This window comes from Salipiger sp. H15 (genome assembly GCF_040409955.1).
GTDB lineage: Bacteria > Pseudomonadota > Alphaproteobacteria > Rhodobacterales > Rhodobacteraceae > Salipiger.
Genome location: NZ_CP123385.1, coordinates 602501 through 715185 on the forward strand (window position 1 = coordinate 602501; position 112685 = coordinate 715185).

Consider the following 112685-nt stretch of genomic DNA (forward strand, 5'->3'; position numbering starts at 1 on the left):
CGCCCTACGTGACCGGTACCGAGGGCTATCCCGGGCTGATCGTGCACGGGCCACTGCAGGCGACGCTGCTGGCCCAGATGGCGGCCGACCTGCGCGGCGCGGCCCCGGCGCGGTTCGAGTTCCGCAGCCTCTCGCCGATCTTCGACACGCTGGGCTTCTCTCTCAATGCCCGCGACGAGGGAGAGGTCCTGCACCTCTGGACCGCCGCCGAGGGCGGGCCCGTCGCCATGCAGGCCGAGGCGCGGTGGTAGGGCAAGGGCGCGCCCGCGCGAGATGATTTGCCGCCGATGCCTTGCCTTGGCGACTTGCCGCCGCATGTTCTGTGAAGCGTCCTCTTCCCGGGGGACGCATTTCACGCCCCCGCATGCAACGACACCGCCGAGATGACCCCGCAGGACAGCCTTCCCAGACAGCTCGGCGACTACATCGAAAGATCCGGCATCGCGCTCGCGGTGTCACGGACCGAGGGCGACGCCCCGCTCATCTTGGTGAACGGTGCCTTCTGCACGCTGACCGGCTATTCCCCGGACGAGGCGCTGGGGCGGAACTGCCGCTTTCTGCAGGGAGAGGCCACCACCGAGCAGACGCGCCGCCCGCTGCACGACTTCGTGCATGGCACCGCGCCCGAAAGCGGTCGCTTCCCGATCATCAACTACCGCAGGGACGGCAGCAGATTTCTCAACTTCGTCTTCATGACCCGGCTTCGCGACCGGAGCGGGCGGGCGCGCTTCATCCTCGCCTCGCAGTTCGACATGACCTCGGCGCTGCGCCGCTCCGGCCTACCGGCCAACGACGAGACGCTGACCCGCGCGCTCAGCGACGTCGAGCAGATCGGCCGGGAATTCGGGCTCGCCATGGTGGGCTCGGCGCAGCTGATCGCGGATTCGGTCGCGATCCTCGCGCGGCTGTCGCTCGACGAAGACACCTCCTGACAACGCGCCATCGGGCAAGGACCACGGAACACGCATGACGAACAAGGACAGGCAGCAGGCCGGGGCCACGGAAGGTGACATGGAACGGTTGTGCATCGTCGGCGTCGGCGCTTCGGCCGGCGGGCTCGAGGCGATCCGCGAGATGCTGGCGGAGGCACGGCCCTCGAGCAATCTTGCCTACGTGGTGATCCAGCACCTCGACCCGAACCACGAGAGCCTGCTGGCCGAGCTGCTGGCGCGCCATACCGAGCTGCGCGTGCGCCAGGCCTCGGGCGGCGAGAAGATCGCGGCGGGCAATGTCTACATCATCCCGCCGGGCCACGGGCTTTCGGTCACCCGGGGCGTGCTGAACCTTACCGAGTTCGCGCAGCCGCGCGGGCTGCGGCGGCCGATCGACGATTTCTTCGAGAGCCTCGCGCTCGACCAGGGCCGCTTTGCCGCCTGCGTGATCCTGTCGGGCACCGGGGCGGACGGCAGCGCCGGGCTGCGGGCGATCAAGGAGCATGGCGGGCTCTGCCTCGTGCAGGAGCCCGGCACGGCGAAATACGACGGCATGCCGACCTCGGCGCAGAACACCGGGCTGGTGGATTTCGTCCGCCGCCCGGGCGAGATCGTCGAGGCGATCGAGCAGTTCTATGCCCCGACCTTCGAGGGGACCGCCGACCGGCAGCTGGCGAATACCGTCGAGGCGCATCTCGAGGACATCTGCGGCGTGGTGCGCAACTTCGTCGGGCACGACTTCTCGGGCTACAAGAAGTCGACGCTGATCCGCCGGGTGCAGCGCCGCATCCAGGTGCTCGACCTTGCCGACGCCGGGGCCTACCTCAAGCGCGTGCGCTCGGACCCGCGCGAATGCGAGATCCTCTTCCGCGAGCTGCTGATCAACGTCACCCGCTTCTTCCGCGACCCCGAGCATTTCGAGCGGCTGCGCGAGCTCGCGGTGGTGCCACTGATCCGCAACGCCGGCAACGAGGACGAGATCCGCGTCTGGATCCCCGGCTGCTCGAGCGGCGAGGAAGCCTATACCATCGCCATGATCTTCGCCGACGAGGCGCAGAAGCAGAAGCGGTCGGCGAAGATCCAGATCTTTGCCACCGACATCGACGAGCAGATGCTGCGCATCGCGCGCGAGGCGACCTATCCGCAGTCGGCGCTGGCCGACGTGCCCGAGGAGATGCGCGACCTCTATACCATCGCGCTCGACGGGCGGTTCCGCGTCTCGGCGCGGATCCGCGACATGATCCGCTTCTCGGTGCATTCGATCGTGCGCGACCCGCCGTTCTCGAACATCGACCTGATCTCCTGCCGGAACCTGCTGATCTACTTCGGCGACCAGCTGCAGGCGACGGCGCTGCCGATCTTCCACTACGCGCTGAAGCCCGGGGCGACGCTGTTCCTCGGCCCGTCCGAGACGGTGGGCCGGCACGATCACGTGTTCAAGCCGCTCGACCAGGGCGCGCGCATCTTCCGGCGCAACAACGGCCGGCCCGAGTATCCGCTGCACCTGCGCGCGGCGCAGCGCGGCGTGCCGCAGGGCCGCCGCCACGCCGCCGAGGATGCCGAGCCCCCGGCCCGGCTCGACTGGCAGGAGAGCGACGCGGCCGAGCGCATCCTCGCGGTCTACGCGCCGCCCACCCTGCGGGTGACGCCGCGCGGCGAGATCCTGCGCGCGACCGGGCGGCTGGGGAAATACCTCGAGGTGACGCCCGGCCCCGAGAACGACAATTTCGCGCCCTCGCTGGCCCGCTCCGGCGTGCGCGAGGCGCTGTCGGCGATCCTGCGGCAGGTGGCGCGCAGCAAGAGCCGGACGATCTCGCGCGATCTGTCGGCGCAGTCCGAGTTCGGCACGCAGGCCTTCGACCTCATCGCCGACCCGCTCGAGGATGGCAGCATCCTGCTGGTCTTCCGCGAGCGCGACCGTTTCGCGCCGCGCGAGGATGACGGGTTCGAGGAACTCGACCCCACCGACAGCCACGTGCAGAGCCTCGAGCACGAGCTGCGCGACACCCGCGCCCGACTGCACACCACGGTGGAGGAGCTGGAGACCGCGAACGAGGAGCTGAAGAGCTCGAACGAGGAAATGATGTCGATGAACGAGGAGCTGCAGTCGACCAACGAGGAACTCTCGACGGTCAACGACGAGCTCAAGAGCAAGGTCGATGAGCTATCGGTGGCCAATGCCGATCTGACCAACTTCTTCGCCTCGACCGCGCTGCCGCTGGTGGTGGTCGACTCCAAGATGGCGATCCGCAACTTCACCGACGCGATCCAGTCGATCTACCCGTTCCGCGGCACCGACCGCGGCCGCCCGCTGGCCGAGGTGACCAGCTCGCTGCGCCGCAACGAGGAGGTGCTGCAGGCGATCGGCGAGGTGATGCGCAACGGCGAGCTGCGCCACATGCGGGTCAGCGACCGCGCCGAGGACCGCACCTGGTCGCTGGTCATCACCCCCTATCGCAGCCGCGACGGCGACCTGAACGGCGCGACGCTGGTGTTCACCGAGGTGACCGACGCGCTGCGGCTCGAGGCGGCGCTCAAGCACGAGGGCGAGCGGCTGCGGCTGGCGCTCGACGTCTCGGGGCTGGCGGTCTGGGAGTGCGATCCGCGCGGCGGCACGGTGACGCTCGACGACAGCGGCTGCGCACTGCTCGGCTTCGACGACCACCGGCTGCCGCTGGAGCGGCTGCTGCAGTCCGTCGAGGAGGAGAGCCGCGCCGCGGTGCGCCACGCGCTCGACGAGGCGCTCGAGGAGGGCGCGCCGATCGACGTGGTGGCGCGTCTCGGCGGCACCACCGCGCACGCGCGCTCGATCCAGTTCGTCGGCCGGCGCATCGCCACGCCGCGGGCCGAGCGGGTGCTGGGCGTGCTCTTCGACGTGACCGAGGAGCAGGACGCCAAGGACGTGCGCGAGATGATGCTGCGCGAGATGAACCACCGGGTGAAGAACATGTTCTCGATCATCTCGAGCATGGTGCGGATGGCCGGGCGCAAGGCCGACTCCGTCCCCGACCTCGTGAACGGGGTGCAGTCGCGGATCAACGCGCTGGCGCGCTCGCACGACCTGACGCAGAAGACCCCGCGCGGGCGCAAGTTCGGGCTCGAGGACGCGATCCGCGCCTCGCTGGAGCCCTACCGGGGCGATGCGCCGCTGCTGCCCGGCGGCCCCGAGGTGCCGGTGGCGACGCACGAGCTGACCTCGCTGTCGCTGCTGCTGCACGAATGGTCCACCAATGCCGCCAAGTACGGCGTGCTGGGGCACAGTCCCGGCCGGCTCGAGGTGGGCTGGAAACGCGATGGCGAGTTTGTCGAACTCGTGTGGAACGAAATCCACGATGCCCGGGTTGACCCCGACGACGGTGAGGCAGGATTCGGATCGACTCTGGTCCAGCTCTCTGCCGTCCAGCTTGGCGGCACGGTTTCCGTCGGCTTCGGCGACTACGAAAGAAGGATGGTGCTGCGCTATGTCCCTGACGAGCAGTGAGAAGACCCCGGCCCGGGGGCGTGTGATGATCTGCGAGGACGAGGTGATCGTCGCGATGGACCTGCAGATGCTCGTCGAGGAGTTCGGTTACGAGGTGATCGGCCCCTTCCCCGGGCTGCGCGAGGCCTTTGCCGCGCTCGGCTCGGAGCGGCCGGACATCGCGCTGCTCGACGTGCGGCTGAAGGATGGCGAGGTCTTCCCGCTCGCCGACCGGCTGCGCGAGATGGGGGTCGGGCTGGTGTTCCAGTCGGGCCATGTCTACGACGACGAGATCCACGCCAAGTACCCGCAGGCGGGCTGCTGCCTCAAACCGATCAACCCGGCGGGCCTGCGCACCGCGCTGCAGAGCGCCGCGACGCTCGGCAGCGCCTGACCCCGTACCCGACGCTCAGCCCGGCAGCACCACGGCCATCGCCCCGACGGCGATGAGCCACGAGGCCGCGACCGCCCCGGCGACGCGGCCGAGCCGCGCCTGCACGAGATCGACCAGCCCCCATGCCAGCAGCACGAAGGCGGCGATGCCGAGCCCCGCGCCGAGTGCCCCGGGCAGGCCCTCGCGCGTCAGCACCGCGGCGTCGCCCGCCAGCGCCGCCAGCGCCCCGCCCGCCATGGCGAGCCCCGCCAGCAGGGCGCGCGGCAGCGCCCTCCCCCAGAGCGCCAGCGCCCCGAGCCCGAGCGCGGCCAGCGCCGTGACGCGCAGCGGCGGCGCGAGCTCGGGCCGGAGTCCGTGCAGGAGGATCGCCGCCGCCCCCGCCAGCACCAGCGCCGGGTAGGCGAGGCGCACCGCGCCGAGCGGCTGGCGCGCCAGCAGCACCGCCACCGCCGTCAGCAGCAGCGTCTGCGCCGGGGCCATGACCGGGTGCAGCAGCCCCGCGTAGAAGGGCCCGAGGTCGCCGAAGGCGTCATGCGCCAGCGCCGCCCGCGGCATCAGCGCAAGCGGTGCGGCAAGGGCGAGGCGCCGCATGGTCAGATCGCGCCGGTCAGGAAGCCCGCGCCCAGCGCCGCGATCACCCCGCCCGCGCCGCGCACGGCGATGGCCCCGGCGCGCGACCGGGTCAGCATGCCGAAGGCGATGCCGCAGAGGTGCAGGAGCCCGGTGCCGATCACGAAGCCTCCGGCATAGGCCAGCGGGCTGACCGCGCCCGGCATCTCGGTGCCATGGGCGTGGCCGTGGAACACCGCGAAGACCGCGACGATGACCGCCGCCACCGGCAGCGGCGGGCGCGCGGCGAAGAGCACCGCGAGGCCGATCACCAGCCCCGAGGCGGCGATGCCGGTCTCGATCCCCGGCAGCGGCACGCCCGCCGCGCCGAGCGCCCCTCCGAGCGCCATGACCAGCGGGAAGGTGACCGGCAGCAGCCAGACCGCCGGCTGCCCGAGGAAGGCGCCCCAGAGCCCGACCGCCACCATGGCGATCACGTGGTCCCAGCCGAGGATCGGGTGCAGGAAGCCGGTGACGAAGCCGCCCGCGGCGGCTTCGCCGGCATGGGCGAAGGCGGGCGAGGCAAGGCTCACGGCGGCGAGGCAGAGCGCCGCGGCGGCGGCCAGCTGTCTGGAATACATGGTAAAATCCCTATGCGAAATCGGATGTCTGGCGCGCGGAGACTGCCACCTCCCGCAGCGGAAGGCCAGCCCGTTCGGGCGCGCGGCTCAGGGCTCGCGGCGCGAGAGGATGTCGGCCAGCACGATGTAGGAGGCCGCCACGTGGCCGCGCATCAGCCCGCGCACCGCCTCGGCATCCTGCGCCATGATCGCCTGCGCGATGGCGTCATGCTCGGCGCGCGAGGTCGACAGGCGCGAGGTGTCGACGTGGAAATTCGCCGCCCGCCACGCCTGCGTGCGCAGGTTCAGCTCGTCCAGCACCGCCGCCAGCGCGGCATTGCGCGCGCCGGTCTTGAGCGTGGCGTGGAAGCGGGCGTTGATCGTGCCGTAGCGCTCGGCATCGTCGCCGCAGGACCGGCCCTCCTCGAGGATCGCCAGCATGTGCCGCCGCTCGATCTCGGTCATCCGGTGCGCCGCGAGCGCCGCCAGCACGCTTTCCACCTCGCCTACCGCCTCGAAGAGCTCGGCAAGGTCGCTGACCTTCATCCGCCGCACGACGAAGGCGCGGCGCGCGCCGCGCTCGGCGAGGCTCGCCTGCTCGAGCCGGTGCAGCGCCTCGCGCACCGGGGTGCGCGACACGCCGAACTGCTCGGCCAGCGCCTGTTCGGCCAGCGGCTCGCCGGGCTTCATCCGGCCCGCGACGATGCGGTCCACGAGGGTGTCGAAGATGCTTTCTGCCGTCCGAATAATCACGCGCGAACTGTCCCAGCTGAAATGAACACTTTTACCTTGTTTATGTATACATGTCTCCGCAACCTGAAGCCACGTGACGATGGGCCGGCACAGGAGGAAACCGGAAAAATGCCGACCGATTGGGCTCATGACCCCCGAATCCGGATCAACCGGACAGGCTGGGCCCGATGCACTCGTCCGGACATGGGAGGAGACCATGCCAACAGGAGAGACAAGACATGACGCAAGTCGACCACAAGAAAGTGCTGGCCGAGCGCCTCTCGGCCAAGCTCGGCCGCCGCGCCGTGCTCAAGGGGCTGGGGGCGGGCATCGTCGCCGCGACCAGCGCCGGGTCCTTCCCCGCGATCGCGCGGGCGCAGCAGAGCGGTCACCTCAAGATCGCCTCGGTCAAGGTGATCGACACGCTTGATCCGCATTTCACCGGCTTCCTGTCGGCGATCCAGATCATCAACAACATCCACAACGGGCTGCTCAAGATCGCCTATGACGGCGAGAAGGTGACCTTCGAGCCCGATCTGGCCGAGACCTGGGATCTCGAGGACGACAAGACCCACGTCTTCAAGCTGCGCGCGGGCGTCAAGTTCCACGACGGCACGCCCTGCGACGCCGAGGCGGTGAAGTTCTCGCTGCTGCGGGTGAAGGAAGGCGAGCCCAAGTCGCCGCACGCCTGGAAGCTGGAGCTGCTGCAGGAGATCGAGGTGGTCGATGCGCTGACGGTCAAGCTGCACTTCTCCGAGCCCTATGCCTTCCTGCCCGTCGCCCTGACCGGCTCCACCGGCCGCGCCGGGACCATCGTCAGCCCCGCCGCCGTGGAGAAATACGGCGCGGATTACGGCCGCAACCCGGTCGGCACCGGCCCGTTCAAGTTCGTCTCGTGGCGCGAGAACGACGCCATCGAGCTCGAGGCCAACACCGAGTATTTCGAGCCGGACATGCCCAAGCTCGAGCGCGTCACCTTCGTGCTGATGAACGAGGCCTCGACGGCGCTTGCCGCGCTCATGTCGGGGCAGATCCACGGCATGACCGACTGCCCGATGCAGCTGGTCGACCAGGTCGACGCCTTCCCCAAGGCGACGCTCTACGGCGAGATCGAGGGCAACTACACCTTCGTCGGCATGAACTGCAAGAAAGGCCCCTTCACCGACATCAACCTGCGCCGCGCCGTCGCCTGGGCGCTCGACCGCGACAAGCTGGTGAAGCAGGCCTATTTCGGCCGGGCGCAAAAGGCCTTCACCCCGATCTCGCCGCCCATGACCGGCTTCTTCGACCCCGAGATCGCGACCTCGGGCCGTGGCCAGTGGTTCGACCTCGAGAAGGCCAAGGAGTTCCGCGCCAAGGCCGAGACCCAGGGCGAGATCGAGGTGACCTACATGATGGCCGAGCGCGGCCCGGTCGGCACCCGCATCGCGCAGACCGTCGCACCGATGCTGGCCGAGATCGGCATCAAGGTGAAGCTCGAGCTGATCGAGCCCGCCGCCTGGCTCAAGCGCCGCAACGAGGGCGACTTCGACCTCTATGACTTCGAATGGGTGGCCGACCTCGACCCCGACGAGACCATCTACCCCGAGTTCAAGTCGGACGGCGCGTGGAACTTCTGCGGCTGGGTCAACACCGAGTTCGACAGCCTGTGCAAGCAGGCGCAGGTGGTGCTGGGCACCGAAGAGCGGGCCAAGCTCTACTACGCGGCGGAGGACCTGCTGATGGACGAGGCGCCGATCGCGATCATGGCGCACATGCCGATCTACAAGGTGTTCTCGGACAAGGTGCAGGGCTTCAACTACATCCCCGCCGACCTCGTGAACCTGCATACGGTCAGCCTCGCCTGATGCTGCTGGTCCAGACCCTCGGAAAAATCGGGCAGACGCTCGTCGTGCTGTTCATCGTCTCGGTTGCCACCTTCGGACTTCTGAAGCTGGCGCCGGGAGACCCGGTGCAGATCATGCTCGGGTCCGAATACTCGCAGGAGTCCTATGACTCGCTCACCGCCGAAATGGGTCTGGACCGGCCCTTCCTGGCACAATACGCCGACTGGGCGCTGAACTTCGTGTCGGGCGACTGGGGCACCTCCTTCGTCGCCCGCACCGACATCTTCACCTATGCCTTCAAGGAGGCGCTGCCGGTGACGCTGACGCTGGCGAGCTTCTCGCTGGTCTTCGCGGTGCTGATCGGCGTGCCGCTGGGGGTGCTCTCGGCGGTGAAGAAGGACACCGCCTTCGACGCGGGCTCGGCGGTCTTTGCCCTGACCGGCACCGCCTTTCCGTCGTTCCTGCTGGGCATCCTGCTGATCTGGTTCTTCGGGGTCCGGCTCGGCTGGTTCCCGGTGATGGGCTACGTCTCGCCCTGGGAGGATTTCTGGACCGGGGTCTACCACATGATCCTGCCGGGCCTGACGCTTTCCACCTACTTCATCGCGATGATCACGCGGCTGACCCGCGCGACGCTGATCGAGGTGCTCGACCAGCCCTACATCGCCGCCGCCCGCGCGCGGGGCGAGCCGGGCTGGCGGGTGATCTGGGTGCATGGGGTGCGCAACATCGCCATGCCGCTGGTGACCATCCTCGGGCTGCAGCTCGGCACGCTGCTGCAGGGCACGGTGCTGACCGAGACGGTATTCAACCTGCCCGGCATCGGCCAGATGCTGACCTCGGCGGTGCTGGGGCGCGAATACATGGTGGTGCAGGCGGGGGTGATGATGACCGCCTTCCTCTTCATCGGGGTCAACCTGCTGGTCGACCTCTCCTACCCGATCCTCGACCCCAGACTGAGAGATCGCAAATGAGCGCAGAGGCCACCAATTCCCCGGCCCCGGGCCTGAGCGCGCCGCGCCGAGCCCGCCGCTCGATCTTCCTGCGCCGCCCGTTCTTCACCGTCGCGCTGGTCATTGCGAGCGCCTACCTGCTGGCCGCGGTCTTTGCGCCCTACGTGGCGCCCTATGACCCTGTGATGCAGTCGATGGAGGCGATGATGCAGCCGCCCTCCGCCGCGCATCCGCTCGGCACCGACAGCTACGGGCAGGACATCCTGTCGCGCGTCATCTACGGCGCGCGCTATGCCATGGCGATCGGCGTCTTCTCGGTGCTGATCGGTGCCGCCGGAGGGCTGGTGATCGGCCTTGCCGCCGGGCTCTCGGGCGGCTGGGTGGAATGGGCGCTGATGCGGCTCATCGACTCGATCCTCGCCCTGCCCTCGCTGATCCTCGCCGTGGCCTTCATCGCCATCCTCGGTCAGGGCGTCGACAAGGTGATCATCGCCGTCGGCCTGTCGATGATCGGGCCCTTCTCGCGCACCGTGCGCGCCGACGTGCTGCAGGTGAAGGTGCAGGGCTTCGTCGAGGCGGCGCAGCTGATGTCGATCCCCTCGCTGCAGGTGATCCGCCGCCACATCCTGCCGAACGTGATCTTCCCGCTGGCCGTGCAGGTGACCATCCGCATCTCGGAAGCCATCCTCGTCTCGTCCTCGCTGTCCTTCCTCGGCATCGGGGTGACGCCGCCGACGCCCGACTGGGGGCTGATGATCGCCGAGGGGCGCGATTTCGTCAGCTTCGCGCCGTGGATGTCCGCCATGCCCGGCTTCGCGCTGGCGCTGCTGCTGATCGCGCTGTCGATCGTCGGCGACGGCATCCGCGAGGAATACGACCCCAAGAGCCGGAGGGGCGCATGATGCTGCGGCAGATAGAGGCCGAGGCGCTGCTGAGCGTCTCGGAGCTGACCGTGTACCGCGGTCCGGCGAAGATCCTCGACCGGGTGAGCCTGTCGCTGGCGAAGGGCGAGACGCTGGCGCTGGTGGGCGAGAGCGGCGCGGGCAAGTCGACCATCGCCACGGCGCTGATGCAGCTCCTCGACGGGGCCGAGGTCGAGGGGCGTGCCGAGCTTCAGGGCGCGGGCGACCTGCTGTCCATGCGCCGGCGCGAGATGGTGAAGCTGCGCGGCCAGCGCCTGTCGATGATCTTCCAGGACGCCGGAGCGGCGCTGAACCCGGCCTATACCGTCGGGCGGCAGCTCATCACCACGCTGCGCCGGAACCTCGGGCTCTCGCGCAATGACGCGCGGGAACGGGCCATCGAGCTGTTCACGCAAGTGGGGATCAACGACGCCGAGGCGCGGCTCACCGCCTTCCCGCACCAGCTCTCGGGCGGCATGCAGCAGCGCGTGATGGTCGCCATCGCGCTCGCCTGCAACCCCGACCTGCTGCTGGCCGACGAGCCGACCTCGGCGCTCGACGTGACCATCCAGGCGCAGATCATCCGGCTGATCCTGCAACTGACCCGCGAGCGCGGCGCGAGCTGCATCTTCGTGCTGCACGACCTCGCGCTGGCGAGCCAGTCCTGCGACCGGATCGTCGTGCTCTACGCCGGGCAGGTGGTCGAATCCGGCCCCGCCGAGGAGGTGCTGAAGCGCCACCGCCACCCCTACACGCGCCAGCTCGAAAGCTGCGTGCTGGAGATCGGGCGCAAGGACCTCGTGGCGCCCGAGGGCACCGTGCCCTCGCATTCGGAAATGCCCGCGGGCTGCCGCTTTGCCACGCGCTGCCCGCGCGCCCTGCCGCACTGCGCCGGCGAGGCGCCGCCCCTGACCCCCGCCGACCCCGCCCGCGGCGGCGCGCGCGACCACCTCTTTGCCTGCTGGAACCCGGAATGACCCTTTCGACCGTCCTTGAGGCCCCGGAGGCCCCCGCCCGCACCGCCCCGGTCTTCGAGCTGATCGAGGTCGAGAAGGTCTTCGAGGTGCGCCCGCCGGGCCGCCGTTTCACCCGCGAGAAGGTCGGGCTGCGCGCCCTCGACGGCGTCCGGCTCAGCGTCGAGAAGGGCGCCTCGCTGGCCCTCGTGGGCGAGAGCGGCTCGGGCAAGTCCACCCTGCTGCGCGTGCTGCTCGGCCTCGATGCCCCCAGCGGCGGGCGGGCGCTCTACCATGGCCGCCCGATCCGCGAGGTGCGCGCCGAGGGGCCGGGCTTTGCCCGCGACGTCGCCATGGTCTACCAGGACGCGCGCGGCTCGCTCGACCCGCGGATGACCGTGGGCGCGCTGATCGCCGAGCCGCTGCGGCACTTCGGCATCGTGCCGAAGGCGCAGGAAGAGGCCCGCGTCGCCGAGCTTTTGCAGCGTGTCGGCCTGCCCGCCGATGCCGCCAGACGCTACCCCTCGGGCCTGTCGGGCGGACAGGTGCGCCGGGTCGCCATCGCCCGGGCGCTGGCCTCCGAGCCCTCGGTGCTGGTCGCGGACGAGGCGGTCTCGGGCCTAGACGTCTCGACGCAGGCGCAGCTCCTGACGCTCCTGCGCAGGCTGCAGCAGGAGATGGGGCTCACGCTGGTCTTCATCACCCATGACCTCGGCGTGGCGAGCTACCTCTGCGAGGAGATCGCCATCATGTACCTCGGCCGCATCGTCGAGACCGGGCCGACCGATGCCGTGCTGAACGCCCCCGCGCACCCCTATGCCGCCGCCCTGCGCAATGCCGCGCCGCGCTTCTTCGAGCCGATGCCCGAGCCCCTGCCCGGCGAGATCCCGAGCCCGCTCGACCTGCCGAAGGGCTGCCGCTTCTCGACCCGCTGCCCGGTGGCCGAGGAAGATTGCCGCGACCGCGACCCGCAGCTCGGGCGGTTCGGCAGTGGCCGCGCCGTGGCCTGCCTGCACCCCGCGACGCAACCCGACACTTGACGAGACTCTGCCGAGACCGCCATCACTCACGGAAGAAATAAACTCGGCACTTTTTATTCCCGACAGGAAGACCCACGCATGTTCGACTTCTTCTCCGCCCGACGCCCCAGCACGCTGGCCTCGCAGGCGATGATCGCCACCTCGCACCCGCTCTCGACGGCGGCCGGCCTCGAGATCCTCTCGGCCGGCGGCAGCGCCGTGGACGCGGCCATCGCCGCCGTCGCGGTGCAATGCGTGGTCGATCCCCTGATGACCGGCATCGGCGGCGACTGCTTCGCGCTCTACAAGCCGAAGGGCGGCGCGGTGAAGGCGCTGAACGGCTCGGGCCGCGCGCCCGCCGCCGCGACCGTCGCGGCGCTGAAGGAGGCCGGGCTCACCGACGAGATCCCGCAGACCAGCCCGCATTCGGTGACCATCCCCGGCGCGATCTCGGCCTGGTGCCTGCTGCACGCGGACCACGGCACGTTGCCGCTCGAGCGGCTCTTCGCCCGCGCCATCGGCTATGCCGAGAACGGCTATGCGGTGACCCCGCGCGTGGCGCAGGACTGGGCCGGGGAAGCCGCGCTCATCGGCAAGGACGAACACGCCGCAAAGGTCTTCCTGCCGAACGGCCGCGCGCCGGTGGCGGGCGAGCGCCATGCCCAGCCGCTGCTGGCCGACCGCCTGCGCGAGATCGCCGCGAAGGGCGCGGCGGGCTTCTACCAGGGCGAGACCGCCGCGAAGATGGCCGCGCACCTGAAATCGCTGGGCGGTCTGCACACGGTCGAGGATTTCCACGCCGCGACCGATGCGGCCTTCTGGACCGATCCGATCTCGGCCAGCTACGCCGGGCATGACGTGGTCGAGTGCCCGCCCAACGGCCAGGGCCTCGCCGCGCTGCTGATCCTGCGCATCCTGTCGAAGTTCGACATGGGCGCGAAGATGTCCGAGGCGGACCGCATCCACCTGCACGCCGAGGCCACCAAGCTCGCCTACCACCACCGCGACGCGCTGATCGGCGATCCGGCCGCCTGCCCGGGCGTGGTCGAGACGCTGCTCTCGGACGAGGTGGTGGACAAGCTTGCCGCGCGCATCGACATGGGCCGCGCGCAGCCGCCCGCGCTCTGGGACGAGCCCGAGCACAAGGACACGATCTACCTCTGCGTCGTCGATGCCGAGGGCAACGCGCTGTCGTTCATCAACTCGATCTTCCACGGCTTCGGCTCGACCCGGCTCGACCCCGAGACCGGCGTGCTCTTCCACTCGCGCGGCGCCTCGTTCCGGCTGATCGAGGGGCACCCCAACGCCATCGCGCCGAACAAGCGCCCGATGCACACGATCATCCCCGGCATGCTGCTGAAGGATGGCGAGGTGATCATGCCCTTCGGCGTGATGGGCGGCCAGTACCAGGCGGCGGGCCACGCGGCCTTCCTGTCGGGCGTGCTGGACCTCGGCCTCGACCTGCAGGCGGCGATGGATGCGCCGCGCAGCTTCGCCTATGGCGACGAGCTGCAGGTCGAGCCCGGCGTCTCGGCCGAGACCCGCGCCGAGCTCGAGGCGCGCGGCCACAAGCTCAAGGTGATGACCAGCCCGATCGGCGGCAGCCAGGCGATCCGCATCGACGCGGCGAACGGCCTCCTCTCGGGCGGCAGCGACAGCCGCAAGGACGGCATGGCGCTCGGCTTCTGAGCCGGAGCACGCCGCTTTCGCAACCGAAGCGCCTGCCGGGTCCCCCTGGCAGGCGTTTTCATGTCCGGGGACGATCCGGGGCCGGGATGCCTTTGCCGTTGACGCGAGAGCCCGGCGCATCAAAGGTCTTTCCGAGACAATCACGGACTGCCCGCCCAGAATGCCCCGTTTCGACAAGATCACCCAGCGCATCCTGCAGATCCTGCAAAAGGATGCCCGCATCACCAACACCGATCTGGCCGGCAAGGTCGGCATCCCCGCGACCTCGATGAGCGACCGCCTGCGGCGGCTGCAGCGCGACGGGGTGATCCTCTCGTTCGGGGCGCGGCTCGACCCGCAGAAGCTCGGGCTCGAGATGCTGGTCTTCGTGCAGATCCGGCTCGACAAGACGACGCCGCAGGTCTTCGAGAAGTTCAAGACGGCGGTGCAGGCGACGCCCGAGGTGATCGAGTGCCATATGGTCGCCGGCGGGCTCGACTACCTCGTGAAGGCGCGGTTCCACGCGATGGACGAGTACCGGCGCTTCCTTGGCGACGTCATCATGGGCTGGCCCGGGGTGATCGAGACCCGGACCTACGTGGTGATGGAAGAGATCAAGAACGACGGGCCGCTCACGGTGACCGGGTAGCCCGCCGCCGTCGCCTCAGCCCTCGGGATCGCCGCCGAGGTAGAGCCGCTCCATCGCCGGATCGCCCAGCAAGTCCTGCGCCTTCGCGGTCAGCGCCACCTTGCCGAGGTTCAGGACATAGGCTCGGTCCGAGACCATCAGCCCCTCGAAAGCGTTCTGCTCGACCATCAGGATGCACATGTCCTGCGCGTCGCGGATGCGGGCGATCGCCTCGAAGACGTCGTGCATCATCGCGGGCGACAGGCCCGCCGAGGGCTCGTCGAGCAGCAGGATGCGCGGCCCGGCCATGAGCGCGCGGGCCAGCGACAGGATCTGCCGCTCGCCGCCCGAGAGCGCCGAGGCCTTGCGCCGCCGCTTGTTCGCCAGCGTCGGGTACTGCGTCAGCAGCGCGTCGAGCCGTTCGTCCCGCGTCTGCCGGTCGAGGCCGCGCGCGCCCATCAACAGGTTCTCGGTCACGGTCATGGTGCGGAAGACGTTGTCGGTCTGCGGCACGTAGCCGACGCCGTGATGGCGCACCTTCTCGTGGATCGGCACCGCCTCGGCGTGCTGCCCGTCGATCCGCACCGTGCCCGCGCGCGGCGTGACGAACCCCGCGACGGTCTTCAGCAGCGTGGACTTGCCGCAGCCGTTGGGGCCGAGGATGGTGACGATCTCGCGCGCATGGGCCTGCATCGAGATGCCGCCCAGAATGTCGGGCCCGTCGCCGTAGCCGGCGCGGATGTCCTGAACCTCGATCATCTTGCGGTCTTTCCTTTCTCGACCGACTTGCCGAGGTAGGCCTCGACCACGGCGGCGTTTTTCTCCAGTTCGTCAGGGGCGCAATCGGCGATGAGCTGCCCCCGGTCGAGCACGATGCAGCGGGTGCAGAGCTGGCGAATGAAGAGCATGTCATGCTCGATCACCAGGAGCGTCGTGCCCTCGCGCGCGGCGCGGCGCAGGATGGTGATCATCTCGCTGCGCAGCTCGGGGTGGACGCCGGCGGTGGGCTCGTCGAGGCAGAGCAGCTTCGGCGCGCCGCGCAGGGCAAGCGCGACCGAGAGCAGCTTCTTCTGCCCGCCCGAGAGCGCGCTCGCCGGCAGGTCCGCGACATGGGCAAGGCGGAACAGCGCGAGCAGCTCGTCGATGCGCGCATCCTTCGCCGCGCCCTTCAGCATGTTGCGCGCGGCGCCCGCCGTCACGTCACCCGCCGCCAGCACCTCCCGCGTCGTCATGCGGGCCGGCATCGAGGGCAGTTGGAAGGTCCGCGCGAGCCCCGCCCGCGTCACCTCGTGCGCGGGCAGGCCGGTGATGTCGCGCCCGGCAATGCTCACCGTGCCGCCATCGGGGGCCAGAAACCCCGAGATGGCGTTGAGCAGCGTCGACTTGCCCGAGCCGTTCGGGCCCAGCAGGCCGACGATCTCGCCGGGCGCGATGCTGGCGGCGACGCCCTCCAGCACCCGGTGCGCGCCGAAGGCCTTGGAGAGGCCGTCGAGTTTCAGCAGGGGATCAGCCATGGGAGCCTCCGATCCGTTCGGGGAAGAGCCCCTTGGGGCGCCAGATGAGGAAGGCGAGGATGCCGCCGCCGACGATCACCAGCCGCGTCGCGGCGACGAAATCGGTGGGCAGGTCGAGCCAGTCCTTGACGAAAGGCACGTAGGCCAGCGCGAATTGCATCAGGAAAGCCCCGGCGACCACGCCCCAATTGTTGGCGATGCCGCCGATGATCACCATCGACCAGATCAGGAAGGTCTCGTGGCTCATCAGTTGCTCGGGGCCGACGAAGGACAGGTAATGGGCGTAGAGGAACCCCGCCACCGCCGCCATCAGCGACGAGATCACCATGACGATCGCCCGCATCCGGCCAAGGTCGTAGCCGAGCGCGCGCGCCAGCTGCGGCTCCTCGCGCATCATCTTCAGCGCCATGCCGAAGCCCGAGCGGGTGATGCGCTGGCAGAGGATGAAGGCGGCGACGAGCAGCGCGGCGTAGAGTGCCAGGCGCGACAGCCCGGCGCCCTGCCCGGCCAGCGTCGAGAAGGTCACCGGCAGGCCCGAGACCCCCTGCGCCCCGCCCGCGAGCGCCTGCTCGTTGGTGAAGACGAGCCGCATGATCTCGGCCAGCGAAAGCGTAGCGATGCCCCAGTAATCCTCGGACATGCGCGCGCCGAGCCGGGCGAAGAAGAGCCCCAGCAGCGCGGCAAGGACCAGCCCCAGCGCCAGCCCGGCCAGCGGCGGCCAGCCCCAGAGATGGGCGAAGGCAGCGCCGTAGCTGCCGCAGCCGAAAAGCGCGATGAGGCCGAAGTTGACGAGGCCGGAAAAGCCCATCTGCAGGTTCAGCGCCAGCGCGAGGATGCCGTAGAGGCAGGAGACGGCGGCGACATGGATCAGGAAGTCAGACACGGGACACCTCGCTGGTGAACAGCCCCGACGGGCGCAGCAGCAGGAAGCCGACGAGCAGCGCGAAGCTGGCGGTCTGGGCGTAGCTCGCGGGCAGGAAGAGGAAACCCTCGCCGTTCAGCACGCCGAAGTTGGTGTTGGTCACGAAGGTCTCGGCGGCCGAGATCACCAGCGCGCCGGCGATGGCGCCAAGCGCGTTGCCGAGCCCGCCGAGGATGGCGGCGGCGAAGACCGGCAGCAGCATCTGCGTGCCGAGATCGATCGAGACCGAGCCGCGCATCGCCAGCGTCATGCCGCCAAGCGCGGCCAGCACGCCCGACAGGAAGACCGTGGCATTGATCACCCGGCGCGTGTCGATGCCGCTGGCCGAGGCCAGCACCCGGTTGGTCGCGGTGGCGCGCATCTCGCGGCCGAGCCTTGTCAGGAAGAGGATCGCCGCGAAGCCGCCGAGCGCGGCCACGGTGATCGCCAGCGTGGAGATCTGGTGCAGGGTCACCCGCGCGCCGAGGAGGCGCATGGCGGGGGAGACAGGCAGCTCGAAGCGGTAGGCGGAGGGGCCGAAGGCCAGCAGGAACACCGCCGAGAGGATCATCGACAGCGCCAGCGAGCCGATCAGCGCGATGGCCGAGCCCTCGGTCAGCAGCCGCTCGAAGAGCAGCACGTTGAAGACCACGGCGAGCCCGCCGACGAGCAGCGCGGAGACGGGCAGTGCCAGCACCAGCGGCAGTCCCGCCTGCTGCAGCAACATGCCGAGGAAGGCGCCGACCACCGCGTACTGGACCAGCGCGACATTGGGAAACTTGATGAGCGAGTAGACTCCGCTCAGGGCGACGGCGATCAGGGCGAGGTCGAGCGCCCGGATGACCGTGTCGATCAGGAATTGGATCATGGTGTCTCTCTTGGGCCCCGGGAGGAGGGGCGGCATCGTGACCCGCGCCGTCACAGGGGGGACGGCGCGGGCCCTTGGCGGCGCGGGAGCACCCACGCCGCGCGGCTCGTGGCGGGATCAGTCCACCTGGACCAGATCGTTCCCCTCGACCTTGAACTTGAGGTAGGGCTGCGACATGCGCTGGCCGTTCGCGTCGAGCCGGATCTCGCCGGTGGCGCCGCTGAAGCCCTCGTCGCCGAGCGTGCGGATCGCCGCGAGCAGCGCCGCCTTGTCGGTGGAGCCCGCCATCTCGATCGCCTTGGCGGCGAAGAGCACCGCGTCATGCGCGTAGCCGCCGTAGGCCGACAGGAACGTCTCGCCGTAGCTTGCCTCGTAGGTGGCGGCATAGCCCTCGCCACCCGCGCCGAGATAGCCCACGTCCATGCCGGTGAGCCCCTGCTTGAACTCGGGCGCGGTGTCCTTGTTCATCATGGTGATCAGGATCGAGTACCAGGGCGCGTCCTGCTGCAGGCCGAGCTCGAAGCTTTCCTGCATGATGAGCGCGGCGTCGGTGCCGTAGGCGGTGAAGACGTAGGCGTCGGGGTCGGTGGCCTCGAGCTGCTGCAGCTCGCGGCGGTAGGAGGGCTGGCCGCCGGTGAACAGCACCGAGGTCTTCACCGTCCCGCCCATCGCCTCGAGGTGCTTCCGGAATTCCTGCGCCACGCCCTGGCCGAAGGCGTTGTTCACCGCCAGCACCGCGACGTTCTTCCAGCCGTTGGCGATGACCTGTTTCGCGGCGAACTCGGTCGAGACGTTGTCGAGCCCGACCATCGAGAAGGAGCTGTCGCCGATGTTGCGCACGAGGCCCGAGGTCGAGGCGGGGTTGAGGTGCGGGATGCCCTCCTGCACGAGGTACTCGCCCATCGGCAGGGTGATGCCCGAGGAATAGGAGCCGATGACCAGCGGCACCTGGTCGACGGTGACGAGCTTGCGCGCCGCGTCGATGGCGGTCTGCGGCTTGCCCGCGCTGTCCTCGACGATGACCTTGAGCGGCTCGCCGAGCACGCCGCCCGCGTCGTTGATCTCCTTCACCGCGATCTCGATGCCGCGGCGCTGGTCCTCGCCGGGGGTCGCGTTCGACCCCGACAGCGGGATGACCGCGCCGAGCGTGATGTCGGCGAAGGCGGCGGGCGCGACCAGCAGCGTGGTCGCCGAGAGCAGGGCCGCGGGGAGCAGGGTTTTTCTTGTCATGGAGTGCCTCACAAGTTGGACGGCAAAAATATATGTTAAAATATCCGTATAGATATCCATGATCTGCGCCACATCTCCGCCGTTTCCACGGGTTTTCGCAATATTGCCGTGAATCCTGCGGGATACGGCCCGCCGTGCTGTCGATCCCTCCCGGTGCTTCAAGGCCGGTCCAAAGCACGAATCCCGGTCGTTTCCGGCGTGACCTGCGCCGCACAGGCAACTATGGTTCGCACGAGGCAGGGTAAGCATGACCAAGAAAACGACGCAGTTCAGCCAGTCCGTCCACCAGCTCCGCTCGATGATCCTGGCGGGCGATTTCCGCCCCGGGGCGCGGCTGCTCGAGGAAGAGCTGATGGAGTCGCTGCAGATGGGGCGCACGCCGCTGCGCGAGGCGCTGCTGCTGCTTCAGGGCGAGGGGCTCATCGAACGCCGGCACGGCTGGTACGTGGCCGAGACCGCGCCGGACGACCTGCCGAAGATCTACGAGGCGCGGGGCATGGCCGAGGGCGCGCTCGCCGCGCTCGCCGCGCGCAACGCCACCCCGGCGCTGGTCCAACACCTGGAAGAGCTCTGCGCCGGGATGGAGCGCTGGCCGGAGATCGGCAGGGCCGAGCTCAACCGGCTGAACGGCGGCTTCCATGCTGCCGTCGCCGAGGCGGCGGACAATCCCTACATCCTCGAGTTCTGGCAGAAGGCGCAGTTCTACCACTGGCAGCTGCGCATGCCGGTGATGTTCAGCGAGGACCAGATCCGCACCGCCAATGCCGAGCACCGGGCGATCTTCGAGGCGGTCCGCGACGGCGATGCGGGGCGCGCCGGTTTCGCCGCCCGCGCGCATGTGGAGACGACCCGCGGCATCGTCCTGGACGCGCTGGGTCTGCTCTGACCGGCCTCTCGCCGAGGGCCGCAAGAATTTGGATTAACTTCTGGATATAGGGCGCGGCGGCGCCGGGACTATCCCCGTATTGGAAACAGTCTGTCTACACGCAACATTCAGCTTCTGCGCGCATAGGTAGTATGCAACATGGGCATACCTACCAACGGATTAGTGGACCGCAGACACATGCCGAAGGCAAAGCCCGTTCCAGACACCACCCGGGGACCCGGCTTTACCCGCAGACGTCTTCTCCTCTCTGCGGCTACGCTCACCGGCGCGGCCTGGCTGGGCAGCGGCGCGGTCTCCCGCGCGCTGGCCGAGGGTTCCGCGACCGACATTCCCGCCAGATCGCCGCTCGGCCTGCCCACCGATCTGAAGAACCCGCGCGAGGTGCTCTCGTCCGGCGGCCGCTTCAGGCTCGACCTAACGATGAGGCAGTCCGAGATCGAGCTGCCCTATGCGCGGGCGAAGCTGCGGCTCTACGAGGGCGAGATCCCGGGGCCGACCTTCCGCGTCGCGCCCGGCGACGACATGGAAATCACCCTGCACAACGACATGCCGCCGAACACCGATCCGTCGGCGGTGGTGCTCAACACGCCCAACGAGTTCAGCACCACCAACCTGCATTTCCACGGCTTCCACGTCAGCCCCAAGGGCAATTCGGACAACGTCTACCTGCAGATCCACCCCGGCGAGAGCTTCAACTACATCGTGCGCCTGCCCGAGGATCACCCGGCGGGGAACTACTGGTATCACCCGCACCGGCACGGCTCGGTGGCGCTGCAGGTGGCCTCGGGCTGCGGCGGCATGATGATCGTCGGCGGCGCGCTCGACGAGGTGCCCGAGGTCGCTGCCGCGATCGAGCGGGTCATGGTCTTCCAGTGCCCGGTCGTCGATCCCAAGGCCGAGGACCTCGACAGCTACGACACGATCTGGTCGCTCGACGCCGAGCGCTTCTGGCTGGTGAACGGCGAGTACCGCCCGCGCATCTACATGCGCGCCGGCGAGGTGCAGCACTGGCGGATGCTCAACGCGGGTGACCAGCAGTTCCTGCCGATGCGGCTCGACGGGCTCGAGCTCTACGAGATCGGCTTCGACGGCAACCCCTACCCCGAGGCGCGGCAGACCGACGAGATCTTCCTCGCCCCCGGCAACCGCATGAACCTGATGGTCAAGGCGCTGGAGCCCGGCAGCTACACGCTGCGCCGCCCCGCCTTCAGCCAGGGCAAGCAGCCGCTGGACGAGGTGCTGATGGCCGAGGTCATCGTGCTGCCCGCGAACACCGCCCGCATCGCGCCCGACGTGAAGATGGGCACCGAGCTGCCGAAGGGCCCGCTGCCCAGGAACGCCATCCTCAGCGACATCACCGACGCCGAGATCGTCCGCACCCGGCAGATCGTGCTCGGCGTCAGCGACGTGCAGGGCATGTTCAAGGACACGGTCTTCACGCTCAACGGCGCGCCCTTCGATCCGCAGCGCGACGACATCGTCGCCAGGCTCGGCGAGGCCGAGGAGTGGGAGCTGGTCAACACCACGCCCTACCCGCACCCGATCCACGTGCACGTGAACCCGATGCAGGTGACCAAGATCAACGGCGTGCCGCTGGCCGACCCGCAATGGCAGGACACCATCGCCGTGCCCGCCGCGGGCACCGTCACCCTGCGCATGCGCTTCACCGATTTCGACGGGCGGTTCGTCATGCACTGCCACATCCTGCCACACGAAGACCTGGGAATGATGTTCAATGTCGCCATTCAGGCTTGAGCTTGCCCTGCTCGCGCTGCTTGCACCCTGCGCGGCCTGGGCCGACGAGACACCCGCCGTTCCCGCCAGCGTCGCGTCCTGCGTGTCGTGCCACTCGGCCGACGGCAACCCGCTGGTTGCGGGCGTCCCCATCCTTGCCGGCCAGCGGCAGGACTACCTGGAAGGCGCGCTGAAATCCTACCGCTCGGGCTACCGCAAGGGCGGCACGGCCGACGTGATGGGTTTCTATGCCAAGCAGCTTTCCGACAGCGACATCGAGGAGATCGCCAAATGGTTCAGCGCAAACTGATCGCCGCCCTGCTGGGCCTCACCCTTGCCGGACCCGTGATGGCCGACGAGCTGGTCTACCTGACCAGCGAGGAAGGCGAGGCGAGGCTGCTCGGCACCGAGATCAACCGCGACTACTTCCCGCTCGCCTCCTATCTCGAGTTCGAGCAGATCCTCACGTTCTGCGGCCCGGCCTCCGTCGCCGCCGTGGCGAACTCGCTCGACATCTCGCGCCCCTCGCCCGACCGGCTCTACCCCTGGACGCTGTTCACCCAGGACACGCTGTTCAACGAGGCCAACCAGAAGCTGAAGCCCTATGCCATGGTCGAGCACGAGGGGCTGACCCTCGCCGAGCTCGACACCTTCATCGAGAACCTCGGGATGAAGGCCGAGCACCACTTCGCCGACGAGACCTCGGTGGACGATCTGCGCGCCGCGCTGAAGGCGACGCTCTCGGACCGCAATGCCCGCTTCATCGCCAACTACTCGCGCAAGGCGCTGCCGCAGGACGGCGACGGGCACATCTCGCCGGTTGCCGCCTATGACGAGGCCACCGACAGCGTGCTGATCCTCGACGTGGCCAAGTACAAGTACCCGCCGGTCTGGGTGAGCGTCGAGACGCTGCACGCGGCGATGATGATGGTCGACACCGGCTCGAACCGCTCGCGCGGCTTCGTCGTGGTCTCGGCCCCATGAGGCGCGTCCCGCAGACCCGCCGCGCCGTGCTGGGCGGCGGCGCCAGCCTGCTGGCGCTGGCGGCCCTGCCCGGCGGGGCGCTGGCCGCCTCGCTGAACGGCGCGCGCGACCGGACGATGTTCCGCTCGATCCTCTACGCGCTGGCGGGTCCCGTCGAGGTCGCGCCGCAGCTGCTGGAGAGCGTCACCGCGCTTTTCGAGGCGAAGTTCGGCGCCACGGCTGTCGACGTGCTTTCGGCCCATGCCGCGCAGGCCGGGGTCGCGCCGCTGCTCGAGCCGCAGGAGGACGCGGGCCGCGAGGCGCAGCTGCAATGGCTGACCGAGGCGCTCTTCACCGGCACCGCCGACCCCGAGGATGACAGCGCGCGGATGATCAACTACCCCCACGCGCTTGGCTGGAAGTCGCTCAGCTTCGGCAAGGCGCCGGGGCTCTGCGCCGGGCCCGAGTTCGGCTACTGGCAACACGAATGGAGCGCCGCGTGACCGGACCTGCCGACCTTACTGCAGACATCGTCATCGTCGGCTCGGGCATGGGCGGCGCGCACCTGTCGCGCAGCCTCGCCGAGGCAGGGCGCGACGTGCTGGTGCTCGAGGCCGGCGGGCGCAAGACCCGCAGCGAGTACCTTGCCGATTTCTACGAGAACCCGGTGAAGGGGCCGCAGGCGCCCTATCCCAGCCAGGATTTCGCGCCGCACCCCACGGACACCGATTACGACAGCTTCTACGACCAGGCCGGGCCGGCGCGGTTCGTCGGGGCCTACCTGCGCATCTACGGCGGCACCAGCTGGCACTGGACCGGCTTCGCCGACCGGCTGCGCCCCGAGGATTTCAAGGCCGCAACGCTCTACGGGCGCGGCGCCGACTGGCCGATCAGCTACGACGAGCTGCTGCCCTACTACCGGCAGGCCGAGGCGCGCTGGGGCGTCGCCGGGGATTCCGCGCACACCTGGGGCGCGCCGCGCGCGGCGGATGATCCCTACCCGATGCCGCCGATCCCCGCCTCGTGGATGGACAAGCAGATCCAGACCCAGGCGCTCGACGCCATGGGCCTCAACGCCGCGATCTTCAGCCATGCGCGCAACTCGGTGGTGCACGACGACCGCCCGCCCTGCTGCGGCAACAACACCTGCGTGCCGATCTGCCCGATCGGCGCGAAATACGATGCCTCGGTCGACATGGACAAGGCCGTCGCCGCCGGTGCCCGCATCGAGCTGCAGGCGCTGGTGACCCACATCGCGGTGGGCGAAGACGGCAAGGTCACCGGCCTCACCATCCGCCGCCCCGACGGCACCACCCAGAGCGTCACCGCGAACACCTACGTGCTCGCCTGCCACGCCATCGAGACGCCGCGCCTGCTGCTCAACTCGAAGCAGGAGACCGCGCCCAACGGCGTCGCCAACGGCAATGACCAGGTCGGCCGCTACCTGCTCTCGCAGTGGAACGTCGACGTCTGGGGCGAGGTCCGCGACCCGGTCTTCCCCTATCGCGGGCCGCAGCAGACCTCGGGCATCACCGAGTACCGCGACGGCGAATTCCGCAAGGATTACGCGCCCTTCGGCACCTCCTTCATGAACAACGGCTGGAGCGGCAACGATGACGCCACCAAGCTTTCGAAGGAGCTGATCGCCAAGGGGATGCGCGGCGCGGCACTGGTGCAGGCGCTCGACAGCCGCATCGCGCGGCACGTGCGGCTCAACTCCTCGGCCGAGACGCTGGGCAGCCCCGACAACCGCATCACCCTCTCGGAGCAGCTCGACAGCGCCGGCATCCCGAAGCCGCGCATCAGCTTCACCGTCGACGAGTACACGCAGGCCGGGATCGACGTCGCCACCGGCGTCTCGCGCGAGGTGCTGACCCGCATGGGCGCGCCCGAGGTGCATACCGACAAGCCCTACCTGTCGAACGCGATCATCGGCGGCACGACCCGCATGGGCACCGATCCGAACCACTCCGTGGTGCGCCCCGACCTGCGGAGCCACCAGCATGACAACCTCTACATCCTCGGAGCGAGCACGCACGTGAGCTGCCCGGTCAACGCCCCCTCCCTCACCATCGCCGCCATGGCGATCCGCCTCGCCGGACACCTCGGCGCATGAACCCGGCCGGTCTCTTCCTGCTGATCCCGCTGGTGCTGCTCGGCAACGGGCTGCGCTCGGTCATCGCCTCGACCGTCTTCGTCTCGGAAGGCAGTTTCGCCAGCTTCCTGTCGATCACCGTCGAGGCGACGGCGGCGATCATGGAGCTGCTCATGGGCGCGGTGCTGGTCTCGCTGCTGCTCGCCCCGTGGCTGATGCGCCGCGTCCCGGCCAAGCGCCTCGCGGTCTGGATGTGCCTGCTTGCGGGCGTCGCCGCGCTGGGGCTCGCCGGGCTCTTCCGCTTCGCGCCGCCGGTCGACCTGCGGGTCGCGCTGGTCATCCTGCTCTTTCCCATGGCGGGCTTCGCGCTGGCCACGCTGGCGCCGATCTCGCAGGCCTGGATCGGCATGGGCGGGCCGCGCTGGGGCAAGCTGCTGACCGGCGTCTGGTCGGTGGCCATGCCGCTCGCCTTCCTCGTCACGCCGCAACTGGTGCGCGTCGTCGCCCCGCGCCACGGGCTCGACAGCTTCTTCGCCGGCTTCGCGGTGGTCGTGCTGCTGCTGATCGGCGCGATCCTCCTGCTCGGCCGGCGCGCCACCGAGGACCCCGCCGGGCAGGGCCCCGCGCTCATTCCGGGTCCGCTGATGCTGGCGGCGCTGCTGGCGCTGCTGCTCTTCGAGGGGCTGACCTTCGTCACCTCGATCTCCACCGTCAGCTCGCCCATCGTGCTGCCGCTCGCCGCGCTCTTCGCCGCGAGCCTGTGGTACCTGCGCCGGACATGGAAATCCGTGCCGCGCGGCGCCTCGGCGGAGGATGCCAGCACGCGCAGGCGCGTGCTCGGGCTCTTCGCCGGGCTCTTCCTGCTCAACGTGGCGACCACCGGCTTCTTCGACACGACCTACCTCGTGCGCCACGCCTGCTCGACGACGCTGATCGACGACCGGGCGACGCTGGCGGCGCTGGCGCAGGTGCTCGCCGCCGTGGGCACCGCCACCGCGCTCGGGCGCTGGAACCTGCACGGGCGCTTCATCCTCTGCGGCATGGCCATCGCCGCGCTCGGGCTGCTGGGCTATCTCGCCTATCCCGGGCTGCTGGTGCTGAGCTTCTACGGCATCCCCGACAACGTGGTCTTCGTCGGCTCGCGGCTGCTGACCGGCTTTGGCTCGGGCATGGCGACCACCGCGACGATCTACGCGGTGAGCCGGCTTGCCGGTCCGCGCGGCGGGGCGCAGCTCTTCCTCGCCTTCGTCATCATCATCGGCACGGAGATGGGGCTCGAGAGCTTCGAGCTGCTCGGCCAGGTCGCCACGCTGACGAATGGCAGCACGCTGCCGCCCTACGCGCTGATCTTCCTGCTGCAGGCCCTGATCGCCGCCGCCGCCATGCTGCCGGTCGCGTTCCTTTCCTGCGGCGCGTCGGGCAGCGCGGAAGGGCCTGCGCCCGCCGCCAAGGCCGCCTGACCGCCTGACCCGGCACGCCGCCGGAACGACCGGGTCCGACAAAAGGATTTACATAACCGGAATTCCGGTTATGTTTTTCCCATGACCACGACAAGCCCCCACGCCCGCGCCCTTGCCGCGCTTGGCCATGACGCCCGCCTCTCGATCTTCCGCCTGCTGGTGAAGGCCGGGCCCGAGGGGCTGCGCGTCGGCGACATCGGCGCGCATCTCGGCCTTGCGCCCTCGACCCTCGCCCATCACCTCTCGGCGCTGACCGCCGCCGGGCTGGTGCTGCAGGAACGGCAGGGGCGCGAGGTGATCAACCGCGTCGATTACCCGGCGGTGGAGCGGGTGGTGGGCTTTCTCACCTCGGAATGCTGCGCCGGGGTGGCCCCGGCAAGGACGGAGGACGCGGCATGACAGCGCCGCCTTTTCCTTACCCTGAAACACCCATATTTCCGGATATGTCGTCATGAGCGAAACCGCCGTTCAGCCGCCCCGCCCCCGCCTTCCGCTCCGCCAGAGCGCAAGGAAACAGGGCGTCTGGCTCGCCAGCGCCGCGATCCTTCTGGGTCTCGCGCTCATCGATCCCGCCCTCGCGCGGGGCAGCGCCGCATTCGCCGCCGACGCGCTGCTGCACACCGCGCCCTTCCTGCTGCTTTCCATCGCCATCGCCGCCTGGGCCGAGGCGACGGGGGCCGACAACCTCATCGCCCGCGCCTTCACCGGCGCGCCGCTGCTGATGGTCGCGCTCGGCGCGCTGGCGGGCGGGCTTTCGCCCTTCTGCTCCTGCGGGGTGATCCCGCTGATCGCGGCGCTGCTGGCCATGGGCGTGCCGCTCTCGGCGGTCATGGCCTTCTGGCTGGCCTCGCCGATCATGGACCCGTCGATGTTCCTGCTCACCGCCGGGGTGCTCGGCCTGCCCTTCGCGCTGGCCAAGACCGCGGCCGCGGTCGGGCTCGGCCTCGCCGGGGGGCTGGTGGTGCACCTGCTGGCGCGCGGCGGCGCCTTTGCCGCGCCGCTGCGCGAGGGGGTCGGCAACGGCGGCTGCGGCGGCTCCAAGATGCGTACCCCGAGGCCGGTGGTCTGGCGCTTCTGGACCGATCCCGAGCGCCGCGCCAAATTCGCCCGCAGCGCCCGCAACACCACGCTTTTCCTGCTGAAATGGCTGCTGCTGGCCTTCCTGATCGAGAGCCTGATGCTGGCCTTCATCCCGGCCGAGACCGTGACCTCGGTGCTGGGCGGCACCGGGATCGCGCCGATCGCCGTGGCTACGCTGGTGGGCGTGCCCGCCTACCTCAACGGCTACGCGGCGCTGCCGCTGGTGGCGGGGCTGATCGGACAGGGCATGGCGCCGGGCGCGGGGCTGGCCTTCCTCGTGGCGGGCGGCGTCACCTCGATCCCCGCGGCCATGGCGGTCTGGGCGCTGGCGCGGCCGCCGGTCTTCGGGCTCTACATCGCGCTCTCGCTCGCCGGGGCCTTCCTGTCGGGGCTGCTGTTCCAGCTCTGGACGCTGCTCTGAACCCGCGGCGCATGGCTGCCCTGCACCGGGGCGCCTTGTGCCGCTGCGCACCGCTTCCCACCTGAACCTCATGAAGCAGGGCGCCTCGCAGCCGGGGCGCCCTTGCCGTTCCCGGCGTCCCCTGCCCCGCGCGAAATTTCTGCGACGGGAAATGCCGCGCCGCCCGTGTAAGTCACCGGGAAAGTTTCAGGAGCCGCCCATGAACCTGCGCATCACAGTTCTGATCATCGCCCTGCTGAGCCTCGTCGGCGCCGGCGCGGGATGGGCCTATCTCGACCGCACCGAGACCCCCGAAACCACCGGCCCGCAGACCGTCGCCGTCACCCGCGCCACCGTGTCGAGCACCGTGCTCGCGACCGGGCTGATCGAGGCCACCGACCTCGTCTCGGTCGGCGCGCGCACCTCGGGCCTGATCGAGGAACTGGCGGTCGCGGTCGGCGACGAGGTGGCGCAGGGCGCGCTCATCGCCCGCATCGACTCGCTCGAGCAGCAGAACGCCGTGGCGCAGGCCAAGGCCGACCTCGCCCAGATCGAGGCCGAGATCGACGCCAAGAAGGCCGAGATCCGGCAGGCCGAGCTCGACCTCGAGCGGCAGCAGGGGCTCAATTCGAAAAAGCTCTCGGCCACCTCCGCGCTCGAGGCCGCCGAGGCGACGCTGGCGATGACCCGCGCGGGCCTGCAGTCGCTCGAGGCGCAGCAGGCCCGGGCCGGGATTGCCGTCGCCTCCGCCGAGCTCGACCTCGAGCGCACCAAGATCACCGCGCCCATCGACGGCACCGTCGTCGCGGTGGTCAACGGCGAGGGCACCACGGTCAACGCCTCGCAGGAGGCGCCGACCATCGTCAAGCTCGCGCGGCTCGACCGGATGGAGGTGAAAGCCGAGATCTCCGAGGCCGACGTGATCAACGTGAAGCCCGGGCAGGAGGTGGAATTCACCCTGCTCGGCGCGCCCGACCTGACCTATACCGCCACGCTGGCCTCGGTCGAGCCCGCGCCCTCGTCGATCAAGGACAGCGACGAGATCGATACCGACAGCGCGATCTACTACAACGCCCGTTTCACCGTCGACAACGCCGACCGGCTGCTGCGCATCGGCATGTCGGCGGACGTGACGATCTTCCTCGGCCGCGCCGAGGACGTGCCGACGCTGCCGCTCTCGCTGCTGCCCGCCAAGGGACGGGGCGGGCGCACCACGCTCGACGTGCTCGGCACCGGCGGCCAGCCCGAGCGGCGCGAGATCGAGATCGGCCTCAAGGACGCCACCCGCTTCGAGGTGCGCGCCGGGCTCGACGAGGGCGAGCGCGTCATCACCTCGGCCCCGCCGCCCGCAGCCATGGGCGACAGTTCGCGCCGCGGTGGCCGCGGCGGCCCGCCGATGATGGGCCTCTGAGGCGCCATGGCACTCATTGATCTCAAGGGCGTCGAGCGCGCCTTCCCGGCGGGCGAGCAGACCGTCCGCGTGCTGCGCGGCATCGACCTCTCCATCGAGGCGGGCGAGATGGTCGCGATCATCGGCCAGTCCGGCTCGGGCAAGTCGACGCTGATGAACATCCTCGGCTGCCTCGACCGCCCCAGCGAGGGCAGCTACCGCTTCGACGGGCGCGACGTGCAGGCGATGAGCGATCTCGAGCTTGCCGAGCTGCGCCGCGACCATTTCGGCTTCATCTTCCAGCGCTACCAGCTGATGGCCGAGCTCGACGCGGTGGGCAACGTCGAGATCCCGGCGATCTACCGTGGCGCCGCCCGCAAGGCGCGGCGCGAACGCGCCAAGGCGCTGCTCACCCGGCTCGGCCTCGGCGAACGGCTCGGCAACAGGCCCGGCGCGCTTTCCGGCGGGCAGCAGCAGCGGGTCTCGGTGGCGCGCGCGCTGATCAACGGCGGCGAGGTGATCCTTGCCGACGAGCCCACCGGCGCGCTCGACAGCGCCTCGGGGGCCGAGCTGATGGCGCTCCTGCGCGAGCTGCACGCCGAGGGGCACACGGTGATCCTCGTCACGCACGATCCGCAGATCGCCGAGGCCGCCGACCGGGTGATCGAGATCTCCGACGGCGAGATCGTCGCCGACACCCGCAGGCGCCCCTTCACGGCCCCCGCCCGCGTCGAGACCGTCCACCCCGCCGCCTCCGGCCTCGGCGCGCTGGCCGACCGGCTGCGCGAGGCGACGCGCATGGCGCTGAAGTCCATGGCGGCGCACAAGCTGCGCTCGTTCCTGACCATGCTCGGGATCATCATCGGCATCACCTCGGTGGTCTCGGTGGTGGCGCTCGGCAACGGCAGCCAGCAGAAGGTGCTCGAGAACATCGCCTCGATCGGCACGTCGACCATCGACATCCGCCCCGGCACCGGCTTCGGCGACCGTCGGGCGAACCGGGTGGACACGCTGGTCGGCGGCGATGCCGACGCGCTCGCCCTGCTGGAGTTCGCCGCCTCGGTCTCGCCCGAGGTCTCGACCACCGCGACGGTGATCCACGGCGGCACCAGCGCCTCGGCGCAGGTCAAGGGCGTCTCGGCGGGCTACTTCCAGCTGGGCGCCTACACGGTCACCAGCGGCACCTCCTTCGCCGAGGCCGAGCTGCAGACCCGCGCGCAGGTCGCGGTGCTCGACAGCGACGCCGCGCAGACCTTCTTCGGCGGCGAGGACCCGGTCGGCCAGCGGGTGATGATCGGCCGCGTGCCGCTGCAGGTGATCGGCGTGGTGAAATCCTCGGGTGCCAGCTTCGGGCCGCAGTCGATCAAGATCTTCACCCCCTACACCACCGCCATGGCGCGGATCACCGGCAGCCGGACGGTGGATTCGATCTCGGTACAGGTGGCCGACGGGCACGACATGGCGCTGGCGGAAAGCGAGATCACCCAGGTGCTCACCCGGCGCCACGGCAAGGTGGATTTCTTCCTGACCAACACCGACACGATCCGCGAGACCATCCAGAGCACCTCGAAGACGCTGACATGGCTGATCTCGGCCATCGCGCTGATCTCGCTCTTCGTCGGCGGCATCGGGGTGATGAACATCATGCTCGTTTCGGTCACCGAGCGCACGCGCGAGATCGGCATCCGCAAGGCCGTGGGCGCGCGCCAGTCCGACATCACCGCGCAGTTCCTGATCGAGGCCGTGCTGGTCTGCCTGATCGGCGGCGCGCTCGGCGTGGCACTGGCCTACGGGCTCGGCGCGGTGCTGGGCGTGGTCGCGCCCTCGATGCGGCTGGTCTACTCGGGCGCGACGGTGGCCGCGGCCTTCGGTTCGGCGACGCTGATCGGCGTGATCTTCGGCTACCTGCCCGCCCGCTCGGCGGCGAAGCTCGACCCGGTGGTGGCGCTGGCGCGGGAGTGACGCCCCGCGCGCCCCGCCGATCCTACCGGTAGGCCCCCGCCTCGTGCAGCCGCTGCTCGAAGCGGGTGATGTTGCCAAGCGCCTTGTCCGACTGCAGCACCATGTTCGCCACCAGCGCCTCGGCGAGGGCGAAGGCGCCGATCATGCTCGGCAGCGCCTGCGGCCCGTGCATCTCGGGCAGCATCACCACCTCAGCGCCGCGCGCCACCGGGCTGCGCGGATCGTCGGTGATCGCGATGCAGCGCGCGCCCTGCCGCAGCGCCAGCTCATGCGCGGCGATGGTCTCGACCGAGTAGTGCCGGAAGGTGATCGAGACCACCACGTCCTCGGGCCCCGCCAGCGCGATGCGGTCGCGGATGTCGCCCGGCGTGCCGGCGCGCGGCGCGAAATTGTCGAAGGCCATGCGCGCGGTGTAGCCGAGGTAATCGGCGATGGCGTAGCAGCTGCGCACCCCCACCACGTAGACCTGCCGCGCGCCCAGCATCAGCCGCGCCGCCGCGTCGATCGCCGCCCGGCTCTCGGGGGTGAAGGCAGAGTCGAGGTTGCGGTGCCCCGCCTCGCGGATCGCGTCGAGCACCGAGGCGCTGTCCTTGCCCGAAAGCTCCCCCGCCCGCTTGCCGTAGATCTCGCCGCCCTGCCGCACCGCGTCCTGAAAGGCGTTTCGGCAGGCCTCGTAGCCCGCAAAGCCCAGCGCCTGCGACAGGCGCACCACGGTGTTGGCATTGGCCCCGGACCGCTCGGCAAGGCTGCGCACCGAGTTCAGCGCGATCTCCTCGGGCTGGTCCGACGCCCAGCGCGCCAGCGCGGCGACACGGGGCGTTCCGTTGCGCCCGAGCTGGCGCAGGGCGCGGGCGAGGTCATCTAGCGAAGAAGGTGTCGGCAGCTCGGCCTCCCGGGTCTTTACCCGCCGGATTTTCGACTTAGCTCGTGGTGTTTGCAAGCGTGATACATTTGTATTGTTTACCTTGACCCTATGCAATGAAATGTTTCACTGACAGGCGAGACCCGAATCTCGGACCACTTCAGGGAGACCCTCGACATGACCAAACCTCTGATCGGCGCGCTCGTCGCCGCCGCCACCGCGCTTGGCGCGGGCGCTGCCGTTGCGCAGGACCAGACCTTCATCTCGATCGGCACCGGCGCAGTGACCGGCGTCTACTACCCGACCGGCGGCGCGATCTGCCGCCTGGTGAACCGGGGCCGCTCCGAGCATGGCATCCGCTGCAGCGTCGAGGCCACCGGCGGTTCGGTGTTCAACATCAACGCCATTCGCGGCGGCGAGCTGGAATTCGGCGTCGCCCAGTCCGACTGGCAGTACCATGCCTACAACGGCACCTCGACCTTCGCCGAGCAGGGCCCCTACGAGGGTCTGCGCGCGGTCTTCTCGGTGCACCCCGAGCCCTTCACCGTGGTCGCCCGCGCCGATGCCGGGATCGAGACCTTCGACGACCTCAAGGGCAAGCGCGTCAACGTCGGCAACCCGGGCTCGGGCCAGCGCGGCACCATGGAAGTGCTGATGAACAAGATGGGCTGGACCATGTCCGATTTCGCCGTGGCCTCCGAGCTGCAGGCGGCCGAGCAGTCCCAGGCGCTCTGCGACAACAACATCGACGCGATGGTCTACACCGTCGGCCACCCCTCGGGCTCGATCCAGGAGGCCACCACCGCCTGCGACAGCGTGCTGGTGGACGTGAACAACGAGGCCGTGGCCGAGCTGGTCGCCGAGAACCCCTTCTACCGCACCGCCACCATCCCGGGCGGCATGTACCGCGGCAATGACGAGGACACGCAGACCTTCGGCGTCGGCGCGACCTTCGTGACCTCGGAAGACGTGCCCGAAGAGGTGGTCTACCAGGTGGTCAAGGCGGTCTTCGACAACATCGACCAGTTCCGCGGCCTGCACCCGGCCTTCGCCAACCTCGATCCGAAGGAAATGGCCACCGCCGGCCTGTCGGCACCGCTGCACCCGGGCGCCGAGCGCTACTTCCGCGAAGCCGGGCTGATCGAGTGATCCTGTCCCGTCACGGATGACACCCGGCCCGGGCGCCACGCCGCGCCCGGGCCCCTGCGGCAAAGCGGCATCAGAGGGGCGCGCAGCATGACCGAGACTCCCGAACACGGCGGACGCCAGTTCAGCGACGAGGAACTCCAGGACCTCGTCGCGAGCACCGACAGTGGCGCCCGCGCGCCGACCAACCGCCTCGTCGCGATGCTCATCGCGGGGCTCGCGCTCGCCTGGTCGCTGTTCCAGCTCTGGATCGCCCAGCCGCAGCTCTGGTTCGCCAGCGTCCTGCCGGCGCTGAACTCGTCGCAGACCCGGCCGATCCACCTGACCTTCGCGATCCTGCTGGCCTTCCTCGCCTATCCGGCGCTGAAGTCCTCGCCGCGCGACCGGGTGCCGCTGACCGACTGGATCCTCATGGCCGTCGGCGGCTTCTGCACCTTCTACGTCTTCCTCTTCTCCGACCACCTAGCGATGACCGCGCGCTCGGGCCTGCCGACGCAGTTCCAGGTGATCCTCGGCGCGGTCGGCATCGTCGTGCTGCTCGAGGCCAGCCGCCGCGCGCTCGGCCCGGCTCTGACCATCGTCGGCGCGCTCTTCCTGCTCTACGCCTACATGGGCACCGGCTGGCTCATCCCCGAGCTGATCGAGCACGAGGGCCTGTCCTTCACCGGCCTGATCAACGCGCAATGGCTCGACACGGCGGGGGTCTTCGGCATCCCGCTCGGGGTCTCGACCGCCTTCGTCTTCCTCTTCGTGCTCTTCGGCTCGCTGCTCGACAAGGCCGGCGCGGGCAACTACTTCATCCAGCTCGCCTTCGCCGGGCTCGGCCACCTGCGCGGCGGCCCGGCCAAGGCGGCGGTGGTCGGCTCGGCGATGACCGGGCTGATCTCGGGCTCGTCGATCGCCAACGTGGTCACCACCGGCACCTTCACCATCCCGCTGATGAAGCGCGTCGGCTTCACCAGCGAGCAGGCGGGCTCGGTCGAGGTCGCCTCGTCGGTCAACGGCCAGATCATGCCGCCGGTGATGGGCGCCGCCGCCTTCCTGATGGTCGAGTTCATCGGCATCTCCTACGTCGAGGTGATCAAGCACGCCTTCATCCCGGCGGTGATCTCCTACATCGCGCTGGTCTACATCGTGCACCTCGAGGCGCTGAAGAAGGGCATGCCCGCGCTTGGCGAGGCCAAGTCCTTCCCCGGCATGATCCTCAAGTTCTTCATCGGCTTCGCCGTCTCCGGTGCCGCCTTCACCGCGCTCATCTACGGCGTCGGCGCGCTGCGCGCCGTCCTGCCCGCGCTCGCGGGGCCGATCATGATGCTGCTGCTGGCGGCGGTCTACCTGTGGCTGGTCGCCATCGCCGCGCGCCGCCCCGATCTCGAGGTGGACGATCCCAACAGCCCGGTGATCAAGCTGCCCACCGTGGGCGCGGTCTATGCCACCGGCCTGCATTACATCCTGCCGATCGTCGTGCTGGTCTGGTTCCTGATGGTCGAGCGGCAGAGCCCGGCGAAATCCGCCTTCTACGCCACCGCGCTCATGGTGGCGATCATCCTCACCCAGCGCCCGCTCAAGGCGATGTTCCGCGGCGAGGGCGACCGCCTCGGCGCCGAGTTCCGCGCCGGCTGGCACGACCTCATCGACGGGCTGATCGCCGGGGCGCGCAACATGATCGGCATCGGCGTCGCCACGGCGGCGGCGGGGATCATCGTCGCCACGGTCACCAAGACCCCGATCGGCACCGAGCTTGCCGGCCTCGTCGAGCAGCTCTCGGGCGGCAGCCTCATCATCATGCTGATCCTCGTCGGGATGTTCTCGCTGGTGCTCGGCATGGGGCTTCCGACCACCGCCAACTACATCGTCGTCTCGTCGCTGATGGCCAACGTGGTGGTCGCGCTCGGCGCGCAGGAAGGGCTGATCGTGCCGCTGATCGCCGCCCACCTCTTCGTCTTCTACTTCGGCATCATGGCCGACGTGACACCGCCCGTGGGGCTGGCCTCCTTCGCCGCCGCGGCCGTCTCTGGCGGCGATCCGATCAAGACCGGCTTCATCGCCTTCTTCTACAGCCTGCGCACCGTCGCCCTGCCCTTCCTCTTCATCTTCAACCCGACTCTGATCCTCTACGGCGTCGATCTCGGCACCGCCTCGGGCGTGCTGCACGCGGCCTTCGTCTTCGTGATCGCGACCTTCGCCATGCTGCTCTTTGCCGCCGCGACGCAGGGCTACTTCCTTGCCCGCTCGCGCATCTGGGAAAGCGCGGCGCTGCTGCTCGTGGCCTTCACCTTCTTCGTGCCGAACGTCTGGCTGAACATGGTGCAGAGCCCGTTCCACAACATCCCGCCCGCCGAGTTCGAGCAGGTGCTGTCGGACCTGCCCGAGGGCAGCCGCATCCGGCTCGAGATCAAGGGGCCCGACTTCAACAGCGGGCAGACCGCCTCGACCACGCTGGTCATGGACGCCCATGGCGCCACGCCGCAGGAGCGGATCGACAACTCGGGGCTGATGCTCTTCCCCGAGGGCGACGTGGTGAAGCTCGACGAGCCGATGTTCGGCACGCCCACCGCCGAGAAGCTGGCCAACTTCGACTTCTACGCCGACGAGCCAGTGCAGATCGCCTCGGTGCTGGTCCCGCGGGAACGGCTGCCCGCGCAGCTCTTCTACATCCCCGCCCTGCTCCTGCTGGGGCTGGTCATCCTGATGCAACGCCGCCGCCAGACCGTGCCGGCCTTCTGAGGAGCCTCGAGATGTACAGGACGATCCTTCTGCCCGTCGACCTCTCGGCCCCCGCGAGCTGGGCCAAGGCGCTGCCGACGGCGCTCCACCTCGGCGGCGAGGACGTCGTGCTGCACGTGGTGACCGTGCTTCCCGACTTCGGCATGTCGATGGTCTCGGGCTACTTCCGCGAGGGCTACGAGAAGGGCGCGCTCAAGGAGGTCGGCGCAAGGCTCAGGGACTGGGTCAACGCCAACGTGCCCGAACAGGTCGAGGTGCATCCCCACGTGCTGCACGGGCGCATCTACGACCAGATCCTCGGCGCGGCGGACAAGCTCGGGGCGGATGCCATCGTGCTGTCCTCGCACACCCCGGAACTTGCCGACTATCTTCTCGGGCCGAACGCCGCGAGGGTGGTCAGGCACGCAAAGCAGTCTGTCTTCGTCGTCCGCGGCGAATAATCGGAGAACTTGAATGGGACATGTCTTCGGACGCTCCAGCGCGGAGCTTCCCCGAGCGGTGCGCGGCGAGGGATGCTACATCCACGACGCCGAGGGCCGCGCCTACCTCGACGGCTCGGGCGGCGCCGCCGTGTCGTGCCTCGGGCACTCGGACCCGGACGTGCGTGCCGCGATCCACGCGCAGCTTGACCGGATCGCCTTTGCGCATACCGGCTTCTTCACCTCCGAGCCCGCCGAGAGCCTTGCCGACCTGCTGATCGAGCACGCCCCCGAGGGCATCGACCGGGTCTACCTGCTCTCGGGCGGCTCCGAGGCGGTTGAGGCGGCGATCAAGCTCGCGCGCCAGTACGTCCTCGAGACCGGCCAGCCGCAGCGCCACCGGGTGATCGCCCGCCGCCAGAGCTATCACGGCAACACGCTCGGCGCGCTGGCCGCGGGCGGCAACGCCTGGCGGCGCGAGAAATACGCGCCGCTGCTGGTCGAGACCTCGCATATCGCGCCCTGCTACGAGTACCGCCTGCGCGAGGAAGGCGAGAGCGCCGAGGCCTACGGGCTGCGCGCCGCCGACGAGCTCGAGGCCGAGATCCAGCGGCTCGGGCCCGAGACGGTCATGGCCTTCATCGCCGAGCCGGTGGTGGGCGCCACCTCGGGCGCGGTGCCCGCCGTCGCGGGCTACTTCAGGCGCATCCGCGAGATCTGCGACCGCCACGGCGTGCTGCTGATCCTCGACGAGGTGATGTGCGGCATGGGCCGCACCGGCACGCTCTTCGCCTGCGAGCAGGACGGCATCTCGCCCGACATCGTCACCGTCGCGAAGGGGCTCGGCGCGGGCTACATGCCGATCGGCGCCATGCTCTGCAGCGCGAAGATCTACGACGCGATCGCGCAGGGTTCGGGCGCGTTCCAGCACGGCCACACCTACCACGGCCACCCGCTGGCCGCCGCCGCCGGGCGCGCGGTGCTGACCGCGATCCTCGGGCGGAACCTGTTGCCGCAGGTGCGCGCGCGGGGGGAGCATCTCGACGCAACACTGCGCGACGCGCTCGGCCAGCACCCGCATGTGGGCGACATCCGCGGCCGCGGGCTCTTCCGCGGCGTCGAGCTGGTGGCGGACCGCGATACCAAGGCCCCGTTCGATCCGGCGCTGAAGATCAACGCCAAGGTCAAGCGCTTCGCCATGGACGAGGGGCTGATCTGCTACCCGGCGGGCGGCACGCTCGACGGCCAGCGGGGCGACCACGTGCTGCTCGCCCCGCCCTTCATCATCTCGGAAGAGCAGATCGGCGAGCTGGTATCCAAGCTCTCGCGCGCCATCGACCGGGCCATCGCCGCATGAGCCGCCTCGCGACGCTGCCGCGCATCATGCTTGCCCCGAACGGCGCGCGCCGCACGCGCGCCGATCACCCCGCCCTGCCCGAGACCATCCCGCAGATCGTCGCGGCGTCCCGGGAGGCATTCGAGGCCGGGGCCGGCGCGCTGCACGCCCATGTGCGCGACGCCGAGGCCCGCCACGTGCTCGACGCCGGGCTCTACCGCGAGCTGCTGGCCGAGATGGCGCGCGCGGTGCCCGACATGCCCGTGCAGATCACCACCGAGGCGGTCGGAATCTACAGCCCCGACGCCCAGCGCGCGCTGGTGCGCGAGCTCCAGCCCGAGGGCGTCTCGGTCGCGCTGCGCGAGATGTGGCCCGAGCACGGTCCCGACCCCGAGGCGCAGCGTTTCTACGCCGAGACCGATGAGGCGGGCATCGCGCTCCAGCACATCCTCTACGCGCCGGATCAGGTGACGCGCCTCGCCACGCTCTGGTCCGAGGGGCTGATCCCCGCGCCGCGACAGGTGCTCTTCGTGCTCGGCCGCTACGCCCCGCCGACACTGTCGCGCCCCGAGGATCTGGGCGGCTTCCTCGAGGCCGCCCGCGCCCTGCCCGGGGACGTGCAATGGGCCGCCTGCGCCTTCGGACGCACCGAGCAGGCCTGCCTGCTTCGCGCCGCGGAACTCGGCGGAGCCATGCGCATCGGTTTCGAGAACAGCATCGAGCGCCCCGACGGCACCCCGGCAATGGACAATGCCGCGCAGGTGGCGGCGCTGGTGCAGGCCCTCGACACAGCCCTGTCCCCGCGGGGACAGCAGGCCTGAGAGAGGGCCGCGGCGGGTCTGTCCCCGCGGGGACGGACCCGCCGCGGCGCGTTTTTGCAGTGCCCGCGCGTGATCGGCCCTTGACCTCGGCCGCCGCCGCGTCACTCTGAGCGCCATGTTCCCGATCCGCGACCATAACCCCTCGGGGCGCACGCCCTATGTCACCTACGCGCTGATCATCGCCAACACGGTGATCTTCCTCGGGTACTGGACGTTGTTCAACGACCCGATGGCGCTCGACGCCTTCTTCGAGCGGTGGGCGCTCTTCCCGGCGCATATCTCGCAGGGCTACGGCTACTCGGGCATCCTCACCTCGATGTTCCTGCACGGCGGGTTCATGCATCTCTTCGGCAACATGCTGTTCCTGTTCATCTTCGGGGACAATATCGAGGACATGCTGGGGCACGTGCGCTACCTGCTCTTCTACCTCGCCTCGGGCATCGCGGCGGCGCTTCTGCAATACGTCGCCGACCCGAGCTCGGCGGTGCCCACGGTCGGCGCCTCGGGCGCGATCGCCGGGGTCATGGGGGCCTACCTGCTGCTCTTCCCCAAGGCGCGGGTCGACATCCTCATCATCCTGATCATCATCTTCAAGGTGCTGCCGATCCCCGCCTGGCTGCTGCTGGCGGTCTGGTTCGGCCTGCAGATCTTCAGCGGCATCGGCAGCGCCGGGGCCGAGGGCGGCGTCGCCTACTGGGCGCATGTCGGCGGCTTCATCGCCGGGCTGGTGATGATCGCCCCGGTCTGGCTGGCGCGCGGCGGGCCGGCCTTCTGGAACCGCACCCACGGCAAGCCGCCGCATCCCGAGGCGCTCTACTCGGTCGGCCGCACCCATGTCCCCCGCGCGGGGACGCGACAGAACGGAAGAAAGGGCCCATGGTCACGCCCCTGACGGACGCGGAGCCGGGAACCTCCCCGGTCAAGGTCACCTGCCATTGCGGCGCCTGCGAGCTCTCGGTCACGCTCTCGGCCGGGCTCTCCACCGCGCGCCGCTGCGACTGCTCCTTCTGCCGCCGCCGCGGCGCCGCGGCGGTCACCGCGCCGATGGGCGGGGTCGAGGTGGTGCGGGGCGCGGAGACGCTCACGCTCTACCAGTTCGGCACCAACACCGCGGAGCATTACTTCTGCGCGGTCTGCGGCATCTACATGTACCACCGCCGCCGCTCGAACCCGAACGAGTTCGGGGTGAACATGGGCGGCATCGAGGGGGTGAACCCCGCCGAGCACGAGCCGATCCCCTGGTCGGACGGGGTGAACCATCCCTCCGACCGCTGAGCCGGCGGCACGCGCAGGACCGCCTCCGGCGGGCGTATTTTCAAAGAGAAGAAGGGGCGGGCGCGGCGCGGGCGGGCAGCCGGGTGCGGGGCGGCGGCCTTGGCCTTCGGAGTGCGGCGCTGCGCACACGCCCGGGCGGCGAGGCCGGGCCGGGGCGGGGCGGAAATTCCTTTGACTTGCCAATGCGCTTGCACGGAAATCCTGACATCTGGTCAATGCAGGGAGCGGACCGTGGCGACACCGCAAAGCTTCGAGGTCAGGACATCCCTCTTGCGGGCCATCGGGATCGCCTGCGGCATCGCCTGTCTGGTGTCCATCGCTCTCATCCTTCTCGAAGGCGGACGGGCGGGTGACAAGGGCGGGGTGGCAGCGCTCTTCACCTTCTTCGCGTGCCTCTTCTGCCTTGTCAGCCGGGCCGTGGCGAAACGCATCGAGGTCTCGGACGAGGCGATCGTGATCCAGCCCGCGGGGCTGCGCATCGCGCGGTCGGAGATCGAGTCCGTCCGGGTGATGTCGAGAAACGGGTTGATGCCGGACGAGACGCTGCGGGTCATGAAGATCGAGACCCGCGAGCACCGGTGGCGCTGGGTGCCGCTCCGGCTCTACTGGTTCATGGGGAAGATCAGCATCGATCTTTACTGGATGGAGGACCCGCACGGCTTTGCCCGGGCGCTCGGCGTCGACCTGAGCGATTTCGTCGCCGGGGAGCCGCGCCGCGACGCCTGACGCCGCGTCTTGTGCCAAGAGAAAAGCCCGGCTGCCGTGCGCGGCAACCGGGCTTTTCCTGTCCTGCGTCCTGCGCCGCGATCAGATCTCGCGGATCACCTTGGCGAAGGGGTCGAAGATGTTGCTGCTGGCGCAGAGGATCGAGCCGGTCTCGTGCGGGTCGTGGCCCTCGCGGATGCCGTCCACCAGCGCGCCCGCCTCGGAGGCGATGAGCCCGCCCGCGGCGATGTCCCAGATGGAGAGCTCGCGCTCCCAGTAGCCGTCGTAGCGGCCCGCCGCCACGTAGGCGAGGTCGAGCGCCGCCGAGCCCCAGCGCCGCACGCCGGCGCATTCGGGCATCAGGCGGGCGAGGTCCTTGAGCGTCGCCGGCAGGGTCTTCTTGGCGGCGAAGGGCACGCCGGTGGCGAAGATCGCCTCGATCATCCGGTTGCGGCCCGAGACGCGCAGGCGGCGCGAGTCGTTGAGCCAGGCGCCGGCGCCCTTCTCGGCGTAGAACATCTCGTCCTTGGCCGGGTCGAACACCACGCCCGCGACGATCTTGCCCTTGTGCTCGAGCGCGATCGAGATCGCCCAGTGCGGCAGGCCGTGCAGGAAGTTGGTGGTGCCATCGAGCGGATCGACGATCCAGCGGCGGGTCGGATCCTCGCCGTCCTGGCCGCCGCCCTCTTCACCGAGCCAGCCGTAGGTCGGGCGCGCGCCCAGAAGCTCGTCCTTGAGAATCTTCTCGGCGGCGATGTCGGCGCGGCTGACGAAGTCGCCGGCCCCCTTCATCGAGACCTGAAGGTTCTCGACCTCGCGGAAGTCCTTGACCAGCGACCGGCCCGCCTTGCGCGCGGCCTTGATCATGATGTTGAGGTTGGCACTGCCCTGCATGGCGACGTTTCCCGGAATTGGTTCAAGCCGCGCGTATACGCGGCTCGCCGGAAAAAGCCAAGTCCGTATGGCCCGATGAGGCGCGACCCTTTGGCCGCCCGTTATCCGCCCGCCGGGGCATAGGCGCGGGGCAGCGGCGCGCCCTGCGTCGCGGTGATGCCGCGGGCGCCGTGGGCCGCCGGATCGGCGTAGCTGCCGCCGGTCGGAACGCCGCACCAGATCTGGCCGCCGAGGATCACCGGCTGCGTGCCCTTGGCGCAGACGCCGGGCGCCGGGTAGGACTGGATCAGCGGCGGGGCGTCGCTGGCGCCGGAGACGAAGCCGGCCGAGCCCGGCATGTACATGTCGCCCGGGTAGCCCTCGCTACCGGCCCCGGCCGCGCTTCCGGAGATAACAAGAGCCGCCGCCGCGGCAATAACGCTGAAACCCTGCATCCTGACCCTCACATACCGGCGCACCGGGGAAAACCTACGCGCAGGAGGCTAGCAGGCCGCGGGAACATGTCAAATTCTTGCCGCATTTCCGACGGGGCGCCGTGGAACCGGAAACAATCCCAAGCCTCGATGCCGCTTGTTCGCGCAGCCGGGACACCCGCGCGGGCGAGGGCAGGCACGGAAACGGCCGGCGCAGGGTTGCACCGGCCGCCTCCCCTTGCCGCTTCGGCCTCACTCGGCGGGCGGCATCTCGACCGTCACCGAGGGCACGCCCTGCTGCGCGCGCAGCCCGTCGCGGTAGATCGCCTTGAAGAGGCTGAGGCACATCAGCAGCATCACCACCGAGAAGGGCAGCGCGCCGATCACCATCGCGGTCTGGATCGCGGTGAGCCCGCCGACCAGCAGCAGCGCCGCCACCACGATGCCGAGCGTCACGCCCCAGAAGATGATGTGCGGCCGCGCCTTCGGCCCCTCGTCCCCCGCCGCGTTGATCGTGTTGACGATCAGCACCGCCGAGTCGGCCGAGGTCACGAGATAGGTCATCAGCAGGATCACGATGATCACCGCCATGCCCCAGCCCAGCACGTCGCCGAGCATGATGCCGGTCATGGTGAAGATCTTGGCCCCGTCGGTGGAGGCGAAGATCTGGCCGCCCGCGACGCCCGAGAGCTCCATGTCGATCGCCGTGCCGCCGGCGAAGGAGAACCAGACGAAGCACATGATCGACGGGACGATCATCGCGCCCAGCACGAACTCGCGGATCGTCCGGCCACGCGAGATGCGGGCGAGGAAGAGGCCGACGAAGGGCGCGAAGGCCACCCACCAGGCCCAGTAGAACACCGTCCAGGCGCCCTGCCAGCCCGAGAGCGCGTCGCCCGTCTCGGTGCCGTCGGGGCGGTAGACGGTGAACAGCATCTTCGGCAGCGCGAGAATGTAGTCGACCATGCCCATGAAGAGCGCCTGCATCCCGAACCAGGTCGAGCCGAAGATCATCAGGAAGGCGAGCAGGAAGATCGACAGCCCCATGTTGAGGTTCGACAGCCACTTGATCCCCTTGCCCACGCCCGAGAGCGCCGAGAGGGTCGAGGCCCCCATGATGACGATCAGCGCGACGATGATCCCGGCGGGCGAGGCGTTGCCCTCGGGGGTCACAAGCCAGTCGCCGATGCCGATCTTGCTCATCCCGGCGACGAACTGCTCGACGCCGAAACCCAGCGTCTGCGCCACGCCGAGGATCGTGGCGATCACCGCGACGATGTCGACGAGATGCCCGAGCGGGCCCGAGAGCGCCGAGCCGAAGAGCGGCGTCAGCGACGAGCGGATGGTCAGCGGCAGGCCGCGGCGGTAGGTGAAATAGCCGAGCGACAGCCCGGCGATGGCATAGGAGGACCAGGCCGAGAAGCCCCAGTGCAGGTAACTGTACTTGTAGGCGTTCATGAAGTTGTCGAGGCTCCCGCCCTCGGCGAGGCCAAGCATCACCTCGGGGTTGTTGCGGAAGTGGTAGATCGGCTCGGCCACCGCCCAGGTCAGCATGCCGACCCCGATGCCCGCGCCGAACATCATGGAGAACCACGAGAAATTGTCGAACTCGGGTTTCTCGTCGTCACGGCCAAGCTTGAGCCTGCCCGCCGCGGGCCAGATCGCCAGCGCGAGGCAGACCAGCACGAAGAAGGCCATCACGTAGATGTACCAGCTGGCGAAGTTGGCGAGGATGAAGCTGTTGAGCCCGCCGAGCACATTGCCCGCCTGCTCGGGGAAGGCGACCGCCCAGAGCACCAGCCCGCCCACGGCGAGCTTGGAGGTCACCGTCACGTCGAGCGAGAAGCCGTTGTAGAAACCCTTGTCGGCGGTCTTGATCGGAAGGTCCGAGAGGGGAGGTTCGAGTTTTGCCATTCCTGTCTGTCCCTGTTGTGCGGGCTTTGCCTTGGTCCCCGCCGCAGCGCCCGAAAGGCGGCCGGGGTGTGTGCGGCGCGGCGTGGCCGCGCGGGGTCATTCGCCGCGGGGGAAGCGCGCGTTCTCCTCGACGACGTTGAGGTCCATGTGGTTGCGCATGTAGCGCTCGGAGGCCTTCTGGAGAGGCTGGAAATCCCAGGGGAAATAGGCGCCGTTGCGCAGCGCCTCGTAGACGATCCAGCGCCGCGCCTGGCTCTGGCGCACCTCGGCGTCGAACCGGGCGAGATCCCAGCGGGCGTCGGCGGCGCTGCGGAAGGTCGCGAGCGTGGCGGCGTGGCGGGGGTCCTCGGCGAGGTTTCTGAGCTCGTGCGGATCGGCCTGCAGATCGAAAAGCAGCTCGGGATCGAGCGCGCAGCGGATGTATTTCCAGCGCCCCTGCCGCAGGCAGACCAGCGGCGCATACGAGGCCTCGGCGGCGTATTCCATGGCCACCGGCGTGCCGCGCACCCCGCCCTGCCCCAGCGGCACGAGGCTCTCGCCATCGGTCCAGGGGGCGATCTCGTCCATCGGCACCCCGGCCAGCTCGCAGAGCGTCGGGCAGACGTCGATGTTGCTGACCGGCACGTCGACGCGCCCGGGCGCCATCTGCGGCGCGGCGATCATCAGCGGCACGCGGGCCGCGCCCTCGAAGAAGGACATCTTGAACCAGAGCCCGCGCGCCCCCAGCATGTCGCCGTGGTCCGAGACCAGCAGGACGATGGTATCCTCCTCCTGCCGGGTGCCGCGCAGCGCCTCCATCACCTGCCCGATCTTGTCGTCGAGATAGGAGATGTTGGCGAAATAGGCGCGGCGCGAGCGGCGCACGTCGTCCTCGGTCAGGTCGAAGCTGCGCCAGTCGTTGGCGTCGAAGATGCGCTTCGAATGGGCGTCCTGATCCTCGTAGGGGATCGGCCCGACCTCGGGCAGCAGGTGCTCGCAGTCCGCGTAGAGGTCCCAGTACCTGCGCCGCGCCACGTAGGGATCGTGCGGGTGGGTGAAGCTGACCGTCAGGCACCACGGGCGGGCGTCATGGCCCCGGCCAAGATCGTAGACCTTGCGCGTGGCGTGGTAGGCGACCTCGTCATCGTATTCCATCTGGTTCGAGATCTCGGCGACGCCCGAGCCGGTCACCGAGCCCATGTTGTGATACCACCAGTCGATGCGCTCACCGGGCTTGCGGTAGTCCGGGGTCCAGCCGAAATCGGGCGGATAGATGTCGGTGGTCAGCCTTTCCTCGAACCCGTGCAGCTGGTCGGGTCCGACAAAGTGCATCTTGCCCGACAGGCAGGTCTGGTAGCCGGCGCGGCGCAGGTGGTGCGCGTAGGTGGGGATCGACGAGGCGAACTCGGCGGCGTTGTCGTAGACCCCGGTGCGCGAGGGCAGCTGGCCCGACATGTAGCTCGCCCGGCCCGGCGCGCAGAGCGGCGAGGCGGTGTAGGTGTTGCGGAAGCGGGTGGAGCGCGCCGCCAGCGCCTTGAGGTTCGGGGCGTGCAGCCACTCGGCGGGGCCGTCGGGGAACAGCGTGCCGTTCAGCTGGTCGACCATGAAGATCAGGATGTTCGGGCGGCTCTGCGGGCTCATGCGGGGCGCTGTCCTTTCCACGCGTCATCGCGCCCGCCGGAGGGCGGACGGCCTTGCGCAGCATCGCCTGCCCCTCCCCCGAGGGGCGCGCGATGCGTGCGGATCGTGTCGTGATATAAGTTTCGTGAAGCCTAGTTGACTTTCGGTCAAATGAACCGCGAAATCAGCTTATGCCTGACATTGACAATCCTTATGGCACATTCGCCCGCTACAGCGCCGACCTCAGCCTCTTCCTGCTGGTGGCGGACTGCGGGCAGCTGTCGCGCGCCGCGGAACTGGCGGGCCTGTCGCAGCCGCGGCTGAGCCAGCGGATGAAATCGCTCGAGGAGGCTCTCAGCCGGGTGCTGCTGCGGCGCGAGCGGAGGGGCGTCACCCTCACCGCCGCCGGGCAGGAACTGCGCGCGGCGCTGAGCCCGCACCTCGCCGAGGCGGCGGCGGGCTTCGCCCGGTTCCAGCGCCCCGCCGGCCGCCGGACGGTGGTGATCGAGACCGACCTCGCCTTTGCCGGGCTGCGCTTCCTGCCGGTCTTTCCCTCGCTCTGCGCCGCCTTTCCGGGGCTCGGCATCTCGCTGCTGACCCGGCAGATGCCCGAGGCCGATCCCGGCCCCGACGTCGACCTGATGATCCGCATGGAACCGCGGCGCGACGAGAGCCCGGGCGAGTGCTGCCTCTTTCCCGAACGGGTGCTGGCGGTGTGCAGCCCCGGCTTTCTCGCGGCCCACCCCGGCCTGGCCAGCCCGGGACAGCTGAAGGACCTGCCGCTGATCGAACTGACCGCCACGGGCTCGCCGCCGTGGTTCACCTGGTCGAGCTGGCTGGCCGGGCTTGGCCCCGGGACGCGCGGCAGCGGCGACCGGCTCAGCTTCAACAGCTACGATCACGTGATTCAGGCGGCGGAAAAGGGGCTGGGGGTGGCACTCGGCTGGCGCGGGCTGATCGACAGCCGGCTCGAGACCGGGGCGCTGGTCCCTGCCCTGCCGGCCGAGCTGGAAAGCCCGCGCGGCTACATGCTGCGGATGCTCGCCCGGCAGCCGGGCGACGAGTTGCGCGCGGTCTACGACTGGATCAGGCGGGCGTTCGGCGGCGCGGGGCTCAGCCCTCGCGGCTGAGCGTCTCGGCCCGGCGCCGCACCAGCACCGAGCGCAGGTCGTGCATGGCGAGCAGCAGCGCGTCGGTCACCGCGTCGATCTCGTCGTCGCTGGCCTTCGACTGCGCCCATTGCGCGGCGGCGTTGAGCTGGTCGACGGTGCGCTGGATGTCGTCGACCGCGCGCCGCGCCAGCAGCGCCCGGCGCTCCTCCATCCAGCCGGTGATCGCCGCGAGCTCGGCCTCGGTCAGCGCGTGATCGCCATGCGGACGGACCTCGCCCTTGCCGAGGTTGACCACGGCGATCTGGTCCATCTCGATGCGGCGCTGCCGGTTCTCGCCATCCACGCGGAAGACGAGCGCCCCGTTGTCGCGGATGCGGAAGAAGAACTCCGGCAGCGCCCCCGGCATCAGCGGAGGCCTTCGCAGAAGGCGGCGATGCGCTTGCAGGCCTCGGTCAGCGCCGCGTCCGAGGTGGCGTAGGAGATGCGGAACGCGGGCGAGAGGCCAAAGGCCGCGCCGAAGACCACGGCGACGCCGGTCTCTTCGAGCAGCGCGGTGGCGAAATCCTCGTCCGTGTCGATCTTCCGGCCGCCCGCCGAGGTCTTGCCGAGCAGGCCGTTGATGGTCGGGTAGACGTAGAAGGCGCCCTCGGGGGTCGGGCAGGTGATGCCCTCGACCGCGTTCAGCGCCTCGACCACGAGGTTGCGGCGGCGCTTGAACACCTCGACCCATTCGCCGAGGAACTCCTGCGGCCCGTTCAGCGCCTCGACCGCCGCCCACTGGCTGATCGAGCAGGGGTTGGTGGTGCTCTGCGACTGGATCTTGCGCATCGCGGCGATCAGCGGCTCGGGCCCGCCCGCGTAGCCGATGCGCCAGCCGGTCATCGCGTAGGCCTTGGAGACGCCGTTGCAGGTCAGCGTGCGCTCGTAGAGCGCCGGCTCGACCTCGGCCGGGGTGCAGAACTCGAACCCGTCATAGGCGAGGTGCTCGTACATGTCGTCGGACATGATCCAGACATGCGGGTGCTTCATCAGCACGTCGGTCAGCGCCTTCAGCTCGGCGCGCGAGTAGCCCGCGCCGGTGGGGTTCGACGGCGAGTTGAAGAGGAACCACTTGGTCTTCGGGGTGATCGCCGCCTCGAGCTGCTCGGGCGTGATCTTGTAGCCGCGCTCGGGCGCGCCCTCGATGATCACCGGCTCGCCCTGCCCGAGCTTCACCATGTCCGGGTAGCTCACCCAGTAGGGCGCGGGGATGATCACCTCGTCGCCCGGGTTCAGCGTCGCCATGAAAGCGTTGTAGAGCACCTGCTTGCCGCCGGTCGAGACCGAGATCTGCGAGGGCTTGTAGCTCAGCCCGTTCTCGCGCGCGAACTTGGCACAGATCGCCTGCTTCAGCTCGATGATGCCGTCGGGGGCGGTGTAGCGGGTCTTGCCCGCGTCGATCGCCGCCTTTGCCGCGTCCCGGATATGCTCGGGCGTGTCGAAATCCGGCTCGCCGGCGCCAAGGCCGATCACGTCCTTGCCGGCGGCCTTCAGCTCGTTGGCAAGCTGGGTCACCGCCACGGTCGGCGAGGGTTTCACGCGGGCGAGGGTCTCGGAAAGAAAGGGCATTGGGGCACCGTTTGAATTGCTGCGCCCCATGTCATAGGCTGCGCCCCGACACCGTTCAAGCGGCTTCCCCGGCGTCGCCCGACCGCGTGGCCCGAAAGCCGCGAAAGGAGAGTCATGACAGACGAAAGCAACTGGTACGGCCCCGACACGGCCACTTTCGGCGACCGGCTCGCCGCCGCGCGCGAGGCCGCGGGCATGGAGCAGGAGGCGCTGGCCCGGCGGCTCGGGGTGCGGCTGAAGACCCTGCAGGGCTGGGAGAACGACCTGTCCGAGCCGCGCGCCAACCGGCTGCAGATGCTGGCGGGCCTGCTCGGCGTGCCGATGGTCTGGCTGATCACCGGCGAGGGCGACGGGCTTGCCGCCCCGGACGAGGAGGAGGCCGCGATTTCCCCCGATCTCGACGAAACGCTGCTTGAACTTCGCGCCCTGCGCGGCGAAATGCGCGCAACGGGCGAGCGTCTTGGCCGCCTCGAGAAGAAATTGCGAAAGATGCTCAAGGAAAGGGCCTGAAAGATGACCGAAGAGACCCGCGAACACCGGCTCAAGCGGCTCCGGATGCGCTCGATGCGCCGTGGCACCAAGGAGATGGACATCATCCTCGTGCGCTACGCCGACGCGCGGCTCGACGAGATGACCCCGGCCGAGCTCGACGCCTACGAGGCGCTGCTCGACGAGTACGATCCCGATCTCTACCAGTGGATCTCCGGCCAGCGCCCCGCCCCCGAGGAGCTGCGCCCGCTGATCGCCGAGATCGCCCGCATCGCCGCCAACGGCTGAGCGCGCCGCGGGGGGCGCACGCGCTTTTCGGCACATCTGACTAGATTTAACCTATTCTTGGTCTTTTCCCGCCAGAACCTTCGATCAATCGGTTCTGGCGGAGACGGTCATGAGCATCCATGCCCCCCTGGGAAGAAAGCCGGTCACGGGCTACGTGGCGGGTTACCTTGAATCCCTCTCCTTGCTCGAGCGGCTGCACCGGCTGCTGCTCGACGTGATCAAGGACGAGTTCGAGCGCGTCGGCATCCTCGAGATCAACGCGGTGCAGGCGCTGCTGCTGTTCAACATCGGCGACAACGAGGTGACGGCGGGCGAGCTGAAATCGCGCGGCTACTACCAGGGCTCGAACGTCAGCTACAATCTCAAGAAGCTGGTCGACATGGGCTACATGCACCACCAGCGCTGCGAGATCGACCGCCGCTCGGTGCGGGTGCGGCTGACCGACAAGGGGCGCAACATCCGCACCCTCGTCGACGAACTCTTCCACCGGCATTCCGAAGGGCTCGAGGCGCGGCAGATCGTCGACCTGCAGGGGCTCGAGGACGTGAACAGCGGGTTGCGGCGGCTCGAACGGTTCTGGACCGACCAGATCCGCTACATCTACTGAGCCGTCAGGCGCTTGCCGGAGGCGCGCCCCGGATCGCGTCCCGGATCGAGCCCCGGATCGCGCCAGTGATCAGCTCCACGGCCCCTCGTCGCCGTCGCGGCGCTTGCGCGGCACGGGGCGCGGACGTCCGGCGACGCTCGGGCGCTCCGGGTCGTCCTCGATCACCTCGCGCCCGTCGAAGCGCCCGGCGAACTCGCTGCCCGCGCCGCCCCAGTCGCCGCGCGTGCCGTCCCGCGGCGCGGGGCGCTGCTGCCCGTAACCGCCCTGCCCGTAGCCGCCCTGCCCGTATCCTCCCTGCCGAAAGCCGCCCTGCGCCGCCATCTCCTGCAGCGCCGCGATGCGGTTCTCGGTCGCCGGGTGGGTGGCGAAGAGGTTGTCGCGCTTGTGCATGTGCAGCGGGTTGATGATGAACATGTGCGCCGTGGCCGGGTTCGCCTCGGCCCGCAGGTTGTCGATATGCGACGCGCCGCGCTGGATCTGCGCCAGTGCCGAGGCGAGCCACAGCGGGTTGCCGCAGATCTCGGCCCCGGCCTTGTCGGCGGCGTATTCCCGCGTCCGGCTGATCGCCATCTGAACCAGCCCCGCCGCCATCGGCGCGAGGAACATCATCGCCAGCGTGCCGACGATGCCCATGCGGTTCTCGTCGCGCGAGCCGCCGAAGAAGAAGGCGAAGTTGGCCAGCATCGAGATCGCCCCGGCAAAGGTCGCCGTGACCGTCATGATCGCCGTGTCGTGGTTGCGGATATGCGCCAGCTCATGCGCCACCACCCCGGCCAGCTCCTCGCGCGAGAGGCTGCGCAAGAGGCCCGTGGTCACCGCCACGGCGGCGTTCTGCGGGTTGCGCCCGGTGGCGAAGGCATTGGGCTGCGGGTTGTCCATCAGGTAGACCTTCGGCTCCGGCAGCCCGGCATTGCGCGCCAGCTGCGCCACCATGTCGTGCAGCCCGAAGCGGTCGCCCGGCGAGAGCGGCTGCGCGCCGTGCATGCGCAGCACCATCCTGTCCGAGTTCCACCAGCTGAAGGCGTTCATCCCGCCGGCGAAGATCAGCGCGATCACCATGCCCGAGCTGCCGCCGATCAGATAGCCGATGCCCATGAACAGGGCGGTCATCGCGGCCATCAGAAGGGCCGTCTTTGCATATCCCATGGCGTTTCTCCGCAAACTGGCTGTCGCAGCAGATATAGGCCTGCCGCCGCGCCGGACCAAGCGGCGCTCAGCGCAGCGCGCTGTCCTCGCGGCCCGGCGGGCCGGGGATGGGCACCAATTCGCCCACCAGCATGTCGTTGAGCTCGCGGAACAGCTTGCGCGACATGGCGCGCAGGAAATCCTCGTAGCCCGCGGCGATCTCGACGAAGGCGCCGGGCCCGTGCCGCACCTCGCCCTCGAAATACTCGACGACCCGCGGGTCCGAGCCCATCACCGCCAGCCCGTTCACCGTCACCCCGTCGAAAGGATAGTGCGAATAGGCCTGCTGCGGGCGGAAGCCGTCGTTGGTGATGCCGTCGCCCGAAACGTCGATCACCCGCCGCTCGCAGGCGGGCGCGGCCTCGAGGATGCCGGCGCCGAAGCCGAGCGCGTAGCCCATGGCGGTGGGGTAGCGGTTGTAGCTGCGCGGCGAGGTCAGCAGGCGCACCACCGCGGCGTCGATCGTCGCCTCGTCCTGCAGCATGGTCCAGTCGAGCACCAGCTGCGACTGGTTGCGCCCGCTCCATTCATAGGCCGAGAGCGCCACGCCGCCCCCGCCCTCGAGGATCGCGCGGCGCACGTCCGGATCGCGCAGCGCCCCCGCGAGACCCTCTTTCTGCAGCCGGTATTCCCGGTCGTCGACCGAGGAGGACACGTCGAGCGCCAGCAGCAGCGCCAACCGGCAGGGCGTCTGCTGTGCCAAGGCCGCGGTGCCGGACCAGAGGCCCAGCACCAGGCTCAGGGCGGCGGCGAGACGCGCGCCCACGGGATTACCAGTGGCCGGTATTGGGCATGCTCGCCCAGGGTTCGGCGGGCGCCTTGGCATCGCCCTGCTGCAGAAGCTCGATCGAGACGTTGTCCGGCGAGCGGACAAAGGCCATGTGCCCGTCCCGCGGCGGCCGGTTGATGGTCACGCCCGCGTCCATCAGCAACTGGCAGGCCTCGTAGATGTCGGGCACGGAATAGGCGAGGTGGCCGAAGTGGCGCGAATCCGAGGGCAGGCCCTCGTCGCCGTCCCAGTTGTAGGTCAGCTCGACATCGGCGGTTCCGTCATCCTGGCCCGGCGGGCAGAGGAAAACCAGCGTGAAACGGCCCTTCTCGCTCTCGGTGCGGCGGCGCTCCTTCAGGCCGAGCAGTTCGTAGAAGGCGATGGAGGCCTCGAGGTCCTTCACGCGGACCATGGTGTGCAGGTAACGGATCGGCATTTATCGCCCTTTCCTCGTGGTCTTGGAGTCTTTGACCACTAGGCTATCAGGCCGCGCCCACTTGTCGAGGCTTCACATTCAGAAGCGCGATTTGAAGCCGAAACTGACCGCCAGCGTCTCGGTCTCGAACCGGCTCACGTTGCTGTCCGAGCGCTCGGCGCTGAGGTCGAGCACCGGCACGAAGCCGGCGTAATCGAGCTTGTCGAAGGTGAGCTGCATCCCGGCGGTCCAGACCTCGTCCTCGCGCCCGCCCGGCACCGCGAAGAGCACCGAGTAATCCGGGTAGTGGCTGCGGTAGGCGCCGAGCTCGAAGCCGAGCCGCACCGGCCCGAGCGGCCGCGCCGGCTCGTAGCCGAGGCGCAGGCCGCGGGTGTCGCGGGTGATCTGGCCGTTGTCCGAGTCCGCCGTGCCGCCGAAGAGCATCGCCGAGACCGTGCCCGCGGCGCCGAGGTCGCGGATCACCCCGAGCTGGTAGCCGAAGGTCCCCACGTCGTTCGCGCCGCTGTCCGCATCGCGCTGGACCTGCCACGAGACCGCCCCGGTGAGCGCGGTGAGTGCGCCGAGCGGCTGCACGAGGCCGAGCGCGGTGCGGGTGTAGTCGTAGCTCTGTTCGCCGCCCTGCCAGGACCGGCCCAGCGTCGCGCTGGCGGTGGCGACCGGCCCGCTCTCGCCCAGCCTGCGCCGGTGCTGCAGCCCGACCTCGAGCGACGACGAGCCGAAGTCCGAGTTCTCGACGTCGGGGGCCTTGTCCTCGGCCTCCGGGCTCAGCCAGACCCGGCGCAGCGTGCCGTAGCCGCGCAGCGTGGTCTCGGAGGCGGGACCGCGCTGGATGGCATAGGCGAGCGACAGCGCGCCGCGCGCCGAGGTGCCCGAGAGCGCCTGCGCCGAGGGCGACAGGATGCCGACCAGCGGCAGGCCGTCGACGGTGCTGATCTCCTCCGAGGAGCCGCCGTTGACGTTCGACGAGGGCGCGGCCGAGAGCTCGAGCGACAGGCTCAGCCGGGACAGCTTGCGCAGCGCCCGGTACTCGCGGCCCGCGCGCTGCTCGAGCGCCTCGCTCGGCACGTCCATCATCGCGCGGCGCATCCAGAGCTGCGACAGGAAATACTGCTCGTCGAGCGCGTAGGACGCGGCCATGACCCGCGCCGCCTCGTGCTTCTGCACGTCGGTCCGGGCGTAGCGCAGCGCCTGCCGGGCGGCCTTGCGCGCGGCGACGGAATGGCCCTGGCGCAGCTCGGCCTGGGCGACGACGAAATGGCCGTAGGGATCGGTCGGATCGGCCCGCAGCAGCAGCCCGCCCAGCTCGGCGGCCAGCGCGTAATGCCCGGTCTGCACCGCCCGCAGCGCGGCGATGCGCAACTGCGCGGTGCTGAGCGTCATGCCCCCGAGGGCCGGGGCCGTCTCGGAGGGGGCGGGAGCGGTCGCCGTCTCGGCCAGAACGCCCTGCCCCGCGAGGGACAGGGCGCAGGACAGGATCAGCGCCGCCCGCCGCATGCGGGGTCGTGCCATGCCGAAGCCTTACGGGTTCACGAGATCGCAGATGTCCTCGCGCGCGCCGGCCTTGCCGCACTGGGTCAGCACGAACATCCCGACCTCCTCGATGTCGTATTCCCCGTCTTCGCCGAAGGGCGCCGAGAGGTGCCAGGCAAGGTCGGTGGTGCCCGCCGCGTAGGTCGCGTCCTCGCCGCCGAAGATGCCGGCAAAGGTGCCGACGCTGGACTCGTCCTCGAATTCCGCGCCGCCGGTGAATTCACCCAGCTCGTCGATCGTGCTCTCGGTCAGGACGACCTTGTCGAGCGAGGTCCGGCCGGTCGGGAAGGTCGGGTCCGCGTCGCGGATGTCGATCAGCGTGCGGTTCAGGATCTCGCCGTTGACCAGCGCATCCGCGAAGTTGGCATTGAGGAAGATCACCCCGGTGATCTGCGCCGGCTGCCCCGGCAGCGCCAGCTGCGAGTAGTCGTCGGGCAGGTCGCCCACGGGCTTGAGGTCGAGCCCGGCACGCGAGCCGAGGTTGGTCACCGCCGCGTAGTTGCCGACGTAGGTGACCTGGCCCGAGGCCGGATCGGTTTCGTAATCGGGCGGGTCGAAGGCGCCGTCGCGGGCGTAGTCGGCATCCTGGAAGACGTTGTTGAACTGCCCGCCGTCGCCCACGGCCACCGCCGAGACGCTGCCGTCCGGGCTCATCCCGCCGAGCGCGAGGAAGAAGCGGTCGAGCGCGTCCTCCTGCACCGAGTAGGCGACGTAATCGTCGAGCCCCATGACCTCTGTCAGCCGGTCGTTGCGCGTGTAGACCGCGTCGACCGGCGAGGTGTCGAGGCCGACGAGGCGCACGGTGACGGTGCTCATGTCCTCGGCGAAGCTGAAGCTGGCGACCGTGGCGTCGTCATCGGGCGTGGACGTGCCGGTGTCGCCGTCGTCCTCGCATTCCTGCAGCGGGTTGTCCCGGACGCAGTCGTCGTCGTCGTTGATCGCCCCGCAACCGGTCAACAGCGCGGCAACAGCCGCCAATACCCAAAGCCTTTCCATAAATCCCTCTCGCCCGGAAATGCCCCCGTCTATTGCAATCAGCCTTGCCGAGGCAATTCCCGCAATCAATGCCGCAATTCCGCGCCCCGCGCATTCACAGCGAAGTGAGACAATTCTGCCGCCCCTTCATCTCGGGGCACGCACCCTGCCCGCCCCCCATATCTTGCCGAAAACTGCGCTCCTGCCGCGGTTACCGGCTTTGCCTTGGCGCGCCGATCCGCTATCCCTGACGGGCAACACGACCAGCCCGGAGGCCCCCATGCGCCAGTATCTCGACGCCCTGCGCACCGTGCGCGATCTCGGCACCCGCTCGACCGACCGCACCGGCACCGGCACCATCTCGTATTTCGGGATGCAGTGCCGCTACCCGCTCGCCGAGGGCTTCCCGCTGGTCACCACCAAGAAGCTGCACCTGCGCTCGATCATCCACGAGCTGCTGTGGTTCCTCGCCGGCGACACCAACATCAAGTATCTCAAGGACAACGGCGTCTCGATCTGGGACGAGTGGGCCGACGAGAACGGCGATCTCGGCCCGGTCTACGGCCACCAGTGGCGCCACTTCCCGACCATCCGCGAGGAGATCGGCGACGACGGCGCCTCGCGCGTGCTGCTCGGCGAGGTCGACCAGATCGCCCAGCTGGTCGAGATGATCCGCACGAGCCCCGACAGCCGCCGCCTCATCGTCTCGGCCTGGAATCCAGGCGAGATCGGCCAGATGGCCCTGCCGCCCTGCCACACGCTCTGGCAGGTGCGGATCCTCGGCGGCAAGCTGCACCTGCAGCTCTACCAGCGCTCGGCCGACATGTTCCTCGGCGTGCCCTTCAACATCGCCTCCTACGCGCTGCTCACGGTGATGCTGGCGCATGTGACCGGCTACGAGCCCGGCGATTTCATCCATTCGATCGGTGACGCGCATATCTACCTCAACCACCTCGAACAGGTGGAAACGCAGCTTTCGCGCACACCGCATGCACTGCCGACGCTGCGCCTCGCGCGCGACGTGCCCTCGCTCTTCGACTTCCGCTACGAGGATTTCATCATCGAGAACTACGCCCCCGAACCCGCGATCAAGGCGCCGGTGGCGGTCTGATGCTGACGCTGATCGTCGCCCGCGCCCGCAACGGCGCCATCGGCCGGGACAATGACATCCCCTGGTTCAAGCCCGAGGACCTGAAGATGTTCCAGCGCGAGACCTCGGGCGGCGCGCTCATCATGGGCCGCCGCACCTGGGAGAGCCTCCCGGTCAAGCCGCTGAAGAACCGCCTCAACATCGTCGTCTCGCGCGATGCCTCGCTGGCCGAGCACGTCTGCGCCTCGCTCGACGAGGCGCTGGCGCTGGCCCGGGCCGAGGGCTGTTTCCGCGTCTACGGCATGGGCGGCACGTCGGTCTACGAAGGGCTGCTGCCCCGCGCCGACCGACTGCTGGTCACCGAGGTCGACCTCGAGGTCGAAGGTGCCGACGCCTTCTTCCCGGACTTCGACGAGGCGGACTGGCGGGAACTGGGCCGGAAGGAGCTGGGCGGCGACGGACCGGACTGCGTGGTGCGGGAGCTACATCGAAAGTAAAAGTGCAACTACGCTTAATCACTCGCTTGAGCAGATGATTTGGCATGTGACCATTGAAAGAGGTAACAGCCACAATTTGGGAAGCGGTGCTTTGGTTAAGAAACACCTGATGATAGCTATTGATTGGTACGGTCCCTACAGCTTGAGCGAGGCGTATGAGGCCGCGCGCACAAGTTTCGAGCCCGCTCTCTATCTATGCATAGGAAAGCGAAAATACCAACGGAAGAAGGCGCTTCAGTACGTAGGTATCGGAAAAAACGTCAGCACTAGGATCAAGGAAAACCACCACAAGCTCAAACATGTCTCACGCGAGAGAGAAATTTGGCTCGGCGAGATCGGCACTGCAGAGCCCTCGGGGAAAAAGATGAAAGCCACTCCGGCGACGCTCGACTATGCAGAATGGGCATATGCGCGCTTTTTCGACCTGCCGCTAAATGAGAAAAAGACAACCGGCCTCCCGGATCGCAGCTTCTCCGTACTTAACCGCTGGTGGATGACTGATTTTGAGACCGCGCGAAAACGCAGACCGCATGGCGATTGGCCCGACTTGATTGACTATCCAGATTACGATCTTCCCGCTCGAAAGGTCTGGTTCGGACGGCAACAACAAGAGCTCATTCACGCCCCAGATTACCAAAGACCTGGGAATCCTCCTCTGAGAGGCTTGAATGCACCTGCAGTTGAAGACCTGAGCACCGAAGACAAGGTCCTGACTTTCAGGTGACCGATAAATGGTCGCACTGGGTGCCAATGTAAGGATTATCTATCAAGTTCGCTTGTTGGATAAATTCTACGCGGCGAATTCCCTCAATACTTCACATGCCGCGACGGATCGGGGGCGACCTCGGTCCGGACGATGTCGTTGCGCATATCCCCCCATTTCGTCCGCTCGCGCCGCGCCTCCTCCTCGACCTGCTCGGGGCGCAGGATGAAATCCGTGGTGTCCGGCCCGTCGATCAGCTTCGCCAGACGGTAGTGCATGAAGGCGCGCAGCACGCGGTTGATGCGCGCCTGGTAGCCCGGGCCCAGCGCCCGGAAGAACTTCACCACGTCGGCGTCGAGCGCGATGGTGCAGCGCGTCCGCTTCGCGTCGCGCCGGTCCCTGTCGCGGCAGATCTCGTGCCACTCCGAGGGGCAGCCCCGGCGGTCCCACATCCGGTCGATGAGGTCGCGCTCCACCATCTCCATCGCGTCCACCGCGTACTGGAAGTTGAGCCGTTCGGTCTTGGTCATCTCGGTCAGCTTGCGGCGCATGGGCGGTCTCCGGTCCGGCGTTTCGCTGCCCCGAGCCTCCCGCAACAGGGTTAACGGACCCGCTGCGCCCCGTCCGCCGCCCGTGCATCGACGGTGCATGAGTCGTGCCCCATGCCCGCCCGGGCCCCGGACAGGGCGGCGCGGAGGGTCACGCGGGCGTGCGATTCCGGCAAAGTTACGTTGCGTCACGTGCTCCAAAAAGGTTCCAAACCCCTGCAATCATGAGCCAGTTCTTGCCAGTCTCCGCACACGCTCCGGCTGCAATTGGCCGATGCCCGTCCGGAGGGCCGATTTTCGTGGTGGTTCCGCCACAGCACGTTCATGTGACCAACATGTGTGGATCGTTCCGAGTGAATGTTTGGTTGTATCCTCAGTCACACGCTCCGATGTGAGCATGGACAACACATGATGAAACATGAAGAATATGGAGCAGACCCGATGAAAATCGCACGTATCGCCCTCCCGGCCCTTCTTGCTGGTTCCGTGGCCCTTCCGGCCTTCGCCGGCAGCCTCGAGCCCGCGCCGGTCGAGCCCGTAATCACCCCGGTTCCCGTCCCCGTCGCAGTCGGCCGTGACTGGACCGGCTTCTCCGGCGGCATCCAGCTCGGCTACGGTGCCTTCGACACCGACGGCACCCCGGATGACTACGACGAGGCGATGACCTACGGCCTGAAATCGTACTACGACTACGACTTCGGCAACTGGGTCCTCGGCGGTGGCGTCCAGTACGACTGGACCGATGCCGACCTCGGCGCAGCCGGCGACCTTGACGGCATCCTGCGCGTCGGCGCACGTGCCGGCTACGACATGGGCAACACCATGGTCTACGGCACGGGCGGCTACGCCAAGGCCTACACCAGCGGCGGTGACATCGACGCGGGCGACTCCGACGGTTACTTCGCAGGTATCGGCACCGAGACCTTCCTGACCGACAACTGGACCGTCGGCACCGAGCTCACCTACAACGAGTTCACCGACTTCGACGCGAACGACATGGAACTGAAGAACACCCAGTTCAACGTGTCGCTGAACTACCGCTTCTGATCCACGCGGTTGCAGGGCCCCGGCCCTGCGGCGGATGCCCGGCCTCCCCAGGAGGCCGGGCATTTCCGTTTCCCGGAGAGGATTTTTTCGCGGCCGCGCCGCCGCGTTAGGGATTTCGTCATGCGGGCGTTACACTCTCGTGCATGTGGCGCAGTTTTCCGATTCCCCTTTCCGCGCTCTTCGCGGGTCTTCTGACGGCATTTGCCGGCGGCCTCGCCGCGCTGCCTGCAGGGGCGGTCTCGCCCATCGCCGAGGTGGTCTGCGAGCCCTCGCCGCGCATGACCCAGCGGCTGAAACGCCAGCAGGGCGCGACGCTTGCCTCGACCGGCCTGCGCGGCCCCGAGGAGGTGATCGAGCTCTGGCTCGACCCCCGCGACAACTGGACGATGGTCATCGCCTACGCCTCGGGGACCTCCTGCATCGTCGCCATGGGCGCCCACTGGTCGCGCATGCAACCACAAGATCCGGCCTGATCGGCAGCGTCATCCCCATGATGATGGGGTGCGGGGCTTTTCCCGCAGGCTTCGCTCTGCCATACTCGGGTGCAATCAGAATCCGGGAACGAGCAGCACCACATGGCCGACGATCTCCTCGCCGCTACCGAAGCCGCCACTTACGACGCCTCCTCGATCGAGGTCCTCGAAGGGCTCGAGCCGGTGCGCAAGCGCCCCGGCATGTACATCGGCGGGACCGACGAGCGGGCGCTTCACCACATGGTGGCGGAGATCCTCGACAACTCGATGGACGAGGCGGTGGCCGGCCATGCCAACCGCATCGAGGTCGAGCTGCACGCCGACTACTCGGTCACCATCCGCGACAACGGCCGCGGCATCCCGATCGACCCGCACCCCAAGTTCCCCGGCAAGTCGGCGCTCGAGGTGATCCTCTGCACGCTGCACGCGGGCGGCAAGTTCTCGGGCGACGCCTACGAGACCTCGGGCGGCCTGCACGGCGTGGGCGCCTCGGTGGTCAACGCGCTGTCGGACCTGATGGTCGTGCAGGTGGCGCGCAACAAGGAGCTCTTCGAGCAGCGCTTCTCGCGCGGCATCCCGCAGGGCCCGGTCGAGAAGGTCGGCGCGGCGCCGACCCGCCGCGGCACCAGCACCACCTTCCACGCCGACGAGCTGATCTTCGGCCACCACCGCTTCAAGCCCTCGCGCATGCTGAAGATGGTGCGCTCCAAGGCCTATCTCTTCTCCGGCGTCGAGATCCGCTGGAAATCCGCCATCCCCGACGGCGACACGCCGATGGAGGCGACCTTCCACTTCCCCGGCGGCCTCGCCGACTACCTGACCGAGAGCCTCGGCAAGGCCAGCACCTATGCCGACAAGCCCTTCTCGGGCACCGTCGAGTTCCGCGAGAAGTTCAACGCGCCGGGCAAGGTGGAATGGGCGATCAACTGGACCCCGTCGCGCGACGGCTTCATCCAGTCCTACTGCAACACGGTCCCCACCCCCGAGGGCGGCACCCACGAGGCGGGCTTCTGGTCGGCGATCCTCAAGGGCATCCGCGCCTATGGCGAGCTGGTGAACAACAAGAAGTCCGCGCAGATCACCCGCGACGACCTGCTGACCGGCGGCTGCGCGCTGGTCTCCTGCTTCATCCGCGAGCCGGAATTCGTCGGCCAGACCAAGGACCGCCTCGCCACCACCGAGGCGCAGCGCCTGGTCGAGGGCGCGGTGCGCGACCACTTCGACAACTGGCTGGCCTCCGACACCAAGTCGGCGGGCGCGATCCTCGACTTCCTCGTGCTGCGCGCCGAGGAGCGGCTGCGCCGCCGCCAGGAAAAGGAAACCGCGCGCAAGTCGGCCACCAAGAAGCTGCGCCTTCCCGGCAAGCTGACCGACTGCACCGCCAAGAGCCGCGAGGGCACCGAGCTCTTCATCGTCGAGGGTGACTCGGCCGGCGGCTCGGCCAAGGGCGCGCGCTTCCGCGAGACCCAGGCGTTGCTGCCGCTGAAGGGCAAGATCCTCAACGTTCTCGGCGCGGCCTCGAACAAGCTCGGTTCGAACACCGAGATCCGCGACCTCTGCGAGGCGCTCGGCGTCGGGCTCGGCACCAAGTTCAACATCGACGACCTGCGCTACGAGAAGGTCATCATCATGACCGACGCGGACGTCGACGGCGCGCATATCGCCTCGCTCCTGATGACCTTCTTCTTCACCCAGATGCGGCCGCTGATCGACCACGGCCACCTCTACCTCGCCTGCCCGCCGCTCTACCGGCTGACGCAGGGCGCGCGGCGCATCTACGTCGCCGACGACGCCGAGAAGGAGGTGATGCTGGCCAAGGGTCTCGGCGGCAAGGGCAAGATCGACGTGCAGCGCTTCAAGGGTCTCGGCGAGATGGACGCCAAGGACCTGAAGGAGACGACGATGGATCCCGCGACGCGCAAGCTGATCCGCGTCACCATCGACGAGGACGAACCGGGCGAGACCGGCGATCTCGTCGAGCGGCTGATGGGCAAGAAGCCCGAGCTGCGCTTCCAGTACATCCAGGAAAACGCCCGTTTCGTCGAAGAACTGGACGTCTGACTCCACGGCCGGGCGCGGGCGGCGGAAAACATGCACCAAAGGTGGTTGTTTTCCGCTCCCGTTTGCCACACCCTATGCGTGTTCCATTCACGACAGCCGAACACCATAGCCCCATGCCCATGACCAAGACGACGCTCCTGCGCCTCCAGATCACCAGCTTCGTGCTGGTGCACATCCCGCTTGTTGCCCTGGTGCTCTACGCACTGACGAACGGCGTCACGGGCAGGCTCGACCTGCTGCTGGTCGCCCTCCTCGCCACCGTGGTGGCGGCGATCGCGATCTGGATGACCCTTGGCCGCGCGCTCGGCGGCGGCAGCCTCGCCGCTCAGAAGAGCGCGTAGAGCAGCAGCGCGATCACGCCGAGCTTCACCGCCAGCACCAGCACCAGCCAGCCGCGGTTCTCCGGGGCAAGCAATTCCTGCCAGAAGCTCCGCCCCTCGGCCTCGCCGAAGAGCCGCGCCTGCAGCGCGTCGAACACCCGCGGCGGCGGGGCGACATCCTCGACCGGCCCCATGAAGCCGATGAGCCGGCTCTGCCAGAAATCGAGCTCGCCGGCGAGTTCCGGGTCGCGGGCAAGCGCGCGCATCCCCTCGGCCTCTTCCCGGGCAGGCAGAAGCCCCAGCGCCAGCTCGGCGGCGAGGAGCGATTTCTCCGGGCTGTCCAGTTGACTGCTCACGCGGTGATCCTCCGGTGCGGCGGCGGCCCCTGTCGGGCGGCGGTGCCGGCACCACGCCCCCAAACTGCCGCATCCTGCGCCGCGGCGCAATCTTGCCGTGTCTTACGCGGCTGTGACTTTCTTTTGGTCCCGCCCGGTGGCAGGCTGTGTAAGTGCCTGCAACGCAAGGAGCCGCAGATGCGTTCCCTGGTCCCGAGCCTCGCCCTTGCCTGTCTTGCCTGCCCCGCCCTCGCCCAGGATACCGACCTCGAACTCGTGCTGCTGGCCGATGCCTCTGGCTCGATCACCCCGGGCGAGCTGCAGTTCCAGCGCGAGGGCTACGCGCAGGCCATCACCGATCCCGAGGTGCTGCGCGTCATCGCCGGCACCGCCTATGGCCATATCGCGGTCACCTACGTGGAATGGGCCGCCAACCAGGCGCAGGTGGTGGACTGGACGCTGATCGACGGGCCGGGCCCCGCCCGGGACTTCGCCGCCGCCCTGCTCGACGAGCCGCGCCAGGCCTACGGGCGCAACGCCATCGGATCGGCCCTGCTCGAGGGGCTGCGGCTGATGGAGGAGAACGAGATCAAGGGCTGGCGGCGGGTGATCGACTTCTCGGGCGACAGCGCCAACAGCTGGTCCGGTCCCACCATCGAGGAGGCCCGCGCGCAGGTCCTGGCCGCCGGGGTCACCATCAACGCCCTGCCGATCCTGCGCGCCGAGGATCCCGGGCGGGCACAGGACAATCTCGAGACGCTCTACCGCGAGCTCATCATCGGCGGCGTCGGGGCCTTCGTCGTCACCGCCGACACCCGCGCAAGCTTTGCCGAGGCGGTGAAGAAGAAGCTGATCCTGGAAATTTCGTCCCTGCCCGCCAGCACCTACGCGGCCGCGAATTAACACCCTTGTATTGTCTTGGAAAAGTCACTCACTCTGGTCCCATGCGTGTTCTTCTGTACCTCGTGCTGCTTGCCGGCCTCACCGCCTGCGGCCGCCCCCTCACCCCGAATGAATCCGCCTTTCTCGACGCGATGCAGGGGTCCCAGCTCGACCAGCGCCCGGTGCGGTTCCACGACGGGCTGGCCTCGCGCGCGGTGACCTTCGAGCGGCCGATCCGCCCGCGCCTGGCCTGCACGGAACGCATCTGGCCCCCCTCGCAGGGCGAGACGGTGACGGTGTCTCCGGCGGCGCTGACGCTGTTCAACCACACGTTCTACCGCGACGATTCCTACATGGACGACTACCTGCCGAGCTTCCCCGAGAAGGTGAACCTCTACGCCGCGATGCTCTTCGCGCACGAGATGACCCATGTCTGGCAATGGCAGAACCGCAAGCGCACCGGCTACACGCCGCTGAAGGCCGCGACCGAGCACCAGACGCTAGCCGACCCCTACCTGATCGACCCCGACAGCACCGCCCGCTTCCTCGACCACGGCTACGAGCAGCAGGGCGCGATCGTCGAGGAGTACGTCTGCTGCCAGCTGCTCGACCCTGAGGCCCCGCGCATCTCGCGGCTGCGGGCGATGATCTCCGAGGCGATGCCGATCGGCGGGCTCGATGCCGCGCTCGCGGGGGCGGACGTGGTGATCCCGTGGAAGGGTGCCGAGGTGAAGAACATCTGCCACTGAGCCGGGCATGACAAAAAAGGCGGGGCCGAATGGCCCCGCCTGCATCGTCTTCGTCACTTCAAGAGCCTGCGGGCCGCGATCAGAGACCGCGCTGCCAGGTGTCGACCTGCTTCTCGGCCTCTTCCTTGGCGACGCCGTACTTCTTCTGGATCAGGCCGGCGAGCTGCTCGCGGTTGCCCTTGGCTTCCTGCACCTCGTCATCGGTGAGGTCGCCCCATTGCTCGCGCACCTTGCCCTTGAATTGCTTCCAATTGCCTTCGATCTGGTCCCAGTTCATGACCGGTCCTCCTCGTTTGAGTTGTACCATCAGAACCCTCGGGGGCGGCAGCGGTTCCGCCCGCCGGACCCGCACGGCGCCCGACAAAGGGGAAACACCCGGGCAAGGCGCCTTTCCGCCGGTCACTCGGCGCGTTGCAGCGCCTGCAGGTAGGCCACGAGGTCGGCCACCGGCTGAACGGTCGGAACCTCGCCGGAGAGCACCGCGTTTGCGTCGAAGCCGAAATAATCGCCGTAGACCGGCATCGGAGAGCCGTGGCTCACCAGCGGGTCGCGCCCGTCGATGCGCTTGACCACGCGCTCGAGGGGGAAGCTGCCGCCATTGGCGGCGCTGAGCTCGGTCAGGTTCACCGGCTTGATCATCAGCACGCCCGCCATCGGCCCGTCGCCGCGCCCGTCGAGGCCGTGGCAGGTGGCGCAGCGCTCGACATAGAGCGCCTCGCCGCGGTCGGCATCCTGCGCGAGCGCGGTGCCGAGGTGGAGCGCGACGGTCAGGAAGGCCCCGAGGAAAAGGACGGATTGCATGGTGAGGGCTCCTTTCGCCCCCGACCATGCGGGCGATCCGCCGACCCCGCCTTGATCCGCATCAACCGCCCGTCAGATCACCGCGAGATGCGAGCTCGGCCGGTCCGCGACCATCGGGAAACGCGCGGGACGCCCGTCCCGGCGCAGCGCCACGCCGATCTCGCCCGAGCGGCGCACGTGGCTTTCGAGCCGCAGCGGCTGGCCGTCGAAATCGGTGAGCTCCATCGACACCCCCTGCCCGAGCCGCGACATCCAGCCCTGCAGCACCTGCAGCGCCAGCGCCTCGCCGATGCGCAGGTTCTGGTGGTTCTCGGCCGGAAGCTGGGCACCGCAGGCGGCGCGCGAGAGGGCGATGTCCGCCGCCAGCCGGTCGGCCTCGGCGCCAAGGTCGAAGCCGGGGGCCGGGTCGGTCGCCATGCGCAAACGCGGCGCGGGCCGGGTGTCGAACAGCGCCTTGAAGAGGGTCGAGAGCGCCCCCGCCACCACCACCTGCAGCGCGCTGTCCGACGGCTGCGGCGGCAGGGCCTCGTCGCCCATGCCGGGCAGTACGTAGCTCATCGCCCCGCGCAGGCCGGGCTGCCCCTGCCGGTTCAGCCGCGCGACCCAGTGCAGCAGGTTCGGCGCACAGGTCTGGAGTTCCTCGGCCGCGCCGCGCAGCACGTCGCTGCCCTCGGCGGTCAGGTCCTCGCGCTCGAGCAGGCCGCCGATCCGCGCGGCGGTCACCGCCGGAGGGCTCAGCCGGTCGGGGCGCGCCTGCCGGCGCATCACCGCCTCGAAGGCGCGTTCCGCCGCCTCGGCCATCAGCGCAAGCACGCGCTGCGCGCTCACCGGGTCCTCGTCCTCGCCGGGGCTGAGGCCCGGGTCGAAGGCGGTGCCCCGCGCCAGCAGCATCAGCGCGGCGTTGTAATAGACGCGGCAGGGGTGGCTCGACTGCAGGCGCTCGACCAGCTGCCGCGGCGTGCCGAGCGGCGAAAGCCCCACCGCCTCGGCCGAGGGCAACGCCAGCGCGGCGCCCGACTGGCGGGCCACCCATTCCACCCAGGCGGACATCGGCGCCTCGGCGTCCGGGGCCGCGCCCGAGGTGTCCTGGAGCCCCGGCGCATTGCGGTCGACCCAGTGGAAGAGCGACAGCGGCCGCGCGGCCCCCGAGCCCGGAGCAGCCCCCTGGAACAGCCCGCCCAGCGTCAGCTGGCCCTCGCGGTTCATCCGCTGCGCGCGGCGCTGCCGCGCATGCTCGCAACCCGGCTCGGTCGCGACCGGCGCCACGCCCTGGTCGAACCAGCTGAGGCTGCGCATCTCGCACAGCGCCTCGTGCAGGGTGAAGCGGGTGCTGCCGTCGACCCAGACCGCGCAATGCGGGTCCTGCATCGCCGCGAAGGGCACGTCCCGGATCAGCGCGAGCACGTAGAGCTCGGCGATCTCGGCGGCCAGTTCCGCCGCGCCCATGTCCGGGGGCGGAGGAAGCTGCAGGCAGGGCGTGACGGCGCTGCCGGGACGACGACCGCCGGCGATCACCTGGAATCTCGCTTTGTCCATCTCGGTCCGTTCGGCCATTCCGAAGTCCCCCTCTGCAGCGCACATCCTGCCGGCGCCCCGATATTTACGTAACGTAAACCAACTCTGCAGGCGCAGCGTGAACCAAGCGTGATTGGTGAGAGAATTTGCGGTGAGGCCGCCATGAATTATTAACTTTTGTGCCGACTCGTACGAAGGCCGCCGTGAAAAAAGCATAAAATCCGTTTTTGCAATGAGTCGGCTGGTGGACACAGCGCCGGGCGAGGACAGCCGCAAAGGAGCACCCCCTGACCCGCAAGTCCTTGATGTGCGGGCACGGGCCGCGCTGACCCGCAAAAAGCGCCGTTGAAACGCCGAAACGGTCGCGCGCCTTCCCCGAAAGACTCGGGGATGGCGCGACCGGGCCCGGATCCGCACCCCGCAGGACGAAAACCCATGCTTATCAATGCACTGCCGCGGGAGCGACGCGGGCAGAGCGATCCATGAAACCACAAGACCAAATTTCGGGCAAAAATACAGGGAGGTATTCCATAAATCCCGGCGCGCGGAATTCGTGATATTCTGTTGCATCCCATTGAAATGCTTATCGCCGAGGATTTCCGATGGATATTGATCAAATTCTCGAGGATTCCGTCGCCAACAGGGACCCGGAGCGCCTCGAGTCCCTGCGCACACTCTTCCGCGAAGGCGGCGCGCCGGCATCTCCCTTCTCCGCCGCCCTCCACCTCGACCCGGACGCAGCCCGCGAGGCGGGGCTTCCCTACGAGGGTGCCGCCGAGTCGCAGCCCCCGGGCGCCCTCGCCGCGCGGATCGAGGAGGCCCGGTCCAGCATCGCCTTCGATCTCAAGACCGGCGGCGGCTTCGAGGGCCTACGGCTGGTCGCCGAGGGGGACAGCTGGCTCACCTACCCCGTCGTCCTCAAGGCCATTGCCGAGCAGCTCGCCGAGGAGCCCGATCTCGCCGTCTTCGCGCGGGCGGCGGCGGGCGACACGATGGCGGACTGGGCGGCCCGGTCGGACCTCGCCCAGAAGGTGACCGAGCTCTCCGCGGATGCCGTGCTGCTGTCGGGCGGCGGGAACGACCTGCTGGCGCGCGCGCCGCTCGCGGCCCTGCTTTTCCCCTATTCCGACGGCGCGACGGCAGAGGCCCTGCTGGACGGCGCGGCGCTGTCCGCGCGGCTTGCCGAGGTCGTCGCCGGCTACCGCCAGATCATGTCGCAGCTTCTTGCCGCGCGCCCCGGCCTCGTGGTCCTCGCGCATGGCTACGACCATTTCCTGCCGCGCGAGGACGGGCCATGGCTCGGCGCGGTGCTGGCGGAAAAGGGCATCCCGCCGGATCTCGGGCGCGAGGTCATCGCGCTTGTCGTGGACCGCCTCGCGACGGCGCTTCAGGAGCTTGCCGCCGCGGTCCCCGGGTTCTACCCCGTCGACCTGCGCGGCGCGATCGGCACCAGCCTCAACAGCTGGCACGACGAGGTGCACCCGAGGAACGCCGGCTTCGCGCGGGCGGCCGAGCGGGTTCACTACGCCCTCAGGCAGGCCCTCGGCGCGCGGCCGCAGGCGCGCATGGTCATCCCCGAGGAACCCGCGCCCGTGCCCTTCGATCCGGAGGATCCCGAACCGCTGTCGGCGACGACCTTCTCCGAGACCCCCGCGACCCCCGCCCCCGTCCCCTTCGAGCCGCTCGTGCCGTTCAGCTCCTTCGCCGACCGGACCCGGATGGCGCATGAGATCCTCAACTACGAAGCGCGCCGCGTGAACGGCAAGCTTGCGGTCTACCACCTGCCCGCGGGCGACGGTGGCGGCACCTACGAGGTCGCCGGGATCAACGACCGTTACCACAAGACCGAGGTGGATCACCTCGTCGCGCTGATAGAGGCCGGGCGCCATGCCGAGGCCGAGGCCTATGCCACCGAGTTCATCGCCGGCTACACCGACCGCGCCGACCGCTGGTGCGCCACGCTCGCCGTCGAGTTCTACGTCCGGGATTGCGTGTTCAACCGCGGCCCCGGCGGCGCGGCGTGGATCCTGCAGCACGCCGTCGGCGCCGAGACCGACATGTCAGTCGGGCAGAAGACCCGCGACGCCGTCGCCGTCGCCGAGCGGAACCCGGCAAGGTTGGTCGACAAGCTGCGCGCCTCGCGCGAGGTCTACGAGCGGCACATCGGACGCGACGAGCGCAGCCGGTTCTGGCAGGGGCTCGTCAACCGCTGGAACAAGGCCCAGGCCTTCGCGCGCACGCTGCTGCCCCCCGCGCCGCAGGCGGTGGCCGTGGCCATCGTGCCCCGCGTCGAAGAAGAGCCCGCCGCGGCGCAGCCCGCCCAGCCGGTGCCCGCGCTCTCGCGCAGCGCCGCGCGTCTGTCGCGCGCGACACTCTTCCAGGCGATGGGCGATTTCGTCGGGATCAAGGACAGCGTGAAGGCCCGCGTGGGCAGTTTCGAGGGGCCGGACATGGCCACGGCCTTCGCCTCCGGCCCGTCTCCCGAGCCGCGGCTCAACGTGCTCGGCGTCGGCGTCGGCGAAAAGGTCTCGGAGGGGCAGATGACCGGCCTCATGTCGGTCAAGGTCTACGTGCAGAGGAAGTTCCCCAAGGCCCTTCTGAGCGACGCGCAGATGATCGCGCCGGAGATGGACGGCATCCTGATCGACGTGGTGGAGATCGGCGATCTGCGCCCGCTGATGCTGCCCGACCCGCGGGCCCGCTACGATGTGCCGGTTCCCGGCTGCTCGATCGGCTACGACCAGATGATGGCCGGGACCTTCGGCGCGCTGGTCCGCGACCGGTTCGGACGGATGCACCTGCTTTCCAACAACCACGTTCTCGCCGGGGAGGACACGCTGGCGGTGGGCGCGCCGATCTTCCAGCAGGGGCAACTCGACCAGGCCGCGGACGATGCGCCGCGGCAGGTCGGCATCCTGTCGCAGGCGGTGCCGCTGGGTCTCGGCAATGTCGATGCGGCCCTCGCCTCGCCGCTGGACGGGGTGCAGCTGTCCAACGAGACGCTGCACATCGGCCCGCCGCGCGGCGTGTCGGATGTCTTCCAGGGCATGGAGCTCCACAAGTTCGGACGCACCACGCGCTACACGGTGGGCTTCGTCTCCGACCTCGCGGCGGACGTGAAGATCCCCTACCTGCTGGGCGGCGTGAAGCTCTACGAGAACCAGATCGGCGTCACCAGCATGGGCCCCGCGCCCTTCTCCGAGCCGGGCGACTCCGGCGCTCTGGTCATGAGCCGTCCCGGCAACCTCGCCGTCGGGCTGCTCTTCGCCGGCTCGCCCGCCACGACTTTCGTCAACCCCATCGCCGACGTGCTCGCCGGCCTGAACGTGGAGTTGTCCCTGTGACCGGAGGCCCGCCCGACATGACCCCTCCCGACGCCGCGCTCAGGGCCAAGCAGCAGCTGTCGCGCCGCGTCCTGCAGGAGGACGGCGTGCAGTCGGTCGGGCTGCGCAGGTCGCAGGACGGCGACTGGCGCGTCTGCGTGACCCTGCTGCGCGGCGCGCCGCCGCCGCCCGGGCTGCCGCGGACCATCGACGGGTATCGCGTCGAGACCGAGGAGGACGACCCGTTCACCCCGGTCACCCCGTCTTGATTGAAGCCAGCCGGACATATTTCGAGAAGGAATTTTCATGATGAACAGACAGCAGATGGGCGAGAGCCTGAACCTCAAGATCAAGATGATCCCGGTCGGCCAGAAGAACCGACCTGGCACCCGGATCGCGGCCACGTCGATCACCCTGCACAACACCTCGAACACCGGGGCCGGGGCGGATGCCGCGGCCCACGCCCGCTTCGTCACCGAGACCGGGTTCTACACGCTTGCCAGCGGCAGGAAGAACTGGGTCTCGTGGCATTACACGGTCGATGACAAGGAGTGCTACAAGCACCTGCCGATCAACGAGAAGGCGTGGCACGCGGGCCCGGCCAACGCCTCGAGCATCGGGATCGAGACCTGCATGAATGCGGGCATCGACCAGGCGGCGGCGGATGACCGGCTCGCGCGGCTCGTCGCCGTGCTGCGCTTCGACCTCGGGCTGCGGCGCTCCGACATCAAGTCGCACCGCGACTGGACGGGCAAGAACTGCCCGATCCTCCTGCTGCCGAAATGGGACAGGCTGATGGACCGGATCGACCACTACGTCGCCGAGATCGAGGCGGCCGAGGGCGCCTCGCCGCAGATCGCCTTCGGCGTCGCGGAGGCCGACGAGGGCATCGACACCGACACCGATCACGAGGCCATGGCGCTCGCCGTGTCCGGCGCGGCACCCGCGCTCGCCACCCCGGCGATCGCAAGCCCGGTTCCCGTCGCCCCGGCGCAGGAGGGCTACGGCGCGATCGACCCGATGACCATGGACCCGGACGAGCCGGACGAGGGCTTTGTCTACTGGCCGCAATCGATCCTCGCCTATGACGACCGCGCCGCGGTCGAGGAGGTGATCACCGCCTCGGCCTTCTCGACCTTCACCAGCTACAAGGCGGAATTCGCGGCCTCCTACCAGGACATGCACATCCGCAACTTCAAGCCGCACGAGTTCCTGACCATGGGCGGCTCGAACAGCAACCCGAGCGCGCGGTGCTACAACAAGAACTCCCTGCCGCCGCGGGCGCTCTGGCCCAATATGCGCCCGCTCGCCCGCGCGCTGGACGAGATCCGCAACCGGCTCGGCGCGCCGGTGAAGCTGACCTCGGTCTATCGCAACCCGGCCTACAACGGCTGCCTGTCGGGCACCGCCTCGAACAGCTTCCACATGCAGTTCAAGGCGGCCGATTTCCAATGCGCCAAGGGCTCCCCCACCGACTGGCGCAGGGTCGCGCAGGAGGTCCGCTCCGCCGGCGTGTTCACCGGCGGGATCGGCATCTACAACACCTTCGTGCACGTCGATGTCCGCGGCCAGGTGGCCGACTGGGACAACCGCTGAGCCGGGCCGCGGCGGCCTGCGGGCCGCCGCTCTGCATCGCACCTAGGCCGAAAGGCTCTCGAAGAGCCGCGCCACCGCCTCGGCGCCCGGGTCGACCTGCCCCTTGAGCTGGTCGGCGTTGATATAGGCCGAGCGCCCCGCCTTGGCCGTCGCCATCTCCGCCGTCCGGTTCGCCCCGGCCCGCGCCGCGCGCGCCGCCTCGTCGAGTCCCGAGGCGAGGTGCTCGAGCGCCGGCTGCAGCGCGTCGATCATGGTGCGGTCACCGGGCCGGGCGCCGCCGATCTCCTGCATCCGGTCGAGCCCCGCGTTCAGCGCCTCGCGCAGCGACTGCCCGCTCGAGGCGGCGTCCCCCGCGGCGGCGAAGAAGATCGCCAGCAGCACGCCCGACGAGCCACCCATGGTCTGGCTCAGCTCGAGCCCGATGGCGCGGTAGAGCTGGGTGTGATCCGCGAGCGGCAGGCGGTCCATCGCCCCGAGCAACGCCCGCGCCGCGCCGGCCAGCGTCGAGCCGGTGTCGCCGTCTCCGGCCCGGGCGTCGAGCGCGTTGAGATCGTCCTCGGCCTTGATGAACACCTCGCAGCAGCGCTGCAGGAACTTGCGCGTCGCCGGGTGGTCCGAGGCGAGCGGCCGGATCGGGCGCAGTCCGTCGGGCAGGTCGATCACCTCGACCGGACCCAGCGCCGAAAGCCCCGGCCATGCCGACAGCGGCACCGGCGATTTCAGCGCCATGAGGTCCTCGGTTCCTGCCGGGTAGACCGAGACCGAGAAGCCGCGCATCTCGAGAGAGGTCATCATCGGCGCCGGGCCGATGATGTGGTGCAGCGCCCCGCCGATGGCGGACTTGCCAAGCTCGTAGGCGAGGATCTGCATCTCGAGCACCGAGGCGCCGCCGAGGTTGTTCAAGAGCGCGACATGCGGCTTCTTGAGGTCCATGTGCTCGGCAAGCCGCGAGGCCACCATCTCCATCGCGCCGCGGGCGTGGACGTAGTCGACCTGCTCGGCCCCGGCCTCGCCGTGGATGCCGAGCCCGAGCTCGGCCTTGCCCGGCTGGATGCGCGCCTCCTTCGGCGCGCCCGGGACGGTGCAGGTGTCGAGCGACATGCCGATGGTGCGCGTCGCGCCGATAACCCGCTCGGCGGCCGCCTTCACGCTGGCAAGATCGGCGCCGTTCTCGGCCAGCGCCCCGGCGATCTTGTGCACGAAGAGCGTGCCGGCCACGCCGCGCGCCTGCGGCAGGTTCGGCAGCGCGATGTCGTCGTCGACGATCACCATTGCGACGTTGAGGCCGAAGGCCCGCGCCCTCTCGGCGGCGAGGCCGAAGTTCAGCCGGTCGCCGGTGTAGTTCTTGACGATGAGCAGGCAGCCCGCCGGGCCGGTGACCGCGAGGATCCCCGCCAGCACCGCATCGACCGAGGGCGAGGCGAAGACATCGCCGCAGATCGCCGCGGTCAGCATCCCCTCGCCGACGAAACCGGCGTGGGCGGGCTCGTGCCCCGAGCCACCGCCCGAGACGAGCGCGACCTTCGACTTGTCCCAGCCCGAACGCAGCACCACGCGGATATGCGGGTAGCCGTCGAGCCGGGCGAGCCGCCCGCCCGAGGCCGAGACCACCCCGTCCACCGCCTCGGCAACGATGTCTTCCTTCAGGTTGATGAACTGGCTCATTGCGGTCTCCTCAGTGAACGCGGGCGCCGGAGGCGTCGAAAAAGAACGGGGCATCGGGGGTGATACGCAGGGTGTCGCCCGTGCGCAGCGCGGTATGGGCATCGGTGACGGTGATCAGGTCATGGTTGCGCAGGCTGAGGTGCAGCCGGGTCTGGTCGCCAAGGTGCTCGACCCGGACCACCCGGCTCTCGGCCCCGTCGCCCTGCCGGATCTGCTCGGGGCGCAGGCCGATGTAGCGCGCGCCCGCCGGGGCCCCGGCGAAGAGGTTGGCGGGCAGGATGTTGATGCGCGGCTGGCCGAGGCGGCTGGCGGCATAGACGCTGACCGGGTCCTCGTAGATCTCGCGCGGGGTGCCGAACTGCACCAGCCTGCCATGGTCGAGCACCCCGACGTGGCTGGCCATGGTCATCGCCTCGATCTGGTCGTGGGTCACGTAGAGGAAGGGCACCCCGGACTGGGCCTGGATGTTCTTCAGCTCGACCCGCAGGTCGGCGCGCAGCTTGGCGTCGAGCGAGCTCAGAGGCTCGTCCATCAGGTAGACCTCGGGCCGGCGCACCAGCGCCCGGCCGATGGAAACCCGTTGCATCTCGCCCCCCGAAAGCGCCGTGGCCTTGTTGTCGAGCTTGTGGGCGATCTGCAGCATCTCGGCCACCTCGGCCACCTTGCGGGCGACCTGCGCCTCGCCGAACCGCAGCAGCGGCGACTTCAGCGGAAAGGCGAGGTTCTCACGCACGGTCATGTGCGGGTAGAGCGAGTATTGCTGGAACACCATCGCCACGTTGCGCTGCGCCGGGGTCATGCGGGTGACGTCGGTGCCGCCGATGGCGATGCTGCCCGCGTCGGGCCGGTCGAGCCCCGAGACCATGCGCAGCGTCGTCGTCTTGCCCGCGCCGGTCGGCCCGAGCAGCACGACGAAGGCGCCGTGCGGGACGGTGAGGCTCACGTCGTCGAGCGCGAGCGTGTCGCCGAAGCGCTTCGTGACATGCGAGAGCGCGATCTCAGCCATGGCGCAGCACCTCCTCGTTGGCGGCCGAGCGCAGCGCCGCGCCGGTCCCGGCGTTGAACAGGGTGAGCGTGCGCTCGTTGAAGGCAAGCCCGGTGGTCTGATCGACGCGCACCGGCTCGCGGCTGGGGATGCGCGCCTTGACCTCGCCGTGCTCGGCCTCGAGCGTGATGATCTGCGTGGTGCCGAGGTACTCCACCGCCCGCACCACGGCGCGGTAGTCCGAGGCATCGTCGAGCCGCACGTGCTCGGGCCGCACGCCAAGCACCAGCCCGCCCGCGTGACCCTCGCGGAGGCGGGGCATCGGCACCTCGACCGAGCCGAGCGTGACCGAGCCATCCCCGGGCGCGACGCTGCCCTCGAACTCGAGGAAGTTCATCGGCGGTGAGCCGATGAACTTCGCCACGAACATCGTGGCGGGCCAGTCGTAGATCTCCTGCGGCACGCCGAACTGCTCGACCACGCCGTGGTTCATCACCACGATCTTGTCGCCCATCTGCATCGCCTCGAGCTGGTCATGCGTCACGTAGACCGTGGTGGCCCCCATCCGGTCATGCAGGGCGCGCAGCTCCTGCGCCATGTGTTCGCGGAACTCGGCGTCGAGCGCGCCAAGCGGCTCGTCCATGAAGAAGGCCTTGGGTTCGCGCACGATCGCCCGCCCCAGCGCCACGCGCTGCCGGTCGCCGCCCGAGAGGCCGCCGACCGGCTTTTCGAGGATGTCCTCGATGCCGAGGATACGCGCCACCTCCTCGACCTTGGCGCGCGCCGCCTTGCGCCCCATGCCCTGGCTGATCAGCGGGTAGGAGATGTTCCGGCGCACGTTCATGTGCGGATAGAGCGCGAACATCTGGAAGACGAAGGCGATGTCGCGCTGGCTGGCCGGCTTGCGGCCGACCTCCTCGCCGTCGATGTAGATCTGCCCGGCGGTGGGCAGCTCGAGCCCCGCCATCATGCGCAGCGTCGTGGTCTTGCCGCAGCCCGAGGGGCCGAGCAGCATGAAGAACTCGCCATCCTCTATGGTGAAGCTCGAGGATTGCACGGCGGTGAAGGCTCCGAAGTCCTTGCGCAGGCTGTCGATGCGGATCTGGGCCATTGTCTGCTCCGGGCTATTCGGGGAAGTGGCTGACGATGATGAACATCACCGTGCCGATCAGCGTGACGGGGAAGGACCAGCTGTAGGCCCAGAGGAAGAATGGCTGCATCAGCATCACCACGCCGAGGCCGATCAGGATCGAGGCCGTCATCTCCCAGGGACCGCGCCGGAAGAGGCGGCGTCCGGTTGGGGCGGTTTCGGAAGACACGGGGTCTTCGGGCGTCAGGGTTGCCTTGCTCATTTGCGCACCGCTCCGAAGGTGATCCCGCGCAGCAGGTGCTTGCGCAGCAGGATGGTGAAGACCATGACCGGCAGCAGGAAGAGCGTCGCGCCCGCCGCCACCGCGGGCCAGTCCTGCCCGGCGTTGCCGATGATCGTGGGGATGAAGGGCGGCGCGGTCTGCGCCGTGCCCGAGGTCAGCAGCACCGCGAAGGCGTATTCGTTCCAGGCGAAGATCAGGCAGAAGATCGCGGTCGAGGCGATGCCCGTCGCCGCCTGCGGCAGCACCACCTTGGTGAAGGCCTGGAAGCGCGTGTAGCCGTCGATTAGCGCCGCCTCCTCGTATTCTTGCGGGATCTCGTCGATGAAGCCCTTGAGCAGCCAGACCGAGAGCGACAGGTTCACCGCCGTGTAGAGCAGGATCATCCCCGCGTGGGTGTCCGACAGGCCGAGCGAGCGGAACATCAGGAAGATCGGGATCGCCACGGCGATGGGCGGCATCATCCGCGTCGAGAGGATGAAGAACATCAAATCGTCCTTCAGCGGCACCTTGAAGCGCGAGAAGGCGTAGGCCGCGAGCGTGCCGAGAAAGACGCTGAGGAAGGTCGAACCGAAGCCGATGATCACCGAGTTCATGAAGCGCTCGCCGAAGCGCGACGGGCCGGCGATGGTCAGCCCCTTGGACTGCACGATGCGCTCGTACCAGGTCTGCGGCGGGTGGGTGGCGAAATACTCGGCGGTCTGCCGGGTCTGCGTGGTGAAGAGGTTCACGTAGCCCTCGAGCGAGGGGGTGAAGACGACCTTCGGCGGGTAGGCGATGGCATCCGCCGAGGACTTGAAGCCGGTGGCGATGATCCAGACCAGCGGCAGGATGGTGATGACCGCGTAGAGCGCCACCAGCGTGCCCGCGACCCATTTCTGCCGCGGCGAGGGTTCGGTGATCGAATAGCCGCTCATCTTTCCTTCACCTTGTTCAGCGCCTTCACGTAGATCGAGGCGAGGCCGAAGACCGTGACGAAGAGGATGATCGCGTAGGCCGAGGCATAGCCCGTACGCCATTTCTCGAAGGCCTCGCGCTTGAGGTTGATCGAGGTGAGCTCGGTGGTGGAGCCGGGGCCGCCGCCGGTCAGCTGCACCACGAGGTCGAACATCTTGAAGTTCTCGATGCCCCGGAACAGCACCGCCAGCATCAGGAACGGCAGCACCATGGGCACGGTGATGGTCCAGAACTGCCGCCACTTCGACGCCCGGTCGCATTCGGCGGCCTCGTAGATCGAGTCCGGGATCGAGCGCAGCCCGGCGAGGCAGATCAGCATCACGAAAGGCGTCCACATCCAGGTATCGACGATGATGATCGCCCAGGGCGCCAGCGACACGCTGCCGATCATCGAGAAACTGGTGGGATCGGCGCCGGTGAAGAAGCCCACCACGTAGTTGAAGAGGCCGATCTGCGGCTGGTAGAGGAAGGTCCAGAAGTTCCCGACCACCGCGGGCGAGAGCATCATCGGCAGCACGATGATCGTGGTCCAGAGGTCGTTGCCCTTGAACTTGCGGTTGATCAGCCATGCGAGGCTGAAGCCGATCAGCACCTGCAGCACGATGGTCCAGCACAGGAAATGCGCGGTCGCCTGCATCGTTTGCCAGATGTCGCTGTCGGTGAGGATGCGGTCGTAGTTGCGCAGCCCGATCCACTCGACCCCGGCGTTCGGCCGGTTGGCGCGGAAGTTGGTGAAGCTGAGGCGGATCGTCCAGATCAGCGGGAAGATGTTCACCGCCAGCAGCAGGAAGATCGTCGGCGCGACGAAGATCCAGGCGATGGTCCGGTCGGACAGGCCGCGGAACCTGCGTGCAAGGCCTGGCGGCGTCGCCTCGGCGGCGCGCGTGATGACGGATTGGGACATGGAACGGGTCTCTTCGCTTCGTTCGGCGGGATGCGCGGGATCGTCGTGCTGACCGACCCCGCGCCCGGGACCGCCCGTCCGTGGACGCTGCGGCCTGCGGAGGCTCACATCTTGCCTTCGTCTTGGAAGATCTCGGTCCAGTCGGCGACGAGGCCGTCGAGCGCCTCCTGCGCCGTGCCCTCACCCGCGACCACGTACTTGTGGACGTGGTCCTGCATCGACAGCAGCAGTGAGGCATAGGCGGGCTCGGCCCAGAAGTCCTTCACGATCGCCATGGAGTCGAGGAAGGTCTGCGCGTAGGGCTGGCTGGTGGCAAAGCCCGGATCCTCGACCACCGCCTTCAGCGCCGAATAGCCGCCGAGCTCCCACCACTTGGCCTGGACCTCGGGCTGGGCGAACCACTTGATGTATTCGAGCGCCGCGTCCTGGCTGTCGGAGTAGGAGACGACCGAGATCCCCTGCCCACCGAGCTGGGCGAAATGCCCGTCCGGACCCGCCGGGTTCGGGAAGTATCCCGACTTGCCGCCGCCGACGTTCGGGTCGGCCTCGACCCCCGGCCAGATGAAGGCGAAGTTCATCTGCAGCGCCACCTGCCCCGACTTGTAGGCGTCGATATCCTCGGACATGTACCAGTCGGACGAGCCCGGAGGCGTGCAGCAGTCGTAGAGCGCCTTGTAATACTCGAGCCCCTTGGCCGCCTCGGGCGAATTCACCACCCCCTCGAGCTTGTAGGGCTCCTCGGGCGTGCCGTAGCTGAAGCCGTAGTTGTAGAGCGCGTTGGTCACGCCCATGGTGATGCCTTCCGAGCCGCGCTCGGTGTATATGGCGGCGCCATAGACCGTGGTGCCGTCGATGTCGCGGCCCTGGAAGAACTCGGCGATGTCCTTGAGCTCGTCGAGCGTGTCGGGCGCCTTCAGCTCGCGGCCGTATTTCTCCTTGAACTCGGCCTGCAGCTCGGGCCGCTCGAACCAGTCCTTGCGGTAGGTCCAGCCGACCACGTCGCCGAAGGCCGGCAGCGCCCAGTAGTTCGGCGTGCCCTTGGGCCATTCGGAATAGCCGGTCACCGTGGCGGGGATGAAGTCGTCCATCGAGATGCCATTGGCCTCGAAGAAGTCGTTCAGCTTCACGTAATGGCCCGCCTCGGCGCCAAGCCCGATCCACTGGCTGTCGCCGATCATCAGGTCGCAGAGCTTTCCGCCGGAGTTCAGCTCGTTCAGCATGCGGTCGGCGAAGTTCGGCCAGGGCACGAATTCGAACGACATGTTGTTCCCGGACTTCGCCTCGAAATCCTTGGACAGCTCGACCAGCGCGTTGGCCGGATCCCAGGCTGCCCAGCAGAGGGTCAGATCATCCGCCTGCGCCGTGCCCGCAATGGCGAGCAAGGCGGTGGCAGCCGCCGGAACGGTATATCGGATATTCATTGTTGCATCCTCCCAGAGATAAGGCCGGGCTCTCCTCTTCCCGACTCGATTATCTTTACCAAGGGTAAGTGAGGTACGTGCCTCAGATCAAACGATTTCTGAGGTACGTGCCTCATAGTGGTTGCCTTCCATCTGAAAACAAACAAGACTCCCTGTCAGATGACCGAGCAGAGCTTCCCCATGCGCCCCACCACCAAAGACCTCGCCAAGGCCGCAGGCGTCAGCCTCGCGACGGTGGACCGCGTGCTGAACGCACGCCCGGGTGTGCGCGAAAAGACGGTGAAGGCCGTCAACGAAGCGATTGAGCGCATTGGATTTGTCCGCAACCAGTCCGCCGCCAACCTGGCCCGCGGACGGCGCTACCGCTTCCAGTTCCTGCTGCCCGAGGCGGGCGACGACTTCCTCGCCACGCTGGTCGAGCGCATCGAGGAATCGCGCGCCGCCTTCCTCTCCGAGTCGCTCGAGATCTCGATGCGCCGGGTGCTGTCGAACGATCCGCACCTGACCGCGCAGGCGCTCTCCCGCGTCTCTCCCGCGCGGGTCGACGGCGTGGCGATCATGGCCCCCGAAAGCCCGCAGGTGCGTGACGCCACCACCCGCCTCATCGAGCGCGGCGTCGAGGTGGTGCAATTCATCTCGGGCCAGCCGGGCCTCAGGCCGCTCGATTTCGTCGGCGTCGACAACAACTCGGCCGGAGCGACGGCGGGCCGGCTGATGGGGCGCTTTCTCGGCGAGCGGAAGGGCACCATCCTCGTGGTGGCCGAGACGATGAACTCGCTCGACAGCGTCGAGCGGCGGCTCGGCTTCGACACGGTGCTGACGGCGGATTTCCCGAACCTCTCGGCCCTGCCCTCGGTCGAAACCTACGGCGATCCGGCGCGCACGCGCATGGTCATCGCCAATTCCTACGCCAACCACCCCGACATCGTCGGCGCCTACCTGATGAGCTCCGAGGTGCGCCTGCCGCTCGAGGCGCTCTGCGGCGCGTCGGACCCGATGCGCCAGGTGATCATCGCCCACGAGCGCACCGGCTACAGCGAGGAGAAGCTGCGCAACGGCACGCTCGACGCGGTGATCGCCCAGAACCCCGGGCACCTCGTGCGCAGCGCCATCCGCGTTCTCAAGGCGCGCAGCGACGGGCGCGAGCCGCTCGCCTCGCAGGAACGCATCCGCATCGAGATCTACATCAAGGAGAACCTCGGCCTCTACTGAGCCGGTCCCCCCGGCTCACTCCCGGTGCAGCGCGGCCGCCAGCTGCATCGCGAAACGCGCCGAGGCCACCGGCAGCGTGCGCCCGCGCAGCTGGCCGAGGATGAGGCTCCCCGCCGCCACGTCCTTCTCCGAGAGCGGCCGGAAGGCCAGCCTGCCGTCGCCGGGCTGCTGCAAGCCGATCGGGATCTGGTAGCCGATCGCCCGCTCGTGCAGCACGTAGTGGCGGATCAGCTCGAAGCTCTCGGTCTCGAGGATCGGGCTCATGCTGCGGCCGAGCCGCCGCGCCGCGAGGTCCAGCAGGTGCCGCACGCCGTACTTGGCATCGGGCGCGACGCTCGGCGCATCGAGGCATTCCCAGAGCCGCAGCTCGGTCTTCGCGGAAAGCGGGTCGTCGCTGCGCAGGATCGCGTGGACCTGCTGGGGCACCAGTTCGAGCACCTCGAAATCGACGAGGTAGACCGGCTCGAAGACCAGCGCGATGTCCGAGGCGTAGCTTGCCAGCTCCTGCTCGGCCTGCGCCCGGTCGCGGACCTTGACGGTGAAGGTGACGCCCGGATGCTGGGCGCGATACCGGGCGATCTGCTCGGGCAGGAAATAGGGCAGCAGCGCCTGCGAGCAGGCGATGCGGACGTGCCCGCGCCGCTCGCCCGAGAGGTCGGCCACCTGGCTCTGCACGCGCGAGAAATCCGACTTCGACATGCGGTAATGGTGCAGCACCATCTCGCCCGCCGGGTTCAGCCGCACCCCGCCCGGGATGCGCTCGAAGATCGGCGAGCCGAACTCCGCCTCGAAGCCCCTTATGCGCCGGTTCAGCGCCGAGGCGGTCAGGTTCATGTCCTCGGCAGCCTTGCGCATCGAGCCCGAGCGCGCCACCGCCTCGATCAGCGCAAACGTCTGAAAATGCTTCATTTCCCCGCACCCCTCACGTGGTGCATAAAATGCACCGGACCTGTGAAATCATAGCACTTTGCGCAACACGGCAGATACACCAACCTGACGGGGACATTGGCATCTCAGCAGGAAGAGCCCCCGAAATGAGCACAACCCGTCGCACTTTCCTGAAGACCGGCGCCGCGATCACGGCCATGCCCTTCATCCACGCGCTTCCCGCTGCCGCCGGTTCGGGCGACACGCTGGTCGCGGTCACCGCGCAGACGATCAACTCGCTCGACCTGCACCGCACCGGCACCAACCGCGCGAGCTATGCCGTGGCGATCAACTGCTACGACCGGCTGGTGACCTTCGGCACCAAGGAAGCGCCGGGCGGCGGGCTCAGCTACGACTACGCCACGCTCGAGCCCGAGCTGGCCGAAAGCTGGACGATCTCTGACGATGGCATGGTGATCACCTTCACGCTGAAGGACGCCACCTTCCAGGACGGCAGCCCGGTCACCGCCGAGGACGTGAAATGGTCCTTCGACCGCGCCGTCACCGTCGGCGGCTTCCCCACAGTGCAGATGAAGGCAGGCGGGCTCGAGCGCCCCGACCAGTTCGAGGCGGTGGACGCCAAGACCTTCGTGGTCAAGCTCGACCGCCCGTCGAAGCTGTCGCTGCCCGACCTCGCGGTCCCGGTGCCCTTCATCATCAACGCGACGCTCGCCAAGGCCAACGCCACCGCCGACGACCCCTGGGCGATGGAGTACCTGCACAAGAACACCATCGGCTCGGGTGCCTACAAGGTGACCCGCTGGGACGCCGGCCAGCAGCTGGTCTACGAGCGCAACGAGTCCTGGGTCGGCGGCCCGGTGCCCTCCTACGCCCGCGTCATCATGCGCGAGGTGCCCTCGGCCGCGACCCAGCGCGCGCTGGTCGAGCGTGGCGACGTGCAGGTGGCCTTCGACATTCCCGACAAGGACGCGGCGGAACTCGCCGACAAGCTGACGGTCTATTCCACCCCGGTCGAGAACTGCATCCACACGCTCTGCCTCAACACCATCTTCGAGCCCTTCCGCGATACCAACGTGCGCAAGGCCATCGCCGCCGTGGTGCCCTACGAGGCGATCTTCCAGGCCGCCGCCTATGGCCGCGGCGCGCCGCTCTGGGGCGGGCCGGCCGAGATCACCGACACCGCCTGGCCGCGCAAGTCGCCCTATGCCACCGATCCGGCCACCGCGCAGGAATTCGTGGCCGCCTCGGCCTACCCGGACGGGTTCGAGACCACGCTCTCGATTGCCACGGATCTCGCCTCGTGGATGGAGCCCGCCGCCCTGCTGATCCAGGAGGCCGTCGCCAAGATCGGCATCACCGTCGAGCTCGAGAAGATCCCCGGCGCCAATTGGCGTACGGCCTCGCTGGTCGAGAAGCGCCTGCCGATGCACCTCGAGAACTTCGGCGGCTGGCTCAACACGCCCGACTACTACTTCTTCTGGGCCTACCAGAAGGACCACCTCTTCAACTCGTCGAACTACTTCAACGAGGAGGTCGAGGCGCTGACCAACGAGACGCTGCACATGGCGATGGACGACCCCGAGTATGCGCCGAAGATCAAGCGCATGTTCGAGATCGCCTTCGAGGACCTGCCGCGCATCCCGCTCTACCAGCCGGCGCTCAACGTCGCGGTGAACGGCGCTTCGGGTTACGAGTTCTGGTTCCACCGCCAGCTTGACATCCGCAGCCTCAGCCCGGCGAGCGCCTGAGCCATGGGCGCGCGCGGCACCGCCATCGGACTTCGCATTGCGCAGGCGATCCCGGTGCTCTTCGGGGTGATCGTGATCTCCTTCCTGCTGACGCGCGCCCTGCCCGGCGATCCGGCGGCGCAGTTCGCCGGGGCCATGGCGACGCCGGAGTCGATCGAGCAGGTCCGCACCTCGCTCGGCCTCGACAAGCCGCTCGTCCAGCAGTTCGGGCTCTATCTCGGCCAGCTGGCGCGCGGCGATCTCGGCCAGTCGGTCTCGACCGGCCAGCCGGTGGTCTCGGAACTCGCGAGCCGCCTGCCCGCCTCGCTCGAGCTGACGCTCTTCGCGCTGATCCTCTCCTGCGCCGTGGCGATCCCGCTCGGCGTGCTGGCGGCGACGCGGCCCGGCAGCTGGGTCGACCAGCTCTGCCGGCTCTTGGTCACCGCGGGCGTCAGCCTGCCGACCTTCTTCACCGGCATCATGCTGGTCTACGTCTTCTACTACCTGCTCGGCATCGCGCCCTCGCCGCTCGGGCGCCTCGATTTCATCTACCTCGACCCGCCTCATGTCACCGGCTTCTTCCTGATCGACGCGGCCCTCGCCGGCGACTGGGAGACCTGGTTCGGCGCGCTCAGGCAGCTGATCCTGCCGGGGGTGACGCTGGCGCTCTTCACCCTCGCGCCGATCGCGCGGATGACCCGAGCCGCCATGCTCTCGGCGCTCTCGGCCGACTACGTACGCACCGCCCGCGCCGCCGGGCTCGCGCCGCGCAAGGTGCTCTACGGCTATGCCTTCCGCAACGCGCTGCTGCCGGTGGTCACCACGCTCGGCATGGTCTTCTCCTTCGTGCTCGGCGCCAACGTGCTGGTCGAGAAGGTCTTCGCCTGGCCCGGCATCGGCTCCTACGCGGTCGAGGCGCTGGTGGTCTCTGACTATGCCGCCGTGCAGGGCTTCGTGCTGTCGATGGCGCTGCTCTTCGTGCTGCTCAACCTCCTCATCGATCTGGCCTACTCGGTGATCGATCCGCGCTTCGGGACATCCGCCAAATGACCGACATGACAGTGGAAGACACGGCGCCCGCCGCCCCCGCCACGAAAGGCTCCGGCACGCTGCGCCACATCCTCTGGGTGCTGCGCGAGAACCCGGTCACGGGCCTCAGCTTCGCGATGTTCGCGGGGCTGCTGGTCTCGGCCCTCGTCGGCCCCGCGATCGTGCCCTACGATCCGCTCACCACCGATGCCGCAGCCGCTCTGCAGCCCCCTTCGGCGGCGCATTGGTTCGGCACCGACAACCTCGGGCGCGACGTCTTCAGCCGGGTCATCGTGGCGACGCGGCTCGATCTCGTGATCTCGGTCGCGGCGGTGGCGCTGAGCTTCGTCTTGGGCTCGGCGCCGTCGCCGGCTACCGCGGTGGCTGGATCGACACGGTGCTGAGCCGGGTGCTCGACACGATCATGGCCTTCCCGCTCTTCGTGCTGGCGATGGGCATCGTCGCCGCGCTCGGCAACTCGGTGGCCAACATCATCTACGCCACGGCGATCATCAACATCCCCTTCTACGCGCGGCTGGTGCGGGCCGAGGTCAACATCCGCCGCGACGCGGGCTTCACCCAGGCCGCAAAGCTCGCCGGGAACTCCGATGCCCGGGTGCTGGCGCTGCACATCTTCCCCAACGCCCTGCCGCCGATGATGGTGCAGGTCTCGCTCAACCTCGGCTGGGCAATCCTCAACGCCGCGGGCCTGTCGTTCATCGGTCTCGGGGTGCGCCCGCCGACCCCGGAATGGGGGATCATGGTGGCCGAGGGCGCGAACTACATCGTTTCGGGCGAATGGTGGCTCGCGCTCTTCCCGGGGCTCTGGCTGATGCTCGCCGTCTTCACCTTCAACCTGATGGGCGACGGGCTGCGCGACATTGTCGATCCCCGCCGCCGCACCTGAGCCCGCCGCCCCCCTTCATCTTTCCACAAATACTCCGGGGGGTGCGGGGGGCAGCGCCCCCCGCGATCCGCCCCCAGCCCAAAGGACCCGCCCATGCTCAGCATCAAGGACCTCCAGGTCGCCTTCCGCACCCGCAAGGGCGAGGTGAGCGCCGTCCGCGGCATCAGCTTCGAACTGGCGCGGGGTGAAAGGCTCGGCATCGTCGGCGAGAGCGGCTCGGGCAAGTCCGTCACCTCCTACGCGCTGATGCGCATCCTCGACGCCAATGGAAGGATCAAGGCGGGCGACGCCATCTACTCGGGGATCGACCTGCGCAAGGCAGCCGAGCGCGACATGCGCGACCTGCGCGGGCGCGAGATCTCGATGATCTTCCAGAACCCGCGCGCCGCGCTCAACCCGATCCGCAAGGTCGGCCACCAGATCGAGGACGTGCTGCGCCAGCACGCCCGCGCGACGCGGCAGGACGCGCGGCAAAAGGCCATCGCCGCGCTCGAGGCGGTGAAGATCCGCGACGCCGAGGCGCGCTATGACGCCTATCCCTTCGAGCTCTCGGGCGGCATGTGCCAGCGCGTGGTCTGCGCCATCGCGCTTGCCTGCGATCCCAAGCTGCTCATCATGGATGAGCCCACCACCGGGCTCGACATCACCACGCAGAAGGCGGTGATGGACCTCGTCGACGGGCTGGTGACCGCGCGCGGCATGTCGTCGATCCTGATCACCCATGACCTCGGGCTCGCCTCGGAGTACTGCGACCGGATCGTGGTGATGAAGGACGGGCAGATCGTCGAGGAAGGCGCGCCGAAGCGGCTGCTGAGCGCGCCGACGCACCCCTACACGCGCAAGCTCGTCGACGCTACGCCCCGGCGCGGCGTGAGCATCCGCGAACTCCTGCCGCAGGAAGAGCGCCGCCCGCTCGCTCCGCACGTGGTGGCCGAGACGCCGCTCCTCGAGGTGCGCAACCTCACCAAGACCTACCAGGGCAAGTCCGGGCCGGTGCATGCGGTGAGGGACATCTCCTTCACCATCCGCGAGGGCCAGTCCGTGGGGCTCGTAGGCGAGTCCGGCTGCGGCAAGTCCACCACCTCGGCGATGCTGGTGCGGCTCCTTGATCCCACTTCGGGCCAGTTGCTCTACCGCGGCGCGGATCTCGCACAGATGCCCGCCGCCGAGTTTGCCCGGAACCCGCTGCGCGGCAGGATCCAGATGGTCTTCCAGGACGCCACCGACAGCCTCAATCCCCGCCACACCTCGCGCCAGTCGATCGCCGAGCCGCTGAAACGGATGACCGAGCTGCGCGGCGCGGCGCTGGCGGCGCGGGTCGAGGAACTCGCCAGCCTCACCGGCCTGCCCGGGCACCTGCTCGACCGCTTTCCGCACCAGCTTTCGGGCGGGCAGAAGGCGCGCGTCGGCATCGCCCGCGCCATCGCGACCGATCCCGACTTCCTGATCCTCGACGAGCCCACCGCGGCCTTGGATGTGTCGATCCAGGCGGTGGTGCTGAACCTGCTGGCCGACCTGCGCGCCCGGCTCGGCATGAGCTACCTTTTCGTCTCGCACGACCTCAACGTGGTGCGGATGCTCTGCGACCATGTCATCGTGATGAAGGACGGGCAGATCGTCGATGCCGGCCCGGTCGAGGAGGTCATGGACAGCCCCGCCCACCCCTATACGCGCGAATTGCTCGAGGCCGCGCCGCAGGCCCCGATCCCCACCGCCGCGGCCTGACACACCGCCCCATGCAAGCCTCCGAAGGACCGAAGATGACCGACGACCTGCCCTTCACCCTGCCCGCGCTGCGGGCCGCCTACGACGCCGGAGCCCGCCCCGAGGAGGTGATCGCGCTGGCCTATGCCCGGCTCGACGCCACGGGGGACACCGGCATCCTCATCCACGACGCCCGCGACGTGGCACTTGCCGCCGCCGCCGCACTCGGCCCGCGCGAGGGCCGGCCGCTCTGGGGCATCCCCTTCGTGGTGAAGGACAATATCGACGTGGCCGGGATGCCGACCACAGCCGCCTGCCCCGACTTCGCCTACATGGCCGAGAGCGACGCCTTCGTCGTGGCGCGGCTCCTCGCGGCAGGGGCGATCTGCCTTGGCAAGGCCAACCTCGACCAGTTCGCCACGGGCCTCGTCGGCGTGCGCAGCCCCTACCCGGTGCCGCTGAACGCGCTCGACCCCGAGATCGTGCCCGGCGGCTCCTCCTCGGGCTCGGCGGTGGCGGTGGCGCAGGGGATCGCCACCTTCTCGCTCGGCACCGACACGGCGGGCTCGGGCCGGGTGCCCGCGGCGCTCAACGGCATCGTCGGACTGAAGCCGACGCTCGGTGCGCTCTCCTCGGGCGGCATGGTCCCGGCCTGCCGCACGCTCGACACGATCTCGGTCTTCGCGCTCACCGTCGCCGACGCGTTCGAGGTCTTTGCCCTGACGCGGACCGAGGACCCCGCCGATGCCTATTCCCGCGCGCTGCCCGCCCGCGGCCTTGCCCCTGTGCCGCCGCGCCTGCGCATCGCCGTGCCGACCCGCGACACGCTGGTTACCGACGGCGACGCCGAGCAGGCTGCCAGCTTCGAGGCCACGCTGGCCCGGCTGCGCACCACCGGGGCCGACGTCGTCGAGCGCAATTTCGAGCCCTTCTACGAGGTCGCCCGGCTGCTCTACGAGGGCGCCTGGATCGCCGAGCGCACCGCCGCTCTTGGCGCGCGGCTCACCGAGAAGCCCGAGACGCTGCACCCGGTCACCCGGCAGATAATCTCCTCGGGGCTGGGGCTGAGCGCGGTCGACGCCTTCCGCGGGCAGTACCGGCTCGCCGCGCTGCGCAAGACTTGCACCGAGCTCATGGCCGGGATCGACATGCTCTGCGTGCCGACCATCCCGCGCCTCGTGACCGTGGCCGAGATCACCGCCGACCCGATCGGGCCGAACTCGCTGCTCGGCACCTACACCAATTTCGTGAACCTCCTCGACATGAGCGGCATCGCGGTGCCCTGCGGGCCGCGCGGCGACGGCCGGCCGGGCAGCGTCACCTTCCTCGGCCGCGCCGGGGCGGATGCGCTGCTGGCGTCGGCGGCGATGCTGGTCGAGGACGGCCCGATGGGCGCGACCGGCTGGGAGCGCCCCGCCGCGCCCGCGCTGCCGGGCGGCGCGGGACCGGACGAGCTGGCGATCTTCGTCTGCGGCGCGCACATGTCGGGCATGGCGCTCAACGGCGAGTTGGTCTCGCTGGGCGGGCGCTTCCTGAAATCCTGCCTCACCGCGCCCTGCTACAGCCTCTACGCACTTGCCGGCGGCCCGCCGCAGCGACCGGGTCTCAGCCGCCAGTCGGGCGGAGGGCGCTCCATCGCGGGCGAGGTCTGGGCGCTGCCGACCGAAGCCGTGGGCACATTCCTCGCGGGCATCCCCGCGCCTCTGGGGCTCGGCACCGTGGTGCTGAGCGACGGCAGCGAGGAGGTGGGGTTCATCTGCGAAGGCATCGCGGTCGAGACCGCGCGCGACGTCTCCGAATTTGGCGGCTGGCGGGGCTATCTCGCCCAAGCCGCGGCACAGGCGCCGGAGATCGCACCTTCCGCCGCAAGCTGATCGCAGGCACACGCTGAACAGGAAACGGGCGGCGAGGATGTCCTCGCCGCCCGCTTCAAATCAGGGCAGGCCCCGCGATCGTCGCGCTGGTCAGAGCTACCCCAGGCTGCAGAGCGCCGGGGGCCGGGCGCAGGCGACGTCCGACCGTTCCAGCACACGCGCGATGCGCAGCGCAAGTTCCTCGCGCCAGGGCGGAACGACGATCTGCACGCCGATCGGCAGCTCGCCCGGCAGGAAGACCGGGACCGTGACCACCGGCAGGCCGATGCAAGAGAAGGGCTGCGCCAGCAGGCCGAGATTGGGCCGCAGCGGCCGCTCCTCGCCGCCAAGCGTCAGGACCTTGTCGCCCCGCAGCGGCGCGGGCACCGGAGTCGCGGGGAGGATGAGCGCATCCACCCTGCCAAAGGCCTCCATCGCCTGCGCCAGCCACCAGGCCCGCACCCTCTGGGCGCGGCTGACCCAGGCGGCAGGGAGCAGGGCGCCGGCAAGGAAGCGGTCGCGCGTGTCGGGGTCGAACTCGCCCGCGCGGCTGCGCAGGCGATCGAGGTGGAAGGCGGCGCTTTCGGAATTGGTGATGAGATAGGCCGCGGCGCGCCCGGCCGCGGCCCCGTCGAGCGCGACCTCGTGGCGGGAACAGCCCTCGGTCTCGAGCACATGCGCGACGGCCGCCGCCGCGACGCGGGCCATCGGCCCGGCCTGGGCCGCGAGCCAGCCACCCGGACGCGCGAAGCGCAGCCGCCCGATGCCGTCCTCCAGGGTCGGCCGCGCGGGCTCGGCGGGGCGGTCGGCGCAGCCGTGGTCCTCGGGGTCCGGCCCCTGCATCGCGTCATAGGCCAGCGCGAGGTCGGTGACCGAGCGCGCGAAGGGTCCGAGGTGATCGAGGCTGTCGACGAAGGAGAAGGTCCCGGCACGGGTCAGCCGACCATAGGTGGGCTTGAGGCTGAACACCCCGCAGAGCGAGGCGGGCACGCGCAGCGAGCCGTTGGTATCGGAACCGAGCGAGACCGGCGCGAGCCCCGCCGCCGTCGCCGCGCCGCAGCCCGAGGAGGAGCCGCCGGTCATCCGGGCAAGGTCGTGGGGGTTGCGGCAGGCGCCCTCGTGGCTGTTCTCGCCGGTGAAGTCATAGGCGTATTCGCCCATCCCGAGCGTGCCGGTCAGGACCGCCCCGGCCGCGCGCAGGCGGCGGATCAGGGTCGCGTCGCGCCGCGCCGGCGCGCGGTCGCGGTTGATGCGCGAGCCGGCCAGCGTGGGCAGGCCCGCGACGTCGAAGAGGTTCTTCACCGCGAAGGGCACCCCGGCCAGCGGCCCGGGCGGCCTGCCCGCCGCGATGGCGGCGTCGACCGCGTCGGCCTCGGAGAGGGCGCGCTCGCCGGTCACCCCGGTGAAGGCGTTCACCTCGGGGTTCAGCACCGCGATGCGCCGTAGCGCCGCCTCGGCCACGTCGCGCGCCCGCAGTTGGCCGCTGCCGACGCGCTCGGCGATCTCGTGGGCCATGGCCCATTGCAGATCACGCATCGCCGGTCTCTCCGGGGTTTGGGGGGCGAAAGACCGGTGCCAGCACCAGTTCCCCGTCGTCGAGATCGACCGTGCCGAGGATCGCCGCCATCTCGGCGGCGATCGCAAGGAACCGGGCGGTGCCGGGGCGATGGCCCGCCGCGATCGGCAGGTCCATCATTTCCGACACCGCGTCGATATAGGCCTCGTAGTCCATTCCCGTCATTCGGCGGGCTGGATTTCGGAGACCGGCTCGAGGCTGCCCGCCGCCGTTTCGGCGACCGCCAGCTTCGGGCAGAGGTAGAGGAAGACGCCCACCACCGCGTAGGCCAGCGCCACGCTCGGGGTCACGCCGAAGCCGACCGCCGGCCCGTGCATGAAGCCGAAGAAGCTCAGCACCGCCCCCGCGCCCGCAAAGATCGCGGCCCAGGTGAAGTTGCGCTCGATCACAAAGACCCCGATGGCGGCCAGCACGAGCCCGGTGAGGATCGCGCCGCTGCCGAGCACGCCGAGCCCCTGATAGAGCACGCCGTTCTGGGCCATGCCCGCCACCAGCTCCGGCGTGACCTGCGCCCCGGCCGCGCCGAGCGCGCCGTCGATCAGCGTCTTTGCCCAGGCCGCGAGGTGCGGCACCATGCCGAGGATGATCGCCGGGGCGTGTTTCATCGGCGAGGTCTGGAACGCCTGCGCGCCGATCAGCATGCCGATGTAGAGCAGGATCGGCGCGATCGCGACGACCGGCACGAGGTTGAGGAAGACCGCGAGCACCCCGAACCAGGCGAGGACCAGCACGAAGACCCCCGTCGCGGCGGAATAGCCGATCCGCCCGCCCATTGACTTCCAGCCCGGGTGGCCGATGTAGACGGCATTGGCGAAGGGCGAGCCCAGCAGCGTGCCGATGAGCGAGATCGTCCCCTCGGCCGAGATCGCCTCGGTGGTCGAGTAGACGTCCCCCGCCGCCTCGGCGCTTTCCACGTTGTCCATCGCCTCGACGAGGTCGTAGACGCCGAAGGGAATGGCGGTGACGAGGATGAAGCCGAGGAACTCGAAGCCCGCGAAGACATGGTCGATCGCCGGGATCGGGATCGAGAAGCCGAAATGCGCGAAGCTCGCCGCCAGCGCGCCCGCGTCCATGCCGCCGATCTCGGGCATGCCGAGCGCCGCCGCGCTCCAGGCGAGGGCCATGCCGACGACGATCGCCACCAGCCCCGCCGGGATGCCGCGCGGGTATTTCACCCCGCCGAACCAGCTGACGAGGATGATCGCAAGGCAGGTGAGGCCGATGATCGAGGTCATGAAGATCTCGGTCGCCGGGCGCATCGCGATGAAGGCGATCGAGACCCCCGCAAGCGTGCCGAGCAGCGCGGCGCGCGGGGTGATCTTGCGGATCAGCGGCGCGAGGAACGACCCGCCGATCAGGATGAACCCCTGCAGGAAGACCCAGGCCAGCCCCGCCTCCCAGGCCTTCACCGGATCACCGGTCTGGCCGAGGATCGGCAGCATGATCACGAAGACCACGATGAACATGTGCGGCACCGAGGGGCCCGAGGGCAGCGCGCAGACATCCGCCCGCCCTTCCTTCTTCGCCAGCCGCAGCCCCATCCATGCGTAGTACATGTTGCCGAGGAAGAGCATCAGCCCCACCGCGGGCAGGATGCGCCCGAAGGTCAGCTCGTCGGGCATGCCGACCACGTATTTCAGCAGGCCGGTCATCACCAGAAGGTTGACCAGCACGTTGGTTCCCAGACCGAACAGGGCGTTCCAGTCGCCCGGGGTCCAGAGCTTCACTGTCGTCTTGTCCATCTTGTCTCTCTCCTGTCGGAAGGTTCCCGGCCGTGCCTTTGCCCGCCGGGTCGTCTCAGGCCGCCTGTTCACCGGCGGTTAGGGCGGAGGCGAAGCTCTGCGCGTCGCTGACCCAGCCGAAGATCCCGCCCTGCGCCTTGATCATCTCGAGGCCGACACGGTGGAATTCCGGAAAATACGAGGCGCAGGCATCGCCGAGGGCCACGCAGCGGTAGCCCCGGTCATTGCCTTCGCGGATGGTGGTGTGCACGCAGACCTCGGTGGTCACGCCGCAGACGATCAGCGTGTCGATGCCGCCATTGCCGAGGACCTGCGCAAGGTCGGTCTGGTGGAAGGCGCCCTTGCCCGGCTTGTCCAGCACCACCTCGCCCGGCGCGGGATAGAGCGCGGCGACGATGTCATGGCCGGGCTCGCCGCGCACGAGGATGCGCCCCATCGGGCCGGGATCGCCGATGCGCCGGCTCGGCACGCCGCGCTGGATCTTGGCGGGTGGCGCGTCCGAAAGGTCCGGCCGGTGCCCTTCGCGGGTGTGGATGATCAGCATGCCCGCGCGCCGCGCCGCCTCCAGCGCCAGCCCGCAGGGGCCGACCGCCGCCTGCAGGAGCGAGACGTCATTGCCCAGCGTCTCGCCAAAGCCGCCGGGCTCGAGAAAGTCGCGCTGCATGTCGATCACGATCAGAGCGCTGCGCGCCGGGTCGAAATTCAGGGGGGCCGGCTCGGCGGCCAGTTGCACGAGGATCATTTTCTTGCATTCCTTTCTGCCGGGAGCCCGGCGAGGCCCCGGCACATGCGGAGGCGGATGGGATGGAAGAGTTCGACAGGGCGTCGGTGGAGGCCGAGATCCGGGCCGAGTTCGAGGCCTACGAGGCGGCGCTCGGGGCGAATGACGTCGAACGGCTGACGGGCTTCTTCTGGGAGGACCCGCGCGCGGCCCGGCTCTCGCCCGGCGGCGGCCTCTACGGCCACGACCAGATCGCCGGTTTCCGCAAGGCCCGCGACGTGTCGGACATCGCGCGCGAGCTGAGCGAGGTGCGCATCACCGCCTTCAGCGCCGATTTCGGCACCGCCACCTGCGAGTACCGCCGGCTCGGTTCGGGACGGCGCGGCGCGCAGAGCCAGGTCTGGATGCGCCGCCCGGAAGGTTGGCGCATCGTCTCGGCGCATGTCAGCCTCGACGCCTGAGCCAAATCCCGCCCCGATGCGCCGCGCCTGATCGCGGCGCCTGCGTCCGGACGGGCCGGGGCGCGTCCCCTCCCCCGCGACCCCCATGACCTGCAGCCGCCTGCCGCCGGCGACGGTCGCCTTCGCAAGGGTGAGCTGATCTGCCTGGTCTTCGTGCATGAGGGTCAGGGGTTCCGCGAGGGGTGCATCGGGCTGGCAGGCCCCGGCGGAGCCGGATCCCGGCACCGCCAGGCGCCTGGAGATCATCGTGCCGCTGTGCAGCGCTGACTTCTACTGCTATGATTTCAGCAATCCGGTGCAAAATTTGCAGCAGTAGGGCCTCATGCGCCATCTCGTCACCCTCATGATGATCCGCGACGTTGCCCGGGCGGGCTCGATCCGCCGCGCCGCCGAGGACATGAACATCACCAGTTCGGCGCTCAACCGGCGCATCCAGAGCTTCGAGGAGGAGTTCGGCGCGCCGATCTTCGAGCGCCTGCCGCGCGGCGTGCGGCTGAACCCGGCGGGCGAGCTGCTGATGCAGCACATCCAGGCGCAGGTCGGCGACCTTGCCCGGGTGCGCAGCCAGATCGCCGACCTGAGCGGCGAGCGCCGGGGCCATGTCTCGATCGCCTGCTCGCAGGCGCTGAACCCGGTCTTCCTGCCGCGCGAGGTGGCGCTCTACCGCAGGGAGCACCCGGGCGTGACCTTCTCGATCCGCATCCGCGACCGCGCCCAGGCCGAGCAGGAGCTCAGCACCTTCGCCACCGATCTTGCGCTGGTGTTCGAGCCGGTGCACCTCGTCGATTTCGAGGTGATCCAGTCGACCGAGCAGCCGGTCTGCGCCGTGCTTTCCGAATCCCATCCGCTGGCCCGGCGCGACGTGCTGCGGCTGCGCGACTGCCTTGCCGAGCGCCATGTCGTCCCCTCGCCGCAATACGGCGTGCGGCACCTCCTCGAGCAGGCGACGCGCGGGCGGTCGCTGTCCCTGCGGCCCGTGGTCGAGGCGGACAGTTTCGAGCTGATGCGGCAATACGTGCTCTACGAGGAGGTGGTCGGCTTCCAGATCCCGATCGGCATCCCGCCCTCCCCCGGCTCCGGCCTCGTCCTGCGGCCGATCCATCGCGACGACATCGAGGCGGGGCTGCTGCTGCTCGGCCAGATGCGCGGGCGAACGCTGCCGGTCGCTTCGGCGAAGTTTGCCCAGCAGGTCGCCCGCGCGCTGCGCTGACCCCGGCGATGCTGCCCCCGGCTCCCGCAAGCACGAGCAGGCGCTGCATTTTGGCCATCCACGCGCTCTTGCCCCGACCCGCCAGCCGCGGGGCGGGCCGGTGTAGCGGGGCGTGGAGCGCGCAGGTTTAGGAGACCGGGTCTGCTAGCGGGCGAAACACCACGCCGGCGCCGGTCTCGCTGCACATCCGCCCGGACACCGGCGAGAGCGGCAAGGCCCACCGCTTCGGCCTGCACCAACGGCGATCCGGCGGGCACGGCGCAGAGGCACTTCGTCCGCAGGACCTGCTCGCTGACAATTCGGGCAGTCTGGCTGCCCGGAAAATGATCTCCGAAACCGAAACCGATCGACCGGCTCCCTGCCAGCTGGCGGAGCCGCGGCGTGGTCCGGGTCAGCAGCGAGGGCGTGATGTCGGGCTGCGCACCCCGCACGTCCGACAGGAACCGGGGCACGAGGAAGCTCGCGGACCCCGGCATGCAGGCGAGGGTGCGCGCAGCCTGGCTGAGCGAGGCGGGTTGGATGACTTCCCGGAGGGCAGTGAGCTGGATGATGTTAATGACCTTTCTCAGGACCACCGCGATCGCCCAGCAACCGACCTTCTTCCGCATCGGCACCGGCGGCGCGGGCGGCACCCTTTTCCCATCGGCGGCTCCATCATCAACGCCATCCGGGCCCCTCCGGGCTCGCGCCCCTGCGCGGGTGGGGGGGGCAATGCGGCGTGCTGGGGCCGACCGCCACCCTCGCAATCTACCACCGCCTCGGTGTTCAACGCCGCCGCCCTGCAGAACGGCAAACTCGAGGCCGGGCTCGTCGCCGCCGACATCGTGCATGACGCCTGCCACGGCGTCCCCACCTTCGAGGGCAAGGTGCATGACAGGCTGCGCGTCGCCGCCAATCTCTGCCCCGAGAACCTGCACCTCGTGATGCCCGCCGGCGCCACGATCGAGAACCGCGCCGGTCTCGGGGCCAAGCGCGACGGCATTGCGGCCCTCGGAGTGCCGCTGCACCCGGGCGCCGAGAGGCGCTACCGCGACGTCGTCATGTTGAAGTGATCCCTCCCGCAGGCGGCTCCCGCGGTGCGCGAAAGAGGCGGGCCCATGAGCATCTCCCCCACCGCCGGCACCGAGCCCGCGCTGAGCGCCGCAGATCTCGCCGAGATCGAACGCAAGTACGTCGAGGGGACGCCAGCCGCGCCGTGACCCCGGCCATGCGGCTTGTCCTGCGCGCCGTGTCGCTGGCCTTCGCGCTCTGCCATCTCCGCGCCGCGGGCTTCGGCCTGTGGGCGGATCACGGGCGCATGGGCTGGCATCTCGCCGGGCTCTTCGCGCTGGCCTAAGCCCTGTTCCCCACCTTCGCGACGCGCGGCGCCACGGCGCTGCGCGCCTCGCCTGGCGGGTCGGCAACGTGCGCATCCCCGACCTCGGGCTGAAGGCGCTCGTTGTCGCGAGCGCGCTCGACGTCGGTTTCGGCTGGCGCGGGTGAGCTGGCTCGGGACCGAGGAACAGACCTTCCGGATGGGCAGTCCCACCTCCTACGACATGGTCTTCGGCAGCCCGCTGATCGTGCTGGGCTGGGTGCTGCCGCTGATCGTCCGCCGCTTCATAAGCTACGCTCTTCGGTCCGCTTTTCCCCGACATCCTGCAGCACCCGGGCGCGAAGGTCCGCAGCTTCTTGTCGTCCATGTACGTCCCGCAGGAGGGCATCTTCGGCGTCACGCTCCGGGTGACCTCGACCATCGTCTCCACTTTGCGCTCTTCGGCGTGGTGGCGCAGCGCACTGGGCTCGGCGCGCTGATCATCCCCGACATGAAGCGGCTCGGCTATCCCGGCCATTTCGCCGGCGGGCAGATCACTCTGCCGACCATGGGGCCGCCGCCTTCATCATGGCCGAGGTCCTCGAGCTGCCCTGCACGACCATCGTCATCGACGCGATCTTCCCGGCGCTGCTGCATTCCCTCGGCCTCTTCACCCTGGTGCACCTGATGGTGCGCAAGCAGGGGCTCGAGGGCCTGCCGAAGGGCGCGCTGCCGAAGCTCCGGGCGGTGTGGTCGGCGTCCTTGCCGTGCCGATCCCGGGCTGGGGGCGCTGACTGCTGGCGCTGGCTGGGCTGGAGTTCATCGCCCCGTCGCTCGCCGCCGACATGGCGGCGCTGGCGGTCTGCGCGCCGTCGCTCGCCCTGCGCGACGTCCGGGTACGGCTGACCGACCGCGGCCTCCCCGGACAGGGCACCTCCTCGGGCAATGCAGGGGTCGTCTCGCCCTGGTCGATCGCGCCGCGGTCCTCTCCGTGGCGGGCGCGGCGGAGTTCGGACCGCTGGACAGCAAGTGCGATCCCCGGCGCGCTGCCCTGCTTGGCGTGCAGGCGTGGCGGCTCTGCCCGCGGCTCGATACCGGCGGCAGCGCGCTCGGGATGGGGTATCGCTCCTCCCTGCCTGACAGCCTGCCCGCGCCCGGGCGCAATCGCGGCCTGCCGGAGGGGATTTTCGCCGGCTTCGGCCATTCGATTTACGGGCTGCCGATGGCCCCCGCGACGGGGGAAATCATCGCGGACCTGATGACCGGCGGCGGCCTCTCGGTGGCGAGCCTCGACGCCTGCGATCCACGTCGGTTCGGCTGCGCGGCACGCCGGGCCGCGCCTGCGCGGACCCGGCGCGCCGGATCATGCCGGGCGCAGGGCCGCCTGCACCGCCGCCGCGAGCTCCGCGAGGGAATAGGGCTTGGGCACGATCGCGGGGCTGCTGCCCGGCTTCGAGCTGACGAGCCGGTCGACCTCGGACTGGTAGCCGGAGGTCAGCACCACCGGGATGCCCGGCCGCTCGCGCTGCACCCACATCGCGAGGTCGAACCCGTCGAGCTTGCCCGGCATGACGATGTCGCTGAACACCAGCGAAATGTCATCGAAGGCCTCGAGGCAGGCGATCGCCTCGGCGGAGGTCGCTGCCTGCCGGGTGCGGAAGCCGAGCGACGTCAGGCACTCGTGCGCGGTGCGGCGCAGGATGTCGTCGTCCTCGACCACGAGGATCGTCTCGCCCCGGCCCGGAGGCAGGGCCTGATCGACCGCTTTCTTCACGGCGGGGCGCGCCTGCAGCTCGGTCCTTGGCAGGTAGACCCGGACCTTGGTCCCGCTACCGGACACGCTCTCGATGGTCATGGAGCCGCCGGACTGCCGGGCGAAGACCTGCACGCTGAAGAGCCCGAGCCCCGTTCCCGTCCCGTCCGACTTGGTCGAGAAGAACGGGTCCTTTGCATGGTCGAGCACCTCGGCGGACATGCCCTGCCCGTCGTCGTCGACCGAGACGCAGACATAGTCGCCGGGCGCGGTATCGCCCGCCGCCTTCGCCTGCGCGGCATCCAGAGACACGTTGCCTGCCCCGATGGTGATCGTGCCGCCCTCGGGCATCGCATCCCGGGCATTGAGCACGAGGTTGAAGAGCACGTTGCTGACGTCGCCGGGATCGGACAGGACCGGCCAGAGATCCGGGGCCAGCGCGGTCTTGAGGTCGATCCGCTCGCCGAGGGCGCTCTCGAGCAGGGTGCAGACCTCGGCGATCCGGGTCTCGACATCGGTCACCTGCGGCCTCACCGCCGATCTTCCGGTGAGCGAGAGCAGGCGCCGGTTGAACCCCGCGCCGAGTTCCGCCGCGTCCATGGCGTTCTGCAGCAGGTCCTGCACGGCCTCGCTGCCGACGCGCATCTTCGCCAGTTCGACATTCGCGAGGATGATGTTCAAGAGGTTGTTGAAGTCATGCGCGACGGCCCCGGCAAGCCGCCCGATCGTGTCGAGGCGCCGGGCCTGCGCCAGTTCCTCCGCCGTGCGGCGCCATTCGGTGATGTCGCTGGCCGCGCCGAACCATTCGATGACTTCGCCGCTTTCGTCCACCAGCGGAACCGCCCGCGAGTGGGTCCAGCCGATGCTGCCGTCGGGCTTCCTGACCCGGTGCTCGAATTCGAAGGCCTCCTTCGACTGCACCGCCCTTTCGATGCTCTCCTTCACCAGCGGCCGGTCTTCGGGGTCGACGGACTCGTCCAGCCAACTGCCGCCCGGCTCGCGCATGTCGAGGGTGATGCCGTTGCCGTCGAGCTCTCGCGTCTCGGTCCAGTCGGGACTCATCCGGTAGACCGCGTAGGAAGTGGCATTGACCAGCGCCCGGAACTGCAGGTCTGCCCGACGCAGGGCCCGCTCCGCATGGCGCAGGCGCGTCAGGTCGATGAACGAGACGACGACACCCTCGATCTTGTTCTCGAGCGTGCGATAGGGGCGGAACCGGATCAGGACCCGCTCCTCGGCCCCTTTCGAGACCTCGCGCTCGATCAGCCTGAGGTCGGTGAGCACGGACCGGGCATCCTCCACCAGCCCGGCATAGTCGAGCTTGTGGGTGAAGTCGGTGATCGAGCGGCCGACGTCGAGCGCGGTGATGTTCAGGTAGCGCCCGACCTCCGGGGTGAAGAGACGGATCCGCATCTGGGTGTCGAGGAAGAGCGTGCCTCCCTCGGTGGCGGCGATCAGGTTCTGCAGGTCGGAATTCGCCTCGGAGAGGGTCTGGACCTTCGTGCCCAGCTCCTTGTTCAGCGCCCGGAGCTCCTCGTTCATCGAGACCAGTTCCTCGCGCGAGGTTTCGAGCTCTTCCGAGGTCGAGCGGTATTCCTCGTTGATCGACTGCAGTTCCTCGTTGGCGGCGAGCAGTTCTTCGTTGGTCGATTCATAGTCCGCCCGGCTCGAGCGCAGCTGTTCCTGCGCGATCTCGAGCTCCTCGTAGAGCCGGGTCAGCATCTCGTCCGTCCGCTGGTCCGTGTGCCTCGGCGGGACGGGACCGTCGACCGGGGCGAGCGAGGTGCCCTCGTTGAACACCACCAGCGCCTCGCTGATCTTGTGATCCCGCTGCACCGGCCGCACGTTCAGCACCACCCGGTACTTGCCGTCGTCGAGCGGGACCGCGATCGGAAGGCTGAGGCTGGGCGTGTTGTCCTCGAAGGCGCAGTGCAGCGCGCGGCGCAGGTCGAGGCGCAGCTCGGGCAGGATATTCAGCAGCACGCTGCTGGTGGGCGTGCCGCCCGGGTGGCGCAGGTAGCGCCCCGCCGAGTCCGAGATGTGCAGGATGCGGTAGTCCGCATCGACCAGCAGGCTGGGCGGCGCCAGCATCTCGAGGGCCTGACGGTGCTGCGCGGCCTCGCTCTGCCCGCTGTTCGCGAGGGCCGCGCCGACCTCGCGCCGCGCCAGTCCCGCGATCGGCTGCGGTGCCACCTGCGGGAGCGGCACCTGCTCGGACACGCGCGAGACGGACTGGAAGATGCGCGCCTTCAGGTCGAGCGGACGGAAGAGCTCCGGCGCGCTCTCGACGCTTTCCGCCGAGCCGAGGAAGAGGACGCCATCGGCTTTCAGCGCGAAGTGCAGCGTCGCCATCACCCGCCTCTGCGCCATGCGCTTGAGATAGATCAGCAGGTTGCGGCAGCTCACCAGGTCGACGCGGGAAAACGGCGGATCCTTCAGAAGGCTGTGCTCGGCGAAGACGACAAGGTCGCGGACCACCTTGCGGATCCGGTAGTGGTTGCCCTCGCGCGTGAAGAAACGCTGCAGCCGCTCGGGCGAGACGTCGACCTCGATCGTGGCCGGGTAGAGCCCCTCGCGGGCCGTGCCGATGGCCGCCGCGTCGAGGTCGGTCGCAAAGATCTGGATCTCGGGCGGCACGGCGGCGTCCTGCACCTGCTCGAGCAGCAGCATGGCGATCGAATAGGCCTCCTCGCCGGTGGCGCATCCCGCCACCCAGACGCGGACGGGCCCGGCCGACGGGGACCGCAGCATGAGCTCCGGGATGACCCGGTCGGTCAGGGACTTGAAGGCGCTGTCGTCGCGGAAGAAGGTCGTCACCGAGATCAGGAAGTCGTCGAGCAGGGCCTGGGCTTCCTGCGGCGTCTCCTCGAAGAACCTCAGGTAGGCCTCCACCCCCTCGATCCGGTTGATCTCCATGCGGCGGGTGATGCGCCTCAGGATCGTCGCCGCCTTGTACTCGAGGAAGTCATGCCCGGTGCGGGTGCGCAGCAGCACGAGGATGCGGCGCAGGGTCTCCTGCTCGGCGTCGGCGATCTGGTGCTGGCCGAGGCGGTTCTTGGTCTCGATCAGCTCGGCGAGCCTCCGGGCGAGGCCCGCGACCGGCTGCACGAAATCCGCGCAGCCCGTGGCGATGGCGGCCCGCGGCATCGACGGGTGCTGGGCCTCCTGCGGGTCCTGCACCATCACGACCCCTCCGGCCTCCTTGACCGCCCGCACGCCGATCGCCCCGTCGGCGCCGCCGCCCGACAGGATCATCGCCACCCCGTCGCGGTGATCGTTGGCCATGGAGCGGAAGAAGGCATCGATCGGCGCCCGTTTCCCGCGCGGCTCGGCGAAGGGCCGGCTTTCCACGAAACTGTCCGTCGCCACGATCTCGCGGTCCGGCGGAATGACGTAGACATTGTTGCGCTTCAACTGGTGGCGGCCCGAGACCGCGACGACCTCCATGTCGGTGTGGCGCGACAGGATCGAGACGAGCCCGCTCGGCTGCGTGGGATCGAGGTGAGAGACCACGACGAAGGCGACCCCCGGATCGGCAGGCAAGGCGTCGAACAGGTCCGTCAGCGCCACGATCCCCCCGGCGGAACTGCCGATGGCCACCGTCACGATCCGCGCGTGTTCCGCATTGTCCCGGGAGACTTCGCCTTGCGATTGAATCGGGGCCTTTCCCGTCGGAGATGTCCGGCGCTTATCCATTTTTTTCATTCCAAGACATCAATTTATCTGTGCGCCCTATGTATTTTGACATCATACCGGCACAGTGCGCGGCGGGAAAGCGCTTCCATTAGCTTTAGTTGCGCCATTCCTGCCAGACCTCCCCGGTTCGGCTCCGCCGATCACGCTCCAAGCCTGCGTCCCGCCCCTCCTCCGCGCGAGGATGACATAGGCCCTACGCCGGATCCGTCTCCGTTCGCCGCTGCCCATTCCGGCCTATTGCCCAAAAAATAGCGCCAAGCGCGACCATGATGCGCGGGGGGAGTTCACGGGCCGGCACCTTCCGACACGTCGCGCCGACCTATCCCGTCGATCGCTTGACTAGATCAATTTCAGCGCCGAAAGGTGCAAACGGCAATTATGTCGAAAGGAAGCAATTTTGGAGTCGCGTGACGGTCTTGCTGGCGGTATCGCCAAACTCGGAAAATTGTTCGGTACACAGATTGCCCTTTCGGACGGAGAGAGCGGAAATTCCATTTCCTTCGAGGAGCTTGCGGAAACCATTCCCGTCGCGTCGGCCGAGCTGGACCGCCTTGGACTGCCACGAGGCGGCTTGATCGCCTTTCGCTCGGCCTTGCCCTTCCAGACCGCGCAGCTCTTTCTGTCCCTCGCGCCGCATCGACCGCTCGCACCGATCCCGGCCCATGCCAAACTGGCCGAAGTGCGCGATCTCCTCGGCCTGCTGCGGCCTGCCGCGCTTGTTCTCGCGCAGCACGAGGACGGGCTTGTCGAGCTTTGCGGCGACCTTGAAATTCCCTGCCTTCTTGCCCAGGCGAACGGCACCGATCCGGTGTCGCTCGCGCCCTTGACCGATGGCATGCGCCCCGCACCCAATGCGCGCCGCCTCGACGGGCCGGGCGTCGTTCTGACCACGTCGGGGACGACCGGCACCCCGAAACTCGTCGCGCTCGACGAGACGAGGCTGATCCTGTCGGCAGGGAACATCGCGCGGTCGTTGGACCTCAGGCAGTCCGACACCGGCATCGTGATCATGCCCCTGCACCACGTGCACGGCCTCGTCACCGGCCTGCTCGCGCCGCTTCTGGTCGGCGCCCGAAGCCTCATTCAGCCGAGCCCGGATCCGCGTGCATTCCTCGAAACCGCCGCCGCAACCGGAGCGAGCTGGTATACGGCCGTGCCGACCATGCATCGCGCCATTCTCGATCTCGCGCGTCGGCAGCCCGAGTTGGCGGAGCGCTGCACGATCCGGCTGGCGCGCTCGGCCTCCTCCGCCCTGCCAAGCGAAGTCCGGCAGGGGATTGCGAGCGTATTCAACTGTGCCGTCGTCGAGGCCTACGGGATGACCGAGGCGACCCACATGATTTGCACGCAGATGCCCGGCGAGAACACCAAGCATGGCGACGTCGGCCGACCGGAAGCCGTGTCGCTTGAAGTCCGCGACGGTGACAGGCGCGCGGTCGGCGATGCCGAGCCGGGTGAGATCTGGATCAGGGGCGACGCGGTGATCGACGGGTACCTCGACAATCCCGCCGCCAATGCCAGCACCTTCGACAATGGCTGGATGCGCACGGGTGACATCGGGCGGCTGAACCCGGACGGGACGCTCACGATCATCGCGCGCGAAAAGGAAGTGGTGAAACGCGGAGGGGCCCAGGTCGCGCCGACCGAGATCGAGGAGGCCCTGCTGGCACGACCGGGAGTCCGCGATGCCATTGCCTTCGGCGTGGCACATCCCACGCTCGGGCAGGACCTTGCCGCCGCCGTAGTGATCGACCCTGCATCAGGCGGCGACGTCCGGGAGCTGCGCGCGTCCCTCTTCGATGTGCTGTCGGACTACAAGGTGCCGAGCAGGATCCTGACGGTTGCGGAAATCCCCAAGGGCCCGACCGGCAAGCCTCGCCGGCTCGACATGGAGCACCTTCTGGCCGGGCCGCTGAACGCGGCTTCGGAACCGCCGCGCAGCGCAACCGAGGGCATCCTCTCCGCCCTGTTCGCGGCGACGCTCGGACGGGACACGATGGGCCGGAGCGATGATTTCTTCCTCTCGGGCGGAGACTCGCTTTCGGGAACCAGCACGATCGTCGAGTTGAACATGCTGCTCCGGATCAACCTGTCTCCGGAAATCCTCTTCAGGTATCCGACCGTTGCGGAACTGGGTGCCCATGTCGACGCGATGGATGGAGGCCGGGTGAAACACTCGCTGGAAGCGCTCTACGGCGACAGCGATGCGGATACGGCCATCGGCCTATGACGCTCATGCCATCGCGGGGCCAGCTCGCCCGCCCCGCCCCCGAGGTGATCGCCGAGCTGTTCGCCCGCGAAGGCGTGCGCCGCATCTACACGGTGCCCGGCGATATGGCCTACGGGCTGCTGCGTGCCTTCGCCGCTGCCGGGCTGGACGTCTTCTCGGTGCGGTCGCAGGCCACGGCGGTGTTCGCGTCCGCCGGCGACAATTACTCAGAGGGCAGGCTCGCGAGCGCCGTGCTGATCACGCGCGGGCCGGCGCTTGCCAATGCGCTGGCCGCGCTCTCGTCGGTCGTCGCCCATGGCGTGCCCATGGTTTTGCTGTCGCCCTGCGAGAGCCTGACCGATATGCAGAGTGGCGCCTTTCAAGGGTCGATGCACCTGGCGCTAGAGGCTGGCAGCCCGTGCGATGTGCTTCGTTTCGAGGATCCGGACAGCGCCGGAGGCAGGCTTGCGAGCCTGCTCGCCGACACCGCGAAGCCGGATCGACGCTCTGCCGTTGTGCTGCTGGAGCGGCGACTGCTCGGGAGCTTGATGGTGGCGCCGGACATTCAGCCTCCGCGCCTCTCTCGCCGCCCGGACCTGGCGGCGCTGCAAACAGCGGCCGAGATGCTGAACGCCGCGAAAAACCCGATCATCGTCGTTGGCCATCGCGCCCGCTGGTCGGCGTCTTTCGAGACCTTGGCGACTTTTGCTCGCCGCCTGAATGCGCCCCTGTGCCCGACCGGCCTCTCGATCGGCTTCGGCGGCACGCGCCTTCCGAGCCTTGGCCAGGACGAGGTTCACCGCGAACTCTCCGGCGCGGATGCCGTCCTGCTTGTCGGGGCATCGCTGGACTGGACCCTGCGTTCGGGCATCGCGGTACCCAACGAGGCCAAGGTGATCTCGCTCCGGGAGGAGGGCGAGCCGGGGTTCGAAAGCCGGCGCGGGGATATCGTCTTGTCGGGCGAGATCGGGCAGACGCTTGATGCGCTCTGTGGAATGTTCGACACGCGCGCTGGTCTCTCCCCCCGCCCCGAGGGCCGCGGCAGGCTTCCGGCACCGCCCCCGCCTACACTCTTCGCGCGCATCGCCGATAGGCTTGCGGACGACTTCCCGACCGAGACCGCCCTCGTTCTCGATGGTAGCAACGGGCTGATCCACGCCGCCCGCCGGATCATTCCGGACGCGGACTGGGCCCGGATCACGCCGGGGATCTCCGGCCACCTCGGGGCCGGGATCGGCCATGCGCTCGGCGCCGCGGCGAGCGGTCGTTATAGACGGGTCATCCTGCTGACCGGCGACTTCAGCCTCGGCCTTGCGCTTGCGGACCTCGAGAGCCTCGTCCGGTACGACGCGCCGGTGACGGTGCTCGTGAACAACAACCGGGGGCTCGCCTCCGAAAGCAACCAGCTTGCAGGTGCAGACCGGCGGATTGCCGACTATACGCCTGCAACCGACCATGCCCGGATCATGCGCGGTTTCGGCGGCGTGGGACACAGGATCGACAGTCTCGACGGCTGGGCGGCAATCCGTGACCGCGTTGTTCAGGGCCGTGGTCCTTGCCTCGTCGACATCTCCGAGCACGCGGACACGCCAGAATGAACGCCAATCCCTTCAGTCCCGACCGCAGCAAGGACATGCTCGCCCGGCTGCGCCAATCCGCGAGGGCGGAACCGCGTGGCGTGCCGGTCGGACCGGTCGCGCTTTCCCCGGAGCAGCGGACGCTCCTGAGCGCCGACATGCTCCACAGGGGCCAGCCCGTCGCCAACCTCGTCCGGAGCTGGGACCTGCAGGGTCCGCTGGACATCGCGGCGTTGAACCGCGCGCTGGCCTCGCTGGTCGGTCGCCACGATGCGTTGCGCATGTCGATCACCCGAAGCGACGGCGGCCCGATGCCAACCTTCGCCGCCGAAGGTCGCGTGTCGCTTGACTGCGAAGCCGTGCAGGGCGGGACACCGGACGCGCGGCTGGCGGAGATCGACCGCCTGATCGAAGGTGAAAGCCTGTCCCCGTTTGCGCCCGACGCTCCGGTGCTCTGGCGCGCGCGGCTGTTCAAGGTCGGGGGCACACGCCACGTCCTCGCCGTGGTGATGCACCACCTGATTTGCGACGACTGGTCGTGGCGGATACTCGCGCGCGACCTCTTCTCGCTCTACGACGGCGAGATCACCGGAGCCCCTGCGGGCCTGCCCGAAGCCGCCGCCTTTGCCGCGCATCTTGCCCGGCGGGCCGGCGCCTCCTGTGAGGGCGAGGCGCAAGCGCATCCCGAGATCCATTGGCCCACGGCCACCTATTCCCTGCCCGATCACGAGGCGGTGCGCCGTGAGCGGGTCACGCGCCATCTGGATGCGGACGCGGAGGCGCGGCTTCGCGACGTCGCCCGCATCCACGGATGCACGGCCTTCACCATCCTGCTCGCCGCCTACGAGTTCCTGCTTGGAACCTACTGCGATCAGAACACCTTCAGGGTCGCGCTCTCGCCCTCCGACCGCACGGCACCGGGGGAAGAGCACTCCATCGGTCTCTTCGTGCGGAACATCGAGGTGGGCACCAACGTAGGCACCTGCGAGACTTTCGCGGACCTGATGCTCGCGGCAAGGCACGAGCTGCGCAGCGCCCTCGCGCGCGATGCCGATCCGATCCACCTCGGCCGCGCGGCGATCGGCTACTACAACGCACCGGACCTCGGCCTCGGCAGCACGGCGCTGACTGTCGCCCAGAGACCGGACGCGACGGCCGCGCAGTCGGCCAACCTCCACCTGAGCCTGCATCCCGGGCCAGATGGCATGACGATCACCTTTGCCGGCCAGAGGTCCCACTTCAGCGAGACGGTGCTCGCGCAGCTGGCCGACTGCTATCTCCTGATCCTGCGGCAGGTGATCAGGAACCCCGGTGTTCCGCTTTCCGAGATCGACCTCGTCGACCAGCCCGAGGCCCAAAGGCAGGCGCGCCGCGCGCACGCGCCGGAGACGGGCGGCACGGATCTCGACATCCTCGCACAGTTCGCCTTCATCGCGCGCGCACATCCCGAGGCCACGGCGCTTGCGACCCCCGGAAAGGCGTGGACCTACGCCGACCTCGACCGGGAGACCAACGCGCTGGCGCACTGGCTGCTGTCGAAAGGGCTGCGGGCGGGCGAGCGTCTCGGCGTGGTCATGCCGCGCAGCGCCGCGGTGTTCAAGGTCTGGCTGGCGGCGCTGAAGGCGGGCCTGACGGTCGTCCCGGTGGCCAGTGGGCTTCCCGCCCTGCGGATGCGGCACGTGCTTGGAGATGCCGGCTGCTCCGCCCTGATATCGCCAGCGGGTGCCTATATGGCGGAAGCATCCAGCGACCTGCCGCGACTTCAACTGCATCTGCAGATGCCGACCCCGTCAGACCTTGGCGCAATGCCGGACACGCCGCCCGACCTCGCGAGCCGCGCGCCCGACCGCGACGCCTTCGTGATGTTCACCTCCGGCACGACCGGGCTGCCGAAGGGCCTCCCCGTTCCCCACGCCGGGCTCGTCCGCCTTGCGCTCGGAGCATGGTACTTCCCGATCGGACCGGGAGACCGGATGAGCCAGTTCGCATCCTGCGGCTTCGATGGCAGTTTCATCGAGGTCTGGTGCGCCTGGCTCAAGGGCGCCGCGCTCGTGCTCTGCGAGAAGGACATTCTCGCAGAGGGAGGGATTTCCTCCGAGCTGAAACGGCTCGCCCCGACCGCGTCCTTCATGACCACCAGCCTCTTCAACATGCTGGTCGATGCCGACCCGACGGTATTCGCCCCGCTCACCCATCTCGCCATCGGCGGCGAGACCGCCTCGGCGTCGCATTGCCGCCGCGCCCTCGATGCCAATCCGTCGCTGCGGTTGTTCAACGGCTACGGCCCGACGGAAAACTCGGCCCTTTCGACCGGGCACGCGGTTTCGAGTGACGTGCCCTCGAACGTCCCGATCGGACGGCCACTGCCGGGAAACCTCTGTCCCGTCCTGTCGAGCCGGCGCCGGCTCGTGCCCGATGGCTTCGCCGGGGAGCTCTTCGTCGGCGGTCCGGGGCTCTCGCAGGGCTACGAGAACCGGCCAGAGGTCCGCGCGGAACGGTTCATCGCGGTCGATCCCGAACGCCTGGGTCTCGACGCGGACGACAGCATCCCTCTCTACCGCACCGGTGACCGGGTCCGCTGGACCTCAGACGGCGATCTGGAATTCCTTGGACGGCGGGATACGCAGTTCAAGCTGCACGGGCACCGCGTGGAACCGACCGAAATCGAGGCCGCGCTCATGGCGCACCCGGCCATCGGCCGGGCTGCCGTCCTGCCCGAACGCCGCAACGGCGGAACGGCGGTGACCGGCATTGCCGCCTATATCGAGGCCGTTCATGGCGACCTGCCGAGCGACCGCGACTTGAGAAGTTTTCTCGCCGACCGCATTCCCCGGCCGATCCTGCCGACGCGATACGTGCGGGTGCAGGCATTGCCGCTCACGGTCAACGGGAAGGTGGATCTGGCAGCCGTCGCGAGACAGCAACCGGATCCTCAAAGCGCCGCTGACATCAGGTCGGATGACCCGCTCACCGCCATCTGGCAGGATATCCTCGGCCATACCGACATTCCCGATACCGGGGATTTCTACGCGCTTGGCGGAACCTCGCTCCAGCTTGTCCAGATGATCCTCGAGGTCCAGAAGGTCTTTGGCGCGGACGTCGACTTCGGGACATTCTCCGACGAACCGACGCTGCGGCGCTTGCGTGTCCTCATCGCAATGAGCCCGGAGTTGCACGCAAGCGACCGCAAGCACCTCAGGCTGCTGCGCGGCGGGCGCGCGGACCTGTCTCCCATCGTGCTGATGCCTGCGGTGAACGGGCAATTCGCCTGGGCCGTCGAGATCCTGACCGCCCTGTCGGTCGAGAACCCGGTCCTTGGCCTGAGGTTCGATCCGCCGCGCGAGCTTCCCCTGCCGGAGAGCTTCCTCGCAGAGCTCATCGAGAGCCTTCTCGACGACCTCTCTGCTCATGGAGCGGACCGCCCGGTCACGCTGGTCGGCTACTCCTTTGGCGGAACGCTCGCCGGGCACGTGGCGACGCGAGCGGCCGAGCGCGGCATCGCGCTCGAACGGATCGTCATGCTCGACAGCAGCAGCCCCCTGGCACGCCTCGGGGCATCGGCGCCACAGTCCATCCCTCAGGCCCTGGCCGCGCAGGTCTTCCGCCACCCTGCGGGCCCTGTGACGTGCCAATGCGATTTCATCACGGCTACGCGGTCCTTCCCCTATCCGAAGTCCGACAGCGGGGAGGGTTGGTCATATTTCGTGTCCGAGCCGCTTCGCGAGCACCTGATCGACGCCCTTCACCACCATCTGATGACGCCGCACTTCGCTCCGGCGGTGGCGCGGCTGATCGAAGGCATCGTAGCGGGCCAGGCCGAGCCGGATTGCCTGCGCCAGAGCCGGTACGAGCCCGCGACGATCGACAAGGTGAACGCGATCAAGGAAAACGCCCGCAAGGGCAGGTTCTGCGACGCGACGCTCTCCCTGAAGGGCCTCATCCCGGAAGAGGGGGACATCCCTGCCTGGATCGTGGTCGGACTGGTCGACCTCTTCAAGCTGGCGGGTCGCCCTCGCAAACTGCGCGCGCTCCTGGAAATGTCCGAGCGATTTGCGTCGCCCGAGATCTGGTGGAAGCTCGCCAACGCGGGCTTCGCCCCCTCCCTCGATATGCTCCGCAGGGCATATGACGCCTCGGGCCCGGCGCTTGGGTGCGCCCTGCCCCTTGCCATGCGGCTCGCACGCACCGGCAGGGACGAGGAGGCCCGCAAGATCCTCGACGCGCTCCGCCGGGATCCGGGTTTCACCGTCGAAGCGGGTATTGCGGAGGGCGCACTCGCCGCGATTTCCGGCGACGTGGGCGCGGCGCGCGCAGCAATGGAAACGGCCCTCATGTCGCCCCTGGCGACCGGCCAGCACGCGACCTGGTCCGCGACCGTTCTCGCAAGGCAGGGACAGCCAGATGTGGCGGCGGCCTTCCTGGCGAGCCAGGCAAGGCGTTTCCCCGAAGAGATCGCCAAGGCGCGGGCAAAAATCGAACTCATTGCGTCGAGCGCCGTGGAAAGACGCGGTGATGTGATCCCCGAAAACGTCCCCGTTCCAGCTTAGAGTTTTCCGGACGGAATCCTTGGCTGGGAGAGGAGCGGAAACGCATGAAGGCATAGAAGTTCACGGACGCGCAGAAGGCGTTCATCATCAAGCAGGCGGAGGATGGCACGCCTGTCGTGGAGGTCTGCCGCAAGGCGGGGATCAGCACGGCGACCTTCTTCAATTGGAAGAAGAAGTACGCGGGATTGATGCCATCCGAGATGAAGCGGCTGCGGGAGCTCGAGCAGGAGAACGCGCGGTTGAAGAAGATCGTCGCCGATCTCGCGCTGGACAAGGAGATGTTGCAGGACGTCATCAAGCGAAAGCTTTGAGGCCTGCCCGGAAGAGGAGGCTGGTCGACGAGATGCGGGCGGATTGGCAGGTGTCGATCCGCCGCGCCTGCGAGGTGATCCGGTTCGATCCAAGGACCTATCGCTACAAGTCTCGCCGACCTGGGCAGGCCGCTTTGGAACAGCGGATCCGAGAGATCTGCCAGACCCGTGTCCGCTTCGGTTACAGGCGGGTGCATGTGCTGTTGCGCCGCGAGGGCTGGGAGATCAACGCGAAGAAGACCTATCGCCTTTACAAGGAGTTGGGCATGCAATTGCGGAACAAGACGCCGAAGCGGCGGGTAAAGGCCAAGCTCCGCGACGACCGGAAGGAGGCCGTCGGGCCCAACGATATCTGGGCGATGGACTTCGTCCACGATCAGCTCGCGACGGGGCGCAAGCTTCGCGTGCTCACGGTGGTGGACACCTTCTCGCGCTACGTGCCGGTGCTCGATGCACGCTTTACCTATCGCGGCGAGGATGTGGTCGCGACCCTGGAGAGGGTGTGCAAACGCAGCGGCTATCCAGCCACAATCCGGGTTGATCAGGGCAGCGAGTTCATCTCGAAGGACATGGACATATGGGCCTATGCCAAGGGCGTGACGCTGGACTTCTCGCGTCCCGGAAAACCCACGGACACCGCCTCCATCTTGCATTGGGGCAAACAGTCCCCCGGACTGTTTGCTTACCCCTCCTCACCTTCAACGGGCGCTTCCGGGCGGAATGCCGGAACAGCCACTGGTTCATGAGTCTTGAAGATGCCACCGAAAAGCTGGAGGCTTGGCGTAGAGACTACAACGAAGAAAGACCGCAAGGGGCCATCGGCAACAAGGTCCCGGCAGACCTGATCAAATCAGCTCACGACACCAGCCCGTGAGCCTGATGCAAGCGCCGAAACTCTAAGGACGACCGAGGGCGCGTCGGGTAGCACATCACCAACCTGCAGACCCTCGTTAAGAATGAGGCACCCGCAGGAGGCAGGTCAGGTGCGATCACCGCGATGATCGAGCAGGCGCAGCCGGGTGTGCTGCGCGGTGTCGATGCATGTTCGGTGAAAGTGGTTGCAGGAGCTCGCATTGGCCTCAACCGAACGAAATGCGTCGCGAAGTGCACGACGACGAACGTCAACCAAGCGTCAACGCCCCCTCCTCGCGAAGGCGGGCAACTTCTGATATGACACGTGCGTAACCACGAAGCTGATCGCACGTCTAAGATCACGCGACCTCGTTGAGGCAGAAGGCACCGACCGAAGTGGGACCAGTTAGCACGGTTCGGGAGGCATGTTGCCGGGCAAGCAGAGGTGCGTCGCACCAATTTGCGGTGCAAATCTCTCAAATGCCCGCCGCCGTCTTTTCGAATTGGAGTGGATGGATCGTGTGAAGCCAGCGGGCGCCGACGGGAGAATTTGTCTTGGGCCGAGGCTCATGATCAACCCGACGATGATCGCTGCAACGGCGGTGCAGAGAAGTTTATCTCTGAAACAGCGTTCATACTTGGTCGCGACTCGTCCCCACTCCTTGAGCCACCCACACATGAACTCGACGCGATCACGTCATCGAAGCGGGAACGCACCAGCCTCAGCCGGTGCGTTCGAATTCAGTGTGGCCCGGCCCGTCGCGATGGGCCGAACCCGGTTACTGCACGACGGCGAGGACGTTGTTGCTTCCCATCTGCGAGAAGCTGGTCACGTTGCCGTCGCCGACCTGAAGCACGGCCACCTGGTTGGCAGAGGCGTTCGACATGGCGTCGCCCACGGTGCCCGAGATGACGTTGTCGCCGCCGATCTGGGCGAAGGCAAAGAGGTTGTCGTTGCCGAAGACCGCGTAGTCGATCGCGTTTCCGCCGGTCACGAGCGCCGAGTCCTGCAGGATGCTGCCCTGCGTCAGGTTCGACTGCGCGGACACCAGGGTCCCCGCATCGCCGGTCATCGTGCCGACGCCGTTGCCATTGCCGGTGAAGGTCGCGAGCACCGAGTTCAGATCGCCGGTCTGGGCGACCTCGATCGCGTTGCCGTTGCCGGTCTGCGCGATGTCGGCGGCGTTGCCGGTCGAGGCGACCGAGGTGCCCTGCTTGACCAGCGCGCTGTTGCCGTCTTCCTTCTGCAGGATCCAGACGTAGTTGCCGTTCGAGCCCAGCACATCGGCGCTGGCGGTGTTGAGGTCGCCGCGCTGCTCGATGAACATCGACAGCTTGCCGAAGGTCGAGGCCACCAGCGGCGGGTTGCGGGTAACGGCGTTGTTGTCGCCCTCGATCGAGGCGCTGCTCACCGTGTTGCTGCTGCCGTACTGGCGGACGTACATGCCGAGCTCGGAGCCGGTGAACGGACCGGTGTTCTGCGACACGCCGTTGTTGTTGCCGACGATCTTGGCCGAGGCGATGACGTTGTTCGAGCCGGCTTCCTGCACGAGGCGCATGTGGTTGTTGTCGCCCTGCTGGAGAGCGAGGCCGATCGTGCCGTCGTCGTTGCCGTTGTGGCCGATGTTCATGCTGTTGCGGTCGCCTTCCTGCAGCACCTTGGAGACCACGTTGGAATCCGAGTTGTTGAGGTCGGTGGCGCTGAAGCTGTTGTTGTCGCCCAGCTGGTCGAGCATCAGGAAGTCGTTGTTCCCGACGCCGCCATTGCAGCAGTACTCGTTGTTGTAGGAGATGCGGTTGTTGTCGCCCTCCTGGGTGACCGGGTCGGCCGCCGTGCCGATGTCGTTGCCACCGAAACCGCGGCTCTGCTTGACCAGCGCGCTGTTCCCGTTCCCGAGCTGCTCGAGATAGAAGCTGTTGTTGTCAGCCGCGAAGAGCGCCGGGGCCGAAAGGGCAAGCGCGGTGGACGTGGCGAGAACGGTCTTGAAGATACCCATTTACCTTACTCCTGCTGGATGGAGGCGCGCAGCCCCCGGACTTGAACTGTTGCGGCGGCCCGCCTGTGCGCTGCGGAGCCGCCGTGGATGGCCGATTACTGGACGATGCCCGCGATGTTGCCGGTGCCGAGCTGCGCATAGACCGCGATGTTGAGGTCACCGGTCTGGCTCACGGCGATCTCGTTCAGGTCGCCGGTCTGCGTGCCGGCGGCGGTGTTGCCGTTGCCGATCTGGGCGAAACCGAACTGGTTCTCGTTGCCGAACACGGTGAGCGAGACACTGTTCGCCGCGCCGTCCTGGGTGAGCGATGCCGACAGGACCGACGCGCCTTCCGCGGCGCCGCCGGCCGAGAAGCCGAGCTGGCCGTTGCTGCCGCCCGAGAAATAGAGGTCCGCCACGTTGTCCGAGCCGGACTGGATGCTCGAGGCCAGCAGGTTGCCATGGCCGCCGCCCTGGAAGACGTCGAGCGCATTGCCGGTGCCGGACTGCTTGGCCACCAGGACCGCGTGGTTCGCGGCCTGCTGCACGATGCTCACCGAGTTGGACTCGCCGGACTGGAAAACGCCGCGGTCCTGCCCGAAGAGCACCTCGTTCGAGAAGCCGTTGGAGTCGCCGACGCGGCTCAGCTGGTACTGGCTGCCGGTCTGGGTGATCGAGACCTCGTTGGCCGTGCCCGCGGCGCCCGAACCGGTATAGGTCTGATTCACGCGGCTGACCGCCATGTTGCCCGTCTGGGTGATGGTCACCACGTTGAGCGGATCGGCGGAGGGGCTGAGCGCCGCGGTGGCGTCCTGCTGCACCTCGAAGACGCGCGAGCCGAATGTCTGGGTGATGGCGAGCGTGTTGTTGTCGCCCAGCTGGTCGATGCCCTTGCTGGCGTGGATGTAGTTCCCGCCCGCGCCGGCAGTGCCGCCGTTGTTCTGCAGGATCGCGATGTCGTTGCCATTGCCGTTCTGCACGATGGCCCCCGGAAGACCGTTGTCACCGGCCCGTGCGCCGCTGCCGAGCTGCGACACCGAAGCGCTGTTGCCGTTGCCTGTCTGCTCCAGGTAGGCCGCGTTGCTGTCGGCATGGGCCCCACCTGCCAGGATCGCGATGGCCGAGACCACCAGGCTCTTTTTCAAAACACTCACCTATAACTTCCTTCTCTCGGTGCGGCTCTTTTTAGAGTCGCGGTCATTTCCGGAAATCTGTCCTCCGGGCACTCACGGAATTCCGTCTGTGAAAGTCGAGAATTTCGGCGCGGGACCAGAAGGCGAAAGACCACCTGCCGCGGCCCGTGGAACGGCCCGCGCCTCGAAAAGTGCCCGGGGGCACCTCCGAAACAATCACTCATGGCAGCAGGAAGTTGGCCAGCGTGGCCTTCTCCAACCGGCAAGCACGGTTGTCAGATGTCTTTCGGCTCACGCCCCTTACGTCTTATCCCAGTCTTCCCCCAAGACATCCTTCTGTACGGTCCAGACATTGAGGCGAAAAGGTGACGACATCAAGACGTTGATAACCACATTTAGTATCCCAAACGGGAGAAATCGCTTCCTTATGTATTTAACCAACTGTAAAACATGAGAATTTTTTTCGTTTCCAAATTCGATCCAGATTGATCACGCAATCAAGATACGCAAATATTAACCAGTTGTTAACTAATTGGCCGCGGGAGATTTTTGACCAAAACCCAAGAAAACATGGCGGAAAATCGGATTCCAGAGCAAATCGACTTGATTCGAAATAAGCAAAGTTACTTTAGGTAATCTTGAGAGAGGGTGCGAATTGGCAACATTTTCGCCTTCGTCGCATTTCCGGGATGGAAATGGCCGAAAACATTTCGGATACCTGCCGCGCATTCTCGAAAGCGACAGTGCCCATACGGAACCACGACCACGAATTGACAGGCGAAGCATGAAATCCGCGATCATCCGGGCGAGCTTGATCCTACTCGTCGCCTCTCCCG

101 protein-coding genes and 3 pseudogenes (2 of these 104 running past the window's edge) are annotated in these 112685 nt (G+C 68.7%); 63 read left to right on the top strand and 41 right to left on the bottom strand.

All coding sequences use genetic code 11. The features are described 5' to 3' along the window. The 4 genes from PVT71_RS17105 to PVT71_RS17120 form a co-directional block, all read left to right on the top strand. Positions 1-251, top strand: the 3' end of a protein-coding gene (locus PVT71_RS17105; protein WP_353475263.1) for a MaoC family dehydratase N-terminal domain-containing protein. The gene continues 583 nt to the left of window position 1, outside the view; 251 of the gene's 834 nt are visible here — the last part of the coding sequence; the start codon falls outside the window, past its left edge; its stop codon occupies positions 249-251. Between the two features lie 132 nt (positions 252-383). Further along, the gene (locus PVT71_RS17110; protein ID WP_353475264.1) at positions 384-932 is read left to right on the top strand and encodes a PAS domain-containing protein; all 549 of its coding nucleotides are present in this window, start codon (positions 384-386) and stop codon (positions 930-932) included. 34 nt (positions 933-966) lie between these two features. Beyond that, positions 967-4413 (top strand): CheR family methyltransferase, encoded by a 3447-nt coding sequence (locus PVT71_RS17115; protein WP_353475266.1) that lies wholly within the window; start codon positions 967-969, stop codon positions 4411-4413. Then, positions 4394-4786 carry a response regulator gene (locus tag PVT71_RS17120; RefSeq protein WP_353475267.1) on the top strand — a complete coding sequence of 131 codons (393 nt, stop codon included), beginning with the start codon at positions 4394-4396 and terminating at the stop codon, positions 4784-4786. The genes PVT71_RS17115 and PVT71_RS17120 overlap by 20 nt, the downstream gene beginning before the upstream one ends. 15 nt (positions 4787-4801) lie before the next feature. On the opposite strand, the gene PVT71_RS17125 is transcribed toward PVT71_RS17120, so the two are convergent. From PVT71_RS17125 to PVT71_RS17135, 3 genes are all read right to left on the bottom strand, one after another. Continuing rightward, on the bottom strand, positions 4802-5377 hold the full coding sequence (locus PVT71_RS17125) for a hypothetical protein (RefSeq protein ID WP_353475268.1): 576 nt from the start codon (positions 5375-5377) through the stop codon (positions 4802-4804). Between the two features lie 2 nt (positions 5378-5379). After that, complete coding sequence (locus PVT71_RS17130) at positions 5380-5976, bottom strand: HupE/UreJ family protein (protein WP_353475269.1); 597 nt, start codon at positions 5974-5976, stop codon at positions 5380-5382. Positions 5977-6063: 87 nt separating this feature from the next. After that, positions 6064-6708 carry a GntR family transcriptional regulator gene (locus PVT71_RS17135; RefSeq protein ID WP_353475270.1) on the bottom strand — a complete coding sequence of 215 codons (645 nt, stop codon included), beginning with the start codon at positions 6706-6708 and terminating at the stop codon, positions 6064-6066. A gap of 218 nt (positions 6709-6926) precedes the next feature. Here PVT71_RS17135 and PVT71_RS17140 point away from each other — a divergent pair, with 218 nt between their 5' ends. The 7 genes from PVT71_RS17140 to PVT71_RS17170 all read left to right on the top strand — a co-directional run bounded on the left by PVT71_RS17140 (position 6927) and on the right by PVT71_RS17170 (position 14657). Next, the gene (locus PVT71_RS17140; RefSeq protein WP_353475271.1) at positions 6927-8534 is read left to right on the top strand and encodes an ABC transporter substrate-binding protein; all 1608 of its coding nucleotides are present in this window, start codon (positions 6927-6929) and stop codon (positions 8532-8534) included. Continuing rightward, positions 8534-9487 carry an ABC transporter permease gene (locus PVT71_RS17145; RefSeq protein ID WP_353475272.1) on the top strand — a complete coding sequence of 318 codons (954 nt, stop codon included), beginning with the start codon at positions 8534-8536 and terminating at the stop codon, positions 9485-9487. Before PVT71_RS17140 ends, PVT71_RS17145 begins: the two co-directional genes overlap by 1 nt. Beyond that, positions 9484-10368 carry an ABC transporter permease gene (locus PVT71_RS17150; RefSeq protein ID WP_353475273.1) on the top strand — a complete coding sequence of 295 codons (885 nt, stop codon included), beginning with the start codon at positions 9484-9486 and terminating at the stop codon, positions 10366-10368. The genes PVT71_RS17145 and PVT71_RS17150 overlap by 4 nt, the downstream gene beginning before the upstream one ends. Next, positions 10368-11345: an ABC transporter ATP-binding protein gene (locus PVT71_RS17155; RefSeq protein WP_353475274.1), complete on the top strand. Its 978-nt coding sequence runs from the start codon at positions 10368-10370 to the stop codon at positions 11343-11345. Before PVT71_RS17150 ends, PVT71_RS17155 begins: the two co-directional genes overlap by 1 nt. Then, the gene (locus PVT71_RS17160; RefSeq protein WP_353475275.1) at positions 11342-12361 is read left to right on the top strand and encodes an ABC transporter ATP-binding protein; all 1020 of its coding nucleotides are present in this window, start codon (positions 11342-11344) and stop codon (positions 12359-12361) included. The genes PVT71_RS17155 and PVT71_RS17160 overlap by 4 nt, the downstream gene beginning before the upstream one ends. Before the next feature lie 78 nt (positions 12362-12439). Then, positions 12440-14029 (top strand): gamma-glutamyltransferase family protein, encoded by a 1590-nt coding sequence (locus PVT71_RS17165; protein WP_353475276.1) that lies wholly within the window; start codon positions 12440-12442, stop codon positions 14027-14029. 160 nt (positions 14030-14189) lie between these two features. Further along, positions 14190-14657, top strand: a complete 468-nt coding sequence (locus tag PVT71_RS17170) for an Lrp/AsnC ligand binding domain-containing protein (RefSeq protein ID WP_353475277.1) — start codon at positions 14190-14192, stop codon at positions 14655-14657. Between the two features lie 15 nt (positions 14658-14672). Here the strand turns inward: PVT71_RS17170 and PVT71_RS17175 are convergent, their stop codons facing one another. The 5 genes from PVT71_RS17175 to PVT71_RS17195 form a co-directional block, all read right to left on the bottom strand. Further along, positions 14673-15395 carry an ABC transporter ATP-binding protein gene (locus tag PVT71_RS17175; protein WP_353475278.1) on the bottom strand — a complete coding sequence of 241 codons (723 nt, stop codon included), beginning with the start codon at positions 15393-15395 and terminating at the stop codon, positions 14673-14675. Next, positions 15392-16150, bottom strand: a complete 759-nt coding sequence (locus PVT71_RS17180) for an ABC transporter ATP-binding protein (protein ID WP_353475279.1) — start codon at positions 16148-16150, stop codon at positions 15392-15394. Before PVT71_RS17180 ends, PVT71_RS17175 begins: the two co-directional genes overlap by 4 nt. Further along, entirely contained in the window at positions 16143-17033 is an 891-nt protein-coding gene (locus tag PVT71_RS17185; protein ID WP_353475280.1) for a branched-chain amino acid ABC transporter permease, read from the bottom strand. Before PVT71_RS17185 ends, PVT71_RS17180 begins: the two co-directional genes overlap by 8 nt. Then, a complete protein-coding gene (locus PVT71_RS17190) occupies positions 17026-17919 on the bottom strand; it encodes a branched-chain amino acid ABC transporter permease (RefSeq protein ID WP_353475281.1) in 894 nt (297 codons plus the stop codon). The genes PVT71_RS17185 and PVT71_RS17190 overlap by 8 nt, the downstream gene beginning before the upstream one ends. 117 nt (positions 17920-18036) lie before the next feature. Continuing rightward, entirely contained in the window at positions 18037-19149 is a 1113-nt protein-coding gene (locus tag PVT71_RS17195; protein WP_353475282.1) for an ABC transporter substrate-binding protein, read from the bottom strand. A gap of 247 nt (positions 19150-19396) precedes the next feature. On the opposite strand from PVT71_RS17195, the gene PVT71_RS17200 reads away from it, so the two are divergent. From PVT71_RS17200 to PVT71_RS17250, 11 genes are all read left to right on the top strand, one after another. Next, on the top strand, positions 19397-20035 hold the full coding sequence (locus PVT71_RS17200; protein WP_353475283.1) for a GntR family transcriptional regulator: 639 nt from the start codon (positions 19397-19399) through the stop codon (positions 20033-20035). Positions 20036-20212: 177 nt separating this feature from the next. Beyond that, positions 20213-21790 (top strand): multicopper oxidase domain-containing protein, encoded by a 1578-nt coding sequence (locus PVT71_RS17205; RefSeq protein WP_353475284.1) that lies wholly within the window; start codon positions 20213-20215, stop codon positions 21788-21790. After that, positions 21771-22079: a c-type cytochrome gene (locus tag PVT71_RS17210; RefSeq protein WP_353475286.1), complete on the top strand. Its 309-nt coding sequence runs from the start codon at positions 21771-21773 to the stop codon at positions 22077-22079. The genes PVT71_RS17205 and PVT71_RS17210 overlap by 20 nt, the downstream gene beginning before the upstream one ends. After that, positions 22061-22753 (top strand): phytochelatin synthase family protein, encoded by a 693-nt coding sequence (locus tag PVT71_RS17215; RefSeq protein ID WP_353475287.1) that lies wholly within the window; start codon positions 22061-22063, stop codon positions 22751-22753. The genes PVT71_RS17210 and PVT71_RS17215 overlap by 19 nt, the downstream gene beginning before the upstream one ends. Further along, entirely contained in the window at positions 22750-23235 is a 486-nt protein-coding gene (locus PVT71_RS17220) for a hypothetical protein (RefSeq protein WP_353475288.1), read from the top strand. The genes PVT71_RS17215 and PVT71_RS17220 overlap by 4 nt, the downstream gene beginning before the upstream one ends. Continuing rightward, positions 23232-24848, top strand: a complete 1617-nt coding sequence (locus PVT71_RS17225) for a GMC family oxidoreductase (protein ID WP_353475289.1) — start codon at positions 23232-23234, stop codon at positions 24846-24848. Before PVT71_RS17220 ends, PVT71_RS17225 begins: the two co-directional genes overlap by 4 nt. Continuing rightward, positions 24845-26287, top strand: a complete 1443-nt coding sequence (locus PVT71_RS17230; RefSeq protein ID WP_353475290.1) for a hypothetical protein — start codon at positions 24845-24847, stop codon at positions 26285-26287. The genes PVT71_RS17225 and PVT71_RS17230 overlap by 4 nt, the downstream gene beginning before the upstream one ends. Positions 26288-26368: 81 nt before the next feature. Further along, positions 26369-26686 (top strand): metalloregulator ArsR/SmtB family transcription factor, encoded by a 318-nt coding sequence (locus PVT71_RS17235; protein ID WP_353475291.1) that lies wholly within the window; start codon positions 26369-26371, stop codon positions 26684-26686. 52 nt (positions 26687-26738) lie between these two features. Further along, entirely contained in the window at positions 26739-27788 is a 1050-nt protein-coding gene (locus tag PVT71_RS17240) for a permease (protein WP_353475292.1), read from the top strand. A 199-nt stretch (positions 27789-27987) separates the two neighbouring features. Then, positions 27988-29178, top strand: a complete 1191-nt coding sequence (locus tag PVT71_RS17245; protein WP_353475293.1) for an efflux RND transporter periplasmic adaptor subunit — start codon at positions 27988-27990, stop codon at positions 29176-29178. Positions 29179-29184: 6 nt separating this feature from the next. Next, the gene (locus tag PVT71_RS17250; RefSeq protein ID WP_353475294.1) at positions 29185-31119 is read left to right on the top strand and encodes a MacB family efflux pump subunit; all 1935 of its coding nucleotides are present in this window, start codon (positions 29185-29187) and stop codon (positions 31117-31119) included. A gap of 22 nt (positions 31120-31141) precedes the next feature. On the opposite strand, the gene PVT71_RS17255 is transcribed toward PVT71_RS17250, so the two are convergent. Further along, positions 31142-32059 carry a MurR/RpiR family transcriptional regulator gene (locus PVT71_RS17255; protein ID WP_353475295.1) on the bottom strand — a complete coding sequence of 306 codons (918 nt, stop codon included), beginning with the start codon at positions 32057-32059 and terminating at the stop codon, positions 31142-31144. Positions 32060-32158: 99 nt separating this feature from the next. Between PVT71_RS17255 and PVT71_RS17260 the strand changes: the two genes are divergently transcribed. The 8 genes from PVT71_RS17260 (at position 32159) to PVT71_RS17295 (ending at position 40431) form a co-directional block, all read left to right on the top strand. Further along, complete coding sequence (locus tag PVT71_RS17260) at positions 32159-33130, top strand: TAXI family TRAP transporter solute-binding subunit (RefSeq protein ID WP_353475296.1); 972 nt, start codon at positions 32159-32161, stop codon at positions 33128-33130. Positions 33131-33217: 87 nt separating this feature from the next. Continuing rightward, positions 33218-35854 (top strand): TRAP transporter permease, encoded by a 2637-nt coding sequence (locus tag PVT71_RS17265; protein ID WP_353475297.1) that lies wholly within the window; start codon positions 33218-33220, stop codon positions 35852-35854. 11 nt (positions 35855-35865) lie between these two features. After that, positions 35866-36294, top strand: coding sequence for a universal stress protein (locus tag PVT71_RS17270; protein WP_353475298.1), 429 nt, complete (start codon positions 35866-35868; stop codon positions 36292-36294). A 13-nt stretch (positions 36295-36307) separates the two neighbouring features. Then, positions 36308-37630 carry an aspartate aminotransferase family protein gene (locus tag PVT71_RS17275; protein WP_353475300.1) on the top strand — a complete coding sequence of 441 codons (1323 nt, stop codon included), beginning with the start codon at positions 36308-36310 and terminating at the stop codon, positions 37628-37630. Further along, positions 37627-38430 (top strand): 3-keto-5-aminohexanoate cleavage protein, encoded by an 804-nt coding sequence (locus PVT71_RS17280; RefSeq protein ID WP_353475301.1) that lies wholly within the window; start codon positions 37627-37629, stop codon positions 38428-38430. Before PVT71_RS17275 ends, PVT71_RS17280 begins: the two co-directional genes overlap by 4 nt. 115 nt (positions 38431-38545) lie before the next feature. Next, positions 38546-39322: a rhomboid family intramembrane serine protease gene (locus PVT71_RS17285; RefSeq protein ID WP_353475302.1), complete on the top strand. Its 777-nt coding sequence runs from the start codon at positions 38546-38548 to the stop codon at positions 39320-39322. After that, on the top strand, positions 39307-39705 hold the full coding sequence (locus PVT71_RS17290) for a GFA family protein (RefSeq protein ID WP_353475303.1): 399 nt from the start codon (positions 39307-39309) through the stop codon (positions 39703-39705). Before PVT71_RS17285 ends, PVT71_RS17290 begins: the two co-directional genes overlap by 16 nt. 231 nt (positions 39706-39936) lie before the next feature. Next, a complete protein-coding gene (locus PVT71_RS17295) occupies positions 39937-40431 on the top strand; it encodes a hypothetical protein (RefSeq protein WP_353475304.1) in 495 nt (164 codons plus the stop codon). Positions 40432-40512: 81 nt separating this feature from the next. Here the strand turns inward: PVT71_RS17295 and PVT71_RS17300 are convergent, their stop codons facing one another. From PVT71_RS17300 to betC, 4 genes are all read right to left on the bottom strand, one after another. Then, positions 40513-41304, bottom strand: a complete 792-nt coding sequence (locus PVT71_RS17300; RefSeq protein WP_353475305.1) for an inositol monophosphatase family protein — start codon at positions 41302-41304, stop codon at positions 40513-40515. Between the two features lie 101 nt (positions 41305-41405). Next, a complete protein-coding gene (locus PVT71_RS17305) occupies positions 41406-41738 on the bottom strand; it encodes a hypothetical protein (RefSeq protein WP_353475306.1) in 333 nt (110 codons plus the stop codon). 231 nt (positions 41739-41969) lie between these two features. Beyond that, complete coding sequence (locus tag PVT71_RS17310; protein ID WP_353475307.1) at positions 41970-43631, bottom strand: BCCT family transporter; 1662 nt, start codon at positions 43629-43631, stop codon at positions 41970-41972. Between the two features lie 96 nt (positions 43632-43727). Beyond that, positions 43728-45251 carry a choline-sulfatase gene (betC, locus tag PVT71_RS17315; RefSeq protein WP_353475308.1) on the bottom strand — a complete coding sequence of 508 codons (1524 nt, stop codon included), beginning with the start codon at positions 45249-45251 and terminating at the stop codon, positions 43728-43730. A gap of 170 nt (positions 45252-45421) precedes the next feature. Between betC and PVT71_RS17320 the strand changes: the two genes are divergently transcribed. Then, the gene (locus PVT71_RS17320; protein ID WP_353475309.1) at positions 45422-46360 is read left to right on the top strand and encodes a LysR substrate-binding domain-containing protein; all 939 of its coding nucleotides are present in this window, start codon (positions 45422-45424) and stop codon (positions 46358-46360) included. Here the strand turns inward: PVT71_RS17320 and PVT71_RS17325 are convergent. Together PVT71_RS17325 and PVT71_RS17330 are read right to left on the bottom strand one after the other, a co-directional pair. Further along, complete coding sequence (locus PVT71_RS17325; protein WP_353475310.1) at positions 46344-46748, bottom strand: hypothetical protein; 405 nt, start codon at positions 46746-46748, stop codon at positions 46344-46346. The genes PVT71_RS17320 and PVT71_RS17325 overlap by 17 nt on opposite strands. Further along, positions 46748-47950 (bottom strand): pyridoxal phosphate-dependent aminotransferase, encoded by a 1203-nt coding sequence (locus PVT71_RS17330; protein WP_353475311.1) that lies wholly within the window; start codon positions 47948-47950, stop codon positions 46748-46750. Before PVT71_RS17330 ends, PVT71_RS17325 begins: the two co-directional genes overlap by 1 nt. Before the next feature lie 114 nt (positions 47951-48064). Between PVT71_RS17330 and PVT71_RS17335 the strand changes: the two genes are divergently transcribed. From PVT71_RS17335 to PVT71_RS17345, 3 genes are all read left to right on the top strand, one after another. Beyond that, the gene (locus PVT71_RS17335) at positions 48065-48460 is read left to right on the top strand and encodes a helix-turn-helix domain-containing protein (protein ID WP_353475313.1); all 396 of its coding nucleotides are present in this window, start codon (positions 48065-48067) and stop codon (positions 48458-48460) included. A 3-nt stretch (positions 48461-48463) separates the two neighbouring features. Beyond that, the gene (locus PVT71_RS17340) at positions 48464-48727 is read left to right on the top strand and encodes a succinate dehydrogenase assembly factor 2 (protein WP_353475314.1); all 264 of its coding nucleotides are present in this window, start codon (positions 48464-48466) and stop codon (positions 48725-48727) included. A 109-nt stretch (positions 48728-48836) separates the two neighbouring features. After that, the gene (locus PVT71_RS17345; protein WP_353475315.1) at positions 48837-49334 is read left to right on the top strand and encodes a winged helix DNA-binding protein; all 498 of its coding nucleotides are present in this window, start codon (positions 48837-48839) and stop codon (positions 49332-49334) included. 69 nt (positions 49335-49403) lie between these two features. On the opposite strand, the gene htpX is transcribed toward PVT71_RS17345, so the two are convergent. From htpX to PVT71_RS17370, 5 genes and pseudogenes are all read right to left on the bottom strand, one after another. Continuing rightward, positions 49404-50480, bottom strand: coding sequence for a zinc metalloprotease HtpX (htpX, locus tag PVT71_RS17350; protein WP_353475316.1), 1077 nt, complete (start codon positions 50478-50480; stop codon positions 49404-49406). 67 nt (positions 50481-50547) lie between these two features. Further along, positions 50548-51285, bottom strand: a pseudogene (locus PVT71_RS17355) (DUF1194 domain-containing protein); the annotation flags it as partial. 4 nt (positions 51286-51289) lie between these two features. Further along, positions 51290-51724 (bottom strand): VOC family protein, encoded by a 435-nt coding sequence (locus tag PVT71_RS17360; protein WP_353475317.1) that lies wholly within the window; start codon positions 51722-51724, stop codon positions 51290-51292. Between the two features lie 78 nt (positions 51725-51802). Beyond that, a complete protein-coding gene (locus tag PVT71_RS17365; protein ID WP_353475318.1) occupies positions 51803-53233 on the bottom strand; it encodes a hypothetical protein in 1431 nt (476 codons plus the stop codon). Positions 53234-53242: 9 nt separating this feature from the next. Beyond that, on the bottom strand, positions 53243-54250 hold the full coding sequence (locus PVT71_RS17370; RefSeq protein WP_353475319.1) for a hypothetical protein: 1008 nt from the start codon (positions 54248-54250) through the stop codon (positions 53243-53245). Between the two features lie 259 nt (positions 54251-54509). Between PVT71_RS17370 and PVT71_RS17375 the strand changes: the two genes are divergently transcribed. The 3 genes from PVT71_RS17375 to PVT71_RS17385 are packed head-to-tail and all read left to right on the top strand — an operon-like array spanning position 54510 to position 56540. After that, positions 54510-55340, top strand: a complete 831-nt coding sequence (locus PVT71_RS17375) for a thymidylate synthase (RefSeq protein WP_353475320.1) — start codon at positions 54510-54512, stop codon at positions 55338-55340. Continuing rightward, a complete protein-coding gene (locus tag PVT71_RS17380; protein ID WP_353475321.1) occupies positions 55340-55816 on the top strand; it encodes a dihydrofolate reductase in 477 nt (158 codons plus the stop codon). Before PVT71_RS17375 ends, PVT71_RS17380 begins: the two co-directional genes overlap by 1 nt. Positions 55817-55862: 46 nt before the next feature. Continuing rightward, positions 55863-56540 (top strand): hypothetical protein, encoded by a 678-nt coding sequence (locus tag PVT71_RS17385; protein ID WP_353475323.1) that lies wholly within the window; start codon positions 55863-55865, stop codon positions 56538-56540. Positions 56541-56623: 83 nt separating this feature from the next. Here the strand turns inward: PVT71_RS17385 and PVT71_RS17390 are convergent, their stop codons facing one another. Then, entirely contained in the window at positions 56624-57070 is a 447-nt protein-coding gene (locus PVT71_RS17390) for a BrnA antitoxin family protein (protein WP_353475324.1), read from the bottom strand. A 438-nt stretch (positions 57071-57508) separates the two neighbouring features. Here PVT71_RS17390 and PVT71_RS17395 point away from each other — a divergent pair, with 438 nt between their 5' ends. From PVT71_RS17395 to PVT71_RS17410, 4 genes are all read left to right on the top strand, one after another. Further along, the gene (locus PVT71_RS17395; protein WP_353475325.1) at positions 57509-58114 is read left to right on the top strand and encodes an outer membrane beta-barrel protein; all 606 of its coding nucleotides are present in this window, start codon (positions 57509-57511) and stop codon (positions 58112-58114) included. Positions 58115-58257: 143 nt separating this feature from the next. After that, the gene (locus tag PVT71_RS17400; protein ID WP_353475326.1) at positions 58258-58587 is read left to right on the top strand and encodes a hypothetical protein; all 330 of its coding nucleotides are present in this window, start codon (positions 58258-58260) and stop codon (positions 58585-58587) included. Positions 58588-58689: 102 nt separating this feature from the next. Beyond that, complete coding sequence (parE, locus tag PVT71_RS17405; RefSeq protein ID WP_353475327.1) at positions 58690-60648, top strand: DNA topoisomerase IV subunit B; 1959 nt, start codon at positions 58690-58692, stop codon at positions 60646-60648. A 113-nt stretch (positions 60649-60761) separates the two neighbouring features. After that, positions 60762-60989 carry a hypothetical protein gene (locus PVT71_RS17410; protein WP_353475328.1) on the top strand — a complete coding sequence of 76 codons (228 nt, stop codon included), beginning with the start codon at positions 60762-60764 and terminating at the stop codon, positions 60987-60989. On the opposite strand, the gene PVT71_RS17415 is transcribed toward PVT71_RS17410, so the two are convergent. Next, positions 60974-61324: a hypothetical protein gene (locus tag PVT71_RS17415; RefSeq protein ID WP_353475330.1), complete on the bottom strand. Its 351-nt coding sequence runs from the start codon at positions 61322-61324 to the stop codon at positions 60974-60976. The two genes, PVT71_RS17410 and PVT71_RS17415, sit on opposite strands and share 16 nt — an antisense overlap. 177 nt (positions 61325-61501) lie before the next feature. Between PVT71_RS17415 and PVT71_RS17420 the strand changes: the two genes are divergently transcribed. Both PVT71_RS17420 and PVT71_RS17425 read left to right on the top strand, forming a co-directional pair. After that, positions 61502-62206 carry a DUF1194 domain-containing protein gene (locus PVT71_RS17420; RefSeq protein ID WP_353475331.1) on the top strand — a complete coding sequence of 235 codons (705 nt, stop codon included), beginning with the start codon at positions 61502-61504 and terminating at the stop codon, positions 62204-62206. 41 nt (positions 62207-62247) lie between these two features. Next, positions 62248-62934 (top strand): hypothetical protein, encoded by a 687-nt coding sequence (locus PVT71_RS17425; RefSeq protein ID WP_353475333.1) that lies wholly within the window; start codon positions 62248-62250, stop codon positions 62932-62934. 79 nt (positions 62935-63013) lie between these two features. On the opposite strand, the gene PVT71_RS17430 is transcribed toward PVT71_RS17425, so the two are convergent. From PVT71_RS17430 to PVT71_RS17440, 3 genes are all read right to left on the bottom strand, one after another. Then, a complete protein-coding gene (locus PVT71_RS17430; protein WP_353475334.1) occupies positions 63014-63211 on the bottom strand; it encodes a CsbD family protein in 198 nt (65 codons plus the stop codon). Between the two features lie 122 nt (positions 63212-63333). Beyond that, complete coding sequence (locus tag PVT71_RS17435) at positions 63334-63735, bottom strand: cytochrome c (protein WP_353475335.1); 402 nt, start codon at positions 63733-63735, stop codon at positions 63334-63336. Positions 63736-63807: 72 nt separating this feature from the next. Beyond that, on the bottom strand, positions 63808-65271 hold the full coding sequence (locus PVT71_RS17440; RefSeq protein WP_353475336.1) for a bromoperoxidase: 1464 nt from the start codon (positions 65269-65271) through the stop codon (positions 63808-63810). A 581-nt stretch (positions 65272-65852) separates the two neighbouring features. Between PVT71_RS17440 and PVT71_RS17445 the strand changes: the two genes are divergently transcribed. From PVT71_RS17445 to PVT71_RS17455, 3 genes are read left to right on the top strand one after another with little or no spacing between them, the layout of a single operon-like run. Then, positions 65853-68594 (top strand): GDSL-type esterase/lipase family protein, encoded by a 2742-nt coding sequence (locus tag PVT71_RS17445; RefSeq protein ID WP_353475337.1) that lies wholly within the window; start codon positions 65853-65855, stop codon positions 68592-68594. A 17-nt stretch (positions 68595-68611) separates the two neighbouring features. Continuing rightward, positions 68612-68842: a hypothetical protein gene (locus tag PVT71_RS17450; RefSeq protein WP_353475338.1), complete on the top strand. Its 231-nt coding sequence runs from the start codon at positions 68612-68614 to the stop codon at positions 68840-68842. A gap of 37 nt (positions 68843-68879) precedes the next feature. After that, complete coding sequence (locus PVT71_RS17455) at positions 68880-70169, top strand: N-acetylmuramoyl-L-alanine amidase (protein ID WP_353475339.1); 1290 nt, start codon at positions 68880-68882, stop codon at positions 70167-70169. A 42-nt stretch (positions 70170-70211) separates the two neighbouring features. Here the strand turns inward: PVT71_RS17455 and PVT71_RS17460 are convergent, their stop codons facing one another. From PVT71_RS17460 to PVT71_RS17490, 7 genes are all read right to left on the bottom strand, one after another. Next, the gene (locus PVT71_RS17460) at positions 70212-71834 is read right to left on the bottom strand and encodes a dihydroxyacetone kinase subunit DhaK (protein ID WP_353475340.1); all 1623 of its coding nucleotides are present in this window, start codon (positions 71832-71834) and stop codon (positions 70212-70214) included. Positions 71835-71844: 10 nt separating this feature from the next. Beyond that, a complete protein-coding gene (locus PVT71_RS17465; protein WP_353475341.1) occupies positions 71845-72840 on the bottom strand; it encodes an ABC transporter ATP-binding protein in 996 nt (331 codons plus the stop codon). Then, positions 72833-73930, bottom strand: a complete 1098-nt coding sequence (locus PVT71_RS17470) for an ABC transporter ATP-binding protein (protein WP_353475342.1) — start codon at positions 73928-73930, stop codon at positions 72833-72835. The genes PVT71_RS17465 and PVT71_RS17470 overlap by 8 nt, the downstream gene beginning before the upstream one ends. A gap of 13 nt (positions 73931-73943) precedes the next feature. Next, the gene (locus PVT71_RS17475) at positions 73944-74171 is read right to left on the bottom strand and encodes a hypothetical protein (protein ID WP_353475343.1); all 228 of its coding nucleotides are present in this window, start codon (positions 74169-74171) and stop codon (positions 73944-73946) included. Next, entirely contained in the window at positions 74168-75106 is a 939-nt protein-coding gene (locus PVT71_RS17480) for a carbohydrate ABC transporter permease (protein WP_353475344.1), read from the bottom strand. The genes PVT71_RS17475 and PVT71_RS17480 overlap by 4 nt, the downstream gene beginning before the upstream one ends. After that, positions 75103-76050 (bottom strand): sugar ABC transporter permease, encoded by a 948-nt coding sequence (locus PVT71_RS17485; protein ID WP_353475345.1) that lies wholly within the window; start codon positions 76048-76050, stop codon positions 75103-75105. The genes PVT71_RS17480 and PVT71_RS17485 overlap by 4 nt, the downstream gene beginning before the upstream one ends. Before the next feature lie 104 nt (positions 76051-76154). Next, positions 76155-77471, bottom strand: coding sequence for an extracellular solute-binding protein (locus tag PVT71_RS17490; protein WP_353475346.1), 1317 nt, complete (start codon positions 77469-77471; stop codon positions 76155-76157). 159 nt (positions 77472-77630) lie between these two features. Between PVT71_RS17490 and PVT71_RS17495 the strand changes: the two genes are divergently transcribed. Then, positions 77631-78683, top strand: coding sequence for a LacI family DNA-binding transcriptional regulator (locus PVT71_RS17495; protein WP_353475347.1), 1053 nt, complete (start codon positions 77631-77633; stop codon positions 78681-78683). 15 nt (positions 78684-78698) lie between these two features. Here PVT71_RS17495 and PVT71_RS17500 read toward each other — a convergent pair whose 3' ends face one another. Then, on the bottom strand, positions 78699-79592 hold the full coding sequence (locus PVT71_RS17500) for a LysR family transcriptional regulator (protein ID WP_353475348.1): 894 nt from the start codon (positions 79590-79592) through the stop codon (positions 78699-78701). 125 nt (positions 79593-79717) lie between these two features. Between PVT71_RS17500 and PVT71_RS17505 the strand changes: the two genes are divergently transcribed. From PVT71_RS17505 to atzF, 6 genes are all read left to right on the top strand, one after another. Beyond that, positions 79718-81319 carry an ABC transporter substrate-binding protein gene (locus PVT71_RS17505; RefSeq protein WP_353475349.1) on the top strand — a complete coding sequence of 534 codons (1602 nt, stop codon included), beginning with the start codon at positions 79718-79720 and terminating at the stop codon, positions 81317-81319. 3 nt (positions 81320-81322) lie between these two features. Next, positions 81323-82348, top strand: coding sequence for an ABC transporter permease (locus PVT71_RS17510; protein ID WP_353475350.1), 1026 nt, complete (start codon positions 81323-81325; stop codon positions 82346-82348). Then, positions 82345-82731: a hypothetical protein gene (locus PVT71_RS17515; RefSeq protein WP_353475352.1), complete on the top strand. Its 387-nt coding sequence runs from the start codon at positions 82345-82347 to the stop codon at positions 82729-82731. The genes PVT71_RS17510 and PVT71_RS17515 overlap by 4 nt, the downstream gene beginning before the upstream one ends. Continuing rightward, entirely contained in the window at positions 82725-83234 is a 510-nt protein-coding gene (locus tag PVT71_RS17520) for an ABC transporter permease (RefSeq protein ID WP_353475353.1), read from the top strand. The genes PVT71_RS17515 and PVT71_RS17520 overlap by 7 nt, the downstream gene beginning before the upstream one ends. A 93-nt stretch (positions 83235-83327) precedes the next feature. After that, positions 83328-84959 (top strand): ABC transporter ATP-binding protein, encoded by a 1632-nt coding sequence (locus tag PVT71_RS17525; protein WP_353475354.1) that lies wholly within the window; start codon positions 83328-83330, stop codon positions 84957-84959. Between the two features lie 35 nt (positions 84960-84994). Then, positions 84995-86812 carry an allophanate hydrolase gene (gene atzF / locus PVT71_RS17530; RefSeq protein ID WP_353475355.1) on the top strand — a complete coding sequence of 606 codons (1818 nt, stop codon included), beginning with the start codon at positions 84995-84997 and terminating at the stop codon, positions 86810-86812. Positions 86813-86908: 96 nt separating this feature from the next. Here atzF and PVT71_RS17535 read toward each other — a convergent pair whose 3' ends face one another. From PVT71_RS17535 to PVT71_RS17550, 4 genes are read right to left on the bottom strand one after another with little or no spacing between them, the layout of a single operon-like run. Then, a complete protein-coding gene (locus PVT71_RS17535) occupies positions 86909-88327 on the bottom strand; it encodes an AtzE family amidohydrolase (RefSeq protein ID WP_353475356.1) in 1419 nt (472 codons plus the stop codon). Next, the gene (locus tag PVT71_RS17540) at positions 88320-88532 is read right to left on the bottom strand and encodes a DUF4089 domain-containing protein (protein ID WP_353475357.1); all 213 of its coding nucleotides are present in this window, start codon (positions 88530-88532) and stop codon (positions 88320-88322) included. The genes PVT71_RS17535 and PVT71_RS17540 overlap by 8 nt, the downstream gene beginning before the upstream one ends. Continuing rightward, positions 88529-90109: a hypothetical protein gene (locus PVT71_RS17545; protein WP_353475359.1), complete on the bottom strand. Its 1581-nt coding sequence runs from the start codon at positions 90107-90109 to the stop codon at positions 88529-88531. The genes PVT71_RS17540 and PVT71_RS17545 overlap by 4 nt, the downstream gene beginning before the upstream one ends. Positions 90110-90164: 55 nt before the next feature. Beyond that, positions 90165-90851, bottom strand: coding sequence for a cysteine hydrolase (locus PVT71_RS17550; RefSeq protein ID WP_353475360.1), 687 nt, complete (start codon positions 90849-90851; stop codon positions 90165-90167). Positions 90852-90913: 62 nt separating this feature from the next. Between PVT71_RS17550 and PVT71_RS17555 the strand changes: the two genes are divergently transcribed. Together PVT71_RS17555 and PVT71_RS17560 are read left to right on the top strand one after the other, a co-directional pair. Next, positions 90914-91291: an AtzH-like domain-containing protein gene (locus PVT71_RS17555; protein ID WP_353475361.1), complete on the top strand. Its 378-nt coding sequence runs from the start codon at positions 90914-90916 to the stop codon at positions 91289-91291. Positions 91292-91613: 322 nt separating this feature from the next. Further along, complete coding sequence (locus tag PVT71_RS17560) at positions 91614-92501, top strand: LysR family transcriptional regulator (RefSeq protein ID WP_353475362.1); 888 nt, start codon at positions 91614-91616, stop codon at positions 92499-92501. Between the two features lie 206 nt (positions 92502-92707). Here the strand turns inward: PVT71_RS17560 and PVT71_RS17565 are convergent. Then, a pseudogene (locus tag PVT71_RS17565) lies at positions 92708-93109 on the bottom strand (LysR substrate-binding domain-containing protein); the annotation flags it as partial. Between PVT71_RS17565 and PVT71_RS17570 the strand changes: the two are divergent. The 3 genes from PVT71_RS17570 (at position 93017) to PVT71_RS17580 (ending at position 94701) form a co-directional block, all read left to right on the top strand. Beyond that, positions 93017-93553, top strand: coding sequence for a TAXI family TRAP transporter solute-binding subunit (locus PVT71_RS17570; protein WP_353475363.1), 537 nt, complete (start codon positions 93017-93019; stop codon positions 93551-93553). The pseudogene PVT71_RS17565 and the gene PVT71_RS17570 overlap by 93 nt on opposite strands. A 155-nt stretch (positions 93554-93708) precedes the next feature. Next, positions 93709-93837, top strand: coding sequence for a hypothetical protein (locus tag PVT71_RS17575; RefSeq protein WP_353475364.1), 129 nt, complete (start codon positions 93709-93711; stop codon positions 93835-93837). Positions 93838-94383: 546 nt separating this feature from the next. Continuing rightward, positions 94384-94701, top strand: coding sequence for a hypothetical protein (locus tag PVT71_RS17580; RefSeq protein ID WP_353475365.1), 318 nt, complete (start codon positions 94384-94386; stop codon positions 94699-94701). 457 nt (positions 94702-95158) lie between these two features. Here PVT71_RS17580 and PVT71_RS17585 read toward each other — a convergent pair whose 3' ends face one another. Further along, complete coding sequence (locus tag PVT71_RS17585; protein ID WP_353475366.1) at positions 95159-99154, bottom strand: CheR family methyltransferase; 3996 nt, start codon at positions 99152-99154, stop codon at positions 95159-95161. Positions 99155-99641: 487 nt separating this feature from the next. On the opposite strand from PVT71_RS17585, the gene PVT71_RS17590 reads away from it, so the two are divergent. The 4 genes and pseudogenes from PVT71_RS17590 to PVT71_RS17605 all read left to right on the top strand — a co-directional run bounded on the left by PVT71_RS17590 (position 99642) and on the right by PVT71_RS17605 (position 108762). After that, complete coding sequence (locus PVT71_RS17590; protein WP_353475367.1) at positions 99642-101474, top strand: non-ribosomal peptide synthetase; 1833 nt, start codon at positions 99642-99644, stop codon at positions 101472-101474. Beyond that, positions 101471-103051 (top strand): thiamine pyrophosphate-dependent enzyme, encoded by a 1581-nt coding sequence (locus PVT71_RS17595; protein WP_353475368.1) that lies wholly within the window; start codon positions 101471-101473, stop codon positions 103049-103051. The genes PVT71_RS17590 and PVT71_RS17595 overlap by 4 nt, the downstream gene beginning before the upstream one ends. Continuing rightward, the gene (locus PVT71_RS17600; protein WP_353475369.1) at positions 103048-107577 is read left to right on the top strand and encodes an amino acid adenylation domain-containing protein; all 4530 of its coding nucleotides are present in this window, start codon (positions 103048-103050) and stop codon (positions 107575-107577) included. Before PVT71_RS17595 ends, PVT71_RS17600 begins: the two co-directional genes overlap by 4 nt. 83 nt (positions 107578-107660) lie before the next feature. After that, positions 107661-108762, top strand: a pseudogene (locus PVT71_RS17605) (IS3 family transposase). A 757-nt stretch (positions 108763-109519) separates the two neighbouring features. Here the strand turns inward: PVT71_RS17605 and PVT71_RS17610 are convergent. Continuing rightward, the gene (locus tag PVT71_RS17610; RefSeq protein ID WP_353475370.1) at positions 109520-110737 is read right to left on the bottom strand and encodes a hypothetical protein; all 1218 of its coding nucleotides are present in this window, start codon (positions 110735-110737) and stop codon (positions 109520-109522) included. 95 nt (positions 110738-110832) lie between these two features. Next, entirely contained in the window at positions 110833-111870 is a 1038-nt protein-coding gene (locus PVT71_RS17615) for a hypothetical protein (RefSeq protein ID WP_353475371.1), read from the bottom strand. 763 nt (positions 111871-112633) lie between these two features. Here PVT71_RS17615 and PVT71_RS17620 point away from each other — a divergent pair. Beyond that, positions 112634-112685, top strand: partial view of a curli assembly protein CsgF gene (locus PVT71_RS17620; protein WP_353475372.1) — the beginning only. The gene runs 401 nt beyond the window's last position; the window shows 52 of its 453 coding nt (coding positions 1-52); it begins with the start codon at positions 112634-112636; its stop codon lies off the right edge, out of view.

What these genes read in the sequence shown, in the direction of transcription:
- PVT71_RS17110 (WP_353475264.1), top strand. Translation starts at nt 384, where the DNA reads ATGACCCCGCAGGACAGCCTTCCCAGACAGCTCGGCGACTACATCGAA.
- PVT71_RS17115 (WP_353475266.1), top strand. Translation starts at nt 967, where the DNA reads ATGACGAACAAGGACAGGCAGCAGGCCGGGGCCACGGAAGGTGACATG.
- PVT71_RS17120 (WP_353475267.1), top strand. Translation starts at nt 4,394, where the DNA reads ATGTCCCTGACGAGCAGTGAGAAGACCCCGGCCCGGGGGCGTGTGATG.
- PVT71_RS17125 (WP_353475268.1), bottom strand. Translation starts at nt 5,377, where the DNA reads ATGCGGCGCCTCGCCCTTGCCGCACCGCTTGCGCTGATGCCGCGGGCG.
- PVT71_RS17130 (WP_353475269.1), bottom strand. Translation starts at nt 5,976, where the DNA reads ATGTATTCCAGACAGCTGGCCGCCGCCGCGGCGCTCTGCCTCGCCGCC.
- PVT71_RS17140 (WP_353475271.1), top strand. Translation starts at nt 6,927, where the DNA reads ATGACGCAAGTCGACCACAAGAAAGTGCTGGCCGAGCGCCTCTCGGCC.
- PVT71_RS17145 (WP_353475272.1), top strand. Translation starts at nt 8,534, where the DNA reads ATGCTGCTGGTCCAGACCCTCGGAAAAATCGGGCAGACGCTCGTCGTG.
- PVT71_RS17150 (WP_353475273.1), top strand. Translation starts at nt 9,484, where the DNA reads ATGAGCGCAGAGGCCACCAATTCCCCGGCCCCGGGCCTGAGCGCGCCG.
- PVT71_RS17155 (WP_353475274.1), top strand. Translation starts at nt 10,368, where the DNA reads ATGCTGCGGCAGATAGAGGCCGAGGCGCTGCTGAGCGTCTCGGAGCTG.
- PVT71_RS17160 (WP_353475275.1), top strand. Translation starts at nt 11,342, where the DNA reads ATGACCCTTTCGACCGTCCTTGAGGCCCCGGAGGCCCCCGCCCGCACC.
- PVT71_RS17165 (WP_353475276.1), top strand. Translation starts at nt 12,440, where the DNA reads ATGTTCGACTTCTTCTCCGCCCGACGCCCCAGCACGCTGGCCTCGCAG.
- PVT71_RS17170 (WP_353475277.1), top strand. Translation starts at nt 14,190, where the DNA reads ATGCCCCGTTTCGACAAGATCACCCAGCGCATCCTGCAGATCCTGCAA.
- PVT71_RS17175 (WP_353475278.1), bottom strand. Translation starts at nt 15,395, where the DNA reads ATGATCGAGGTTCAGGACATCCGCGCCGGCTACGGCGACGGGCCCGAC.
- PVT71_RS17180 (WP_353475279.1), bottom strand. Translation starts at nt 16,150, where the DNA reads ATGGCTGATCCCCTGCTGAAACTCGACGGCCTCTCCAAGGCCTTCGGC.
- PVT71_RS17190 (WP_353475281.1), bottom strand. Translation starts at nt 17,919, where the DNA reads ATGATCCAATTCCTGATCGACACGGTCATCCGGGCGCTCGACCTCGCC.
- PVT71_RS17195 (WP_353475282.1), bottom strand. Translation starts at nt 19,149, where the DNA reads ATGACAAGAAAAACCCTGCTCCCCGCGGCCCTGCTCTCGGCGACCACG.
- PVT71_RS17200 (WP_353475283.1), top strand. Translation starts at nt 19,397, where the DNA reads ATGACCAAGAAAACGACGCAGTTCAGCCAGTCCGTCCACCAGCTCCGC.
- PVT71_RS17205 (WP_353475284.1), top strand. Translation starts at nt 20,213, where the DNA reads ATGCCGAAGGCAAAGCCCGTTCCAGACACCACCCGGGGACCCGGCTTT.
- PVT71_RS17210 (WP_353475286.1), top strand. Translation starts at nt 21,771, where the DNA reads ATGTCGCCATTCAGGCTTGAGCTTGCCCTGCTCGCGCTGCTTGCACCC.
- PVT71_RS17215 (WP_353475287.1), top strand. Translation starts at nt 22,061, where the DNA reads ATGGTTCAGCGCAAACTGATCGCCGCCCTGCTGGGCCTCACCCTTGCC.
- PVT71_RS17220 (WP_353475288.1), top strand. Translation starts at nt 22,750, where the DNA reads ATGAGGCGCGTCCCGCAGACCCGCCGCGCCGTGCTGGGCGGCGGCGCC.
- PVT71_RS17230 (WP_353475290.1), top strand. Translation starts at nt 24,845, where the DNA reads ATGAACCCGGCCGGTCTCTTCCTGCTGATCCCGCTGGTGCTGCTCGGC.
- PVT71_RS17235 (WP_353475291.1), top strand. Translation starts at nt 26,369, where the DNA reads ATGACCACGACAAGCCCCCACGCCCGCGCCCTTGCCGCGCTTGGCCAT.
- PVT71_RS17240 (WP_353475292.1), top strand. Translation starts at nt 26,739, where the DNA reads ATGAGCGAAACCGCCGTTCAGCCGCCCCGCCCCCGCCTTCCGCTCCGC.
- PVT71_RS17245 (WP_353475293.1), top strand. Translation starts at nt 27,988, where the DNA reads ATGAACCTGCGCATCACAGTTCTGATCATCGCCCTGCTGAGCCTCGTC.
- PVT71_RS17250 (WP_353475294.1), top strand. Translation starts at nt 29,185, where the DNA reads ATGGCACTCATTGATCTCAAGGGCGTCGAGCGCGCCTTCCCGGCGGGC.
- PVT71_RS17260 (WP_353475296.1), top strand. Translation starts at nt 32,159, where the DNA reads ATGACCAAACCTCTGATCGGCGCGCTCGTCGCCGCCGCCACCGCGCTT.
- PVT71_RS17265 (WP_353475297.1), top strand. Translation starts at nt 33,218, where the DNA reads ATGACCGAGACTCCCGAACACGGCGGACGCCAGTTCAGCGACGAGGAA.
- PVT71_RS17270 (WP_353475298.1), top strand. Translation starts at nt 35,866, where the DNA reads ATGTACAGGACGATCCTTCTGCCCGTCGACCTCTCGGCCCCCGCGAGC.
- PVT71_RS17275 (WP_353475300.1), top strand. Translation starts at nt 36,308, where the DNA reads ATGGGACATGTCTTCGGACGCTCCAGCGCGGAGCTTCCCCGAGCGGTG.
- PVT71_RS17280 (WP_353475301.1), top strand. Translation starts at nt 37,627, where the DNA reads ATGAGCCGCCTCGCGACGCTGCCGCGCATCATGCTTGCCCCGAACGGC.
- PVT71_RS17285 (WP_353475302.1), top strand. Translation starts at nt 38,546, where the DNA reads ATGTTCCCGATCCGCGACCATAACCCCTCGGGGCGCACGCCCTATGTC.
- PVT71_RS17290 (WP_353475303.1), top strand. Translation starts at nt 39,307, where the DNA reads ATGGTCACGCCCCTGACGGACGCGGAGCCGGGAACCTCCCCGGTCAAG.
- PVT71_RS17300 (WP_353475305.1), bottom strand. Translation starts at nt 41,304, where the DNA reads ATGCAGGGCAGTGCCAACCTCAACATCATGATCAAGGCCGCGCGCAAG.
- PVT71_RS17305 (WP_353475306.1), bottom strand. Translation starts at nt 41,738, where the DNA reads ATGCAGGGTTTCAGCGTTATTGCCGCGGCGGCGGCTCTTGTTATCTCC.
- PVT71_RS17310 (WP_353475307.1), bottom strand. Translation starts at nt 43,631, where the DNA reads ATGGCAAAACTCGAACCTCCCCTCTCGGACCTTCCGATCAAGACCGCC.
- betC (WP_353475308.1), bottom strand. Translation starts at nt 45,251, where the DNA reads ATGAGCCCGCAGAGCCGCCCGAACATCCTGATCTTCATGGTCGACCAG.
- PVT71_RS17320 (WP_353475309.1), top strand. Translation starts at nt 45,422, where the DNA reads ATGCCTGACATTGACAATCCTTATGGCACATTCGCCCGCTACAGCGCC.
- PVT71_RS17325 (WP_353475310.1), bottom strand. Translation starts at nt 46,748, where the DNA reads ATGCCGGGGGCGCTGCCGGAGTTCTTCTTCCGCATCCGCGACAACGGG.
- PVT71_RS17330 (WP_353475311.1), bottom strand. Translation starts at nt 47,950, where the DNA reads ATGCCCTTTCTTTCCGAGACCCTCGCCCGCGTGAAACCCTCGCCGACC.
- PVT71_RS17335 (WP_353475313.1), top strand. Translation starts at nt 48,065, where the DNA reads ATGACAGACGAAAGCAACTGGTACGGCCCCGACACGGCCACTTTCGGC.
- PVT71_RS17340 (WP_353475314.1), top strand. Translation starts at nt 48,464, where the DNA reads ATGACCGAAGAGACCCGCGAACACCGGCTCAAGCGGCTCCGGATGCGC.
- PVT71_RS17345 (WP_353475315.1), top strand. Translation starts at nt 48,837, where the DNA reads ATGAGCATCCATGCCCCCCTGGGAAGAAAGCCGGTCACGGGCTACGTG.
- htpX (WP_353475316.1), bottom strand. Translation starts at nt 50,480, where the DNA reads ATGGGATATGCAAAGACGGCCCTTCTGATGGCCGCGATGACCGCCCTG.
- PVT71_RS17360 (WP_353475317.1), bottom strand. Translation starts at nt 51,724, where the DNA reads ATGCCGATCCGTTACCTGCACACCATGGTCCGCGTGAAGGACCTCGAG.
- PVT71_RS17365 (WP_353475318.1), bottom strand. Translation starts at nt 53,233, where the DNA reads ATGGCACGACCCCGCATGCGGCGGGCGGCGCTGATCCTGTCCTGCGCC.
- PVT71_RS17370 (WP_353475319.1), bottom strand. Translation starts at nt 54,250, where the DNA reads ATGGAAAGGCTTTGGGTATTGGCGGCTGTTGCCGCGCTGTTGACCGGT.
- PVT71_RS17375 (WP_353475320.1), top strand. Translation starts at nt 54,510, where the DNA reads ATGCGCCAGTATCTCGACGCCCTGCGCACCGTGCGCGATCTCGGCACC.
- PVT71_RS17380 (WP_353475321.1), top strand. Translation starts at nt 55,340, where the DNA reads ATGCTGACGCTGATCGTCGCCCGCGCCCGCAACGGCGCCATCGGCCGG.
- PVT71_RS17390 (WP_353475324.1), bottom strand. Translation starts at nt 57,070, where the DNA reads ATGCGCCGCAAGCTGACCGAGATGACCAAGACCGAACGGCTCAACTTC.
- PVT71_RS17395 (WP_353475325.1), top strand. Translation starts at nt 57,509, where the DNA reads ATGAAAATCGCACGTATCGCCCTCCCGGCCCTTCTTGCTGGTTCCGTG.
- PVT71_RS17400 (WP_353475326.1), top strand. Translation starts at nt 58,258, where the DNA reads ATGTGGCGCAGTTTTCCGATTCCCCTTTCCGCGCTCTTCGCGGGTCTT.
- parE (WP_353475327.1), top strand. Translation starts at nt 58,690, where the DNA reads ATGGCCGACGATCTCCTCGCCGCTACCGAAGCCGCCACTTACGACGCC.
- PVT71_RS17410 (WP_353475328.1), top strand. Translation starts at nt 60,762, where the DNA reads ATGCCCATGACCAAGACGACGCTCCTGCGCCTCCAGATCACCAGCTTC.
- PVT71_RS17420 (WP_353475331.1), top strand. Translation starts at nt 61,502, where the DNA reads ATGCGTTCCCTGGTCCCGAGCCTCGCCCTTGCCTGTCTTGCCTGCCCC.
- PVT71_RS17425 (WP_353475333.1), top strand. Translation starts at nt 62,248, where the DNA reads ATGCGTGTTCTTCTGTACCTCGTGCTGCTTGCCGGCCTCACCGCCTGC.
- PVT71_RS17430 (WP_353475334.1), bottom strand. Translation starts at nt 63,211, where the DNA reads ATGAACTGGGACCAGATCGAAGGCAATTGGAAGCAATTCAAGGGCAAG.
- PVT71_RS17435 (WP_353475335.1), bottom strand. Translation starts at nt 63,735, where the DNA reads ATGCAATCCGTCCTTTTCCTCGGGGCCTTCCTGACCGTCGCGCTCCAC.
- PVT71_RS17440 (WP_353475336.1), bottom strand. Translation starts at nt 65,271, where the DNA reads ATGGACAAAGCGAGATTCCAGGTGATCGCCGGCGGTCGTCGTCCCGGC.
- PVT71_RS17445 (WP_353475337.1), top strand. Translation starts at nt 65,853, where the DNA reads ATGGATATTGATCAAATTCTCGAGGATTCCGTCGCCAACAGGGACCCG.
- PVT71_RS17450 (WP_353475338.1), top strand. Translation starts at nt 68,612, where the DNA reads ATGACCCCTCCCGACGCCGCGCTCAGGGCCAAGCAGCAGCTGTCGCGC.
- PVT71_RS17455 (WP_353475339.1), top strand. Translation starts at nt 68,880, where the DNA reads ATGATGAACAGACAGCAGATGGGCGAGAGCCTGAACCTCAAGATCAAG.
- PVT71_RS17460 (WP_353475340.1), bottom strand. Translation starts at nt 71,834, where the DNA reads ATGAGCCAGTTCATCAACCTGAAGGAAGACATCGTTGCCGAGGCGGTG.
- PVT71_RS17465 (WP_353475341.1), bottom strand. Translation starts at nt 72,840, where the DNA reads ATGGCTGAGATCGCGCTCTCGCATGTCACGAAGCGCTTCGGCGACACG.
- PVT71_RS17470 (WP_353475342.1), bottom strand. Translation starts at nt 73,930, where the DNA reads ATGGCCCAGATCCGCATCGACAGCCTGCGCAAGGACTTCGGAGCCTTC.
- PVT71_RS17475 (WP_353475343.1), bottom strand. Translation starts at nt 74,171, where the DNA reads ATGAGCAAGGCAACCCTGACGCCCGAAGACCCCGTGTCTTCCGAAACC.
- PVT71_RS17480 (WP_353475344.1), bottom strand. Translation starts at nt 75,106, where the DNA reads ATGAGCGGCTATTCGATCACCGAACCCTCGCCGCGGCAGAAATGGGTC.
- PVT71_RS17485 (WP_353475345.1), bottom strand. Translation starts at nt 76,050, where the DNA reads ATGTCCCAATCCGTCATCACGCGCGCCGCCGAGGCGACGCCGCCAGGC.
- PVT71_RS17490 (WP_353475346.1), bottom strand. Translation starts at nt 77,471, where the DNA reads ATGAATATCCGATATACCGTTCCGGCGGCTGCCACCGCCTTGCTCGCC.
- PVT71_RS17495 (WP_353475347.1), top strand. Translation starts at nt 77,631, where the DNA reads ATGACCGAGCAGAGCTTCCCCATGCGCCCCACCACCAAAGACCTCGCC.
- PVT71_RS17500 (WP_353475348.1), bottom strand. Translation starts at nt 79,592, where the DNA reads ATGAAGCATTTTCAGACGTTTGCGCTGATCGAGGCGGTGGCGCGCTCG.
- PVT71_RS17505 (WP_353475349.1), top strand. Translation starts at nt 79,718, where the DNA reads ATGAGCACAACCCGTCGCACTTTCCTGAAGACCGGCGCCGCGATCACG.
- PVT71_RS17510 (WP_353475350.1), top strand. Translation starts at nt 81,323, where the DNA reads ATGGGCGCGCGCGGCACCGCCATCGGACTTCGCATTGCGCAGGCGATC.
- PVT71_RS17515 (WP_353475352.1), top strand. Translation starts at nt 82,345, where the DNA reads ATGACCGACATGACAGTGGAAGACACGGCGCCCGCCGCCCCCGCCACG.
- PVT71_RS17525 (WP_353475354.1), top strand. Translation starts at nt 83,328, where the DNA reads ATGCTCAGCATCAAGGACCTCCAGGTCGCCTTCCGCACCCGCAAGGGC.
- atzF (WP_353475355.1), top strand. Translation starts at nt 84,995, where the DNA reads ATGACCGACGACCTGCCCTTCACCCTGCCCGCGCTGCGGGCCGCCTAC.
- PVT71_RS17535 (WP_353475356.1), bottom strand. Translation starts at nt 88,327, where the DNA reads ATGCGTGATCTGCAATGGGCCATGGCCCACGAGATCGCCGAGCGCGTC.
- PVT71_RS17540 (WP_353475357.1), bottom strand. Translation starts at nt 88,532, where the DNA reads ATGACGGGAATGGACTACGAGGCCTATATCGACGCGGTGTCGGAAATG.
- PVT71_RS17545 (WP_353475359.1), bottom strand. Translation starts at nt 90,109, where the DNA reads ATGGACAAGACGACAGTGAAGCTCTGGACCCCGGGCGACTGGAACGCC.
- PVT71_RS17550 (WP_353475360.1), bottom strand. Translation starts at nt 90,851, where the DNA reads ATGATCCTCGTGCAACTGGCCGCCGAGCCGGCCCCCCTGAATTTCGAC.
- PVT71_RS17555 (WP_353475361.1), top strand. Translation starts at nt 90,914, where the DNA reads ATGGAAGAGTTCGACAGGGCGTCGGTGGAGGCCGAGATCCGGGCCGAG.
- PVT71_RS17560 (WP_353475362.1), top strand. Translation starts at nt 91,614, where the DNA reads ATGCGCCATCTCGTCACCCTCATGATGATCCGCGACGTTGCCCGGGCG.
- PVT71_RS17575 (WP_353475364.1), top strand. Translation starts at nt 93,709, where the DNA reads ATGCGGCTTGTCCTGCGCGCCGTGTCGCTGGCCTTCGCGCTCTGCCAT.
- PVT71_RS17580 (WP_353475365.1), top strand. Translation starts at nt 94,384, where the DNA reads ATGGCCGAGGTCCTCGAGCTGCCCTGCACGACCATCGTCATCGACGCG.
- PVT71_RS17595 (WP_353475368.1), top strand. Translation starts at nt 101,471, where the DNA reads ATGACGCTCATGCCATCGCGGGGCCAGCTCGCCCGCCCCGCCCCCGAG.
- PVT71_RS17600 (WP_353475369.1), top strand. Translation starts at nt 103,048, where the DNA reads ATGAACGCCAATCCCTTCAGTCCCGACCGCAGCAAGGACATGCTCGCC.
- PVT71_RS17610 (WP_353475370.1), bottom strand. Translation starts at nt 110,737, where the DNA reads ATGGGTATCTTCAAGACCGTTCTCGCCACGTCCACCGCGCTTGCCCTT.